The organism is Vallitalea pronyensis (assembly GCF_018141445.1).
Lineage (GTDB): Bacteria > Bacillota > Clostridia > Lachnospirales > Vallitaleaceae > Vallitalea > Vallitalea pronyensis.
In genome coordinates this window covers 3,780,630-3,895,972 of sequence record NZ_CP058649.1, presented here as the reverse complement: position 1 = coordinate 3,895,972, position 115,343 = coordinate 3,780,630, and the positions used below count along the sequence as shown (strand labels likewise).

The window sequence follows — 115,343 nt, the reverse complement described above, 5'->3', positions numbered from 1 at the left end:
GTCACCATAAGTGGGAGTGACTTGGTAACAGGATGGACTCAGCATTCAGGTTCCATTTACAAAGCAACGGTGAACTGGGACTACATGAATGGGGCAGGGAATACATTATTCGTTGATGGTGCCTTAATTCATGAAGCCAGATGGCCTAATAGTACCAATCTTCTTGATAGAGCCACCTATGCTACAGTGGATTCATCTGTAAATGGGGGATCAGAAAACAACTGGACACTAACGGATTCCGCTCTAAAAAGTTTTCCAAATGATTATTGGAATGGTGCAATCGTGTATGTGCAATGTAATAACTGGTCCATACAAACAGGTAAAATTGTCGATTTTAACGGGTCAACAGGTACGATTACCCATACACCTCTTTTTAATATGGCCGAGTGGTATACACCAAGAGCCAATGACATTTACGCTATAACCGGTTCATTAAATGCACTGGATACAGCCAATGAGTGGTATAAGGATACGTCTACAAACACGTTATATTTATGGGTATCAGGTGGCGGCAATCCCTCAAGTAAAACAGTAGAATTTCGTCGTCGAGAATATGCATTTGATTTAAGTGGTAAATCCCATATCCAGATAGAAGGTATTCATTTACGAGGTAGTCAAGTTAACTTCAAAAATGCATCCAATTGTACCATAAAAGATAGTCTCATTACGGGTGCTGACAAGTTTTTCAAAGAAGGTATGAATAATGATCCTGCCCGTTCGGGTGCAAAGCCAGGTATCTTATTAGAAGGTGAATACAACACCATTCGTGACAGTGAAATCACGGATATGTTCTGGAGTGCTATACAACTTGGTGGGCAACATAACCGTATTATCAATAATTACATTCATCATTCTTCCGTGTATAACATGAATGGTAACGGTATTCTTATGTCAGGAATCTATCAATTAATTAGTCATAACACCATTAACTCAACAGCCAGATCTGCTTTATCTGGACAGATGACAAAAAGTGTTATTCAATATAATGAAATCTTTGACACGTGTAAGCTTACAGGTGATACAGCCTCTGTTTATTTACCTAATAGTAACATGGATAATACACAAATTCATCATAACATTGTCCATGAGAATCAAGCACATTATGGTTCAGGTATCTATTTTGACAATTTCTGTTCCAACACATTAGTTTATAATAATGTGGTATATAATAACTCTAATTTTGGTATTCAAGTCAATGTACCTGCTAATTTTACACTTGTCTATAATAATACCATCTATAATAAAGGAAGTATTTACAGCTGGGCACCATCAGGTACCAAGTACGAGAATGATATGTATGGTACAAAATACATCAATAATATTCAAAGCAATATGGCTGATAAAGGTTCAGATACGTTGAAACTCAATAACTATACCACCACATCTTCTTCACAATTTACCAATGCAGCAAGCGGTGATTTCACACTTGCTAGTGGTTCTGGCGCTATTGATTACGGTGTGGAAATTGAAGGTGTAACCGATGGGTTCAGTGGAAGTGCACCGGATGCTGGTGCCTATGAATCAGGTCAACCCAAGTGGCAAGCCGGACATGATTTTGCCAATCCTCCTAATCCTGTATATGCTCTACCAGCGATACAATATCAAAACAATGTTTCCAATAATGGCTTTGAATATGCAGATTTTACAGGATGGCAAACAACGGGTACACCTAAGATTGCAATAGGTAATGGATGGGATTATCGGGGTTCAGGTATCGTAAGAACTAATACATATAGTGCTGTTTTAGATAGCGGTGAAAAAATTGAGCAAACCATCAATGGGTTAAAGCCCAATACCACCTATGTGTTATCAGGTTTTGGAAAAGTATCAGGAGAAGCCATTGAAGCTGAGAATTATAGCACAGCATCCATGGCAATTGGTGAAAAAACAACTTATCGAAGCTCAGGTTGTGTAGGATATATGCAAAATGGTGATTACTTATCCTTTGCAAATATTGACTTTGGTAGTTCAGCATTATTCGATAAAGTTGAGGTAGGCATTAATAACACATCAAGCTCAGGAACAATTGAAGTCAGGAGAGATTCACCTTCAGGAACTTTGCTTGGAACCATAGCCCTTCCAGCTAATCATTTTGGAGGATGGCAACTATTAGAACAGAATATTCAGTCTACGACAGGTACCCATGATGTTTATCTTGTTTTCAAAGGGACAGGAAACATATGTCTCATTGACCGATTTAGGTTTTTCAAATCCTCTGCAAGCGAGAGTGTTAAACTAGGTGTCAAAGGATATTTGGCTGGTGGTACAGGTGATACATCAATTAATGTATCATCCCTTGATTATGATGTCAACGAACAGAAATTAGAGTTTACAACAGGGTCAAATGTGACAAGTGTGACAATCTATGCAGAAAAACCAAGTGGCAATTATGTGGGCTATGTGGATGATATAGGACTCATAGAAAAGTATTTGCCAAGCGGAAGTTCAGATATGACATCTGAGGACTTTGAAAACGGGCTTTCCAATTGGGTTCTAGCAGATGGGACACCAACTACCAGTACAGCACAAAAACATAGTGGCAGTCACTCCCTTATGATTAATGCCGATAAAGAAGGTGTCACACATTCTTTTATTACCAATCAAGAAAAAAGTGTGAGTATATGGTTTTATGATGATGCAAATGATACATCCATGATTGTTGCCGCTTTTGCAGATGCTGATTCCCATACGAGAGCATTAGGCGTTAACACCAATACATCCACTTCCAAATATGTCTATCGTGTTGATGGCACGTGGACTGCAACCAATGTAACACGAACAACAGGGTGGCATGAATTAAAATTTGATTATACATCGGGAACAAAATGTGATATGTACATTGATGGCACATTGGTAGCATCTCCAACAGGCTTGACCTATTTTAATAAAATAGCATTAGCTGATTGGTGGGCAGATAACAAATCAAGCACCGTTTATTTTGATGACATATCCATCACGGATGGGTCAACACCCACCTTTTCAGATGGCTTTGAAAGCGGGTTTGGTAATTGGGCAGTCCATCAAGGATCAGCAACAACCAGTACGGCACAAAAACATAGCGGTACATATGCCTATGAACTTAATGAAGACAGAGACGGTATCGTCCATAATTTTTCTACAAATCAACAAAATAAAGCCAGTATATGGTTCTATGATGATGCAAGCGACACATCTTTAGGTGTTCTCGCTTATGTGGATGCTTCTGGTTATTCTCGTGCAATAGGTGTGAATACAGGGGTATCATCATCCAAATATGTTTACAGGGTTGATGGCACCTATACGGCAACTAATGTTAGTCGAACAACAGGCTGGCATGAATTAACGTTTGATTATACATCGGGAACAAAATGCGATATGTATATTGATGGAACACTTATAGCCTCACCTACTGGCTTAGGCCACTTTACGAAAATCTCATTAGCTGATTGGTGGGCTGATGGAAAAATAGGCAATGTTTACTTCGATGATATCCGTGTTTTTGAATAAAGCATAATAACGTTTAATCAATGAAGAGCAGAAAAGTTTTCTTTTCTGCTCTTTTGCATATGCCTAAGCGTAAAGAAGTCATAATATGATACACAAGTCATATATTTGTACTTACTATAGGAAGGCAAAGTTGCTTATAATATATGATGATAAAGATTTTTTTATAAGCGGAACAGATGGATAGTGAGACATGTGAATATGGGAGGATTATCATGAGATTTAAGCTTAGTGAAACAGACTTAAAAAGATTTGAGAAGCTCTATGTAAACTATAAAAAACTTCATCTTGATCCGGGAAATTGTGATCCGATGGTCATTATTAATACACCTGTAGAAAATGCGCCTTCATGGGAGGAACGTCTTGCAGACCCTATGGTTATGTTACAAGGGGAGCTGGACGCATTACATACACATATGGTTCTTCAAGATGACAGGGTGCCTTCAATAAGGGTACAATTTGGAACGGCTCAGGTTGCAGCAGCATTTGGATGTGAGATGTTTCAGCCAGATAACAGCCTTCCCTGTGCAGGTAATCATATACTTAAAAAAGCCCAAGATGTATACGCACTAAAGAAACCTTCGTTCCAATCCGGGTGGTATGATCGCTTAGAAGAGTGGACAGAGATTTTTAAAAGAAATATACCAGAAGGTGTCCATATACAACATCCTGATATCCAGAGTCCATTTAACTCAGCCCACTTAATACGGGGCAATGATATTTTATTGGATATCTATGACGACCCAGAGGCTTTTGGCGCTTTACTGGATGTAGTGACGGATTATATGATTGATCTGACAAGATGGTTGAAAAACATGGTGAGTACAGATAAAGAGTGGTTTTTTGATTGGGGAGCCATGTGGAAAGGGGCTGCAAGAATTAGTAACTGTTCAACCCATATGATAAGCCCTCAGATGTATCATGATTATGTTCTAGAAAGAGATATGCGTTTTATGAAAGCTATGGGCGGCGGCAGAGTACATTATTGTGGCACATCAGGGAAAATCATTGATGAGTTCTTTAATAATGCAGATGTGTATGGACTGGATTATGATAGTCAATACCACGATTTATGGCAGCTTTCTGAAAAAGCACCTGAAAAATTTGTGCTCTTAAATGCGTATTATAATCAAGAGGATTATGAACAGCAGGAAACATTTATTAAACGACTTGAGCACGAAGGGTGGCCCAAAAGAAATGTCATCGTACAACTATGGGCGCCTAACTTAGACGAAGGAAAAACATTGTTAAATAGAATGAAGAAAACGATTATAAAATAAAGCACAAGGAGGCTAGAATATAAAAGAAGGAGGGGTTTTTTAATGAAAGGTAATATTATGGTTTTGATTTTTTTAGTACTCCCACTTATGATGAGTGGATGTGGTCAGAAAAAACAAGAAGTAATTGAAGATAAACATAATATACCACAAGGATCTACATTAGAAACCATTCGGATGCATAGTGAAAAATTGAATATGGATATGAACATAAATGTTTATTTACCACAAGATTATGATATGCAAGAAGAATATCCAGTTCTTTATTTACTTCATGGATACAGTGGGAATGAAGGCGTACTAAAGCAGAAGCATTTTAAGTTAGAAGCGGATAAGCTTATAAGTCAAGATAAAATAATGCCATTAATCATTGTTGCCCCAAACATGAATAATAGCTATGGTATTAATTCTTCAGATACTGCTAGAACTCTTGGGGATGATTCAAGTGGCACGTTAAATGAAGGCATGTACAAAGATTATCTCTGTCACGAAGTCATACCCTATATTGACACCAATTATCATACGATAGACGCCAAAGAAGGCCGTTACATTGGAGGAATCTCTATGGGAGGATTTGCTGCTCTCCATATTGCATTTAGCCAGCCAGACCTCTTTAGTAAAGTTGGTGGACATATGCCTGCACTGTTCATAGATAAATTCCCCTATGACCTTGATAAATGGTTATATCCTAGTGACGTATTAAGAAAAGAACGGGATCCAATCTATATGGCAAAAACAGCGGATATTGCAAATCTGAAGGTTTATTTAGATTGTGGAAAAGATGACAGTTTTGAGTTTTACAACGGTTGTGCAAAACTGCATAAGATTCTACTGGATAAAGAGATAGATGTACAATATCATCTGAATGATGGTGAACACGATAATGAGTATATTCATGGTAACGTTGAAAAGTACTTATTGTTTTATTCACGAAAGTAAACCCATGGAAACGATACAACCAGAAGATATACAAGTTTACATGATGTTTTAGTAAGAAGGTTAGACATTGAGATAAAAACAGATAAAAGGATGTGATGACTTGCAAAATAATAAAAAAGCAATATGGTATGAAAAAGCAGCTAATAGATGGTTTGAAGCATTACCAGTTGGAAACGGTAGATTAGGCGGCATGGTTTATGGTGGTATAGCTCAGGAGCGCATAGATCTAACAGAATCGACTTGTTACTCTGGTAAAGTAGAAGAAGGCAATAAAGATACAGCCAGTACATTTGTGCCAAAAGTAAGAGAAGCTCTATGTAAACGTGACTTTCATAAAGCTGAAGAACTATCCAATAAAGTAACGGGTATAAGGGATAATTACGGTACGCATTTGCCCATGGGTAGTCTAAACATTGCATTTGATGTATCTGAAAAAGATGCCAGCAAATATAAAAGAAGTCTGGACTTAGATAAAGCCATAACACAGGCTACATTTAATATGGGCGATGTTCATTATAAACGAGAAATATTTGCTTCTAACCCAGATCAGGTTATCGCTATAAAATTATCGTCAAGTAAAGAAAAAAAATTAGGCTTTGTCATAAGCTATGATGGCGAACAACGACCCCATCAAGTGATAAGTGATGGGATCGATATAATGTTAACGGGTAGAGCTATAGAAGAAAGACACACCAAGGAAAACTGTGGTGTAAGTTACAGTGTTTGTACAAGGGTTCTCATACAAGATGGGAGTATGACTAATAGTGATGGTGTACTGATTGTAACAAATGCCACTCAGGCGATTTTATACATCGCTATGCATACAACGTTTAACCATAATGATGCTAATAAGCTATGTATGGAGCAGATAACGGCAGCTCAAAAGAAAGGCTATTCAAAAATCTTAGATGAGCATATAAGGGATTATTCTAAATTATTTAGTCGTGTCGATTTTGATATAGCATGTGAAAACCGGCTTAACATACCTACGGACAAGAGGTTAGAAAAGGTTAAAAACGGTGTTGAGGACCATGGTTTAACCGCATTGATGTTCCACTATGCCAGATATTTACTGATTTCCAGTTCGAGGGAAAACTCACCTTTACCAGCTCATTTACAAGGTGTATGGAACGATAATGTAGCCTGTAATATAGGCTGGACATGTGATATGCATTTAGATATTAACACACAGATGAATTATTGGCCGGCTCAAACAACGAATCTATCAGAATGCACTAAGCCGCTTTTTGATTGGATAGAAAACACATTGGTTCCTTCCGGTAGACAAACGGCTAAGAAATCTTATGCATGTAAGGGGTGGGTTGCTCATACAGTATCCAATCCATGGGGATATACAGCACCTGGAGCAGCCACCTATTGGGGATTTCATCCTACGGGAGGTGCATGGATTGCAACACATATGTGGGAGCATTATCTGTACAGTAAGGATATGGATTTTTTAAGAGACCATGCCTATCCTGTGCTAAAGGCAGCAGCGGAATTTTTTATGGATTATATGTTTGTAGATCCTATGACAGGCTATCTGGTAACAGGGCCTTCCCATTCGCCAGAAAATCAGTTCATCATTGATGATGGCAAGTTTACCATCGGACTGATGCCCACTTGTGATATAGCAATATTAATCGCTCTATTTGATGCATGTATAGAAGGAGCAAAAATATTAGGTATGGACCAAACATTTGCCAGGACCCTAGAAGAAGCAAAAAGTAAATTCCCACCATATCAAGTTGGCAAATATGGTCAGCTTCAGGAGTGGTTAGAAGATTATGAGGAGGCTCTACCTCATCATCGTCATACATCCCATTTATTAGGCGTTTACCCATTTGGACAGATTACACCCGAGAAAACACCAGATCTTATACAGGCCGTAAGGACATCTATTCAAAGAAGAACCATACCAGAAGAGAACTGGGAGGATACCGGTTGGGCCAGATCCATGTTAATAGCTTACTTTACGCGCTTATGGGATGGTGACATGGCTTATCATCACATATTGGCCATGCAGCGCTTGATAACAGAAACCAATCTGTTTGTTATTGACCCTCCATCTGCTGGGGCAGAAGTGGATGTCTACGAATTGGATGGCAATACGGGTCTGTGCGCATGTATTGCAGAGATGTTTCTTCAGAGCTATGACGGTGAGATACACCTTTTACCAGCTATACCGAAGGTTTGGGAGGAAGGTTACATCACTGGATTATGCGCAGTAGGTGGCTATGAAGTGGATATTTATGTTAAGCATAACCAATTGAACAGAGCCATCATAAGGGGAGAAGTTCCAGGCATGGTTACTGTGAAATACAAAGGTCATAAGAAGGAAGTTCAATTAAACCATAAAGGTGTGGGTGAAGTATCCTTTGCAACATTAGATGGTTAGACTAACTTATAGGTAAAAACAGAATTAAAATATCTCAATATAAAAGACGCTTATCCTATGATAAGCGCTTTTAATGGCCTATTAATGGTATTTAATAATCGTTTTTAATGATAGTGGGTATGGATGCAATGATTAGAAGTTTTACTGCGACAATAAATGAAGCCAAGACAGCTATTAAGGCAAATAAGTTACCAGTTACAAGCATTTCAATAATGATATCAAAGGCTTCTGGTTGTCGAGCAATACCTTCAACAGCCATCCCCGTTGCTTGTCCGATTCCAATGCCAACGCCAATACCACTAAGTACAGCAATAGCAGCTCCAAGAGCAGCCAGTCCTCGCGTTAAACAACTGTCACTATGTTTTAAGCAATAATCGTAGCAATGACATTTTTTCACAAGTGCGATTAACCAAAGCGCTACAATAAAAGCTGCCAAAAGAGGTACAAGAGCAAATAGGTTGCCTAATATTAAAGCCTCTAAAATTTCGTCAAATGCTTCCGGTTGGCGAGCAACGCCTTCAACAGCGAATCCTGTAGCAACACCAATACCATAGCCAACACCATTACCGACTAACATGGCAATACCAGCTCCAAGAGCAGCCAGTCCACGAAAAGGTGATTTATGAGAGGTGGTTGTGCAAGAAGATTTCTTTATCATCATAATATTACCTCCTTAATGATCTTTTTATTCATTATATTCATAGGAAAGGGACATTGTTAACACACAGGTTAAGTGTAAAATCTATTGGGGATGCATTGACACCACCCATAACATTGGTTATACTCAAATTAAATTTTAATCATTGTAAAGCTATTAAAAGAAGGGTGAAATGATGGAGACAATTACATACTCATTACATGGAAACAACGCTACTTCCGATCAATATTATACGCATATTAATGCATTTAGTCGCATCATCCATGAAAAAAATAGCAGACAGAATGCCCTTTACATTAATCAGTATAGCCGTTATTTTGCTGAGAAAAAGACGGAAGAGTGTATGCCAAAAGAAATCATTTATTTTGAATTCTTAATGATGGGTGTTCTATGGAATACGTATATTCATAAAGCCATTGAACTTAATTCACTATCGGGACATGTTCTTAAAAAGATGGTTTTCTTAAGAGAGCAAAACAGATTTAAAGGTGTGATTGATTTTTTTAGGGGTATATTTGGGACTGCTTTTTTATTAAAAAAACGTCAACAAAAAGAAATTGAGTTTTCAATGGAGCATTTTAGACAATTAATTCATTGGTTAAAAGCATCTGGAGAATTTACTTATGAGGCTGAGAGAATTGAAACATGGGAGGAGTTCATGACCTGTTTACCCAAGAGAAAAGCGGAGAAACTTTTAATGAGGGCTTCAACGATAGGTCAATGGTTTAAAGATGAATCCAATCATGTGATAGGAAAATATACATCTCATGTTAATGCCTTTATTCGAAAAAATGATGAGAAAATGAAGTGGCAGGAGCATCGTCTATTTTGCACAAGAAGTCGAGTAGAATATCATCTGAATATGGTTGGCGCAGAAATTATGAATCGTGCATTTAGAGAGAATTTCTTAAAAACCAAAGAAAAAAGGGTATTGCTCCCTATTTGTATGCGGGCTCAATCAGAAGCGTGTAAAGCACATAAGTCTCAGGAAGGCTATAGATGTACGGGGTGTACAGAGGAGTGTTCGGTTCGCCATATTACATTATTGGGGCGTCAACATGGCTTCAAAGTTTTTATTATCCCCCATGCATCCACAGCTTTTTCCAAGTTGACAGGTAATGATGGGCAGATTGGTATTGTAGGAATCGCATGTGTCCTTAATCTTGTTTCGGGTGGGTATAAAGCGAAGGCACTAGGATTTGAACCTCAATGTGTGCTATTGGATTACTGCGGTTGTAAGAAACATTGGCATGAGCATGGTTTAACAACGTCTATCAATTTAGAAGGTTTAAAAAGAATACTAGGTGTCATCAGTGACCATCAAAGTAACGATAAGGTATAAAAGTAACAATGTGATACTCTTTTTGTTTCGAAAAGTAACATTATACACCAATAGCTATTAATTTAGAGTTTCAATGGGTATCATGTGATGATAAACTTTTAATAAAGAAAAATAAGTCTAATCGTCTATATGTATTGTTTAGAGGGAATTCTTTCCTCGAAAATTATATAAAAGCCAGTAAATAAGCTATGTTTAGCATAATAAGTTCACTAGACCCTTACTAATCTTTAGATAGATATGTTATAATTATAGTAATCATTTTATGGCAAGGGAAGTTCTTACCCTTTAATGGGGGTTTATTTCCTCTTGCTTTCTGAAACGTTTGTGCATGCAAACTTTTTTTGTCTTGTATGAAAATCTAAGTATTTCTAATTTTTTTATATGATGGTTATGGGTATTTTCATGAGGAGGGAAATGATATGTATAAAATTGTTGTTGTTGATGATGAAAGAATTATACGAAGAGGACTCTGCAATTTTATAGAATGGAATAAAATGGGATTTGATGTTGTTGCTTCTTTTGATGATGGGGAAGATGCGATTGCGTATTTAAAAGAAAACAAAGTTGATGTCATTTTAACCGATATCAATATGGTAAGAGTATCAGGATTAGAGTTAGCAAAATACATATACGATAAAAAAATTGCTACAAAAGTAGTGATGTTTAGTGGTTACAAGGAATTTGAGTATGCAAAACAGGCCATACAATATAACGTGGTTCAATACTTATTAAAACCTGTGAATTGTGATGAAATCAGTGAAGTTTTTGCAAATCTTAAAAAGGAATTAGACACAGAGAAAAAGATACGTGAAGAAAGACAGTTAGAACGTCAATCTTATCAAGAACTGATACCCATCATGAGACAGCAATTCTTTTCGGATATATTAATGGGGGCGTTACAAGATAAGCGTGAGATTGACAATCGTATGCAATTAGTAAAATTAAACATTTCACCTTCAAAAAGTCCATGTTGTATTATTACAGTCAACATGATTAACTATGAAGCCTTTATCAAAAACAAATGGCATTATGAAAAAGAACGTCTGCAAACAGCCTTATCCAATTTTATTGATATAGAAAGGGATCATTGTCAATATTTCAGTATATTTGATAATAGTAAAAGTTTCAATATTATTGTGGTATCTGATGGCAGCTATACCATGGAAGTCATGAAAGAAAAAATTAACCACACCTTAACAGATATTAAAAATCTCATCAAACAAATTCTGGATATGGAACTAGCTTTTGAAATGAACGGTTTTTTTGATACCATTTATGAATTAGGTACTTATAAAAAACCTTTATGGATTAATAAACATGTCTTTTATAATAAGGATACCTCCATTTCCTATAATGATTTTGATTATGAAAAAATTCAAAAGTACTATAAAAACATCATTGCTAAGATGAATGAGGATAGTGTCGAAGAAGTAAAAAATCTTATTGAGCGGTTTTTTGAAGAAATATCCCTACTGCCTATACGGTATATTCATCGTATTGTTATTGATTTGTTTGCATTATTATGCAATAAATTTGCTGGTATGGGCATTAATTTATGGGCTGTTAATGACGAAGCCCATTATCATAAAATAGTCTCATTCCAAGATATAGAAGATATCAAAGCATGGACACGAGAAGCAATCTTTCATATGACCAACATTGTAAGAGAGGAAAAAAATAAATCCTCACAATCGGTGATAAATATGGCTATAGACTTCATAAATGAAAATTACCATAAAGATATTTCACGTGAGGATGTTGCAGACCATGTTTTTTTTAATGCCTCTTATTTCAGTCGCTATTTTAAACAGCAAACAGGAGAAACTTTTTCTGACTATATCACACGAATAAGAATTGAAAAAGCCATTCAATTAATGGAAAAAGGCAAATATAAAACATATAAAATAAGTGAAAAAGTAGGCTATAAGAGCAGTAAGAACTTCTCAAGAGTTTTTAAAAAATTTACAGGGTACACGCCCATTGAGTATTCTAGAAAATGTCTTGGGAAAGGGGTAGGAGATGAATTATTTTAAACGACTATTCGTCTACATTCAGCACTATAAGTTTAATAGTATTCTTGTCAAAAATTTTATTATTATTATCTTACTATTTTTAATACCTTTATCCAGCATCACTTTTCTCATGTATAAAAATATGAACGAAACGGTTAAAGAAGAAATTAGTTTAATTAACAAGAATTCATTATACCGGGTTCGAGACGTTATTGATAATGTTTTTAAAGATGTTAATGAGATGGCAATCTTTTTTTCTAAAGATTTAAAAGCCCAGAATTTTCTTGTGACAGACCAATACAGACCCTTATTGCACAATCAATATAAAGACTTATACCACATGTTTGATATGTATACCTTTGTTTATGATTATGTAGATTCCATCTACATGTATTCTGAAATCAACAAAAGAACCATCAGTAATGACTTAGATAAAGATATCACATGGCAAGAAGATTATGTTAAAAATAACCATCCTGGGATATGGATTAACTCAAGAAAGAAACGCAATATCTATCCCTATCTTCTAACGTATATTCAGCCTATTTATCGAAGGTATTATCAAGATTTGATTGGATCAGTTATTATAAATATTGATATGGAAGAGCTGAGTCAGCTTATCAGAAAGAACGAGAGTACGCATTCAGAAGATATCCTCATTGTGGATAAGGACCAAAACATTATCTTTACTTATCATGGTGATCTGTTTTTGAAAAATATTAAAGATGTTGATATTTATAAGCATATTCAAATTGCTGATACGCCTTATTCGGGTATTATGGATATTAGTGGGAGTAAATATGCGGTATCAACAGTACCCTCCAGTGATTATGACTGGGTATATATAGCCGTTCAACCCTTACAGCATTATGAAAAAGAATTACAAGTGGTGATCAATTATATCTTATTTTTATTAACCATTTGTTTTGTTTTGGCTTTAATCATTACAGTCTTTATATCCATCAAGACCTTTAGCCCAGTTGTTAACATTCTTTCTATATTTGAAAACCCAGATAACTTAAATCGGTTTATTAACAATAAAGATAAAGATGATGAAATAAAATTTATTGCTCAAAACATCATCCAAACCATTTTTTCTAATCGTGAATTAAAGGAAGAATTAGAGAGCAGACTGAAAACACTAAATCAGGCCCAAATGGTAGCTTTACAAGCCCAAATGAACCCTCATTTTTTATACAATACACTTGAAACCATTCGTTGGTTAGTGGTAGAACTTACCCAGAAAGAAAATGAACCTTCACGTATGATTGCTTCATTATCCAAATTGCTTCGATTAAGCCTTGACTCAAAAGAACAGTTAATCAGTATCAAAGAAGAAATAAGTCATGCCAAGTTCTATATTGATATTATGAAAGTGCGTTACGGGGAAAAACTCAATGTAAAATGGGAGATATCTGAGGATATTTTGGACAATAAAATTGTCAAATTTGTACTTCAACCACTAATTGAGAACGCTATTTACCATGGTATAAAATATAAGAAGGATAATGGCATTATTGTGATATCGGGCAAACGCTATGCATCCTATATCTTGCTGACCATTGCAGATGATGGAACCGGTATGGAGCCAAAGCGCATACAAGATACAAATGCTAAGTTAGAGGAAATATATACCATTCACAGTGAGCATATTGGCATATATAATGTTAATCAAAGGATTAAATTAGTGTTTGGAGAAAAATACGGGTTAAAACTTGTTAATGGATTGAACCAAGGTGTTATTGTAGAAATAAGAATACCCTCATAACAACCATAACTGTTTTCTTATCTTATAACTGTTTTTTATGGACTTACTATCAAAGAGTCATAATAATGAATAGTTGTAACAAAATGTTGTTTAAGTTGAAAAAAAGTGTAACAATATTTTACGAATGTTATGTATTTAGCGTATGCATACCCGTTAAGGAATGATAAACTTTTTATAAGAGAAAACAGTGATTGAGCACATAGCTAGATATGGAGGTCATTTTGAATAGCTCATGTATGCAGTTAAGGAGGATTTTATGAAAAAGTTAAAACAAGCAGTATGTTTGCTGCTAATGATTTGTTTGTTGTTCCTATTAACCCTTACAGGATGTGATCGAAAAGGGGATACAGCATCTCATTCACAAGACAATCAATCGAATGAAGACATGGAACCCATGACATTGAAAATGATTGCCGGAAGTAATGGGAAACAAAAAGACCACGATAAAGTTATTGCAAAAGCAAATGAAATACTGCAAGAGCTAATTCCAAATACAACCATTGATATCGAATTTATTCCTTTTGCTGAATATGGTCAAAAATTTGATTTGATGATGGCTGGGCAAGAAACAATTGATATTGCATGGAACTCCTATAACCAATCGTTAAGATCGATTGTGAATAAAGGTGCGTTATTGCCATTGAATGATTTGGTAGATAACCATGCACCTGACATAAAAAAAGAAATTCCTGATTGGTTGTTAGCAGGTGGTTTAGTTGAAAATGAACTCTATATGATTCCTAAGTATGAAATGCATTTTTGGCAGCTTGCCATCTATTCACCTCAAGCGAAATTTGAAAAATATTTTGATATGGAACAAGCAAAGAAAGTTTTTAACGTGAATCAAGAATACATGCATATCACTTCTGATATGTGGGATTTTCTTGAAGACTATATGAAGAAAGCAGATGATGCAGGTGATCTGGGGAAAGGTTTTAGCCCTTGGGTATTTACATTGAATGAAGGCCAGGATTTAATTGGTGATAAACCACCTTGGACATATGGTATGCCAGCTTCAACAAGGATATATACACCAGGTAATCCATGGGATTTTACTGTGTTAAACACCTATAAACGACCAGAAATCATTGAGATGTTTAAAAAATATGCAGATTGGCGGGAAAAAGGTTATATTATTGAAGATATGATTAGTCTTCAGAATCCTAGACTGGAAATTGAAAATGCCAATACAGAAGATGGTGCTCTCATATTCTTCCACGGTTACCAGAATCCCAAATTAGAAGGGGAATACTATATTGAAAATCGTTGGGAATTACCAACCGTAAGATTCCCCATTCAGCAATACCCCATGGTGACGACCAATAATCGCGATGGTCTGACTATTCCAGTGACAGCTAAAGATCCTATACGCTCCATGAAAGTCATTGAACTATTGGAAACCAAAAAAGGAAAAGAATTTTATAATACACTCATCTACGGTATAGAAGGTGAGCATTACAAAAAAATTAACGACAACAGAGTAGAATACACCGTAGGTACGAATGAGAGAAGAAGCCTTGAATCAACCTATGGGCAAGCTAATTTTGTTTTAGGTAATTGCCATAATGCTTATGTTAATCAACTGGATCTGGTGGACGATTACACATCCTATTGGGAACATATGCACCAATTAAGTTTTAATAATCCATTTGGAGCCTTTAAATACGACGATACGGATACCATTAATGAGATCACACAAATTAAATCGGTCTTAAGTGAATATGTTAAAGGTTTTATATGTGGTTATTATACGGAAGAGAGTTACAATGAGTTTCTGAGTAAACTTGAAATAGCAGGTGTGGATAAAGTCATAGGAGATGTACAAAAACAGGTGGATGCATATCTTGAAGAACAAGGTATTCCCAAAACCGGTTATGTGATTCATGAATAAAGCTAAAAGGAGCTAGATGGATAATGCCATCTAGCTTTTTTTGTTGATTAAACTACCGTCTAAGAAGCATAACCAAGTGGTTTAGGAACCTTATTTCATAAAGAAGTCATAATAATGAATGAAAGTAACAAATCAATAGGTATGGCATGAAAATCAAGTAACGATAAGTCCCGAATGTTACTAATTAAGCGTTTAAAAATCGAGAGTCAGATGATAAACTTTTATTAGAGACAAAAAGTAAGTAAAAGACAGGAGGGATACATTGAAAATAATGAATAACACAATAAGTCGTAATAATGAACAAGTTAAAATCCCGAACAAACACATACATAAGAAAAGAAGATTTTTCAAAGGAAAACGTGGTAATATTGAATTGTTTATCCTTACGCTACCTTGTTTGATTTATTTCTTTATATGGCATTACTTGCCAATGGGCGGTTTATTACTGGCATTTAAAGATTATAAATACAATAAAGGTATATTTGGTAGTGCTTGGGTGGGTTTTAAAAATTTTGAATTTCTATTTACTTCACAAGACTTGTTTCGGATTATGAGAAATACGGTTTCTTATGCAGTGGCTTTTATCATTATTGGTAATATATGTGCCATCGCTATAGCGTTAATGCTATTTGAAATCAAAAAAAGGTCCCGTGTGAAGATTTATCAAACGACCATGATATTACCCAGGTTTTTATCATGGGTTGTAGTAGGTTACATCTCTTATGCTATTCTTAGCCCTACACAGGGAGTGGCCAATCAGTTATTGAGTTTTTTTGGACTAGAAGGTGTCAGTTGGTTCTCAGAACCTCAGTATTGGCCAGGTATAATCATATTTTCTGAAGTATGGAAAACAGTAGGTATTAACTCCATTATGTATTATGCTGCACTTATGGCCATTGACCCCCAATTATTTGAAGCGGCAAAAATAGATGGTGCTACTAGATGGCAGCAAATAAAAAACATATCCATACCATCATTAATGACACTCGTTACCATATTAATGATTCTAGCTATCGGAAGAATCTTCAGAGGGGACATTGGACTCTTCTACCAAATACCGAGAGACTCCGGTTTGTTATACAGCACAACGGATATCATTGATACGTATGTCTATAGAGGTTTGAGGCAGGGTCATTTTTCCATGTCCACAGCTGTTGGGATGTTTCAGTCCGTCATGGGGTTAACCATGGTACTTTTCTCCAATTGGATTGTGAAGAAAAGAGATCCGGATCGATCGCTATTTTAAAAGGTAGGAAAGGAAGATTATATGTCTGTAAGACGAGCTAAAAGAGTTAATTATGTGACGTTTATCAATATATTTTTTGTTATATTTTGTTTATTACTTTTTGTATTGCCTTTTCTATTGGTTATTGCCATCTCTTTTACAGATGAAAGTGCTTTAGCTGAAGGCTACAAATTAATACCCGAGAAATTTTCTTTAGAAGGGTATAAAGTTATTTTTAGAAACCCAACCAGATTGTTTAATGCTTATACCGTCACAACGCTGCAATCTTTTTTGGGTACATTTGTCGGTGTACTAGTGATGGCATTATGTGCTTATCCCCTTTCCAGAAAGAGTTTTAAATGGAGAAAGCCTATTACATTTTATGTGTTTTTTACCATGTTGTTTGGAGGAGGTCTTATACCCTCTTACCTATTAAATACCCAATACCTTAACTTGAGAAATAACTTTTGGATTTATATATTGCCATTTATGGCCAATGCGTTTTACCTTATTATATTAAGAACGTTTTTCCAAGGTATATCTATTTCTCTAGTAGAAGCAGCAAAAATTGATGGGGCAAGTGAGTTAAGAACGTTTTTTCAAATTATTTTACCCCTATCAAAGCCTGTACTGGCCACCATTTCATTGCTCTATTTATTAGACAGGTGGAATGACTGGTTTACATCATTGGTTTATATTACAGATGATCGTTTGTTTTCGCTACAGTACTTGATGCAAAAAGTACTCCGAGAATTAGAATTTATTAAACAGGTAGCATCAGAAGGTTACAATGTGGTTGAGTTAGATAATTTTAAACCGCCCTCAGAAAGTATGCGTTTCGGTATGTGTATTGTAGCTGCAGGACCGATGCTTTTAATCTTTCCATTCTTTCAGAAATATTTTGTGAAGGGATTGACAGTGGGTTCCATCAAGGGGTGATTTAAGATTATTTATATATAGCAATAATATAAAAAATATAAATAGGCTGTGTCATGCAGCTCAAAAGGAGGATTTTATGAAAAGGTTTAAAATGGTAGGTAGTTTTGTTCTAGTAATATGTTTATTATTCACATTAACACTCACTGGATGCGGTAGCAACGATAAAGAAACTTCTGGTCCAAAAGACAATGTTTCGGACCAAAAAGATAATACTGCAGACAAAGGAAGTAAAGACAATTCAAAAGAAGAATTAGAACCAATGCATTTAAAAATGGTTATGGGTAGTAATGGAAAACAAAAAGACCATGATAAAGTTATCGCAAAAGCCAATGAGATTCTTCAAGATTTAGTACCTAACACAACCATTGAAATTGAATTTATACCTTTTGCTGAGTATTCCCAAAAATTTGATTTAATGATGGCTGGACAAGAGCAAGTTGATATTGCTTGGAATTCTTGGTCTCAATCCCTAAGAGATGTGGTTAATAAAGGGGCTTTGTTACCATTGGATGATTTGATTGATGAACATGCGCCCGATATAAGGAAAGAAATTCCAGAATGGTCACTGGCAGGTGGATTAGTTGAAAAGGACCTTTACATGATTCCAAAATATGAAATGCACTATTGGCAACTAGCACTGTATTCACCTCAAGATAAGTTTGAAAAATATTTTGATATTGAAAAGGCAAAAAAAGTCTTTAATGCCAATCAAGAGTATATCCATATTACGGATGACATGTGGGACTTACTTGAAGAATATATGAAAAAAGCTGACGATGCTGGTGATTTAGGAAAAGGCTATAGTCCGTGGGTTTTCACACTAAATGAAGGTCAAGATTTAATTGGTGGTCGTCCACCTTGGACTTATATTATGCCTGCAACAACAAGATTTTATACACCAGGAAATGAATGGGATTTTACAGTACAACATTCCTATAAGCGCCCTGAAATCATTAACATGTTTAAAAAGTATGCGGAATGGCGAGAAAAAGGCTATATCATTGAGGACATGATTAGTTTACAGAACCCTCGTCAGGAAATTGAAAACGTTAATACAAAAGATAATGCACTCATTTGGTTCCATAACTATGCCAATCCTAAGCAAGAAGGGGAATACTATGTAGAAAATCGCTATGAACATCCTAATGTTCGATTCCCAGTTCAGCAATTTCCAGTTGTAACACCAAACTATAATGATGGTTTAACGATTCCAACAACTGCTCAAGACCCTGTACGTTCCATGAAAGTTATTGAACTTCTAGAAACAGAAAAAGGAAAAGAATTCTATAATACATTAATCTATGGTATAGAAGGTGAGCATTATAAGAAGATTAGCGATAACAGAATTGAATACACAGTAGGTACGAATGAGAGAAGAAGTCTTGAAGCAACCTATGGTCAAGCTAATTTTGTTCTAGGTAATTGCCACAATGCATGGGTGAATCAACTTGATCCTGTTGATGACTACAAACCTTATTGGGATAGCATGCATGAATCTGGTTTTGTTAATCCATTCGGTGCTTTCAAATACGATGATTCGAATACAGTAAATGAGATTACACAAATCAAATCTGTTATGAGTGAGTATGTAAAAGGATTTATGTGTGGATACTACACCGATGAAATGTACAATGAATTCCTTGCAAAACTGGATACAGCAGGTGTTGAAAAAGTCATCGCTGATGTACAAAAGCAAGTGGATGAATATCTTGAAGCACAAGGTATTCCAAAAACAGGATATATGGTAGGTAATTAAGCAACATATGTAAATGAAACGAGGTTGGATGGTTAAATCGATCCAGCCTTGTTTCATGTAATAGAACAATTAATCATGCAGAATAGGTTTTAAAATATAGAAAAGAAGGTTAAGATATGACGAATAAGAAGAACGATGTTTTTGCAGACATTGCATCCCTCAAAGTAGATTTAAGTGAAAGAAATCTAGTGGAGCCACAACCCATTGAGAAAAAAGACAGACAATTACCTTTTACAGAAAGTGGTTCTCTTTTTGTACCCAATCCTAAAATGCATACAGAAGAACAGCTCCAAGAGGAACTTACAAGACAAAGGGCTTATTACAAACCTTTTATGCAAGATCTAGCGCCAAAACTGGATGCCTATCGTTCTAGAATGGACGTGGACACATGGGATTGGCGAATAGAAGAAGAGGAAGATCAAGAAAGTTTTCAAAGAGTTGTATTAGGAGAAGGGGCATGGGAGAAGGTAACAACACCTCACTATGGAGGTCCCCTTGGAAAAGCTGTGACGTATTATCGAAGAAAAGTGAACATAACGGATGAGATGATGACGTTAGGTTCTTTATTTATATGCTTTAAAGGGGTGGATTACATTGCTCATGTGTTCATGAATGACAACTATGTGGGTAGTCATGAAGGTTTTTTTGCTCCTTTTGAATGCGATATCACCCAGTGCACCCATGTAGGCGAAAACACCATTATTGTAAAAGTAGAAAATGATTTTACGATGTTACAAAGTGTATCGGAAAAGAGTGGCGGTAAAAGTATCGGTGGGGACAAAATCTACGCAGCTACAGGCCTTGGCTATGATGATCCTGAATTTGGATGGCACCATTGTCCACCTGGTATGGGGATTTATCAAGATGTTTATATTGAAGCCAGATCAAGGGTATTTATTCATGATATATTCGTTAGACCACTACCTGTTGAGCAGAAAGCTGAAGCATGGATAGAGGTGTTTAACTGCGATGTTGAAAGTAGAGCCATTGGTATCCAAGTATCCGTGTACGGCCAAAATTTTGAGCAAGTGGTATTAGAAGATTATCGTTACAAACCCATGAGTGAGCGAGAAATCGGCATTGGCGATAGCCTAAATGAAACACTCCTTCGAGCAGCAGGTCTATTAGGTAAACCCATTGAACTACAGACAGAAAAGGGTATTAACTATTTTAAAATTCCCATAGACATCAACGATATGCGCTGGTGGGAATCTAAAACGCCTTGGTTGTATCAGATTCAAGTGAAACTTATTGATGAAGATGAAAAAATAATAGATGCCCAAAAAAGACAATTTGGTATGCGATCCTTTGCCATCGATACAGAGCAAATTCCCAAAGGGACATTCTATCTAAATAATAAACAAATTCGTCTTCGCGGTGCCAATACAATGGGTCACGAACAACAGTGTGTCTACAAAAAAGATTGGGATCAATTAAGAGATGATCTTTTATTGGCCAAAATAAGTAACATGAACTTCTTACGTTTAACCCAGAGACCTGTGCAACCAGAAATCTATGACTATTGTGACAAGCTAGGATTAATGCTGCAGACGGATCTGCCATTATTTGGTAAAGTAAGAAGAAACCAATTTTGTGAAGTTGTGCGTCAAGTGGAGGAAATGGAACGGCTTGTCAGGTCTCATCCATCCAATATCGTCATTAGCTACATTAATGAACCCTTTCCTAATGCGGATAACAAACCACAAAGAAACCTTTCAAGAAAAGAATTGATGGACCTATTTACTGTGGCTGATTTAGTGGTAAAAATGAACAATCCAGATCGCGTCATCAAACATGTGGATGGGGATTACGACCCACCATCAGAAACCATACCGGATAATCATTGCTACAATATATGGTATAACGGTAATGGGGTCGATGTTGGTAAGCTGAGTAAAGGTTATTGGCTGCACGTTAAGCCCGATTGGAATTACGGTTGTGGTGAATTTGGTGCAGAAGGTCTTGACCCTGCATCCGTTATGAAAAACCATTATCCAAAAGAATGGTTACCGGAATATCTGGAGGATGACAAGGCATGGACACCTAATCATATCATAGGTGCTCAAACAGGTAAATTTCATTATTGTTTCTTTGAAACACCAAAAACCTTTGAAGATTGGATAGAAGCAAGCCGTGCTTATCAAGGAAGGGCTGTTCAGTTTATTACAGAAGCCTTCCGACGGGATGCAAGGATGGTAACTTTTGCTATTCACTTATTCATTGACGCTTTTCCCTCAGGTTGGATGAAGACCATTATGGATTTTGAACGTCGTCCGAAACCAGCTTATTTTGCATACCGTGATGCGTTGACACCTTTAATGGTGAGTTTGCGTACCGATAGGTTTACATACTTTAATGGTGACGAAATTAAAGTAGAAGCTTGGGTGTGTAACGATACCAACGAGATACTCGAACATGCCGTATTAAACTACTACGTGGAAATGGATGATCAGGTGATTGTTCAAGGTGAAGTAGAAGCAACGATACCAGATTGCAGCAGTGAGTTCCAAGGTTATATTCAATTTAAAGCACCTGAAATAGATGGCAGAAAGCCTTTAAAAGTACGACTAGCATTAGTGTCTCATAGTGGTGACGTATTACATGATACAGCTATGGACTTGGAAGTATTCCAACAGGTAGCCATTAAATCAACCAAGAAAATATACATTGCAAGTGATCAAAAAGGAAAAGCCGCTGATTTAGCTTATGACATGGGTATGGCTATCACACAACGTATGGAAGAAGCAGATATTCTATTAATGGATGACTTTGCATACTATAGTAAGCATGAAGCCAGCATTATGGCTTGTGTTAAAAATGGTGCTCGGGCAATATTCCTAGAGTTACCAGAAGGAAACTATGCTGTAGACGGCAGCTCTTTCAACGTAAAATTTAGTTCCCTACTACCTTTGCATTTTGTATCCAGAGACACAGGGCATGCTATTGTGAAGGACTTTAGAGCCAATGATTTTATCCACTGGTATGATGAATATGCAGACTATGTAACCCCTATCATCAAGGATACATTTACTGGAGATGATTTTAAACCTGTGTTAACCAGCGGGAATACGGATGATGAAGGACAATGGGGAAAAGTACTAGCCGTCGGTGAAAAGTCCGTTGGAAAAGGTTATGTGTATATCTGTCAGGTAAGTTTAATCGGTCGCATTGGAACGAACCCCATTAGTAAGATGTTTGCAGCTGCACTTTTTGACGCTATGGATTAACGTTAGCATGAATTTTTGTTTATATAAGGAATAAGGTGATAACATATGACCATTAAAACAGAAGTAGTATCTTTTGAGCACATGATTAAAGACTATCAGATCGTGTCATCTGCTGTATGGGCAAGAAGGTCTGATCAACCAGGACAAAATCCAAAGGAAGTAAGGGTTGTAGTGAACCCTGATCAGGCATTTCAACAATTTCAAGGCATGGGTGCTGCATTTAGTGAAATAGGAGGAAAAGCCCTCTTCTCTTTGGAAGAAGATGACAGAGAAACCCTTCTAAAAAAGTGTTTTCATAAGGACGAGGGAGCAGGGTTTACCAACTGCCGTCTACCCATTGGCTCAAGTGATTTTGCACTATCTGCTTATAGCCTTAATGATCATGCAGATGATTATGCTATGGAACATTTTAGCTTAAAAAGAGATTTTGACTATCTCATACCTTTTATTAAAGGTGCCTATCGTTATGCAGAAGAGCTAAAAATCCATGCATCACCATGGTCACCTCCAGCATGGCTTAAAACGAACAATGACTTTGTAGGTGGAGGAAGTCTTATGGATAACGATAAAACCTACAAAGCCTATGCCCTTTATTTAGCCAAGTATATCACAGCCTATGCAGAACAAGGCATTCACATTAACAAGTTATTGATACAAAACGAACCAGATTCAGCAGCAGGATTTCCAAGCTGTGTTATGGAACCTAGCCAAATGGTCAAGTTTGCTGTGGACTATCTGGATGATGCATTGAGAAAACAAAACCTTACCACCGAGATATGGGGTGGAACCTTTAGAACGGTTACAGGATTACAAGCCCAACAATGCATGAAAAGTAAAAAGTTTAAGCAAGTTATTGGCGGTTTGGGCTTTCAATATGCTCTCGTGGATTCCATTTATGATTTGTTGAAAATATACCCTGATACGCAAGTCATGCATACAGAGAGTGTTTGCCACAACGGCGATAATTCTTGGGAGCAAGCAGTAAGTTTGTTCAATGATTTTGTGGATTATATGCAAGCAGGGTGCACCATCTACTCTTACTGGAATATGATACTTGATGGTACAGGTAGAAGTACATGGGGATGGAAACAGAATGCACTAGTAACCATCCATGATCAAGGCCAGATTGTCTATAATCCAGACTACTATGTGATGGCATTATTGAGTAAGCATATACGACCAGGTGCCAGCAGAATTGAATGCCTTTGCCTTGCCAAAAGGACAATAGCTTTTAAGAATCCAGACGGCAGTGTTGTTGTGTTTATGTGCAACCTCAATGACCGTGGTATCCATACGACAATGGAACTCTATGGCAATGAGCATACCTTTGAATTACCAGCATCATCCATCGTAGCGGTTAGGATTGAATCAGATAAATGATGCTATTAACTATGGTATCAATAAATGCAAGATTGCATTGACTGGATTAATAGGAGGAAAAAATGAGCAATAAGGAGCCGAATAAAACGATCAATTGGGAGTCTTTTTTATCACAGCATGATATGATTTGGGACCAAGTGACTTATAAAGATGGGTATTATGGATTGGAAGAGAGAAAACATGGTCTCAAAAGACGTTATAGAAAAGAATGGGAAGAAGGCGCTTTTATAGGAAATGGCATGATGGGTGCCATGATCTATAAAGAATCACCTCAAGTATGGCGATGGGAGCTTGGTCGAAATGATGTTATCGCACATAATTTTTTAGAAGGTATTGATTGGGCTGTTCCAAGGGTACCTATTGGAGACATTATTATGACGCCTTCTAAACCAATCATAAAAGAAACCATGAGACTCCATTTATGGGACGCTTCGGTAACAGGAACCATGGAAACCCATATGGGACATATTCATTGGAGGTCTTTTAATCATGCTACAGAAGATGTGATAATCATTGAAGTGGAAACATCCCATCAACAAAATAGCGTATCCTTCGGTTTACGCCCTGAACATGGGATAAGTCCACGTATTCAATATGTTGAAATAAATCCACCACTCGTCAGCTTGCCTCCAAAACCCGTTCAGTATGTCATGGACGATATTCAAGTGAGTGTGCAAACATTTATAAAGGATGAAGGTCATGATACTTATACGGAAGAAGGGGCTTGTGCTATCGCTTGGAAAGAAGTAGAGCAGTCCGAAACCCATAAAATACTGTATGTCAGTGTGACCAATTCACGTTATGATCAGAGTGCCGTACAAGAAGCATTAGAAAATCTTAAGAAAGCTATGTTAAGTGATATGCATGACTATACAACATCCCACTGCGATTGGTGGCATGATTATTATGCATCCAGCTATGTCTCTTTTTCCGATAAGAAATGGGAACAGTTTTACTGGATTCAAATGTATAAATTAGCATGTGCCATGAAGGAAGATGGTGTAGTACTGGATTCTCAAGGTCCTTGGTTAACCATTACCCCATGGCCTACCACCGTTTGGAATCTTAATGTGCAATTATGCTATGCCTCTCTATACACATCCAATAGGCTTAAGCTGGGTTACTCACTCATCCATACCCTAAAAGCCAATAAAGAAGTGCTGATTAATAATGCAAAACCAATGGGTATTGATGATGGTATGTATGTGAGCAGAGCCACTAACCCCATTGATTTATATGCACTTTGGCCGGATACAAGGGAGCTTGGCAATTTAACATGGGTATTGCATAATATCTGGCGGCATTATCAAGTTACCATGGATAAGGCGTTGCTTAAGGACTTTTTGTTTCCTTACTTAAAAGCCAATATGAATGCGTATCTTCATTTAATGATAAAAGGGGAGGATGGAACATATCATATACCGGATACCAGTTCGCCGGAATACCCCTCCATTCCTCAAGTAAATTGTTATCCGATTATGGACTGTAATTATACCCTTGCTTTATGTAAGTGGGGATGTCAAACACTCCTTGAAATCAATAAAGAGCTGGACTTACAAGACACTCTTGCAGAAAAATGGCAGGATGTGCTGGACCATTTAACCGATTATCCCATCAATGAAAATGGATACATGGTTGGAGCAGATGTTCCTTTTGATGTGTCACATCGACACTATTCACATCTGTTTATGATTTATCCATTACATCTAGTGAATGGCAATGAGCCTGCGGAAAAGGCATTAATGGAGAAATCCATATCCCACTGGCTAGGTTTTAAAGGTGCTTTACAGGGGTATACTTACACGGGTGCTGCTAATATGGCAGCTTATATGCAGGACGGAAACAAGGCACTTGAATATCTTAATGGACTGGATGCTTACCTATGCCCTAATACCATGTATGCTGAAAAAGGACCTGTTATTGAAACACCTCTTTCCGCCACAGAATCCATTCACTATATGTTATTGCAAAGCCATAGTGGCAGAGTAGACGTGTTTCCAGCTGTACCAGATGCTTGGGAAGATGTGGAATTTCATGATTTTAGAGCTGCAGGTGCTTTCGAAGTTTCAGCTAAAAGAGAGAAAGGTCATGTGGACTATATTCACATCAAAAGCCTTGCAGGAAGTCCACTACGCATAAAACCTCATCTCGGTCGAACACTTAACTATCAAGAAGGAAAATACCCGTGTTCGGTTACAGAAATTGAAGAGGGTGTATTTGATATTCAATTACAAAAAGGTGACTCTATCACTCTGTATTAGTGTCATACTATTAAGCGTTATTGTAGAAAGGATCGATCAAAGCGATGGATAATAAGCATAAGTATATGGACAAAAACTTGCCTATTGAAGAAAGGGTAAAGGACTTACTACCATTAATGACTATGGAAGAAAAGATTCTCCAATTAGCATCCTTTTATCCCAATGGTGTTGAGCGGTTAGGCATACCTAATCTACAGCCCGGAGAATGCCTTCATGGTGTGGCAGCAGAAGAAGCCACCAGTTTCCCTCAAGCCATTGCTCTCGGCAGCACCTGGGATACGGATTTAATTGAAAAAGTAGCCACCGTTATTGCAAGAGAGGCTCGCGCATTGGGAATCCATCATTGCTATACACCTATGTTAGGGGTTACAAGGGATTGTAGGTGGGGGCGTACAGAAGAAAGCTATGGTGAAGATGCGTACTTAGTTTCCAAAATTGGTGAAGCATTTATTAATGGCTTACAAGGTAAAGGCGATGATAGGTTTAGTAAAGACCGTATTATTGCCACCGCAAAACACTATGTAGCAGATGCAGAGCCATTATCAGGTAATAATGGTGCAGCTGTTGAAATATCTGACAGGGCTTTACATGAAGTACATTTACCACCTTTTAAGGTTGCTGTTGAACAAGCAAAAGTAGGGTCCATTATGCCTGCTCACCACTCCCTAAATGGTGTGCCTTGTCATGCTAACAATTATATTCTAAAAGATGTATTAAGAAAAGATTACGGATTTGATGGCGTGATCGTTTCAGATAATGGTGATATAAGAATGCTTCATACAACCATGAAAGTAGCAAAGGACCTGAATGATGCGGCTGTTATGGCATTAGAAGCAGGTGTTGATTCAGAATTAGCATGGATGTGTCCCATGGGAGAAAATCGTGGGTATGGCACCCTTTTTGCTGAAGCTTGTAAAAAAGGTGACATTGATATGGCACTGGTTGATCAAGCTGTTGCCAATGTGCTCACAGCAAAATTTAGAATTGGTTTATTTGATGAAGAAGGCAGTACAGCAGTACAAGAAGATTTCTTAGACATGCAAGGCGTATTTAATAGCGATGAGCATATTCATTATGCAGATACAAAAAGATCTTTTGGTATAAAAAGGGATAATTATAAAGAGATTCTCTATTCAGAAGCACATAATAAAGTGGCTCTTGAAGCCGCCCATAAGTCCATCATTCTCCTAAAGAATGACGCGAACCTATTACCTCTTGATCCTTCAAAGCTTAATCGCATTGCTGTATTAGGGCCTAATGCCAATACGAAAATTCTTGGAGGTTATTCCACATCTAAGCCAAGATACTTTGTAACCATTCTTGATGGCATCAAGGAATATGTAGGAGATGATACGGAGATTGTACATGCTGAAGGCTGTACACCCACAGACTTTATTGAACAAGACATCGATAAAGCTGTAGACTTGGCTAAAGCATCCGATGTAGTTATCCTTGCAGTGGGTGGCAACGAATTAACCTGTAAGGAAAACGAAGATGTGGATACACTGGATTTAGTAGGCGACCAACAACAATTAATTGAAGCCGTTTATGAAACAGGGACACCTGTTGTGCTGATACTCTTACATGGTAGACCCAATTCAATCGGTTGGGCAGCAGATAACATTCCTGCCATACTTGAAGGCTGGTATTTAGGGCAAGAATGTGGTCATGCCATCGCATCAACTATCTTTGGTGATCTTAACCCTGGTGGGAAATTACCCATTACGGTACCTAGAAATGTAGGTCAGGTTCCTGCTTTCTATAATAAATTGCCATTTGGACGTCAGCAAAAGTATTATAAATCAAGTCCAGAACCCTTATATCCATTCGGTTATGGATTAAGCTATACCACCTTTGCAATGAGTGAACCCAAGCTGAGTGCAAAAACCATGAAGCAAAGTGAGACACTTACTGTAAGTGTTAACGTAACAAATACAGGCAAAATGACAGGAGAAGAAGTTGTCCAGTTGTATCTCCATGATGACTTGTGTTCGGTGACGCGACCATCCAAGGAGTTAAAAGGCTTTAAACGTGTCAAGGTAGAACCAGGTAAGTCTATCCAAGTAACATTTGAGATAAATGAAGAAATGCTTTCCTTTAGAAATCAAGGGAAATGGATGGTAGAACCTGGGCAATTTACAGTCATGGTAGGAAACAGTTCAACACACTACAAAGAAACCTCTTTCATATTGGAGGCATAGGATATAGGAAAAGGAGTAAAATCATGCGAAAAATAAGTTCGCCAGATGGTAAGTATGACGTATTCTTCAATTTAGAAAAGGCAAAAAGGGGCAATAATTGTCCAGTCTATCGTGTTGATTATGAAAAGAAAACAATCATTGATAAAAGTTGTTTGGGATTTGAAACCAACCTCAACAATAAAAGCATGATGTCCAATGAAGCTAATCTTAGTTCTTGTTTTATTGAAAAACATTTTACAACCCATGACCATGCATCCACCTGGTACCCTGTTTATGGGGAAAGGGAAGCGATTATTGATGCGTATCATCAAATGAATATATCCTTATACCATGAGGCTACTGGCGTTCGTATGGAACTAGAGTTCAGAGCTTATAACGAAGGGGTTGCTTTTAGATACATATTGGATAGAGAGCGTCAAGATAATCAGAGGACATTCTGTATCCAAGATGAAGTGACACAGTTTCAATTGATGGATGATCATACTGCATGGGCAACTTATGAGGCTCAAGGTGCCTATTCAGAAGTGAAACTATCGCAGATTGGTAGTGAATGTGAAAGGCCATTAACCATTGAAGTGAATGACGATTTATATATGGCTATATTGGAAGCTGGGCTTGTGGATTATGCAAGAATGAAGCTAAGAATCAGCTATGATAAGAAGTATTGCCTAAGCAGTACATTAACCAGTGAAGTGACGAGGGACCTACCTTTAACAACACCTTGGCGGGTTATTATGGCAGCTCACAGTCCAGGTGAGCTTGTTGAACATAATGATATTGTATTGAATCTAAACGAACCCTGTGCCATTAAAGATACGTCTTGGATAAAGCCAGGGACCGTCATAAGAGAGATGACACTTACCACAGAAGGAGGCTTAGCTTATATTGATTTTGCTTCAAAACATGGTATCGCCTATATTTTATTAGATGCAGGTTGGTACGGTAATCAATATGATGAAGAGTCAGATGCAACCTATGTCAGTAAAGATTTAAATAAGTGTTTTGATCATCGAGAATTGGACCTTCAAAAGGTCATTGACTATGGTAAAGACAAGAATGTAGGCGTATGGCTCTATGTCAATAGGCGGGCACTTGAAAATCAATTGGATGAAATCCTGCCTATCTATAAAGCATGGGGCGTAAAAGGTATTAAATTTGGGTTTGTGAATGTAGGCAGTCAACATTGGACCAGTTGGTTACATGAAGCCGTGAGAAAGGCAGCAGATTATGAAATGATGGTGGATATTCATGATGAATACAGACCTACAGGTTATTGCAGAACCTATCCCAATCTACTAACCCAAGAGGGTGTTCGTGGTGATGAAGAAGTTCAAGAGAATTCAATGACCCTTACAACGGCCTTTACAAGGATGATCTGTGGTGCGGCTGATAATACCGTTTGTTATTTTAACAATCGTGTAGATACCCATAATTCTCACGCTTATCAGTTAGCTAAATCTGTAGTACTGTATAGCCCATTACAGTGTTTATATTGGTATGATATGCCAAGAGCGTCTTTAGCCAATATCCCTTCACAATCCAATGAGGGTATTATTGACGAAGTGCCAGAACTGGCTTTTTATGATGTGCTGCCTACGGTTTGGGATGAATCACGTTATTTGCAATCCAAAATAAGTGATTATGCAGTAGTAGCAAGAAGAAGTAAGGACAACTGGTTTATGGGTATTATGAATGCGGAAAAAGAAGATAGGAACTTTACGATACCTTTTGATTTCTTAGACAGTCATTGTACCTATAAAGCTACAATCTATTCAGATGATCCCCATGTAAACACGAGAACCCATGTAAGAATAGATGACATGACTGTCGACAGCAATTTTATACATAAAGTGCATATTGCTAAAAAGGGCGGGCAAAGTATTTTACTGGAAAAAATACACCAATCGTAAAATGATAGAAATTTGTTGCAAGGAGGTTATGTTATGGCCAATAAAAAACCTAATATATTATATATCATGTCTGATGATCATGGTGCCAATGCAATCAGTGCTTATGGTTCTCGATTAGCAAAGGTATTTGAAACCCCAAATATTGATCGTATTGGACGAGAAGGAGCTATTTTACAGAATGTACATTGTACCAATGCCATCTGCACGCCCAGTAGAGCAACCATACTCACTGGACAGTATGCCCATGTGCATGGGGTGAAAACATTAGCAGACGAAATGGACCCTTCCTTAAACACATACCCAATTATGATGCAAGAGGACGGCTATCAAACGGCAGTTGTGGGTAAGTGGCATGTTCACTGCGAAGTAAAAGGGTTTGATTATTACGATGTGCTTCCTGGTCAGGGATACTATTTTAATCCTTATTTTTGGGATAAGGAAACAGACTGGGATGCCATCGAAAACATACATCATAAAGATCAAGGAAAACAACACACAGGTTATGTCACGGACATTATTACCGATAAATGCCTTAATTGGCTTAAAAAACGTGATAGAGATAAACCATTTATGCTCATGTGTCATCATAAAGCACCTCATGATAATTTTGAATACCATCCTCGCTATGAGCATATTCTTGATGGTGTAGACATACCTGAGCCGGATAGTTTGTGGGAAGACAAGAGTCATCGTTCTATAGCCACAAGGACATACGGCACTTCCGTATCCGAAAGAAATCCTGTACGTAATGCTGTCACATTGATGAGTGATCCGAATTATCAAACAGGGCAATTAGACATTACAGGGCTCAATGAGACAGAGAGAACAAAGGCTGCCTATCAAAAGTATTTAAAAGATTATTTAAGAACGGTAAAAGGCATAGATGATAGTGTAGGGGAGCTGCTTGACTACCTTGAACAAGAAGGTATCCTGGATGACACCATCATTATCTACACATCTGACCAAGGCATGTTTCTTGGGGAACATGATTATATTGATAAACGGTGGATCTATGAAGAAGCTCTTCAGATGCCATTTTTAGTGCGATATCCTAAAGAAATTGCAGCAGGAACGGTTCTTGAAGATGTGATATCCAATGTGGATTTTGCGCCCACTTTACTTGATTATGCAGGCTTACAGAAAACAGACGTTATGCAGGGAAGGTCATTTCGGGAGAATATAAAAGGGAACACGCCTGCGGATTGGCCCAACAAAATCTATTATCGATACTGGATGCATCTCACCCACCATGACAACCCTGCCCATTATGGTATTCGGACCAAAGATTATAAATTAATCTTCTTTTACGGTTTACCCTTGGATGCAAAGCATGCATTACAAGAACCTACACCACCAGGGTGGGAACTCTATGATTTAAGAAATGATCCATTTGAGTTAAAGAATGTGTACCATGACCAAGAGTATCAAGAAGTAGTGAAAGATCTGAAGGCTCAACTTCTTCATATGAAGAAAGAAGTTGGGGATGAAGATGACCGTTATCCTGAATTGGTAAAAAGATTGATTGAGACGCGATAAATAAAGGGTGCAGCGACGTACATGAATCATCAGGTAGATTGGACCATCTACAAATAGATAAGTGGAAATGAAGGTGAATAGATGAAAATTAGAGAAGACGGTACCTTGGCATATATTCTTTTTCAGAATCAAGAAGAAGATATACACGTGCCTTTTACAGAGGACGTGAATTATATAGGACCTCAATGGTATGGTGTGGCCAACCATAAGGAATATAACGTGGATATGCGCAAACTAAGTCCCTATGCGTTTGAAGGTGAAAAGGACAGTATTCACTATGGGTTAAGGTATCTGTGGGAAGAAGAGAAAGTAACCATCACAGCAACCCTAAAAAATAACGGCCTTAGCGTATTTAAGCCTGAAAAAGTTGGTTTGAAGCTGGGTATTGATACCTATATGGATAGCTATCCCCAATGGAATGATAAATACTTTCCCACTATGTTACGCTGTGAAAAGAACTTTTTTTGGGGCTATTTTATGTCGCCGCTTAATAAAATAATAGGTATCTGTTCACCCCAACCAGTAGCATCATGGCACATGCATTATAATCGTGTCAATGGCTACGGCGGGCATCGCATTCATACAGTTAACATGGATTTGCTTCATGGAGGACCTCTTCCAGAAAGGCATCCCCAAAACTTACAACACCTTATGCCAGGAGAAGAGAAAGTCTGGACATTCTATTTGATGCCCATAGATGGTGTAGCATCTGTTCAAGAATATATGATAAGAGCTTGTCATGTGCCCATGATACAAGCGGAGCGTTATACCTTAACGAAAAATGAAACATTGACCATTAAGGTACTATCAGATTGTGAAACAGCATTATATATTGAGAAGCCTAATACAAAAGATCATAGGATACTTATTGGCAGGACCCATGGTAGCCCATGTGTTATGCATTATGATGGATTGGATGAACCAGGTGTGTATAACCTGTTTGCCATTAGTTCAAATGGCTATGAAACAGAAGCAAAGATATATGTACGCCATCAATGGTCTTGGTATTTAAAACAAGCGCGAAAAGCATCCATTTCCATGGAGCAAAAAGCATCAACCCACTTAGAGAGTTGGTATGGATGTTTTTCAGGTTTTTTAGCTGCAAAACATTTTCCAGATAAGAATCTGGATGCCCAGGTTGAAGACAATTTCAAAGAAATTCTGCCATTAATGTACGATGTTGATAAAGGCGAACCCATCATCATGGCCAAGCGGATTTGCAATACAGCCTCCATGGTTAGTCTATTAGTTGATGCATATGAAGCAAAAAAAGACATTCATTACCTTCATTTAGCCAGTAAATTAGCCGATTGGCTGATTTTACAACAGGGCGAAGATGGTGCTTACAGAACAGAAACAGGCTGGGGTTCAGGAAGAGAAGATGCCATGGGTGAGCACTATACCAGTGTTATCTATATGGCGAAATCAATGCTTGAACTGGTTCTTGTGGAAAAAGAACTAGGAAAGCTTGATGCCCAATGGCATGATTGCTATGAAAGACATTATAGCTCTGTACAAAAAGCTGTTGATGATCTGGCTGTAAGAAAAGACAACATTGGAACGGAAGGTGAACATACTTTTGAAGATGGTATGCTATCTTGTTCAACTTTACAGTTAGCCATGTTTGCTCTAGTGCAAGAAGATGAGAAGGACAAAAAGAAATATACCCAAGTGGCGGAATACATGATAAAGAAACATCGGTGCTTGGAACAGATGATTATCCCCGATTGTCGCATGAATGGAGGAACCATTCGTTTCTGGGAGGCTCAATATGATGTGTTACTTAATAAGAACATGATCAACAGTCCCCATGGATGGACTTCCTGGAAAACCTATGCCACATGGTATCTGTATCAGCTAACAGGCAACATCGATTACTTATATCAGACCATGGATACCTTAGGTGCATGTATGCAGTTAATTGATGGCGAAACAGGTAAGTTAAGATGGGCTTTCATTGTTGACCCACATGTACCCGTACATGCTTGGGAGGAAACTGAACAAGATACTGGTAAATACCATAGACGAGATAAAGTTATTTCAGAACAATATGTGGATATGATAAGTGGATGGTATAAAAGGCCTAAAGGTAAAGTGTCCATGCACCAAGAAGCCAATGTGGTTGGAGAAGCAGGAGACATCACTTTACCTGATGATGGTTGGTGTTGTGATAACGATGTACATGAACATTTTAAATGTCTTGAGGAAGTAGCCTTAACATCGGCCTATATTTTTGAAGATGATCAAGGTCATATTCACGCATTTAATTGTGCCGTTCAAAGAAACCATCAACAATTAATCATTGAACCCTATGAACCCATTGTCACAGCTGTCCATATCAATATAAAACATCTGTATGATATTCAGATACACTTTGATGATGATGAACTGTCCACCACATGTAAGAAGGGAATGGGTTGGCTGAAAAAAAGTTATTAGGATAATGAAAAAATAGAAAAATGGGATTAGAATAAAGGGGCTGCGTCTAAAACAGCCCCTTACTTATATCTTCACTTAATATATGTATGGTTCAACTTTTTGGATACCATTCTTATCTCTTATGGACAATGGTATATGTTTTACCTTTTTGAACAGTAAACTCAATAACACATGCTTCTAATTGTCGATATACCACATCTTGAACCATGATAGGATGTTTGCCTCTAACTCGGCAGAGTCCGTCTTTACCTGCATAAATAATAGCTTTATCCAGTTTGGCGTCATGCCACTTCATATCTACTGTATATTTTCCTCTGGCTCTTAACCCTTTTATGTCTCCTTCTTTCCAACTTGGAATTAAGCAGGGCAGTAATGATAATTCGTCAGCATGAGATTGTAAGAGCATTTCTGCTATAGCAGTAACAACGCCTAGGTTGCCATCCATCACAAATAAATCCTTGGTTACACATAGTCCAAAAAGGTTTGGTGCAGTGGCTCTGACATAATTCATGTTTAAGAATTCCTCAGCCATAGGGATGTCTTCAAGCCTTGCACCATAAATAGCTTTCCAAGCAATTGCCCATCCTTCAGAAGCTGTTTCCCCAAACTCAATTTTTCTTTCAAGGGTGCGTTTTACAGCTGTAGCAAGCTCAGGTGTTCCTCTTAATGTAATATCATTTGCAGGATGAAAAGCAATGAGCTGCGTCGTATGACGATGACCAGGTTCGGGTTCATCATAATCTTTAACCCATTCCTGTATCTGTCCGTGTTTACCTATCCTTATAGGATGGATTCTTTTTAACGCAGCTTTTATATCTTCAACAAAATCATCTTGAATCCCTAATATGTCCGCAGACTCCAGAATCCTTTTAAAATAATATGAAATAATCATATTATCCGATGTAGGTCCATAAGTCATACTGGGTTTTACATCCCGTCTACCTTCTAAGTAGTAGCTATTTTCAGGTGAATGGGAAGGGCAAGTCACTAGAAAACCGTCTTTGTCTTCCATAAGATAATCTAAGACAAACGCTGCAGCTTCTTTCATGGTAGGATAGGCTTTTTTCAAGAATGCCACGTCTCTGCTATAATCATAATAATCCCATAGGTGGAAACATATCCATACAGCACCCAAACTCCAAAATGCAGCCCGATGGATGTCTTGTGGTGCACAGTCCGCCCACAAGTCCGTATTGTGATGGGCAACAAAACCTTTGCAGCCATACATGTCTTTAGCTACTTTTCTACCTCTTACCCGCATCCGTTCTATCAGGTCAAATAAAGGTTCTATACATGCCTGCATGTTGCAGATTTCAGCTGCCCAATAAATCATTTCTATATTGATATTAATGGTAAATTTACTGTCCCATGGTGGATCGAATTCATTATTCCATATACCTCTTAAATTAGCAGGGAGAGAATTTTTTCTGCTGGATGATATCAGTAAATATCTTCCATATTGAAAATACAAGGCATTAAAAGGAACATCTTCACTGCCATTCAAGATAGATTGGAGCCGTTCATCAGTAGGTTTAGAACCCAATGAATCCATTTCTTCTTGAGAGCCTAAGGTAAAATGCATGTGATCATAGATGTTTTTGTAATCATTTATATGATCTTTTTTTATCGTTTCATATGATTTTGTCTGTAAGACATTGTATGCTCTTAGAGCAGCTTCTTTTGCATGGCTGTTGTAGAATGTGGTTGCCATGGAAAGATAGATTTCGGCTTCATCGGCATCTTCAACAAATAGAAATTGCCCAAGGACATATACTTTACCGCCTTTCGCTTTGGCTTTTGCTGCAACAGTAAAGTCAATAGCGCCTTTTCCGCCATTTGTTCCGCCGATGATAATGGTATTCTGTCCATCCCTGTCACAGTAGTCCAGATACCTGCCTCTAGCTAATCTTATTTTTAGAGACACACTTCTCTTTTTGTCAGCCTTTATTTTATAGGCAATCAATTGATCAGGGAAGCTGGCAAAACATTCTTTTTCATATTGGACACCATTGCATACAAAGGATGAACGAACCAGACTCTGAGAAAGGTCAAGTTCTCTTTTGTACGCAGAAAAATCCTCACTTAGATTAGGGTACTCAATTAATAATTCTCCAGCTGTTTGATAATGCCGTTGACTGTCTGGTGTACTTGTCATACCCATGAAAGCCAGTTGTTCCGCTTCCCATACTTTTCCATCCATGATCATGGTCTGTAGTTTTTTTATGGTTTCCTTTGCATCAGGGTTAACTCTTTCCGCAGGTCCGCCATACCAGATTGAATCCTCATTGAGTTGAAGTATTTCCTTTGAAACGCCTCCAGAGATCATGGCACCGAGTCTTCCATTACCAACTGGCAAGTATTCCAACCATGCATTTGCAGGTTTGTTATACCACATATTCATCTTCTTGTCCTCCATATAACTTTTTGTAGATACAATGATGCCATAAATAAATGGCTATTCTCAGTTTACTTGACTAAATTATAGTATACAGATATGTTTTTTAGTAGGACCAAATTGTTACTTATAGAGCCTAATGGTTACTTCTAACAGGTTAAGAAAAATGGTGTTTAAACTGCAAGTCAAATGATACTTCTATAAATGCATAATCAACCATAGCTAGGATGACATTTGTCATAGATAGTAAAAATTAGATGACTTATGACCATAATATTTAGTCAATTGACATCTAATATTTTCTGAGAAAAAGTTGTATAATCTCTAGGTGCTCAAAAAGGGGAGCATATACTTGATTGAATGATACACATGTCAGTTATCATGAAAGTTAATAGTAGACATTGTTAAGAAATTGAGTGATGTGAGCACATCTAAAAAATAGAATGGAGAAAGAAAATGAAAAAGAATAGAATTATAGTATGTTTCTTACTGGTATTTATCATGATGGCTGCTATAGGGTGCCAAAAAAAAGAAGAAAAAAAATTACCGACGATGGGTGTAACAGAAGGTAATACCTATACCAATGATTTTATTAACCTAACAGTTGACATTCCAGAGGGATGGTCTCAAGCAAGTGAAGAAGAAAGACTTCAAGAGACATTTTTGTCAGAAATGAGTGATATTACAGCACAAGAAGATGTATGTATTATGAAGTTAACCAGTGAAGATCAAATGGGTACTGTTTTATGTAAGGTGCATCCCATGAAAAAAGATTTGTATACAACAGAAAAAGAATATGTGGAATCTATCTGTGATCTAATTGAAACAATATACGACGATCATGTTGGTGAAGTAGAGGAAGGCACTTTTGCAGACCTTAAGTGTGCTTCATTAAAGGCAAACAAGCAAAGTTTAAAATATCAAAATTATTCTGTAATGGTTGATGATTACATTGTAGAAATTGAAGCTTCCTATATAGAAAATGAAGCAAATACAAAAGGGGTACAAGATATTTTTGATAGTGTTACGTTTAATAATGAAAAATAAAAAAGTAAAACAGACTCAGTGACATTTGTCATTTTTATGAAAAGATACATGACATTTGACTAAAAAAAATAGCCAATCGACATCTGACAATTTTTTTATAAACATATTATAATCGTTATGTGCTGAAAGAGCATGCAAAATATGTAGTGCTCAAATAATGCTATAGCTGTATGTTGAAACAAAGGATGAATGATTTAACGCGTTAAAAGAGTATATATGTGGCACAATTAAAAATGAAATGGAGATAACAATGAAAAAGATTAAAATTTTATTATGTTTAATACTTGTATTCACAATGATGGCTTTTGTAGGTTGTCAAAGCAAAGATGGTGATTCTGCTGAAACCGGTAAACCTGATAGTTCAGTGGACTCAGCCGATGATCAAAATAATGATGCAGATGATGAAACTGAGGGAAATACAGATAGTACAGATGATCCAACAGAATCTGCCAGTGCAGGTGTACTTACTTTAGGTGTGACAGAAGGTAATATTTATAAGAATGACTTTTTTAACCTTCAAGCTGAAATACCTGAAGATTGGTATCAATATACGGAAGAGGAATTAATTGATAAATCATTATTATCTGATGTAAGTGAAGTAGCAACAGCTGAAAGTGTCGATATTTTTTGTTTTACAGATGCAACTGGTTTAGCAAATGTAACATGTACAGTTGAACAATTTGATAAAGAATTTTATAAATCACTTCAGGGTTATGCAGAGTTTGATCGTGCAACTACCAATTTATTATGTGATGAAGAAAAAACCACTGAATTAACAGAAGTAGAATTAGGTGGTCAAAAATTCCTTACTTACACAGCAGTAATGTCAATAGATGAAGATAATTGTATCATGACATCATATGTAGCCATTATGAACGATTATGCAATAATAATTGAAGGAAGCTACTATGACGATGATGAAGAATCACCTGCAATTATACAAAGTATTATTGATAGTGTTACTTTTCAACAATAGGTGATACACATTATAGTGAGCAGACTCAAAACAGTATGTTTTGGGTCTGTTTTTTCATACCTAATCATTGAATTAAGTATTAAAGCACATCCCTCTATCATATACATAAAAATAGAATCCTTATTGTTTGGCTTAATTCTATAAAAGAAATGGGTTTTTTTACCTACTTAAATAATGATAAATATAGCCTAATAGTATTTAATATTCAAACAATATTTGATAAAATAAGGTGTATCAAGTTGGGAAGTATAGATGGAGGTGGAAAGTACATTAATATTTATATAAAATATGTACTTTAATAAGATGATTAAGATTTTAATAATTAATAATGAAAATGTATCGGCCCATAGCTTAAAGCAAATTATTGAACAAGATGATGATATCCACGTAATTGGGTGCAGGCAAAGCATTCATGAAGCCCTATTATTTTGTGAAAAGACAGTACCTGATATTATTTTATTCGATTTACAGGTATCGGATATATCTGTAATCGAAGCAACAACAATGATTAAAGCCCGTCATGCTCATGTAAAAATATTTATACTAAGCAGTTATGACCAAGTGCCCTATATCGAGTCCGCCATAAAAAATAATGTGGATGCGTTTCTATCAAAAACAATCTATCCAGAAGACCTCATACCTTGCATTAAAAGTGTGGCAATCGGTATGAAACTAATGGATAATAAAATGTTTAGTCCTATGCGATTAAAGTTGAAAAATAAAAGTGACCGTAACAATCAGCTTCGTGTTAAACTAACAGAAAGAGAATTAAGTGTGATTAAACTCATTATTGAAGGCTTGAGTAATAAAGAAATTGCGAAAGAAATTATTCTATCAGAAGGAACGGTGAGGAACATTGTTTCCCGCCTGTTACATAAGTTCAATGTAAAAAATAGAGTAAAGTTAGCCATCAATGCTATGCATTTAGAGTATGATTAACGTGTCACTGGGTATGAAGTAAACACCCTGCATTATCATGCACGTACTTTGTGTTTGTTACCTAAAGGAAGGGAAGCAGCCAGAGAACATGTATGATTAAGATACAGGGTGTTTTTTTAGTACTTAAAAAAAGAGGGATACAGCACAATACACTAAAAGTAAAGCCATAACAAGGTTGATGATTTTGTAATGATGGGAGAGAAAACTTTGAAAGAGGGAGCCAAACAACGCCCAAGAACATGTGGATACAAAGCTTATAAAAGCTAAGAAGAGTGAAAACCCACCCAGTATCATAGGTGCATGATAATAAGGTGCAATAAAAGTTGACACAATGGTAATCCCATAAAGAATAACTTTTGGGTTGACAAATTGTAGGAGTAATCCAGATTGAAATGTATCGGTATATGTATTAATGGTGCCTTTCTTACCTGGTTTACTTTTAAAAGTCTTCCAAGCTAACATGAGGATATAGCCTGCTCCAATATACGTCATAAGAGGCTTTACAGAGGGGATAACTTGATAGAGAGTAACGCTAAAAATATTGCACATCACGATGATGATAAAAAAACCAGTAAAAATGCCCAAATTAAAGCGTATGCTCCTTTTAAGACCATATCGACTGGCATTGGACATGGACATGATATTATTGGGACCTGGTGTGAAGGTAGTCAAAAATACATAAGATAAAAAATTAGCTATACTTGGCATGACGATGAATCTCCTTCATTTATTTAAAAGTATGTACGTATAGATAATATAAAATACAGTTTATGTGTTGTCAAGTAAAAGGATCATCTTCTTTTTCGGTTATGGCCTAAATAAAATGAAAACATCTGTTGGGGATGGACATATATATGCTATAATAAGAGTAATATCAATTGTTAGGGGGATGATGACATGAATACGATGCAACCATTAGTAGAACAAATGGAAAGAATTGTACGTCACGAATATAAAGTGCCAAAAGATGTTAAACCATTTAGTCTCGCTCTAAAAATGCTTGACATCATAGGTATTGAAGACGCCCATATTCGAGATGATTTGGTCTACATGGTTATGGCTACATGGATATCTGAAGGCATATTCTCACATGAAGAATTACGAAAAATTCTTCAACTGTTGTTAAATGATCAACACTTGTTTTATAGAATAGGTGAAAACCACTCCGATACAGTATTCACACGTTCTTTTTCGATATTACTGATTCCCCTTATTATTGAACAGCATATGAAAGATTCATTTCTAAAAGACGATGAATTAGATGAAATCTATTACCAAGTCATACGTTATTGCAAAGAGGAACAGGATGTAAGAGGTTATGTTGAAGGAAAAGGATGGGCACATACAGCGGCCCATACAGCAGATGCCATGAGTGCCATGGTTTTATTACCGAATATAACCCATGAACGTATGATGCATATCCTGGATTTAATACGTGACAAAGTATGTATTGGCTCTTATCAATACATCCACCAAGAAGATGAGAGAATGGTTGCAGCCCTATTAAATATTTTGGATAGGAATAGGGTATCCCTTGATGCATTCAATGGGTATATCCTATCTTATGAACCATTGGATCAAAAGGGGATTTTCCCAGACGATATGTACCTTATGTGTAATGTCAAGCATTTTCTTCGAAGTTTATATTTCAGGCTACTAGCCCGTAATGGCTATAAGAAGATAACGGACAGTATTCTTCAAGTACTGAATGCCATTACACCTTTTCATGATTAGGTCATAAAAGTTATGCAACATGGCTGGTTATATTTTACTCATCTAATAATAAGAAGTTTGATAAAGACTTAAGAATAAGATAATGAAAGGTGGTACACAATGAAAACATACATATTTATCTATGAGGGCTTTGCACATTTTGAAGTGGTAATAACTTCGCTTATACAGAAGTCAGCAAGTGAGATTATAACCGTAGGGTTAGACCATAAGATGGTTACTTCCATAGAAGGATTCCAAACGGTACCTCATGTGGTTCTATCAGAAGTGGATTTAGACCAAGTTGATCTCTTTGTTATTCCTGGTGGTGACCCTCATGTATTAGGTGACCAAGAAGCATTATACACGTGTCTACGTTATTTAGATAAAAAGAAAACACCAATTGCTGCTATATGTGCAGGTCCAGTCCAATTTGCCAAAGCGGGGATACTCAAGGATAGAAACTACACAACAAGTGCAGATATAAAAGCTTATGATGGGTTTGAGGCAGGTCACTATATGAAGCAAGGTGTGGTTGTGGATAACCATATGATTACAGCAAAAGGCTCCAGCTACGTAGACTTTGCTATTGAAATAGGTAAAGTGTTAGATGTATATGAAAACGAAGAAGATCTCAAGGAAACCATTAATTTCTATAAGTATTTTCAAGAGGATTAAGGGCAGATAAGCTATAGTTAGTAATAAAGCAGTACTTAAAAGCAAAGCTACCAGGTATAATGGAATAAAAAACAGCAACAATGAGAGCATAAAGGAGCGATTAGGCGAGGTGATAACATGCCAAAGAAAACGTTAACAGAAGCAGACGAATATGTACAACATCAGGTTGAAGGACAAGGAAAAGATTATAAAACAGAAGCGAGACAATACCTTGATTTCTCCATATTTAATAATAGCTTAGCATCATTAAAAAAAGACAGGTATACAGCCATTGGTCACATGGTCATGGAGAAAAGTGTAACAGCCATTCAAGCCTATGTTCAACAAGGTGCATTAACCTATGAAGAATTAACATTATTTTACTTAAACCGCATACGAGCATATGATGATCAAAAGTTAAATGCTGTCATGCAGCTGAATCCAGATGCTATTTTGATAGCAAGAAAACAGGATGAACAAAGAACACAAGGACATCTACTTGGTCCCTTACAAGGCATACCCATCATGATAAAGGGTAATATTGGGACGGGAGATACCATGTATAATACAGCAGGTGCAAAGGTATTAGCCACAACGGCATGTGATAGGGATAGCTTTCTGGTTAAGAAATTAAGAGCCGCTGGTGCAGTTATTCTAGGTAAGGCCAATATGAGTGAATGGGCTAACTACATGAGCGAGGTATCTCTAAACGGTTTTTCCACACTAGGCGGGCAAACCCATAACCCATATGGCAATTATGACGTAGGTGGGTCCAGCTCAGGTTCTGCGGTTGCAGTGGCATGTAATTTTGCTACCCTTGCCATAGGTACAGAAACAACGGGCTCCATTATATCACCCGCTAGTCAAAATAATGTAGTGGGTATCAAGCCCACCGTTGGTCTATGGAGTAGAGACCGTATTATTCCCATTGCATATGATTTAGATACAGCTGGTCCAATAACGCGAACCGTAGAAGATGCAGCGCTCTTATTAGGTGAACTGGCTGGTGAAGATGAACGAGACGCTTTTACCAAGGTTGGTACTTCCCTAATCAAAGATTACACATCATTCTTAAAAGAAGATGGTCTTCAGGGTATGCGTATTGGTGTGGTTACCAATGATGTGATAACTGATTATTATCGTACAGGAGAACAGAATATAATCCATCGTGTAATGAAAGAATTAGAAGCTTTGGGCGCAATTGTAATAGAAGTTACATTGGATGACCAAGCCCTTCATTTAGAAAGGCTTGATGTATTAACCTATGAATTTAAGGAAGGTGTTGAACAATATTTAAAAGATATTGGAGATAACGCTTCCATTAGAACAATGAAAGACATTACGGATTTTAATCAAAAAGACATGTTGAATCGAGCAAGATTTGGTCAAGAATTAATTGTAAGGTCCAGAGATACCACTATTAAAGAGCATGAGCATCTAGAATGTGTAGCTAAGAATGTTCGCCTTGCCAGTACAGCTATCGATCAATCACTGGAAGACCATGATCTTGATTTACTCATGTCACTCTATGTGAATCTGTCAGGTATTTATGCTCCAGCCAGGTATCCAGCTATTACAGTACCTGCTGGTTATCGAGAAGATGGGGAACCGGTAGGCTTATGTTTGGTCAGCTCTAAGTTCAGAGAAGACAGCCTAATAAAAGCCGCTTATGCCTATGAACAGGGAACAAAATATCGGCAGGAGCCACATATGGATATTTAGTAAGCAGGTTTATTATGATAAAGGAGTGGTGCGTATAATGAGTTGGTGTTTGAAATGTAATATTGGATATGAGGATCATGTAAAGAAATGCCCATCATGCCAAGGGAAGCTTGTGAATAATCCTGAAACAGAAAAAGGTGAAGATATTACCAAGTTATGTAATGTTGCATCCTTACAAGACGCACATATGATTAAATCATTACTAGGTGCATCAAATATTCCAGTACTCTTTAAAAGCAAAGGTTCAGGTGAGTACCTTCAAATAATAGCAGGTGCCAACTACCAAGGTTTTGATATTTATGTTCCTGTCAGCTCCCTGAATGAAGCTAGAGAAATTATGACGAAAGCGGATGAAGATATACCAATGGAAGATGTAGAGAATGTAGAAGCAGATATGGAAGCTGTTCAATTGAATGCATTGGATACAAACGTTAAACAAAGAAATCGATTAATGCTCTACATCATATTCATCCTTTTTATTGGTATTCCCCTTGTTAGTGCTTTTATATGGTATATCATGAATATGATGGACAATAAGCTATAAGGATGTATCCTATTTGATAGCATCAAAGTGTTGAACCATATGGAGTGAACAGACATACATGTTCACTCCATATGGTTTATTTTTTCATGAATCCTAGCTAATGCTATGAGATTCCCTTGAAGATGAGTTAATCTGACTAACGTTTTCTCCTCTATACTGTACGTTAATACCTTCTGGAACAAAAAGTATAAAATCTACGAAATTAATTACTTGCTCAGGAGAACCCTTCTCATAACGAGGTAATGTATTGGTGGTTACCCAACGGGTTAGTGTAAATGTCAGTATCCGCTTTTTTTGTGGGCGGGTAATGGTCAGTTCTTGATTCTCATAGCTGAAGCTGTAAGGATGGGTTTTGTGAACATCACTGAACAGCTTACTGCCACGAAGTTCTACATAATCTTTATCCCATGTAAAGATTTTAAAACTACTTCCCTCCGCATTTAATTGAAATGTATCTTGACCTTCAAGCTCATATTGAGTCACAAATCCTTCATTGTTAGAAGGGCTATAAAGAAAGACAACCAGACCAAGAGCAACAACAATACCTAAGGATAATAGAAATAATACGAATAGTTTCTTTTTCATGATGCCACCTCCATATTTCTAAAGGGAATGTAAGCAATGAGATGAAAGAGTATCGTTAGCCCCCAGAACACACCTAATTGTTGTATAAAAGCCATGCGCCATAAACCATTGAACCCATCCATAAGTAGCTTCTGAAACCATTCAGAGGTAAGGAACAAACCAAATAGTACAGCTAGGGTTATGATGGAAGGAAAAAGGTATTTTCGAATATACATAGTCACGATATAAACAAGGGACACAATAAATATCAAGATACTTGTGGATAATATAAAACCTATGATATATGAGCTAGGTGTCATGGTATTAATAAAATAAAAATCATCAGAGAATCTATCTAAAGCCATATATATAATTGTTTCAATCAGTTCTAAACCGCATACCATAACCATAAATAAATAAGAACCAACAACTACATAGATAAAATTACCAACAGCATATATCTGCCGAGTTAGTGGAAAAACAAATTTTGATTGAAACTCATTTTTGCTGGTTGATATACCAATGGTGATACAAAAAGTAATGATAGCTGTTATAAAACCAATATCCAAAACAAGACCTGAATTCCGAACATTGATGGTTTCATAAGCCGATGGAAAGAACTTTTCAATAAACAAAATAAAGTTGACGACTGCAATACTGGAGGTAATCGCAAGCCCAATCATGATAACTTTCTTAAAATCAATAAATAGATTGAGTAATAAACCTTTTAATGAACGTTTTTGCAGATTACTGATAACCATCAAAACCACCTACCTTTCCATTTGCAGTGAGATAAACGCATACATCTTCTGAATGCATGGGACTGATATCAATATGGTGTTCATTCAAATAGTGTAGGTCTTCTTCCGTTAGGTCATTTTTGATACCCACAATGGAGCTTAATCCTAATGGTTGTTGGTGAAGTACCTGCCGGTTTTCAACAAAGGGTAGCAGTTGATCATTTTTGCCATTAAGCATAACGCCATAATTTTGAAAAACATCAATGGGGTCGTGCATAACCAGTTTACCATCATGGATTAATACGATTTCCTCTAATAGATTCTCCATTTCATGAAGCATATGACTAGAAATCATCATGGTCCGAGGGTGTTTCATATAATCATTCAGCAATATGTGATAGAATTCTTTACGAAAGGCTGCATCTAGCCCAAGTGTAGGTTCATCAAAAATCGTCAGTGGTGAACGGCTGCTTAGACCCATGATAATGTTAAACTGTGTTTTCATCCCTCGTGAAAGTTTATCATATTTTTGTTTAACATTTAAATCAAAGTAGTGAAGGAGCTTTTTAGCAAAAGCTTCGTCCCACCTGGCATAATAGATTTTACCAAGTGCTAATATATCCTTTAATTTTAATGTTTCGTCATAGGTTACTTCTTCGTCTATAAAAATGACATTTGAAAGTACTTGTAGATTATCAAAAGGTTGCTGTCCCCATACATGAAGCTCGCCACTAGTAGGTTTTATGTAACCAGCACATGTTTTTAATAAAGTAGTTTTGCCGGCGCCATTTCTACCAATAATACCAATGATTTTGTTTTCATTTATGGTTAATGTGAGTTGATCAAGTGCTTTTTTATCACCATATTGTTTTGTTAAGTTATGGCTCGTAATAACTGTCATGATATAACCTCCTTTTATATGTGTTTAGACAGAGCCATTATTGAGCATCTATCATTTGATTAATACGATCTAAGATTTCTTCTTTACTAATGCCTATTTTCTTAGCTTCAATCAGCAGACTTTTTAACATGGTGGAATAAAAATTTTCTTTTCTTTTTACCTGTATCATTTCTTTTGCGCCTTCTGATACATGCATACCCATCCCTCTTTTCTTATATAAAATTCCCTCATGAACAAGCATATTAATACCCTTTGCAGCAGTAGCTGGATTAATGTTAAATTGCTTCGCAATATGATATTGTGAGTAAGCTTGTTTATTTTCCAATAGGATATCATCGAGGATATCATCTTCAATACCTTCTGCAATTTGAATGTAGATTGGCTTTATGCTATCGTGTGATAACTTCATGTAATGACACACCTCCTTTTCAGCATACATCAATACTGCATTACTGATGTAATGTAGTATAATATAATGGGTTGTGTTTGTCAAGTATTTCAAGGATTTATATTAAATATTATGGTTAAAAAGCCTGATGATAGAATTACACTAGGTAGTGTGGTAGGTTGAGCATTGAGAATGAACATTAAAAATATTGGGTTGACATCAGGCAGTAATCACTATATAATAGTTAAAATTATCTTATATCGAGACGGTGTTCACAATCATGACGGACATTGTAAAAATAAGAAAGGAGCAATTATATGGTAGTACATAAAGGTACTCAAAGGATTGAAACAAACCGATTAATACTGAGACGGTTTTCCAAATCAGATGCCCACGATATGTTTCATAACTGGGCCAATGATGAAGATGTGACACGATTTCTAACATGGGAACCTCACAAAACAATTGAGGTAACAGAGACAATTTTAGATACCTGGACTCAAGGTTATACAGAAGAAAACTATTATATGTGGGCGATTGTTCCTAAGGATTATGGGAAAGTGATTGGCAGCATATCCGTAGGTAATCAATCGGATGGGAATGATCATTGTGAAATCGGTTATTGCATTAGTAAGGCGTACTGGGGGCAAGGCATAACCACAGAAGCGTTTCAGGCAGTTATTCAATATCTGATGCATACTGTTGGCTATGAGAGGATACAGGCCATACATTATGTGGAAAATGCTGCTTCAGGAAGGGTCATGGAAAAGGCAGGTTTGACCTATGAAGGATGTATGCGGCATTTTCATAAGCATGAAGAAGGACACTATTATGACTGTGCGTTATATGGTATCATACGAGAAGATTTATAACATGTAAAATGAAGGGAATTGAATGACATGTATGAATATAAATATGTACAAACAACACTTGGAGGTTTTTTTACAGAGGCAAAACACCAAGAGGTTATTGATAAATATGCTAAACAGGGTTGGCGTTTAGTACAGGTGTTACCCACCAATTATAATGGGCATGGAAAGCCGACACATTATGAAGTGATTTTAGAACGTAAGGTATAAGGGATTTAGAAGAGTATGGAATGGTATTTATAACTTTTATTATCTATGATAATAGTGTATAATAATAAATTAGTAAAATGACTACAAAATATAGATAGGATATAGAAAAGGTGATAAGATGCCAATAAAAGTAGATAATAATCTGCCAGCTAAACAAGTACTACAACAAGAAAACATATTTGTCATGGGTGAAAATAGAGCAATACAACAGGATATTCGACCCTTGCAGATTGCCATATTGAATCTCATGCCTCTTAAGCAGGCAACAGAGACCCAATTATTACGTTTATTAAGTAACACACCTTTACAAGTTGAAATCACACTATTACATCCAGAAACTCATAAGTCTAAGAATACATCCAAAGATCATCTGTTAAGTTTTTATACTACTTATCGTGAGATTAAAGAGAAAAAGTATGATGGTATGATTATAACAGGTGCTCCAGTTGAGTTAATGGACTTTGAAGACGTTGGTTATTGGGACGAACTAAAAGAGATTATGGAGTGGACCAAGTATAATGTCACATCTACTTTTCATATTTGTTGGGGGGCTCAAGCGGGTTTATACTATCATTATGGTATTAATAAACATGCACTACCTCATAAGATGTTTGGCATTTTTAATCATGACGTATTAAAGCCTCAATGCAAGTTATTAAGAGGATTTGATGATCAATTTTTAGTTCCACACTCAAGACATACGGGGGTAAGCGTGGAAGATATCAAAAATCACCCTGAGCTGGATTTGTTATCTGAATCACCCGAAGCAGGTGTTTACATTGCCATGTCAAAAGATGAAAAGCAGATTTTTGTTACAGGACATTCGGAGTATGATACATTAACGCTTAAACAGGAGTTTATACGGGATAAAAATAAGGGCTTAGATATTAAGATGCCTAAGAATTATTTTCCCTATGATGATGAAAATCAATACCCTCATGCAACATGGCGAGGACACGCACATCTTATCTATTCCAATTGGCTTAATTATTATGTATATCAACAGACGCCTTATCTAATTGACCAGATTGGTGATAAACAATAAATTTTACATGTCTTGTGAAGCCTTCAACATGGCATAATGTATTATAAATACTGGCATAATGGTAAACCAACAGTAAGTAAAAATGGTGTAATCAATTGAAATGACAAAAGCAGCTATGACAATACGTTTATAGCTGCTTTTTATTTAGTTTGTTATTCATTCCGATTTTGTATGCTTTCCCTTTGCTTGATTTCATAAGCGATTTTCTGAATCGGATGTTCGTCGTTTTCCTCTATATAATGAATAATGAGTTTAGCAGCATCTTTACCCATTTCGTAAGCATCGATAAAGACTGTGGAGAGAGGAGGTAAAAAGGACTCGCCATCATTGGGGCTATGAACGGTTCCTATAACAGAAATATCCTTTGGAATATGATAACCCATTTTATTTATGATCGTGTAAACCATATTAGCACTAGCTGTGCTGGGCGCATATATGGCATCAGGTCGGTTTGGTGATGACAGAATATTGCTCAGCTGCTTGGTTAAATGATTTGGCATGGTTATATCATAAAGGACCAGTTGACAAGCTGTATAAGGAAGATTGTTATCATAGATGAAAGCTTTGATTACTTCTTGTAGCAAAGGGACATTCGTGTTTCCTAGTGAATAAGAATAGTTTTCCAGTACAATGATATTTTTATGACCAGATTCCAAAAGCATATCTAATACCGTGCGTTTATATTCTTTGTAGCCGGCATAAATATTGTGGTGTTTAGGATCATCGGGCAATAGAGAACCTGCATAAACGGTAGGAAATCCAGATTTTAATAAAAACTCTACATACTGAATATTTGAGTTACTTAGATGGGGGAAAACAGCTCCATCATATTTTTGTGGAAGTTTTAATTGCTTTTGCGAATCATCACTGGCAATATGGCTTTCAATAAGGATATCATAGCCGTATCTGGCAGCAGAACTTATTGCTCCTTTAAGAAATCGAAGTGTATATGTATCTTCAATGTTATCATAGTAATCATTTGTAGTTAATGATAACCCAATGGTTTTTGTCTTCTTTGATGCTAAATTAATAGCCGTATTGTTTGGAACAAACCCAAGCTTGTTGCAGGCATCCAGTACACGTGTTTTTGTTTTTTCTGAATAGCCGCCTTTATTGTTGAGTACTCTTGATATCGTCGCAATGGAAAGTCCGGTGGTTTCTGCTACGTCATATATGGTTACTTTTTTTGTTGGAATCATATTTTCACACTTTCGTAAGTTAATCATTTGGTTTCTTATATATTTTATACCCATGTAAATACCTTTGTCAACTGGTCTATTTGATAGGTGTTTTTTTGTAACTATTAAGTAAGCGCTTTTTGTTTAATATGACATTAAATAATGTCGTAAACGTATATTAGACAATATAGTATTATGCATATATCATAAAAAATATAACTTAAATAATTAATTTATTGACATATAAATGTAAATTATGATAAAATCTATACGTAAGCGCTTAACTAAATTGAACTTCGGGAGGTTTTACAATGAAAAAGTGGAAACAAAAAATGTCAGTGGTATCCTTAATACTTATTCTTGCGTTATTGTTATCTGCATGTGGGGGACAGAGTAATGACAGTGCAAAAGATAAAGAAAGTTCAACAGGTAGTGATAGTTCAACGAGTCAAAGCAACAAAAGTCAATCAGATTCTGAAAAAACTGAGAAGCCTGTAAAGATTTCAATTTGGGTGGCTGGTTCTGGTGATCCTGCTTATGACAAAGCTTATCGCACAATTTTTGACAATTATGTTGAAAAGCACCCAAATGTAAGTTACGAACTAAGCTATATTGCTTGGAGCGAGTATTTTACAAAATTGAACACTGGTTTAATCGGCGGTTCAGGACCCGATGTATTTATGACGGGTTATGGACAATTCGGAACCATCAAAGCAATGGATGCTTTACTTCCATTAAATGATTATTTGCCTGAAGATTGGGACGGTTATGATGACTTTCACGAGAATATATTATTAGCTGGACAAGATGATGGACAACAATACGCTATGTTTTATCCGTCAACAAGAGTTTTTATGTATCGTAAAGATATTGCTGAACAAGCTGGACTTACAGAAGCAGATATGCATGTGAAATCACTTGAAGATATTTTGACTTTGGCAGATAAGATGACTGTTTATGATGACAATGATATGGTACTTATTTCAGGTCTTGAAATTGATCCTGACCAAGAGCAAACGGTATTTACTTTTGGTTCAATGGAAGATAAAAACTTGAAACTTTGGAATGATGACTTAAAGGCAGCATTTAATACACCAGGTGTCTATTCAGCAATGAATAAGTTAATTGAAGCATCTAAAAGTGATGCCATTATGCTTCAGGATCCTGGTACTTCAGGTAGTGGACTGCAGCTTGGTACAGCTTCCATGGCGTTAATGGCTGATAGCTTTTATGCAGTTCTTGATGATGCATTCCCAGGTCAAATCGGTATTATTAAAAGTGATATGAATACGTTACTTATTGGTAATTATATGGCAGCAAACAAAAACTCACCTCATAAAGACGTGGCAGCAGACTTGTTGATTCATATGTTCTCCAAAGAGTCATTGAAGATTTCACAAGATGTGGCTTCTTTTTACTCAGGAAGAAAATCATTGGATGAAAGTTACATTGGTATGAATCCTGAATTTGAAAAGGTTGTACACGCATATGAACGTTCGCACTTGTATTCAACTGTTCCCAATGCGAAATATACTGCAGCAGTTAGAGAATTAAGAACCTCCATGGACGCAGCATTCCAAGGCGGTGGTTTACAACAGGGACTCGATTTTGCTGAAGAACAATGGAACAAAGTTATTAGCGAGTAATTGGGTAAAATCATAACAACTTGAAGAACCTTAGGTTCTTCAAGTTGTTTTAGGAGGCGATGTGGTGAAGACGAAAAAGAAAAAAAATCTGGAAAAACAAAACATTGGTTATTTGCTTGTGGCACCCAGTTTTCTCATATATTTGTTATTTATTATGATACCCGTTGTTTGGTCAGTGGCCATGTCCTTTACTGACTACAACTTGGTTGAAGCCAATTTTGTTGGTTTTAAAAATTACATCAACCTTTTTCAAGATGATTTGTTTGTTAAAGGTTTCATGAATACCCTCAGGTATAGTGCAATGACCATTGTTCCAACAATGGCTCTAGGATTAGGATTGGCCATGTTACTGAACAAAAAGCTAAAAGGTAAGGGATTGTATAGAACCTGGTTTTATCTTCCCAATATCTTTTCTATGGTAGCTATATCAATGGCCTGGATATATTTGTATGACACAAGGGCAGGTATTTTAAATATGGCCCTAAGAAAATTTGGTATTGGTCCGGTTCAATGGGTCAGTAGCCCAGGAATGGCTATGATTTCCATTGCAATCATGAGTATTTGGATTGGAGTAGGGTATAACATGGTCCTCAATCTGGCTGGTTTGCAGAGTATTCCTGAGTACCTTTATGAAGCAGCTAGTATTGATGGTGCTCATGGTTGGCAAAAGTTCATTTATATAACGATACCCATGCTTGCCCCAACAACATTTTTCATATTTGTTATGGCTTGCATACGTTCATTCCAGGTATTTGGTCAGGTGTTGATTGTCACCAATGGTGGTCCGGTTAATTCAACAACAACATTGGCTCATCAGATTTACTTGAATGGTTTTGAGTATTATAAAATGGGATATGCTTCATCACAAGCAGTTGTATTACTGGTTGTTATATTGACGATTACCCTTGTTAATATGCGCTATGGAAAAGGTGGGGAAACAGATGCAAACTAATACAATCAATCAGGAAAAAAAGAATAAAGAGCGTACTAAAAAAAACAAGCTTGGCAAGAAGCGTAAAGAGCAATTTCAGCTGATTTTAACCTATATTATTTTAACAGCGTGGGTTGTTGTCGTTCTGATACCAGTTATTTTTGTGATATTAACTGCATTTAAAACCGACCAAGAAATATCATTGATTAATTTTAGATGGCTTCCAAAAAGCTTTACTAATATTGAAGCCTTTAGACAGGCCATGCAAATGGGGAACTGGTCAAGATATTTTGCCAACAGTTTATTTGTAACAACTATTGTTGTTGGAGGCAGTCTTCTTTTTAATTCAATTGGTGGATTTGCCTTTGCCAGGTTAAAGTTTAAGGGGAGAGATATTCTTTTTGTGATGATCTTAACAGGTCTGATGATTTCACCACAGTCCGTCATCATCCCACAGTATATGATTATGAGAATGGTTCCCTTAGTGGGTGGTAATAACATCCTGGGACAAGGTGGTACAGGGCTTTTAGATACCTATTGGTCTTTAATTGTTCCTTTTATGGCAGGATCATTTGGTGTGTTTTTGTGTAAGCAGTTCTATTCCACATTTCCAAGATCGCTGGATGATGCAGCGAAAATTGATGGTTGTGGACCTATAAAAACGTATGTATACATCTATGTGCCACTATCAAAGACGATATTGGCAACATTGACTATCTTTAAAACAGTGGCAACATGGAATGATTTTTTCTATCCTTTGATATTTACGACTTCAGAGAAAATGAAAACTGTTCAGCTAGGGTTGCAGATGTTTAAAGGAAGTGCAGCAACTCACTATAACTGGTTGATGGCAGCTACATTAATCTCGGTTATTCCGACGATTATTGTTTATATATTTGCACAGAAGTACTTTGTTCAAGGTGTTGTTTCATCAGGGATGAAGAATTAACGCAAAGGAGGAATATGATGAAAGCGATTATGGTTATGTTTGATTCATTAAACAGACGTATGTTACCAAATTATGGATGTGAATGGATCCAAGCACCTAATTTTAAAAGGCTCGGAGAAAAGACCGTGACTTTTGATACTTGTTATGTAGGTAGTTTACCATGTATGCCAGCAAGAAGGGAACTTCAAACTGGTCGATATAATTTTTTACACAGAAGTTGGGGTCCCATGGAACCTTTTGATGATGCCATGCCTGAAATTCTTAAGAATAACGGCATCTATACACATATAACCTCCGATCATCAACACTACTGGGAAGATGGTGGGTGTACCTATCATACAAGGTATAGTTCATGGGAAATCAGTCGTGGACAAGAAGGTGACCCGTGGAAAGGCTATGTCGGTAAGGTAGAATTTCCTGAAACACCCTTTAAAGTGACGGAGTATATGCAGAAGCATTATGGTTTTCACATACTTAAGCATGATATTGTCAATCGACAGTATTTGAAAGAGGAACAGGATTTTCCACAAGCTGTAACCTTCAAGAATGGTTTGAATTTTATGGAGGAGAATAAAAATGAGGATAATTGGTTTTTGCAAATTGAAACCTTTGACCCTCACGAACCTTTTTTTGCACCTGAAGAGTATTATAACCTCTATCCTGATAATGACTATGGTGAAGAAGAGTTTGACTGGCCGCCTTATGGACCGGTTATGGAAAGTGACGCAGTGGTACAGCATGGTATAAAACGTTATGCAGCTCTACTCAGCATGTGTGATAAGTATCTTGGTAAAGTCCTTGATATGATGGATAAGTATAATATGTGGGAAGACACCATGCTTATAGTCAATACCGACCATGGTTATATGTTAGGGGAACATGGCTGGTGGTCTAAGTCGATCATGCCCACGTATAATGAAGTTGCCCATATACCATTGTTTATATGGGATCCCCGTAGTGGTAGGAAAAATGTACATACGGATGCGTTGGCACAAACCATTGATATTGCGCCAACCCTTCTTGAATACTTCAATGTGGACATTCCGACTACGATGATGGGTAAGCCTTTAGCACCAGTACTTCAGGAAGATAAACCCGTTAGAAAAACAGCATTGTTTGGTTATCATGGTAGTCATATTAATATAACAGATGGTCAACATGTATACTTATTGGCACCTGCCAAGAAAGACAATAAACCACTGAATGAATATACATTGATGCCGACGCATATGCGAAGTATGTTTAAGCCTGCAGAACTTCAAGAGACAGAGATTCATGATGGATTTGATTTTACGAAAGGCTGTAAGCTTATGAAAATACCAGTAAGTGCAGCAGGTTTTAATGACCCGACTCAATATGGGACCATGCTTTTTGACGTAACCAAAGACCCTGCTCAACTGAATGTGTATGAAGATGACGATGTTGAAGTTGAGATGATTAATGGTATACGAGCGCAGATGATTGCAAATGATGCACCCATTGAGCAATATGAACGCATGGGGTTATTTAAGGACCGTGAAATGACTGTGGAAGACCTTAAAGCCATGAAAGCTTACGCCAAGTCATTTGATAATTTTAAGGAATTAAGTTCATTTGACTATGAACCAGGAGCGTATAAACAGGTCATCACCTTGCTAAATCTGACAAAAGAAGTAAAACGAGATGAAGTATTTAGTCGAATTATAACAGCAGCAGGGGAGCATTCAATCATTACAAAGGAGATGGTTCTTCATACTGTGGATGATATGGAACTTGATGATGAAAGCAAGTTCATGAGAAAGTACTTCATTGGCGTAGCAGGAAGAACAAAATAAACAACACAATAACCGTCAGATTAAGCTTCTTGATAATGAATGCGTCATATAAAACACTAATAAGGTCTTCAGTTAATGAAAGGGGCTGTATAAAATATGAATCCAATATTTCCACTGAATGAATATATCCTAGGTAGTGATTCGCTGGATGTTGAATCTATCCAATTTAGGTTATTTAGGGAAGATAAGGATATTGCTGCATCAGATATGGTGATATCTGATGAATAACAGGAAGGAAAAATTGTGGAGCCGTGGATACATTATAGCTCTTATCGTTATGTTTGGCTTGTTTATCGTTATTAGTATTTCTTTGTCCTTGTTGACAATCTATGCCAAGAATTTAACGGGAGTTGACACCTATGCAGGCATTATGACGTCCATATTTACCGTTGGTGCTTTAGCCATGCGTTTTGTATCCGGAAGTTTGACTGAGCGCTTAGGTAACAAACGTGTCATTTTGATAGGAATTATTCTAATGATTGGGGCTACAGGCATGTTCCTTTTAGCAGATACAATCGGAGTTGTGTTTATTGGAAGAACTTTGCAGGGTGTAGGCTTTGGCTTGTCAACAACAGCAACCAGTACGTATATTTCAGTGATTTGCCATCCGTCTAGGTTGCTTGAAGGTATCGGGTTTACAGCTATAGCCCAGTCTTTATCAGCAGTGATTGGTCCTGTTGTCGGTTTTTGGTTGGTTGGGCCTGATTATCGTGGATTCACACTACTTTTTCTCGTTATGATGGGTATAGGGCTGTTGACATTGCTGCTCATGCTTTTTGGAAAGGGACATGGGAATGAGGAAAAAATTGTTCATCAGAGTCATGGCTGTAAGGATGCATTTAGTTGGGCGTATTTACGGTTACCCATCATCATTCTTTTCTTGAATGCATTGTCACAAAGTGCCATTGTGTCTTTTCTTGCACTTTATGCAATCAGCTTAGGATTCACTAGCATAGGTTCATTCTTTACAATAAATGCTATAGGTATGATTGCATCAAGATTTGTTGTCAATCCTTTAGTTAAAAAGTTTGGTAAGTTTCAGATTATATTTATGTCCACTTTTGTATATTTTATATCTTTAATTTTCTTGACTCAGGTAAGGACCATGGGACAGATGTTATTTCTTGCTTTTCCTGCAGGATTTGCTATAGGCTCTATTGGACCTGTTATCAACACCTTACTGATTGAAGTCATGCCTAATCATAAAAAGGGGCTGGCTAATGCAGTATATTTCAGTACACTGGATATTGGCTATGGTCTAGGATCATTTATCTGGGGAGTTATAGCATCTTTATCAGGATATATGGCTGTGTTTTATATGGCTGCATGTCTTCAGATTTTGGGGATTGGTTTTGGTATGATGCAAATTGTGAAAGTAGATAAAGGGAAGAATGAGGCACAATGTTTTCCTAAGTGCTAAAATATACTCCCCTGATGGTAGACATTTGAAATAATAAAATGTTTACCATCAGGGGAGCATTCCTCTATACACTGGGTATGTTATTTATAAAATATAGTTCTTTATGAATTCAATGGTAAAGTCAACACCTTTATCACCTAATGTGCCCCGCCAAGTCGTGGAGTGAGGTTCAATACTTAACGAACCGTTATACCCAACTTTGTATAATATAGCCATGATGGAACGCCAGTCTAGCTGGTCCATACCAGCAGGTGGGTCATCGTATCGCTGACCATCTACCTTCAGCGCACCTTTGATGTGCACATGGTAGAAGCGATGTCCCCAGTTAGCAATTTCACTTAAGTAATTATCATTATTGGCATAATAACTATGCGATGCATCGTACTTAATCCCCAAATCTTTTAATTGGCCATGTATAATCTGCCAAGCCCTTTCTTCACAAACAAAATTATTCCAACGGCAATTATATGTGGCAATTTTAATGCCTCGTTCTTGTCCATAGGTGATGAGTTTCTGAAAATAATGGAGTGCTGCTTGACAGTTATCCAAGTAACTAAGGGATTCTTGTGCATTGCAACCTGTTATATATACAGGGCAGCCAAGTGTTTGACAGGCATTGATTAACTGGTATTCTCTTTGCAGTTCTTCTTCTATAGGTTGACCTTTCTCGTCGATACGGTCAGCACCCCAACGACCAATGGAGCCAATCTGTACATCATATAGTGATACCCAATCATTTATTTGATTAACTGTTTGTGTAAATGTATGAACATCCTGATCCACATTAACACAGAGTTCAATAAATGATAAGTTTTTATTTTGAGCCATAATAAAACTCTCTTCAGTAGAGCTTGCAATAATACCTAATTGCATTGTTGAATCCTCCTCTAATTTCGTCTGTAATGGATTTCATTTCTTAAATTAAGTTGTAGGTAATAGTTGATTTTTATGTCATGTAATGGATTACATGTGATGACTTGCTATTATTATAACACGGTTGATGATATTTGCAATATATTTTTCCAGTTATGGTAAGTATGAGGATAAACCAAACAAGATATACTTTTATGGCTTAGGACTTTTTTTGCCTTTAAAAACAAACATAATTTCACTTATCTTAATGGTACCCGTTAATAATAATAAGGGGATAAGGAGGACCATGAATAAGCCTATATTAATGAGGGTCGTCGAAAAAACCGAAAAGGGTATTGTAAAATAATGATTGATGAGTTGAATGGTTGATACACTGCCTAAACATACGATAATGGGCTTAATGATCCAATCACCGATTTGAAAATTAATGGATGTAATACGGATAAGATGGATAATATTAAGGAGTGCTACAATCATAAAACTACATAAAAAACCCCATAGATAGCCCTTTAACCCATATAAAGGGATAAGTAAGAAGATAAAGGCAATACGAATCGTCAATCCAATAACATTATTCCGAAATACAATCAGCTGCTTATTTAAACCATTTAGTATGCTACCTAAGGTTGTTTGAAGGTAAATAAAAGGGCAAATCCAAGCTAAGATGGTTAACAGCACACCCACATAAGCTTCATTATAAACCATGACCCCAAGGGTTTTACCAAAGGATAGGAATAAAAACGTACTAATAATACCAATAAGAATGGTGAATTTCATGGTTTTGGAAGTGGTAAAATTAATCATGCGTTTATTTTTGCTAGCAGATGCTGCTGATACAGTGGGTAGTAACATCAGGGATATGGAGTTAGTAAAAACGGTAGGAAACATAATGAGTGGAAGGGCCATACCTGTTAATATACCATAAGTACCTAAAGCATCCGAGTGGGATAGACCGGATACCTGTAATTGGGTTGGAATAAGGATAGTCTCTATACTAACCAGCAAAGTAGTAATGAGTCGATTAGAAGTGATAGGTATGGCTATGGCTCCAATTTTTTTTATGATAATGCGACGCCTTTCAGGACGTTTGGCTGTTTTAGGGTTTTGATTCCACTTATAGGCAGCTCCTGCAATAAGTAATGATATGATTTCGCCACCAATCATGCCTATAACAGCCATAGCACAAGCATATGTAAGCCCCATGGGTATAAACATGGCAGATAAGAAATAGATAATGGCAATACGGGTAATCTGCTCTAAAACTTGTGTAATCGCAGGTACAGTTGGGTACTTTAAACCGTAGAAGTAAGCCTTTATGCACGAGACAATTGCGGTAAAAGGCATGGAGAATGCCATGAGTTTAATGGCTAATCCTGTTCGTGGTTCATTAAGGAGTCGCCGAGCAATTAGATCCGAATTAGTTGCTATTAAAACCATAATAATGATTGCAAGCAAAAGGGATATGGTCGTTGATAGACGTACAATACGTTTTAGATTAGCATGGTTGTGTTTCGCTTTTTCTTCAGCGATAAGCTTTGATACAGCTGTAAAGATACCAGAGCAACAAATGGTATAACTAATCATATAAATAGGAAACACTAATTGAAAGAGTCCCATACCTTCAGCACCAATTAAATGAGACAGGTATATTCTATTGGCAAAGCCCAATGTACGTGTAATGAGAGCCGCTATTGTTAAAATAATGGTACCTTTTATAACAGAACTTTTTTTCATATTTTTAAGTCCTTTCATTGCAATTTTATAACCAATCTATGATTGTCTTAGATGACTTATCCAATTTATAGCCTAAAGTAATATATTCTTAAGAGCTTTTCCATATTCGTTTTATTTGGTATAATAGAGAAGAGTTTTATATCATAGAGAAGTAAGGAGAGATCATAGACAATGGGTTATTTATTGATTGCACCAATATGTTTTCTAATTGATCAGATATGTAAAATGAAAGCTGTAAAAGAGATGGACCATCACACGGATCAACCCATTTTGAAAGAAACTATTCGATTAAAATTATATTATAATCATGGTGCTTTTCTTGGCTTTTTGAGTAAACAACAAGGCTTATTATTTGTCGTTAATATCATATCCATTGTGGTATTAATCGGACTAAGTATGAGTTACATATGGATTAAAGGGCATACCTGTCTAAAGATAGGAATAGGGTTTATGACAGGTGGTGCCCTTAGCAATATATGGGATCGATTACGTCTTAAAAAAGTTGTGGATTACTTTGCATTTAAATGGAAACCAGACTTAATTTTTAATCTAGCGGATATGTTTGTTTTTATTGGTGCACTGCTTATTGTGATTAGTGAACAAAAAAACAATTAATAGATAATAAGTATTCGTACGGTATGTTGATGATTTGAAGCTATGTGGTATAGCTTAAATAAGAGCTGCTGTAGGATAACTAGCTTATCCTACAACAGCTCTTGTTGTCGTCATGTCCCTATGCAATTCTAGATGATTAAGAAAACTAGCAGATAAATTTAAATGGAAGTAGAGGCTATATCTTTACGAAGAGCTGCCATCTCAGCTTCAATTTCAGCACATTGAGCCTTAAGGGCACCAATCTGTGCATCCATAGAAGCAACTTGTTTCAGATAAATCTTAACGAGATTTTCATCTTTCACCTGATTAGCTCGATCCAATTTCTCATTGTAAGCTTCACGTTTAGCTTCAGCTTTAGCAATGTCATCTTGCAGCTTGTCATATTTTTCAAGATATTCCTGATATCTTTGGGCTTTACCACTGAAATCCGTTAAATTATGGGATTGCTTATCCATGACTTGACGAAAGCCTTTACCAAATGCTTCACCAAGTTCGTCAAGATTAAGTTTATCTTTTAGTTCGGATAATAGATTAAGACCATTACTTAAGCCATTAGTATGCATCCCAAGTATGGCAAGGGCATCATCGCTGATGAGTTTATCTGGTGAGTTGTTCACAATCATACCCTTTGTAGCATTGGCTTGATGAATCATGGTCGTGGACACATCTACCAAATCCATAACTGTCTTAAAAGCGTCATAGGATTTTATATCAGGGTTCTTACTAAAGTCAACATGTTTTTCAATGTACTCGCCCATATCACCAGGCTTGTTTTCTAAATGATAACTTTTGATGGCTTCAGAAACTTCTTTAAAAAGCTCTTTAAATTTCTTTTTATCTAAAGGTATTTCCATATCAAATTTCTCAAATAATGCTTCCATATCATCTATCATATCGTCAGCTTCTTCATCCACTGCTTTGGCAAAGGCACGGGATAAACTTGTGATGTATTCGTCGCGATTTACATCTGATGCATGATAATGGATATTGTCAAATATGTCTGCAAAGGTTTCAGCATAATGATTAATAGCCTCATTGGTATTTCCTTTAGAAATAGCATAATCGTAAGATGCCATATTGACAGGATTAATAGGCGGTTTGAACACACTATTAAAATATTGGTTGACAGATTCAGAAGAAATATTCAGGAATGTGTTTTGATTCATTGCCCCATTTGCTTTGAATGGTTGGTTAGCATTCCTGGTTAAAGCGTTATTTTGAAATGATTGTAAGGTTGTGTTATTGACGTTGATTCGCATAAGTATGCCCCTTTCGTTATACTTTCCTCATGTTACATTTATAATAACGTTATCGCATGTTAGCATCCGATTTGTTATGCCTATTTAATATATCGACACCATACAAAAAATCATTATGTCCTGTTGAAAAAAATTAGTTTAAAAAATAAAACTGGACGCATATAACGGTAATTATTACATGAAGCCATAAAGAATAAATCCATGAAGCACGAGGAAAAATAAAACATAAGGTGAGGTAGAATAATTAAATAATCAAGTTTATAAATCTTTGATAAGGTGGGTAAAAATGAAAAAAATTGAAAACAAGAATTATGATCATTATAATGCAGACCCGACAAGGAGCATACTTATGAATACCTATAATTATGAAATTGGTATTATGATGCCGGATGATTTCTTAGTTACCAATACAGATGTTGAAAAAGATCTGCTGCAACAAAGCGATATGGTTCAAAATGATCTTAATGGAGAAGAATTTTTAGATGATCAAGCTGGAAAAGATGTATAAGAATACACTAAAAAGGGGCTGTCTCATAAAAAGCAATTTTGTTGGCTAGAAGTTTTTGGCAACTATAAGAGGTTAAGCTTTTCAGACCCCTAAACGTCCATATTTAGAGGGTCTGCACTTCGCCGTCCATGGCTGCGCTTTACGCTTAACCTCTTATAATTGCCTACGACATTGACGTTATTTTGTGTTCTATGTGGCACGTTTATAAGTTGTATCGTGAGACAGTGTATTATGATGTCTTTGAACGTTTGTTTTTTGTAGAGGCAAGTAATAAACAAGTAAACCAACCAATAAAACGGTTAGAGTCGTCAATACGCCCCCTTCTAAACCGAAATCTCCACCGGTCCATAAGTTATCTTTCAGTAGAATAATAGGGTAAACAGCTTCTGTTGTTGTACCACTTACGTTAAAACCAAAGAAACCTCCTTGAAAAAAGTTCCAAGTGATGTGAAAACCAATAGCCATCATAATGTTTCTAGTTTTTAATGTCATGTAAGTAAATAAAATACCAATCACAATAATGTTAATAAAGCCCACAACACTGACGTGGGGATTTGATAAATGAAGAGCACCAAAAATAATGGCTGGTACTAAATAAACAACATAAGTTGTGTTATAGCGGCCTAGTGTATGTATCATATAACCACGTATTAAGAGTTCTTCATCAATACCAACGACAATAAAAAGAAGTAAAATATAGAGTATATTCGTGGAAAAAATGGGTTGCTGCCAAGAAAATTCCAACTTAGCTTGCTGAGATAGGAAGAGTATGCCTGTAATAAATAGGATGGATATAGCGCCCATACACAGCCCATATACTAAATGTTTCATGGTTGTCATACGGCATATAATACCGAAATCTTTAGGTGGTCGTTTTTCTAGATGGAAGATGACAAAAAAAGCAATAGCACTATAGATTAGCATACAGCTTCTTAAAACAAATATCTCAAGATAATAATTAAAAGGTAGGTCAATGTATGAGGTGGAACCTAAAATCAGTAAATAAAAAAAGAGATAGAAAGAAATCTTAATACCTGAGTATATTTTATGATGTTTATTTCTGATAATTGACACCTGATAACCTCCTTGTTATGTATATTTAGATTAATTATAACCTAAGACATGTATCATAGCAAGCAGGTCCTTATTATTCGAATTTTAAGTCAAGACGTTCCATAGACTTTTTAACAGATGGAGAGTAGGTGATGATAATAAGCAGCACCAGTATACCATTAAGATAGATAACAGGTAATGGTGAATGTTTAATAATTAGCATAGATATATTACATAATATTAAAAAAATAATAACCATACTTGTGGTAATGATAATATTCTTAAAAGATGTGGTATGAATCACAGAAGGTGCAGCAACATTGTATGATAAGATGGTTAGTAAGATAATCATGATAAAATTACCAAGGGTTTCCATATTCTGAAAAACCTCATTTCTAAACACAATACCGGGTATATAGTTAAGAACTACAATGGTGATGGTTTGCAAATAATTAAAAATATAATTGCTTCTAATAATATCCAGTTTACGAACAGGTAAGCTGCTTTGCAGAATCATAGCGTTATCAAAAAAGTTATGATTCCCATAAAAAGCACTTCTGTAAAGGAATATAAATGTAATCATGGTTAGATAGGGTATAACGGTATATAAAGAGGCTAATTTATTTACAATGAGAATGGTTTCATAAACAACGATAATCAAAAGAAAATATAATGAAGTACCTATACTTATACGTATATTGAATTGCAGTAAACGCCACATCGCACTCATCCTTAATCATTTATATTTTTATGGTGCTAAAATTCTTTATAAGAACTCATAACAAGAGAAATAAAATAGGTAACAAGCATAAACAAAAAACCTCCCATAAGTAGGTAATGACGGTATTCAGATAGTGCCAGCGCATTAAACTTCATGGGTAAGGTTAAAGCAAAAAAAATACCAAAATATAAGACATAGACTAACACATCAAACCATTTTGACATAAAAAACATCAGAATGTAAAGGGAACCTGTAACCCCGATTGCATAGATAATAAACATACCTATCAATAGGATATAGTCCATGGTGAAAGATATGCCTTTGATGCTTAAGGCAATCCAAGAAAAAAGGACAATATCCAAGAAAATTAAGCCCTTTAATAGCAATATTTTTAAAAAATGACTGGTTACAAGTTGGCATTTTTTTACAGGAAAGCTTAACATAAAATGGCTAAAAGGTAACTGGTTTGATTTACTTTTTAATAGGGGTGTACTAATAAACATGAACGTCATCACAAAGAGAAATATCCCAAGTGGCATTTCTTGAAAACCTCTCAAGTCTGATGCACTGCAATATTTTGGTGCGAATAAAAAAGAAACAATAGCAACGTAAACAAAACCCAATAGTTGAAAAGCGAGATAAAATTTATTTTGCAGTGTATAGTATATATTAGCTTTTAGAGTGTTGAACATCATATACACCTTCTTTTATATAGTAGCTGTTTGCTTTATTGTCTAGCATGATAAAACATAATGTCTTCTAGATTGGCAGGTTCAATGAGAACATTTGGTGCACTGGCAACCACCTCTGATAATTTATTGGTTAGTCCTTGAAAACCGAAATTATTTCGCTGATAACTAATAAATAAAGAGGTGTCCATGGTCTCTAATATTTCCTTAGTACCTTTAACCAGTTTATAGGATTCTTGTATGGTATTCATAGAACTGGAAAAAATAATCTTCCCATTGTTAATAAAGGTAATGTAATCAGCTATTTTATCCAAGTCCGACGTAATGTGCGTTGAAAAAAATATGCTTTTTTTCTCATCTTCTAATAACTCATAGAGAATATCCAGTAGTTCTCGACGGAATATGGGATCAAGGCCGGCAGTAGGCTCATCCATAATCAGTAATTCTGCATGATGGGATAGAGCAGTAGCTAATGAAAACTTTGTTTTCATACCTTTTGATAAATTCTTCAACTTTTTCTTTGGGCTGAGATGAAAGCGTTTTAAGTAATCGTTAAATAGCTGTTGATCCCAATCCTGATAAAAAGGGGCTATTAATCGAGCATTTTTTTCAATGGATAGATGATCAAAAAAGCAGCACTCGTCGTATACAAAACCTATGCGTTGTTTGATAGCTTTATCATGTGAGACATTATCTGACCCAAATATAGTAATTTCACCAGCGTCTTTTTTAATCAGATTCATGAGTAATTTAATGGTTGTTGTTTTACCGGCACCATTAGGACCAATAAAACCTGTTATAAATCCCTTTTTCACATCTAAATCTATTTGATCAAGTTTAAAATCTGTGTAACTTTTTGAAACCTGACGTACCTCAATAATATTTTCCATTCATGTGCCTCCTGTATCTTTGAATAGGGTGAATGTTGATTACTCATAGAGTAAGGTAATGATTTCAATAAACTCTTCTAAGCTGATACCAAGCATTTTACTTTCATCTATAATTTTACTGAGATGATCTTCAATTAACTGCATCTTTTTTTCACGCAAAAGTTCTTTGTTACGCAACGCAACAAAGAAACCTTTTCCTCTAACAGATTCAACGAGACCTTCTTTTTCTAACTCTTCATAGGCTCGTTTTGTTGTAATGACACTAATCTGAAGTTCCTTAGCCAATTTTCGTATAGATGGTAGGGGTTCGCTTTCTACTAAGTCGCCTGTTATAATATATTTTTTAATTTGGTTGGTTATTTGTAAATATATTGGATCTGAACTGGCGTTCGATATAATAATATTCAACTTAGGACCTCCTATCCGTAAATACCGTGCATAAGGCACATATACACAATAAACAGTTTTGATCGTTTTGTCAAGTGATTATTCTTGATATAAGGCTTATTAGCTATTCTTTAGAAGGTAATAACATGCTAATAAAATAGAAAATACTGGATAGAATAATGATAGTTGCTCCAGACGATACATTGAAATAAAAGGAAAATGTTAACCCTAAGAAACATAGGATCATACCAATAATCCATGCCAATAAGATGATACTGTTAAAACGATAGGTAACACGTTTTGCAATTGCTGGTGGTACAGTCAACAGTGTAATCACTAAGATAATACCAACAACTTTAATTAAGATGACAATACTAAATGCAATGAGAATGAATAAATAATATTCTAGAAAGAGCGTATTAATACCTTGACTGTTCAAAAAAGTTTCATCGAAAAGGAAACTCTTGATGTAATTATAAAAGGTTAAACAGCTCATCACAATAATAACTGTTAATGAAAGCATAAAATAGATATCGGTACGGGATACAGTTAATATATCACCAAATAAATAAGTGGTCATATCAGGCGGATATCCAGGCATAAGGGATATAAATAGAATACCAAGAGCCATTCCCAGTGACCACAGCATACCGATTATGGTATCGGAAGATGTATCGGTTTTGCGTTTAATGAACACAATTAATATGGCAGATACTATAGCAAAAGCAAGTCCACCAATAATGGGTTCAATCCCTAACAAAAAACCAAGCCCAATACCCCCAAAAGAAGCATGAGCTATGCCACCACTCATCATAACTAATTTTTTTTCTACAATAATGGTGCCGATGATACCACATACGATACTTGCTAATAAAATACTTATGATTGCATGTTGCATAAATCCATATTTTATAATTGCTTCTAACATAGTTAATCCTCTCTAATATAAATCTTCAAAATGAGCAAAATCCAGTTGGTCGTTATTATCATGTATATGCAACGACTGATTGACACATGCAAATGTTTTAACATAATGCTTCATCATACTGATGTCATGACTAACTAATAAAATGGTCATTTCTTTATTGAGTTTAGCTAATAACCGATAGATATCTTCTTTGGCATCAACGTCTAAACTAGCAGTAGGCTCATCAAGTATCAATAGATCAGGATGTGTTACAAGCGCTCTGGCAATGAGCACTTTTTGTAATTGCCCTCCTGATAGCTGGTTAATTGGTTTTTTAGTTAAATGCGTTATTTTTAATTGGTTAAGAATGGCCTTAACATCTGCCTTGTTTTTCTCAGTATAATGATAGAAGTACCTGATAGGTGAGGGAAGCGTACCGTTTAAAACAACTTCAAAAACGTTAATGGGAAAGTGGGGATTGAAGGTTGAAAACTGGGGTACATAACCAATGACTGTATTCGGCTTAACGGTAACACTGCCCTCATGAGGTTGTATGTAGCCAAATATAGACTTAACCAAAGTGGTTTTACCACTCCCATTAGGTCCAACAATACCCACGAAATCACCCGATTCAATACGTAAATTCACATGATCAAGGGCACAATAGCTTTTATAATATATGGTTAAATCACGAATGTCTATTAATGACAATTTAATCACCTGGCTAATTGGATAATAATAGATTTAATAGTTTCTTCATATTTTCAACATAGTCTTTTGATAAAATATCTAAGGGAATAGCACGTCCATTAACTTCACTAGCAATAATCTTAGCTTGTTTACTATCGAACTCTTCTTGGTAGAAAACCACTTGTATATTCTTTTCTTTTGCTAGTTCGATGATATTTGTCATGGTATTAATGGTGGCTTCTTTTCCACCTTCTTCAATAACATGCATCTCAAGGTTATAATCATCTGCAAAATAGCCCATGGATGGGTGATAAATAATAAAACTTTCAAGGTTAGAATCCGCTAAAGCATCCTTGATTTCTTGATCCAATGCTTCTAATTCAGTGATGAAGGATTTGGCATTAGCATCATAGTGTTCTTTATTTTGAGGGTCAATGTTAGACAATGTTTCAGCAATTTTTTCAATCATCACGATAACACGTTTAGGTGACATCCATATATGGGGGTCAACACCTTCATGATCATGGTCATGGTCAGCTTCATTTTCATGATCTACTGCATCTTTATGGTCATGATCGCCTTCATTCTCATGGTCATGATCCGCTGCATCTTCATGGTCATGGTCGCCTTCATTCTCATGGTCATGACCCGCTGCATCTTCGTGGTCATGGTCTTCTTCATTCTCATGGTCATGATCTGCTGCATTTTCGTGGTCATGATCGCCTTCATCCTCGTGATCATGATGCGCTTCATCTTCATGGTGTTCATCAGATGTTTTATGAACATGCTTTTCTATTTGACGCAAGGGATATACTTCCTCTACTGTCTCAAGAAGGGAAACAACATCTGTTTTATTACTGATGATTTTTGGTAGAATATTGTGCTCAGCAGGTACGCCAATTGAGAAATAGACATCTGCATCACTAATGGCTGTTAATTCTTTGGGGGATGGTTGGTAATTAGCTGGACTATTTCCAGGTGGAATCACAGCTGTTACTGTACCAAGATCACCCATAACGGCTTCAACAAAACCTATTTCAGGTTGTATGGTTACAGCAACATTTAGTTTTTCTGTAGCTTTCTCATTAGACGTACATCCTGATAATGTTAACATCAAAATAAGTACGTATATCATTTTTTTCATATGAATACCTCCTTTTTAAACCTTAGTCGTATCTCTGAAAAAAGAAATTATAACATTTAATAAGAGTATTGACAAGATTACCCAATTGTTAACTTTGATTTATAATTTATAAATCGTTAATGAAAAATACAACATAATAGTAAGATGTATCAGCGTAAATAATGTATCGCATTATTATTATTAGATAATAGAGACTGATTACTGTTTTGTGTATATTTTCTTTATATGTGAAATCTGGCTTCCCATGTTTCGTAATAACATATCCACAATGGTGACTGCTACCATGGATTCAACAACAATAACAGCCCGAGGAACAATAATAGGGTCATGACGACCTTGGATGCTTATGTTTATTTCCTCACCGGATTGATTGATGGTTTTTTGTGTTGCATGAATTGATGGAGTGGGTTTGATAGCTGCTCGAAGTACCAGCTTAGAGCCATCACTTATGCCACCATAGATACCACCTGCATGATTGGATTCCTTGACGATTAAACCTTGTTTATAGCCATAGAAATCATTGTTCTCAAGCCCTGTTAGGGAGGAAGCTTCGAATCCGTTTCCAATTTCAAAACCTTTTACACTGCCAATGGACATGATTGCTTTTGCCAGTTCAGCATCAAGTCGGTCAAAGACAGGCTCACCTAATCCTGCAGGAAGATGTTCCACATAAGATTCTATGATACCACCACATGAATTACCTGCTTTCATAAGAGACTTTACATAAGTTGCGGCTGCTTCAACAGCATGACTGTCTGGCATACAAAGGGGATTTTGCCAAATCTGCTCTTTATTGAATCGATCCAAATCAATATGGATTTTTCCTATACTTTTTGTATATGTGGTAATGGAAATACCTAATGCTTTAAGTATTTTCTTCGCCACAGCACCTGCTGCCACCCGACCAATGGTTTCACGTCCTGAAGAGCGTCCACCGCCTCGGTAATCACGGAAACCATATTTTAGGTCATAAGTTAGGTCAGCATGTCCAGGTCGATAATAATCAGCAATTTTAGTATAGTCTTTAGAACGCTGATTTTGATTGTATACCAGTAATGACAGAGGAGTACCAGTGGTCTTGCCTTCAAAAACACCGGATAAAATATCCACTTGGTCAGCCTCTTTTCTGGGTGTAGCAAATGCAGATTGACCAGGTTTACGTTTATCTAAATCTTGTTGAATATCTTCGGTTGTTAATGGAATGCCTGCAGGGCAGCCATCAATTACAACACCTACTGCCTTACCATGGGATTCACCCCAAGTTGACAGTTTGAATAAAGTACCAAAACTAGAGCCTGCCATAAATTCACCTCATTATAATTTAATTAGGACGTTCTTACTAATTCATCCTATATAATTTATGTAACTGGATTACTTGATTTGTAAAATTGTCTCTTGATTGTTGGAAAAAGTGGGGTAATACCTGTTCAATATTATATACAATGTTGCCTATTTAAACAAGCTTTTATGAGGATTACTTTTTTTATTCATTAATTGGGAAATAATTATAAGGTCAAATTGAACGTATGATTTGATTATAGTGGTATACTTAACATAAATTACATTTTTTGACAAAATTATAAAAAAAGACTGTTAAAACTTGGTATTTTATATTACAATAGGATTAAGCACAACAATAGGATTGTAAATATTTTCTATAATTAACGTAATATATGCATTAGTCAACAAAAATTACAAGAAAAAGGGGTGTTATTTGTGGAGGTATCAGAAAATTTTTACCACACCTTGATTAATAATTTGTTTAGTGGATATGCATACCAAAAAATAATGACAGACCAGAATGGACAACCTGTGGATTATGAATATTTGGAAATTAATGATATATATGCAAAGTTAATTGGACTTCATCGAGATAAAATCATTGGTAAACGTGTATCAGAAGTTCTACCTGGATTGCTGGAAGAATCTTTTGATTGGGTTAGCTTTTTCGGTAAGGTAGCTTTGGAAGGAGGTTCTGATTCTACCATTCAATTTTTCAAACCTTTCAATAGATGGTATCAAGTAAATGCATATAGTCCTAGTAAGGGGTATTTTGTTGAAGTATTTAATGATGTGACAGAAATTAAGATGAAAGAACTGGAGTTACAGCAGAAAAATGAAGAGTTAGGCGGACTATATGAAGAAGTGTCTGCATCAGAAGAAGAGCTTCGCCAACAAAATGAGCAGCTTACACAATTATATGAAGAAATAACAGCATCAGAAGAAGAGTTACGACAGCAGAATGATCATGTTAGCGGTTTATATGAGGAGTTAGCAGCTTCAGAGGAAGAACTCAGCATGCAAAATCAGTTATTATCAAAAAGTAATGATATCATTCGAGAGAAAGAGCAAATTTACCGTTTAATATCAGAAGCCTCAGATGATGGCATTTGGTATTGGGAACTGCAAAAAGGAAAAAGGGAAGTGTCTGTTAACTGGTATTCAGATATTGGTATCAGTTTGGATGAGTTCTCAGACATGAATAAGTGGTATGAGTTACTTCATCCTGATGATGTGGAGGAAGCCAGAGCAGAGTTTGACCAATACCTAGCAGGTAAGAGTGAACGTTATGAAAGTACCTATCGGATCCGCACAGTTGACGGTGATTATAAATGGATTGTATCAAGAGGTAAAGCCTTGTTTAATGACCAAGGCGAACCCTATATTATGGCAGGAGCCCATATTGATATTACATACCGTAAGATAAGAGAAGAAAAAATATACACGCTGGCCTACTATGACAGCCTTACGGGACTTCCAAATCGAGCACATTTGTTAGAAAAAATAAATGAATGTTTATGTGCCGAACATAAACGGGTGGCCATCATCTTTATGGATGTGGATAATTTTAAACAAATCAATGATAGTCTTGGTTTTACCATTGGTGATACCATGTTGAAGATAATAGGTCACCGATTAGAAAATACAGTTAAAGGTACTGATTTTATTGCACGTTTAAGTGGTGATGAATTTGCTGCAATATTATACGATGTTCAAGATGATGAAGAAGTATTAGATAGAACGCGATGTATAAAATCGTGTTTTGATGAGCCTGTAATGATTGATAATAACAGTCATCAATTGGGCGTCAGTATTGGTATAGCTGTATACCCTGACGATGGCGTTGATCCAAAAGAATTGATTAAGAATGCAGATACAGCCATGTTTAAAGTGAAGAATATGGGTAAAAATAGTATTTCCTTTTTCACCCAGGAAATGAAAGAAGAATTTTTAAGACGAATTAACATAGAGAAGCAATTAAAAAGAGCTTTGAAACATCAAGAATTCAAGTTGTTATATCAGCCACAATTTGAAATGAAGACGGGTAAAATTCGTGGTTTTGAGGCGTTATTGCGTTGGTTTAATCCATCACTAGGTTTTGTTAGCCCAGTGGTCTTTATTCCCATTGCTGAAGAAACAGGTATTATTAATGACATAGGAGAATGGGTCCTTCGAGAAGCATGCTCCCAATACAAACAATGGCAAGAGCAATATCATTTTAACGGTATTATATCGGTTAACATATCACCAACTCAGTTAAAAAAGCAGGATTTTTATCATCTAGTTTTAAAAATATTAGAAGAGACAGGTATTCCTCCAGGATGTTTAGAGCTTGAAATTACAGAAAACCTTTTTATAGATGCGTTAGATTCCACCAAGGAATTACTGAATGAACTTATTGCAATAGGTGTTAAAATCTCATTAGATGACTTTGGGACAGGGTATTCATCTTTGAGTTATTTAAAATCTTTGCCTATTGATACATTAAAGATTGACAAATCATTTATTCAAAACACCAGTGTGAAAGGTGTGGAACAGGAAATAACCAGCTCGGTCATTGAACTGGTTAGAAAGATAGGTTTAGAGACCATTGCAGAAGGGGTAGAAGATCCTCAGCAAATTGATTTTCTGTATCATGCGTTATGTGATAATGTTCAGGGTTTTTTAACGGGTCGACCGAAGCCTGCGGATGAAGTTGCTTATATTATAAAGAAAGGTAAGGTGGATTTTGAGCAGTATATGCATAGGGATGACTTTTAGTAAGATATAGATTTAACATATAATAGAGTGCAAGACGTTCGTAGATGGGGATGAACACCCTAAAGTCGTTTTAGTTAAAAGATTCTAAGAAAAACTATGGTTTGCGAAAGAGGTATTTCCTAAAGCTTACTAACTCCCTTTGGTCAGACAAGTAAGCTTTTTAACGGAAATACCTCTTTCGCTCACCAAGATTTTCTAAGATTCTTTTAAAAGTCACGATTTTAGGGTGTTCATCCCCATCTACTGGGCTAGAGGTTAATTTTATAGTTAAGGATGAAGGCAAATGGCAAGTTTATATAGGGGATGATTGTAGGGGGAAGGGAATTGGATAGGAATAGGAAATATTAGGGATAAGCCTTGAAATGTAGTAGGAATCATTGTATACTTGTATAGTTCTTGCGTTAAATAGGGAAATAATAGTAATAGAGATAAATGGTAAGTTAGGTAAAAATAATGAATGAATGGTGATTAGATGTATCAATTATTAAATGTAGATGGAAGAGCAAAAAGAGCAGAGGTTAGTACGGTACATGGTAAGATTCAAACCCCTGTATTTATGAACGTGGGGACTGCTGGAGCTATAAAAGGTGCTGTATCAAGTCAGGATTTAAAAGAAATAAAGTGTCAAGTAGAACTATCCAATACCTATCACCTGCATGTTAGACCAGGGGATGATGTGATTAAAAAGATGGGTGGTCTTCATAAATTTATGGTTTGGGATCGGCCCATATTAACAGATTCAGGTGGATTTCAAGTCTTTTCATTATCTGGACTTCGTAAGATAAAAGAAGAGGGTGTACATTTTTCTTCTCATGTGGATGGACGTAAGATTTTTATGGGTCCTGAGGAGAGCATGCAGATTCAGTCGAATATAGCATCAACAATAGCCATGGCTTTTGATGAATGCCCACCATATCCAGCTACACGACAGTACATGCAGGACTCTGTTGATCGTACGACAAGATGGTTGAAGCGTTGTCAAGTAGAGATGAAGAGACTGAATGGTTTAGAAGACACCATTAATAAAGAACAGATGTTGTTTGGTATTAACCAAGGGGGAACTTATGGGGATATTCGGATTGAACATGCCAAGGTTATATCCGAGTTAGACCTGGATGGTTATGCTATAGGTGGTCTTGCAGTTGGAGAAAGCCATGATGAGATGTATCGTATACTTGAAGAGGTGGTGCCCCATTTGCCACAAAATAAACCAACTTATTTAATGGGCGTTGGAACACCCATTAATATTTTGGAGTCTGTTGAACGTGGTATTGACTTTTTTGATTGTGTTTATCCTGCACGTAATGGAAGACATGGACATGTGTATACCAATGCAGGTAAGTTAAACTTATTGAATGCCAAGTTTCAATTAGATGGTCGGCCCATTGATGAAGCGTGTCAGTGTCCAACATGCAGGCAATACAGTCGAGCTTATATCCGACACTTATTAAAGGCCAAGGAAATGTTGGGGATGCGATTATGTGTGTTGCATAATTTATATTTCTACAACACACTCATGGAAGAAATACGAGATGCCATTGATGCCAATCGTTATTCTGCATTTAAAGAGGAGAAAATTGAAAAGATGTTGGCTGGCTGAGAGGTTAAGTAAATGTATCTATAAACACGAATGGAAAAATAGTTGACATGATGGCCCATTACGTGTAAATTATAGAAAAAGAGGTAAATATTAGAAAATGATTTTAATCCAAGGAGGAAAAACATGTCAAACTTATTTTTATTAAATGAAGGTACACAAGGTAGTATGATGACATTGATTATTTATGTAGTTGTATTATTTGGTTTTATGTATTTTATTCTCATACGTCCTCAAAAGAAACGTCAAAGAGAAGTGGACAGCATGCAGTCCAATGTCAAAATTGGTGACTCAGTTATGACCAATGGTGGTATTTTTGGTAGAGTGGTAGATTCTATTAATGATGTTGTGATTGTTGAACTTGGGACTAATAAGAGTGTGCGTGTACCTATTCAGAGAAACGCTATTGCAGCTATTAAGGAGCCGGATTTAACAATTAATCGAGATGAGGAAATTGAAGAGGTTAAGGAAGTTAAAGAAGAGGAAAAATAAGTAACATTGTTAATGTAAGTCATTCGTTAAAAAAACCGCTAACGGTTATGAAGTTAAACCCTATATCATGATAATATACTCACGTTGCGTTTGTTGCCTTTATCTAATTAAAGGAGGGCAACAAGCCGCAAAGATCGTTTATTATCATGATATAGGGTTTTTATATGTGTGCCACTTTTTTGCCAGTGTAAAAAATAGTTACTTTAACCCATTGGATAATGATGGGTATGTGGATGTAACTTCTGTAATGCTCTATGTCATTGAAAGATGATTTGTTTTTTTATTTAGAATCAAGCTTGACAAATATACAATGTTGGGTATATAATGTGATTAATATCCAATGTTGGTTATAGGAGGTGGAGTATGGTAAAGGCATTTATTTTATATTTTTTGAATATAAAACCTACCCATGGGTATGAAATTCAGAAGTATATACAGATTAATCATTTAGAAAGTTGGACGAAAATACAATCGGGTTCTATCTATTATGCCCTTGGTAAGCTTGAAAAAGAAGGATTGATTGTGTTGAATCGTCAAGAAAAAATAGGGAAGAAAATCAGGAAAATCTATGGTATAACGCCTAGTGGTCAGCAGGCATTAGAAACATATTTTAAGGAAGAATTAGATAAGATGATCTATGATATAGGGTCTGACAAATTTATTCTTTTTCCATTTGTAGGTATGATGGATAGAGATGTGCTTGTGCAACATATAGAGAAGCATATTGACACATTAAGGCAGAAAAAAAGTGACACAGAGAAGTGGCAAGCCATAAAAGTGAATAATCAAACTCTACAAGTAGAAAAGATATGCTTTGATATGATGATTGCTAATATGGATTATCAGATTAAATGGCATGAAGCGCTTTTGGTGGAGATTGATGCTTGCATAGCACTAGAATCGCAAGCGGCTAAGCTTATTAAAAAAATTGATTTTTCTCATGTGAATGAACATGAAGTCCATGGACAGGTTTCAGGAGAAGATGATATTGAGACCCTTAAAAAAGAAATTCTTAATAATCCAGATATGGCTGCAGAGAAACTGGAACATTTAATCCAGGTATTAAAAAGAAAATAGTAGCAGGACTATCCTATTTATAGAGTAAGAAATGATAATACATGAAAGGGATAGTCCAAAAAAATAACATTACATATCCAAGCTTGGATATAATAGGAGGATTATATCATGAACATCGTCGTTTTATTAGGAAGTCCAAGAAAAAAGGACAGTTATCATGTGGCGCAACTTATAGAAAAGAAAATGGGACATGAAGGGGATATACGATTTGATTACATTCAGCTGTCAGATATGACCATACATGAATGTAAAGGATGTGGTCTGTGTTTTAGTAAAGGTGAAATGTACTGTCCTTTGAAAGATGATATACAAGGTATCGTTAAGCGTATGATTCAAGCAGATGGTATCCTATTGGCTTCACCTGTATATGCTTGTCAGATTACAGGGACCTTAAAAAAAGCCATTGATCGTATGGCATATTTATGTCATCGACCAGCCATGGTTGGTAAACCTTTTATCAACATCGTAACCACTGCAGGTGGTGGGAAAAAGCCAACAGGTCAATACATGAAGATGATGGGTATAGCCTTTGGATGTCACTATGTAGGAACATTACCCGTTATATCGACCATGTTTTTTGATGACGACAAGAACAGCCTCTATAATGAGAAATATCATCAAAAGATATTAAAGAAAATGGATCGCTTGATTAAGCATTTTCAAAAAGCACTTCATGACACAACACCTCCTCGCCCCAGTTATTATGATATTTTCCTATTTAATGGTTTGAAAAGTAAGACGTATATGTCAGAAGCGGACCATGATTATTGGAAAAAAAAGGGGTGGCTTAAAGCAAACTATTACTATCCAACACAATTAAGTATTGGCAAGAAAATATTTGGATATACCATTAACCAAATGATAAAAATGGTATGGAAGAGGATGCAGCAAGCTTAATGGTTCTTGATTTCTCTCATTCTCTCTAATAGATGATAATTGATTTTTAGGTTGCCTTTTCCAACACCTAAATCAATATAGGGCTTATTGTCTCCATGAAAATCAGAACCACCAGATAGGACTAAATCATGGGCTTTTGCCAATTCTTTTATATACCTTTCTTCTGATTTTGTATAGAGGGCATATTCACCTTCTATACCTTGTAACCCAATGGCTTTTAGTTCTTTAATAAGGGCATCTAACTCCCTTAGATTCATATCATACAAGGTTGGGTGAGCCAAAATAGATACACCGCCACAAGAGCGAATTAATTGAATGGCCATTTGGGGGTTTACTTTTTCTCTAGAAACATAACAAGGACCATCATTACCAATATACAAATCAAAAGCTTCTTTCATAGAAGACACGTATCCTTTATTGAGCATGGCACGAGCCATATGTGCACGGGTATAGACTTTTGAATCAGCTGTTGCAAAAATATCGTCAAGGTTAATATTAAAACCATGGGCTTGCAACTTATCTACCATGACTTTGTTTCTATTGTCACGGGCTTCAATGATTTCATGTAAACCCTTAATAAAGCGTTTATCCTTTTCATCGATTAATAAACCGATAATGTGAATTTCTGTGTGCTTATAATAAGTAGAGAATTCAATACCGCTAATCACTTCTACATGGTTCTTTTTCCCAGATTGTTTTGCTTCCCATATACCATCGATACTATCATGATCGGTTATAGCAATAGCCGCCAACTTTTTTTTAGCAGCATATTCAATCAATTCCCTGGGCGTCATGGTACCATCGGATATGGTGGTATGTGTATGTAAGTCGATATATCGATTCAAATCCTTCATTCCCTTCTAAAAGCATGGCATATTTTAGATTATAGCACAGTATAATAGTATATGGAATAATAAGGAGGCGTATGATGAACAGAACATCTCGATTTAATAAAAAGCCCGATATGGACACGAAGCATGTAACGATGAGTATTTTAAAATCCGTTATGATTGGTTATATCATTACCGCTATTGGTGTGCTATTACTTACTTTCGTTGTATATAAATTTGATTTAGCCGATAGTCAAATCAATATAGGAAGAATAGCTGTCATTATTTTAGCTACCATTATTATAGGGTTGCGGATAGGGCGGTCCATTGGTAAGACGAAATGGATGCATGGGGCAATTGGTGGCATCATTTACTTTATTATTTTTGTGGTTGTGTCCTTGCTCATTAATAAAAACAGTGCTATATCTGGAGATGCTGTCAGCTTGTTTTTTATGTGCTTAGGTGGAGGCACTTTAGGAGGTATGCTGGGTTAATTGGCTCAGGAACTTATGGAAAACTACTTTTCTTTATGCGTATCTTATGATATAATATCTTAGGTTAATGCACCAGGTACATATAAGGAGGAAAACCCATGAAACATATTACAACATTAAATTCTGCTACTCTTAAGAAGAGTTTAAAAAAAGGTGGATGTGGTGAATGTCAAACATCATGCCAATCAGCATGTAAGACTTCATGTACAGTTGGAAACCAAACATGTGAAAACAAATAATGATAGGTTAAAAGCAGTGACGCAAGTCGCTGCTTATGTTATCTTATAGGAAAGCAAATGAAAGGAAGTATGACGGTGATACATCAATATAAGATGGATGATTTGAACATCGTTCTTGACATATACAGTGGCGCAGTCCACGTTGTGGATGATATCGTATATGATATCATAGAGAACTATCCTACATTATCCAAAGCAGAAATACAAGACAAGCTGCGACGCAATTATGGGGAGGATGCAATCCAAGAAGCCTTTGAGGAAGTTGCAGGTCTTGTCAGTGAGGGTCTATTGTTTACAGAAGACACCTATAAAGAAACCATTCTTGATTTTAAGAATCGACAGCCTGTGGTAAAAGCTTTATGTTTACATATTGCACATGATTGTAATTTAGTTTGCCGCTATTGCTTTGCTGGCGAAGGGGAATATCATGGTGACCGTTCCATGATGTCCAGTGAGGTGGGCAAAAAAGCAATTGACTTCTTAATCCAACATTCTGGTCATCGAAAAAATCTGGAAATCGACTTTTTTGGTGGCGAACCATTAATGAATTTTGATGTGGTAAAAGAGATTGTAGAATATGCTAAGACAAAAGAAGAAAAGCATCACAAGAACTTTCGGTTTACAATCACCACCAATGGGGTGTTATTGAATGATGAGAATATGGACTATATTAATAACAACATGTACAACGTCGTATTAAGTATTGATGGTCGAAAAGCCATTCATGATCAAATGCGCCCTGCAAGTAATGGTAAAGGAAGTTATGATTTGATTCTTCCCAAATTCATTCAAATGGCTGAAAGCCGTAACCAAGAAAACTATTATGTTAGAGGGACATTTACACATCACAATCTGGATTTTTCACAAGACGTCTTGCATCTTGCCGATTGTGGGTTCAAGCAGATATCTGTTGAACCAGTTGTTGCCCCACCCAATATGCCCTATGCGCTTCAAGAAGCAGATATGGATACATTATGTGAACAGTATGATATCTTAGCCAAAGAAATGCTGCAGCGTAAAAAAGCAGGTAAGGCATTTAACTTTTTCCACTTTATGATTGATTTATCCCAAGGTCCTTGTGTGGTTAAAAGGTTGTCAGGATGTGGTTCAGGAACAGAATATCTTGCAGTCACGCCATGGGGTGACCTCTATCCATGTCACCAGTTCGTCGGTATGGAAGATTTTAAGATGGGGGATGTGGATACAGGTGTAACAAATGTAGTTAAGCAGAATGATTTTAAAGGTTGTAGTGTATACTCTAAACAGAAATGTCAATCCTGTTGGGCCAAGTTCTATTGCAGTGGTGGATGCAGTGCTAATGCTTATCAATTCCATGGTAACATACATGATGTTTATGACATGGGATGCACCCTTGAGAAAAAACGTGTGGAATGTGCCATCTATTTAAAAGCAAAAGAAATGTTGTCTTGACTAAATGCATGAATGTAATTATAATTTATCTTATATGAGATGTGTCACAATTGCTAAAAATGAGTAATTATTTAGGCATTCATCTTATAAAATGATGGTGATTATATATTGAACCATATGGTTTATTGTCGTATGTGTCATATATGAATTGAGACTTTTAAAAACATAAGCACCAACTCATCATTTACGTCATGAAATAAAAAAAGAAAAAACGTGTACGAAGGAGGAACTTTTTGCAATGAAGGGGAAAAGATTTATTACCCTATTGCTGTTAATTGTTATAATCGCAGGAACCGTATTTGTAGCAGTTAAAGGAGTAGGAAAAGATGAAGTAGGTGGAGCTAATAATGTAAGGTTGGGGCTTGATTTAGCTGGTGGTGTAAGCATCACCTATACAACGGTTAAAGATAATCCAACAAAAAAGGATTTAAATGATACGAAATTCAAACTGCAAAAAAGAACAGACAGTTTAGGATATACAGAAGCTGAGATTTATTTAGAAGGTTCAAAACGTATTAATGTGGATATACCAGATGCCAAAGATGCTGAGAAGGTATTGGAGGAACTGGGTAAACCAGGTCAACTTGAATTCGTTGGACCAGATGGTGTTGTTGTGTTAACAGGTGAAGACGTTAAAGATGCAACAGCACAAATGATTGCAGGAGAAATTGATCCTCATGTTATTTCACTAACGCTTAATGATAGTGGAAAAGAGAAGTTTGCAGAAGCTACAGAGAAGTTTCTCTATCAAACAATTGCTATCAAGTATAATGGGATAACCATCATGGATCCTAAAGTTTCTTCAGTTATTCGTGACGGTAATGCTCAAATTAGTAATCTAGGTTCTGCTGAGAGGGCAGAACAATTAGCTTCCAACATTCGTATTGGTGCCTTACCACTTGAATTAGAAGAGTTACGTTCGAATGTTGTGGGTGCCAAACTAGGTGCCGAAGCGGTGGATACAAGTGTAAAAGCGGGTATTATTGGTTTAGCCATTATCTTATTATTTATGATCATTTTATACAAAATACCTGGGTTTGCAGCAGATGTAGCATTAGTATTCTATGCCAGTCTGGTGGTTGTCATCTTAAGTTTAGGTAAGATTACATTAACCTTACCAGGTATTGCAGGTATTATCTTATCCATTGGTATGGCGGTGGATGCGAACATTATTATTTTCTCCAGGATTAAAGAAGAATTAGCTCTGGAGAAAACATTGCGAGCGTCCTTAAAAGCAGGATTTAAAAAAGCCACATCAGCTATTTTAGATGGTAATGTCACAACATTAATTGCTGCTGTTATCCTATACCTTATGGGAACTGGACCTATCAAAGGTTTTGCACAAACATTAGCAATCGGTATTATTATTTCCATGTTTACGGCTTTAGTTGTGACAAGACTTATTTTATGGACATTTGAAGGATTAGGATTCCGTAATAAGAAATTATACGGTATTGCGCATAAGACTCGTACCATTCAAGTCATTGCTAAGCGAAAAATATGGTTTGGAATCTCCATTGTTATTATTGCCATTGGTTTATTAGCAATGCCAGTTTACCAAAGTGCAAAAGGCTCTGTTCTTAACTATGATATCGAGTTCAGTGGTGGTTCTTCAACACTTGTAAATATAGGTAAAGTCATGGACAGGGATGAAATGGATGCAGAGCTAACACCCCTTGTAAAGGAAGCTACTGGTGACGCAAGTCCCCAATTCCAATCGGTTAATGATAAAGGTCAAGTCATTATTAAGACAAGTAATTTAGAGAATGACCAACGTTCAGCTCTTCGTGATCAACTCATTGAGAAATATGGTATTACAGCAGAAGATATCGAAAGCGAAAGCATTAGTGCAACCATTAGTGAAGAAATGAGAAACAGTGCATTATTGTCTATCTTTTTTGCAGCTGTGTGTATTTTAATCTATGTGACACTACGATTCAAAGATTATCGCTTTGGTATAAGTGCCGTTGTAGCGCTTATCCATGATGTACTTGTAGTACTGGCTGTATATTCTGTGTTTAGAATACCCATCAATAATTCATTTATTGCAGCCATGCTGACCATTGTGGGTTACTCCATTAATGATACCATTGTACTTTTTGACCGTGTACGTGAGAATCAGAAGTATATGAAACGTGGAGACTTTAAAGGTGTTGTGGATACGTCCATCAGCCAAACCTTATCCCGTTCCATTAATACATCATTAACAACCTTTATCATGGTTGCGGTACTCTATATACTTGGTGTTGCATCCATTCGTGAATTTGCATTGCCGTTAATGGTAGGTATCTTAAGTGGTACGTATTCTTCTATCTTCGTAGCCAGCCCATTATGGTATGTGTTTAAGCGAAAAGAAGAAGCAAGAATTCAGCGTGCACATCAAAACTAAAAAAATAGAACCACAAGATGTTAACATGATTAAATGGGGCTGTCTTAAGACAGCCCTTTTTTGGAGGTAGATAATGTTGGAGTCCAAGTACATATGGCGTTTGAAAGAAAGTAAAGAAGAACTGGTATCCACTATAGCTAATCATCATCAACTATCAACCATCATGGCAACCATATTAGCCAATCGAAACATTGTACGGGATGAAGAGATTAAACGATTTCTTCATGTGGATAGAGACAAATTTCACGACCCCTATGCCATGAAAGATATGGATTTAGCAACGAAGCGTATCCTAAAAGCTATAGCCAATGGAGAAAAAATAACCATTTATGGTGATTATGATGTGGATGGTATGACCAGCACATCCATTCTCTACATGTATTTAAAAGAAAATAATGTACAGGTAGATTATTATATACCAGATCGTTTAGAAGAAGGCTATGGTGTGAATGATGAAGCTCTAAAGCATATCCATGATGGAGGAACTTCCCTCGTTATTACAGTGGATACAGGTATAACAGCAATATCTCAAGCTGCATATGCAAGGGACATTGGTCTTGACATGATTATTACCGATCATCATGAATGCCAAGAAGAAATACCTGAAGCCATTGCTGTTATTGACCCTAAGCGGGAAGATTGTGATTATCCTTTCGATATGCTGGCAGGGTGTGGCGTCGCTTTTAAGCTGATGCATGCTTTATCCATTAAGCTGGATAATACGGACTTAATTTGGAAGTATCTTGATATTGTTGCTGTTGGAACGGTTGCTGATATTGTACCATTGGTTGATGAAAACAGAGTCATTACAAAATTGGCATTTGAGACCATGATGGATACATGGAATGTCGGTTTAAAAGCACTGATTGATGTATCAGGTACCAAAAAAGGGGATAAAATATCCGCAGGTATCATTGGATTTCGTATTGCTCCAAGATTAAATGCGGCAGGTCGATTAGGTGATGCTAAGCGAGGTATTGCTTTATTCACCACACAGGACCAACAGGAAGCTGCTGCAATAGCAGAAACCCTTAATGAAGAGAATAAAAACCGCCAAGAATTAGAACAGAAGATAACAGAAGAAGCCATAGAAATCATTGAAGAGACCATTGATGTGGCCAATACAAAAATCATTGTGGTAGCGTCTAAGAATTGGCACCATGGTGTCATTGGTATTGTTGCTTCCCGTATTACAGAAAAATATTATCGCCCTACCATACTGCTCAGTATAGAAGATGGGGTAGCATCTGGGTCAGCTCGAAGCGTAGACGGTTTTAGTATTTTTGAAGCCTTGTATTCAGCAAAAGACATACTTACTAAATTTGGTGGACATGAGATGGCAGCGGGTATGTCCTTGGATGAAGAACTGGTTGATGCCCTAAGGGACCGTGTCAACAGTTATGCCCATATACATATGCAAGAAGATACCCTCATGCCTAAGATGCATGCCGATATGGAAATTTCATTAGATGATATCAACATTCCTTTAATTGAAGATATTCTAAAGCTTGAACCCTATGGTATGGGTAATCCTGAGCCCAAGTTTATATGTAAAGGCAGAGTCCATGATGTACGCACAATAGGCAAAGAGAACAATCATCTTAAGATGCGTCTTGACGACCAACAATATTTTTTAGATGGCATTGGTTTTGGTATGGCTGAATTCTATGATTACATTGAGCCATCAGGTAACATTGCGTTACTGGGAACATTGAATATTAATGAATGGAACGGTACCAAAAAGCCTCAGATTATGCTAAAAGATATCAACGTGAATAATGCGTATATCAAAAGTGTCCAAGAAGACTTAACCTGGTTTAAGTCCATAAAAAGCAAAGGATTTGCTGAAGGTGACTTAACGTCTATCATACAGGAGCGGACTATACCCGACAGAAAAGAATATGAACACATATACCGAGCGTTGCTTGCACTAGACAAACAAGAAAAACATAGGGTTGTTCTGTATAAGTTTTTAAAACAACTTCAATATGAAGCTCCGAAAAGCCTTATTCGCTTTCTTCTTTGTTTAGAAGTGTTTGGTGAATTAAGTTTGCTGAAATATAAGATAGAGGATATGGAGCTTCACTTTCATTTACATAAAGGTATAAAAGTGACACTAGAGCAATCAACGTTGTATAAAAAATTATCATAGTATATACATAGGGTTAAGAAAATAAATGAAAAAGTTTTTGCTAGAATGGGTTATATTTGGTATACTATTATTGTATGTTCACAAGACTTTTGATTCTGGCCATATACCATGTGAATATATAAATTTGACAAAGTAGTATCATTAGGGATAAATAGAGAAAAAACTTTATGTCTAGGGTATTGCTAAAAGGAGTAATAGATATGGATCTTAAAAAAATCTTACGTGAAGTGCCTGATTTTCCGAAAGAAGGTATCGTATTTTATGACATTACGACAATTTTACAAAGCCCAGAGGGATTAAGAGCTGCAATTGACCAGATTCAAGACAAGCTGCAAGACCTGGATTTTGATTACATAGTAGGACCTGAATCAAGAGGTTTTATCTTTGGTGTACCAGTTGCCTACAATATGAATAAAGGGTTTTTACCTGTTAGAAAAGCGGGTAAGTTACCCTATGAAACGAAAAGTAAAGAGTATGCACTTGAATATGGTACAGCTACCATTGAGATGCATATTGATGCCATTCAGCCTGGCAGCAAAGTTGTGATCATTGATGATTTATTAGCCACAGGAGGAACGTCAAAAGCAACCATTGAGTTGATTGAAGAACTTGGTGGTGAAGTGGTACAATTGGTATATCTCATTGAATTGGGATTTTTAGACGGTCGGGGTAAACTAGAAGGCTATCAGGTGGATGCCATTATGCAAAAATAGAATGTGTTTTAACTGAATGGAATACATCTAAAAAGGTAGTTAAAACAAACACGACTATACAGATTACTATAATCAAGATGGCTATTAGTAGCATTAAAAAAGATGACTCCTATTTACTATAGGAATCATCTTTTGACTTTTATAAACATTTACCATAATATACTTTTATAAACATTTACCATAATATAAATGTATCAAAATAAAAGCTAATTATTCAATATGTATTTTGATACAAACAGGATTTTTTGTTACAATACCTTTCGCCCATACAGACAAATAGTCAGAACATAATTGGAATTGACAGCCGTCTGGAGCTCCCAGCACTTCTACATCTTTTATGGTACCACAATAATGACTGGAATTTCTTGCTAATGTCTTAATACGCACGCATCCGTCTTCAGGCCACGTCAATGCAAAGGCATATAAAACACCATCTTTGAATGTAAAGCGGAAATCTTCACTGGTATAAGGCTCACGAAGTGTATCTGTAAAATGACCTTCAACAGTCTTCGTTGGACCTTCACCATATTTTTTCCAGTAGGTGGAATGATAGATTCCTTCACCATTAAGGTGAAGCCATTTACCAATTTCTTTTAAGATGGCCACTTCTTTGTCAGGAATTGTACCATCTGCCTTTGGGCCAATATTCAGCAAGAAGGAACCATTCTTACTGACCACATCAACTAAATCACAGATAATGTCATGGGTTTTTTTGTAGTTATTATTTTTATTATAACACCAAGAATTGGTTGCAATAGACGTATCATTTTGCCAAAACATCGGTGAAATATCACTAAGCTGACCCCGTTCAATATCAGGAACTGCTGTTGACTGCATCATCGTATCAAATTTATAGTTGATGGTAACTTCTTTTCCCCATTCAATACCACGATTATAGTAGTAAGCGGCAAATTTTTGCATATAAGGCTTAAATGCGGTTGTCTGGTTCCATGCGTCAAAGTATACAATCTTGGGCTGGTATTTATCTACAATTTCACAAGTTCTTGCGAGCCAATCGTCGAGAAAATCTTTGTCAAGTTCTTCCACATAGTTATAATCAGCTTGCGTGTCATAAGGTTCTTTATAGGATGGCCAATATAAATGACCATAAGGAATATCCCCTTGTATATCACTATCCAAATCTCTTCCTCCACATGAAAACCAATAGTGTTCAGCCCGATGTGAAGATGTGGTGAATACCAGATTTCTTTCTTCAAGGGCTTCTTTCAACTCACCAATACAATCACGCATAGGACCTTTTTTGGTAGCACACCATTCCGATAAGTCACTATCATACATCTGAAAGCCATCATGATGTTCCGCAACGGGCATCACAAATTTAGCACCAGCTTCTTTGAAGAGATCAGCCCACCCAGCAGGGTTATACTTTTCAGCTTTGAACATAGGAACGAAGTCTTTATAGCCAAAATCTTTAAGAGATCCATAATTTTCTATATGATACTTATAAAAATACTGGCCATATTTCTGTTCATGTGGTTTATACATCCAACGCGGATACCACTCACCAAAAGCAGGTACACTATAGACACCCCAGTGTATGAAGATACCAAATTTTGCATGTTGATACCAATGAGGAACTTTATGATTCATCAATGATGCCCAAGTTGCTTTGTACTTTCCATCCTCAATTACTTTGTCAATAACGGCTAAATAGTCATGAACTTTTTTCATGTTATGACATGTCATCTAATATTGCCTCCTATCTAGAATATTACTATCTAAACGATAAATTTGCTTAATTAGCTTTGCAGTTAAAGCAATCATTATAAGAAATCTACTCATTTAATGAGAAGTATCGTATCAAAGATTATAGGTGTTGTCAATTGAATTGCATCATATTAGAAAGGAAGTCATTAAAAGTGAAAAAAGTAACAAATTAAGCTTAAGTAGACGGCATATAGTTATAGTGAGTAAAGCTTGGCCCATCAATAGGTGAGCATATTCTTTCATTAGTTATATGAAAATACCTATATCGAAAGCAAATCCTGTAACATATTGATAATCCTATAGCTTAACCAAATGAAAAACATAACAATGAATGACTGTACTGTGTAGAATAATATAGTAATTTTAACAATAGAAATGCAAGAACATTATATTATTTTTGCAAATATGATGTTGATTAATCGATTGTTGTGTGCTATACTATTAAAAATATTATTTTGATTTGTTCAGGACAAGGGAGTCTTAATAGCTTTGCATGCTTCATGTATGTTGAGTTGTTAGGGCTCCTTTGTTTTTGTAAAAATGAAAGAAGATATATGTAATCTTTCATTTTGTTGAAAATAATATTTTAACTATTTTTTTCAGAAAGGATGGATGATGATGAGACAGGTAGCGATTTATGGAAAAGGTGGTATTGGTAAATCCACAACAACACAAAATCTTACTGCAGCCCTTGCTGAAATGGGTAAGGAGATCATGATTGTTGGTTGTGATCCAAAAGCGGACTCAACCAGACTGATTCTTAATGGATTAGCACAAAAAACAGTTCTTGATACATTAAGAGAAGAAGGAGAGGATATAGAATTAGAAGAAATTCTTAAAAAAGGGTATGGAGGTATTCGGTGCGTAGAGTCAGGTGGGCCTGAACCTGGTGTAGGATGTGCAGGGCGTGGTATTATTACATCCATTAATCTGTTAGAACAACTAGGTGCTTATACGGATGACTTGGATTATGTTTTTTATGATGTACTGGGTGATGTTGTTTGTGGTGGATTTGCTATGCCTATTCGGGAAGGTAAAGCAGAAGAAATCTATATTGTGGCATCCGGTGAGATGATGGCCATGTATGCGGCAAATAATATTTGTAAAGGGATTAAAAAATATGCCAATACAGGTGGCACACGATTAGGGGGCATTATATGTAACTCTAGAAACGTGGATAATGAACTGGAAATGCTTCAAGCTTTTACAAAAGAACTGGGTACCCGTTTAATTCATTTTGTACCAAGAGACAACATGGTTCAACGAGCAGAAATCAACAAAAAAACAGTGATTCATTTTGATGCCACTGAACCACAAGCGCAAGAATATCGAACATTAGCAAAAGCCATTGATGGTAATGATATGTTTGTCATTCCAGAACCTATGGCACAAGACCGATTAGAAGAAATATTAATGGAATACGGTATCTTAGGATAACATAAGTCTTTTTGGCGAGAGCATATGCTGTTAAGTTACCGCATTCCATAATCAAATTATAACATTTTAACAATTAAAATACAACTTAATGGCAGATTAACAAATATATTGGATGATATTGGATAGGAGTGAATGCAATGAAAATGATAAGAGCAATTATTCGACCTGAAAAAGTATCGACTGTATTAAGTGAATTAGCAGATGCTAATTATCCTGCAGTAACAAAAATAGATGTTGTGGGTAGAGGGAAACAAAGAGGTGTTAAAGTAGGCGATATTTATTATGATGAAATACCAAAAGAAATATTGCTAATGGTTGTTGAAGAAGATGCTGTATCAGAAGTGGTTAGTATTATCATGAAAAATGCAAAGACCGGTGAAGGTACTTTTGGAGATGGTAAAATCTTTGTTTCAGAAGTTGAGGCCGCATATACCATCAGTACAGGTAAAGCAGAGTTATAAAAACAGATAGGAGTGAATCAGATGAAAGAAGTTTTAGCCATTATTAGAATGAATAAAATTAATGAAACCAAAAAAGCTTTATCTGAAAGTGGATTCCCTGCTATTACCTGTAGAAGAGTATATGGTCGAGGCAAGAAGAAAGTGGATTATGAGCTCATCGAAGAATTAATAGATGGGAAGATGATTAAGTCAAAACCCATTATGGAATCCATTTCTGAAGCCCATCGACTGATTGCAAAAAGGTTGTTATTAATGGTTGTACACGATGATGAAGTGGATAAAGTTGTTGATACCATAATGGCCATTAATTCAACAGGTAATATGGGTGACGGTAAAATATTCGTATGTCCTGTTTCAGATGCTATTCGTGTAAGAACACAAGAAACAGGAGAATGTGCATTGTAGTCCATAACAATGAAGGATTTTATGATCTTCAAGAAACAAGAAAGTAGGTGATACCCATGAGTGAAAGTGTTAAAACAATGGATAAGATTCTAGAATCTTACTCAGCAAAGGTAATGAAAAATAGAAAAAAACATATGCTGGTCGTTGATCATCAAGAAGAAAAACAAAAAATTGATGCCAATACAAGAACAATCCCCGGCATTATTACCAATAGAGGTTGTTGTTATGCAGGTTGTAAAGGCGTGGTTATTGGTCCAGTCGTCGACATGGTTCATATTACCCATGGTCCAATAGGTTGTGGTTATTACAGTTGGGGTACACGAAGAAATAAAGGAAAAGCAAGAGAAGGTGGCAAAAACTTCTTAGCTTATTCGTTTAACACAGATATGCAGGAGAGTGATATTGTTTTTGGTGGTGATAAAAAGCTAGCAAAGGCTATTCAAGAAGCTTATGACATCTTTAAACCCAAAGCCATCTCGGTATCCGCAACATGTCCAGTCGGTCTTATTGGTGACGATATCCATATGGTTGCAAAACAAGCTTCTCAGAAACTAGGTATACCTGTACTGTCTTTTAGTTGTGAAGGGTATAAAGGGGTTAGCCAATCGGCAGGTCATCACATCGCAAACAATAAACTCATGACCGATGTGGTTGGCACCAATGATGATTACGAACCCAAAGAATTCTCTATTAATATTCTAGGTGAATACAACATAGGTGGAGACGAGTGGGAAATAACCAGAGTGCTCAATAAAATAGGTTATCATGTAATCACAACCATGACTGGTAATGCGGCTATTGATGAAATGGCAGCAGCACATAAAGCAGATCTTAACCTTATTCAATGTCACCGGTCCATTAACTATATAGGTGACATGATTGAGAAAAAATATGGTATTCCATGGTTAAAGGTTAACTTCATTGGTGTGAAGGCATTTACACAATCCCTTAGAGATATGGCAAAATACTTTGACAACCCACAGCTTACAAAGCGTACAGAAGAAGTCATAAAACAAGAACTGGGTGAGATTAAAGAGGATATTGCCAAATACAAAGCCATGTGTGATGGAAAAACAGCCATGTTATTTGTTGGCGGTTCAAGAGCACACCATTATCAAGGTATGTTAAAGGAAATTGGCATGGATACCATTCTAGCCGGTTATGAATTTGCCCATCGCGATGATTATGAAGGTCGAGATATTATACCCGATATTAAGCTTGATGCAGATAGCCGAAACATTGAAGAAATAGAGGTTGACCAAGATGAACAAAAGTATAGACTACGTCTATCCAAAGAAAAATATGAAGCACTAAAAAAAGAAATTCCATTGAGCAATTATGAAGGTATGATTAGTGAAATGGCAGATGGTATGATAGCTATTGACGATATTAATCATTATGAAACTGAAATTTTTGTAAAAGTATTGAAACCAGATTTCTTTGGTTCAGGTATTAAAGATAAATACATTATTCAAAAAATGGGTGTTTATTCCAAACAAATGCACTCTTATGATTATGCCGGACCTTATGCAGGATTTAAAGGTGCCGTTAACTTTGCCAGGGATGTTGCAGCAGGTGTGAATACATCAGCTTGGCAGTATATCATAGCACCTTGGAAAAAAGAACCGTCGTTAGCTGGTAAGATAGGAGTTGAATAGGTATGTTAGATTATACACCAAAAGAAATCACGGAACGAAAAGCATTAAATGTTAATCCAGCAAAAACTTGTCAGCCAATAGGTGCCATGTATGCTGCACTTGGTATTAACAAATGTTTACCCCATAGTCATGGTTCACAAGGCTGTTGCTCGTATCATCGTATGCATTTAACGAGGCATTTTAGAGACCCTATTGTTGCATCTACCAGTTCATTTACGGAAGGTGCATGTGTATTTGGTGGTAAATCCAATCTCGTAAAAGGCATACAAAACGTTTTTAATATTTATAACCCGGATATCATTGCTGTAAATACAACTTGTCTTTCTGAAACCATAGGCGATGATGTTGGCGAGTTTATTCGTGATTCTAAAGTGCCTGAAGGAAAAAGGGTTATCTATGCCAATACACCAAGTTATGCAGGTTCTCATGTAACGGGATTCTCAAATATGTGTAAGTCAATGGTTACCCAAATTGCCGAATCAACCATGGGTGAGGGTAATAATGGTAAAGTGAACATCATGCCTGGTTTTGTTGAACCCAGCGATATGAAAGAAATTAAGAGAATTGCAGAAGAGATAGGTATGGATTATACCATGTATCCGGATACAAGTGATGTTGTCAATACCCCCAATACGGGTAAATATGACATGTATCCAGAAGGCGGTACATCAGTAGAAGCCATTAGAGAATCAGGCGATGCGATGGCTACAGTGGCTCTCGGAAAATACACATCGGAAGAAGCTGCTTTTAAGTTGGAACATAAATGTAAAGTTGCGCCCTATGTTTTGAAAGTACCCCTTGGTATAAAGGCAACGGATGCGATGATCTTTAAATTTATTGAACTTACAGGCAAAAGTGTACCCAAGGCACTGGAAAAAGAAAGAGGTCAATTAGTTGATTTAATGGTTGACGTCCACCATCATTATCATGGAAAAAAGGTGGCTATCTTTGGAGATCCAGATATTGTAACAGCTATGACCGAGTTTGTCATTGATTTAGGCATGATTCCCAAGTATGTCCTCACAGGTACACCAGGAAAAGTATTTGCTAAGGATATCTATCATATGTTAGAAAATGCAGGCATAGAGGGTTCCAGTGTCAAATCAGAAGGTGATTTATTTGAATTACATCAATGGATAAAAAATGAACCCGTTGATTTAATCATTGGCAATACATACGGTAAATACATTGCACGTGCAGAAAATATTCCTCTTGTACGGGTAGGTTTTCCCATACTGGACCGTGTAGGACACAGTTATTTTCCTGTTGTTGGTTATATGGGGGCTATGCGATTAATTGAAAAGATTAGTACGGCTTTTCTGGATAAGTATGATCAAGAATGTGCAGATGAAGATTTTGAACTGGTCATGTAACGAAAGGTATTGATGTGAAGGGCTGTCTTAAGTAGATTTTGCTGTTAGTTTTTTAGGATATAAAAGGTCATTTGCTTTTATTAAGACAGCCTTTCTTTTTTAAAAAGGTTTTATGTTGCTCATTAACCTTAAGAAGGGGATGAAGAAAATGCCAAGTGAACATGTTATTTTAGATAGTCGAAAAAGTTTTATTATAGAAAAAGGTGTTGCTGCAGGAGCAACAATTGATTGCGATAAAGAGAGTTTATCCGGTGCAGTGAGTCAAAGGGCTTGTGTTTATTGTGGTGCTAGAGTTGTTCTAAATCCGATTACCGATGCTGTTCACATTGTGCATGGACCCATTGGGTGTGCCAGCTATACATGGGATATTCGTGGAAGTTTATCCAGCGATTCAGAGATGTACCGTAACAGTTTTTCCACGGACTTAAGAGAAAAGGATATTATTTTTGGTGGGGAAACCAAATTAGCAAAAGCTATTGAGGAAGTGTATAGCGCTTATCACCCTAAAATTATATTTGTCTATGCCACATGTGTTGTAGGTGTCATCGGAGACGATGTGGATGCGGTTTGTAAGCTGGCAGAACAGACATATAATCTTCGGGTTATTCCCGTGAAGTCACCTGGTTTCACAGGTAATAAGCGAACAGGATATAAGATGGCATGCATGGCTTTAATGCAACTTATGGGTGATGAACCACATGAAGAAAAAATACCGTATACCATCAATTATCTAGGTGATTTTAATCTTGCAGCAGAAGCGTGGATTATTCAGAAGTATTTACGTGAGATGGGTATTCGCGTCATAAGCACCATAACCGGTGATGCCAGCTATAGTACCCTAATAAATGCTCCAAAAGCTTCCTATAATGTGGTTCAATGCGCTGGCTCCATGACGTATCTGGCGAAACAGATGAAAAAAACATATGGCATACCTTTTGAAAAAGTTCGTTTTCTGGGAGTGGATGAAACCGTTAAAGCTTTAAGAAAAATAGCCTATTTAGTGGGGGATACCAAGGTGATTGAAAGAACCAATGCACTCATAGAGAGAGAAATGAAAAAAACCCATGAAAGGTTAGAAACGTATAAGAAGAAAGTGGCAGGGAAAAAAGCAGCCATCTATGTGGGCGGTGGTTTTAAAGCCATTGCACTTATCAAACAGTTTAGGAATTTAGGTATGCATGTCGTGGTTGTTGGCACACAGACAGGAGACAGTGAAGAATACGCCATGATTAGACGTTTGACAGAAGATGGAACGGTCATTTTGGATGATGCTAATCCCAGTGAGCTTCAAAAGTTTGCAATGGATAAACAAGCGGATTTATTGGTTGGTGGCGTTAAGGAAAGACCACTTGCTTATAAACTAGGCATGGCATTTATTGATCATAATCACGAAAGAAAACATGCTTTATCAGGATTTGAAGGGGCTGTCAATTTTGCTAAAGAAGTGGATATGACCCTTAACAGTCCAGTTTGGCATTATGTTAAAAATAAAAATAAAACAATATAAAAAGACAGTGTATAAATGAAGTGATGTTAGTAGAGAAAAGTAGGTGATCTAAGATGTGTCATAGCGAAAACAGGAATTTTACGAATCTTCATGTGAACCCTTGTAAAATGTGTATGCCAATGGGTGCTTCTCTTGTTTTTAAAGGTATTGAGAATAGCATGGTGCTTATACACGGGTCACAAGGGTGCAGTACCTATATTCGAAGACATATTGCTACCCATTATAATGAACCCATAGATATTGCATCGTCTTCTCTAAGTGAACAAGGAACAGTGTATGGTGGTGCATCGAATCTGGTTGAAGGTTTGAAGAATGTGGTGAACATCTATGAACCGGAGATCATCGGTGTCTTAACCACTTGCTTAGCTGAAACCATCGGAGAAGATACCCATCATATGATTCAGTCTAGTGGATTAATGGATAGATACGACGGCATCGATTTTGTATCCGTCAAAACGCCTGGGTATGGAGCGAGTCAATACAGAGGTTATCTTGCTGCCGTGAAAAGTCTTGTTGCACATTACGCAAGGCCATCCGGTGTAAAAACAGAAAGGTTGAATGTGATTGTCTCTGATATGTCACCAAGAGATGTTAGGGAGCTAAAGCGCATGCTGAACTTGTTTCAGGTGGATTACATTATGTTACCGGATATTTCAGACACATTAGATGCTTCTTTTGATGCACAATATAAGAAGATACCCAAGGGCGGAACAAAAAGAAAAGACATCATGGATATGGCTAATTCAAAGGCAACCATCGAATTAGGTATGTTGACGGATGATCATCTTTCAGCAGGTAAATACTTAGAAGATCATTATCAAGTACCACACTATAAATGTCCCATACCCATTGGTCTTGAAGGTACAGATACCTTGTTGCAATTGGTAGGTCGACTATACAATAAAAAAATACCCCGCCTATTGCTAGAAGAGAGAGGCCGAATCCTTGATGCTATGATCGATTCTCATAAATGGAATCGGGAAGGGAAGGCTGTCATTTTTGGGACGCCGGAATTAGTCTATGGTGTCACAAACCTATGCATTGAAAATGGGATTGAACCTCAAGTCATTGCTACAGGTAGTGACCACAATCACTTATCAGAAGTATTGCAAGATAAGTTAGAGGCATTTCATTACCATCCAGTGATTATAGAAGATACAGATTTTGAAACCATTGGAAAACTCACGCAACAAGCACAAGCAAACCTATTAATTGGTCACTCAGATGGTAAATTTCTTAAGGAGCAGTTAGGCATACCCCTTATTAGAATTGGTTTTCCAATTCATGATCATGTAGGTGGACAGAGAAAGCTTTATATTGGTTATGAAGGAAGTCTAAGATTTTTAGATGAGATTACCAATACATTATTAGACTTAAAACACGACGCATATCGAGAGAACATGTATGCTACCTTCTATGGGCCTCACAGCGAAATGGCCCGTTAAAAGATTTGTGTCAACTGTAAAGCAGCGTGTTTTATGACGCTTATTATAAGCGATGATTAGAGAAATGGTGATGATGATTGAACCGAAGGGAGGTATTTATATGTCAGAATGCATGAGCAAGTGCAACACGAAAATGCCAGTTTTAAGCAACTATATATCGAAGAAAGTGAGAGAAAAGACAAAGAAACATCCTTGTTATAGTAGCGATGCAAAGGATTATGCAAGAATACATTTACCTGTAGCGCCTAAATGCAATATTCAATGTAATTATTGTAACAGAAAATACGATTGTCAAAATGAATCAAGACCAGGTGTTACCAGTGAAATCTTATCACCTATGCAGGCCTTAGAAAAGTACAAAGAAGCAAAAGGTGAAGTAGAAAAATTAACGGTGGTAGGGATTGCTGGTCCGGGTGATGCCATGGCAAATTTCCAAGAAACAAAAGAAACCATCCAATTAATAAAAGCTTATGATGATTCGGCTATTTTTTGTCTGTCAACCAATGGGCTAGATCTTTTAGAGCATGTTGATGCTCTCGTTAAGTTGGGTGTTTCCCATGTAACCATCACCATCAATACAATTTACCCGGAAGTAGCAGCAAAAATATACCGTTACATCACCGTTGATGGTAAAAAGGTCACAGGTATTGAGGCTGGTAAGATAATTGTGAATAGACAATTGGAAGCCTTAGATTATCTGGCTAAACAGGATGTCTTATGCAAAATAAACATTGTTTATATCAAGGGTGTCAATGATAATCATATCCATAAAATCGTCCAAAAAGCAGCTGTTCTGGGAGCAGCTATGACAAATATTATGCCGTTGATTCCAACCCAGGATACCCCATTTGCACATATAGCTCGACCTACAGGAAGTGACATCATGTTGGCTAGAAAAAAAGGAGAAAAATATGTGACTCAAATGTACCACTGTAAACAGTGTCGAGCAGATGCTGTTGGAAAACTAGCACAACCTTGTTCAGGTAAAAGCATTGGATGAAAATAAAAAAGGAGTGAAGCATCATGGCAAAAACAAAACCCAAATACCATATTTTTGTGTGTACCAGCTCAAGGTTAACAGGCGAAAATAAAGGTTACTGTGTTCAACAGCAAGGAAAAGACATGGTGGCAGCTTTTGTAGAAGAAATGCAAGATAGAGATTTGGATTCAGAAATGATGATAACCAACACTGGCTGTCTAGGCCTATGTTCCATGGGGCCAATCGTGATGATATATCCCCAGCAAATCTGGTATGGCAAAGTAACGGTTGATGATGTGGAAGAAATCATGGATGCACTAGAGGAAGAAGAAGTGGTTGAAAGATTGCTGATTTAACATCAGAAGATTATGTGCAACAACCATCTATGGTTGACCTTAGAGATAACCGTGTTGTTAATGAGGTGATGAAAATGAAAGTAGCAGCCATGGTCATAAGTTTAGCTATTCTATTATGTGGGTGCAATGCACAAGCCGTGTCAGAAAAAAAGACAGAGATGACCATTTTGGCAGCGGCAAGTTTAACAGAAGCATTTCATGAAATAGAAGAAGCGTTTGAAGAAGAAAACACCCATATTGACTTGACAATCACTTTTGCAGGGAGTGCCTCATTAGCTCATCAGATAAAAGAAGGTGTTAAGGCAGATGTATATGTATCGGCTAATGAAGCCTATATGGAAGATATGGTGTTAGAAAAGTATATCAGCCAAGAAGATGTTCATGTTTTTGCACACAATAAGCTCGTTGTGATGGTGTATAAAGATCAAAAGCATAAAATTTCTTCTTTAGAAGACTTGATCCAAAAGGATGTCACCATTATTTTGGCAGAAGAAGCTCAACCAATTGGTCAATATACGAGAAAAATGCTGGATAAAATACAGCAAGATAACCTTGATGGTGAAGACTATACCCGCCTATTTAAAAACAATGTGATATCCTATGAGCATTCTGTTAAAGCCGTTGTTGCCAAAATAGAAATTGGTGAAGCAGATTGCGGCATTGTCTATGCAACAGATAGAACAAAAGCAAATGAAGCCAACATCATCACATTGGATATACCAGATGCATGTAATCAAATGGCAACCTACACCATAGGTAAACTTACTCAAAGTCAAAAGGGGGCAGAAAAATTTGTTGATTATGTATTGGGAGAAAAAGGACGTCAAGTATTGGAAAAATATCATTATATCCTTCCTTAAAAAGAGGGTGTGTCCATATGAGCAGAAATGAAGCAACGATTAAAGGCATTGTCATTTATGAAGAAATAAGCAAAGAGCCATGTAAGCCAACCCAACCGTTAAATATCATGTATAAGCTATTATGGTGCATAACAGGTATTAACTTCATCTGGATTATAAGTGTCATCTATTCCATGACATCACGGGTTACACGAAGCAGTCTGGAGGAGCTAGTTTCTTCAAGTGAAACACTAGCCGCTTTTACAACAACATGTACATCTGTAGGGATTTCAGTCATTATCATCTGTATGATTGGTATCCCGACAGCATACATATTAGCTTATAACACAGGGAAGATCTATCGTATTCTTGAAACCGTTACATGTCTACCGCTGGTATTACCACCATCCGTTGCAGGGTTAGGGATGCTTATGGCGTTTGGAACGCGAGGTTTTCTTGGCTCATGGTTAGCAAGCAGAGGTATTCAAGTTCCTTTTTCATTTATAGCCATCGTTTGCACACAAGTATTTATTGGGATGCCTTTCTTCATTCAAATTTTAAAAGGTAAACTTCAATCCATTGAAAAAGAGATTCTGGAAGCAGCAAAAGTATTTGGGGCAGGACATAAATCCCTATTATTATCAATTTGCTTGCCTCTAAGTATCAGAAGTATTGTCACAGGCGTTATCTTATGTGCTTTACGAGGGGCAGGAGAATTTGGTGCTACCATCATGTTTGCAGGAAACTTTGCAGGTAAAACACAAACAGTAACCACACGAATATACACGTTATATCAGTACGATATCATGCAAGCAGTAACGTTAGCAGTTATTCAGCTTCTTGTATTTTTAGTTCCCTTTATGCTACTTAAAATAGTTGTCAAATACTAATCAGGAGGTGATTGGATGGCAAGACTATTTATTGTGGATACGACTTTGAGAGACGGTGAACAAGCAGCAGGTGTTCAATTTTCTAAAATGCAAAAAATCGAGATAGCCAAAGCACTCGATCAACTGGGTGTTGACATGATTGAAGCAGGTATTCCAGTTATGAGCGAAGAAGAAAGGTCTGTTATAAAAGCCATTAATGCACTTCATCTAAAAGCAAAAATTCTTACATGGAATAGGATGTGTATGAAGGATATTGATCAGTCACTTCTTACAGGTGTCAAGAATGTGCATATTACCGTACCAGCTTCCGATATTCACATTAAAAAGAAGTTACGTATGACTCGAAAAGAACTGTTATCAAAGATGCAGAAGGTGGTTTCATATGCTGTATCAAAAGGATGTGAAGTATCTGTTGGTGCTGAAGATGCATCTAGAGCCGATATTAACTTTCTTATTCAATTGTATAAAAAAGCCCAGGAAGAAGGAGCAATACGGGTTAGATATGCAGATACAGTAGGTCGCATGAATCCCTTTTCTGTTTATGACATCATAAAACAGATAAGACAGGATATAAAAGTAGACTTGGATTTTCATGGCCATAATGATTTAGGTATGGGGACAGCCAATGCTTTGGGTGCATTTAAAGGAGGAGCAACCTATATAAGCTGTAGTGTAAACGGTTTAGGAGAGCGTGCGGGCAATACACCGTTAGAAGAAATCGTAGCCGTTATTCGTTATGTTGAAGGTTGTAAGGATCAACTAGCCATGCAACACATTATGAAAGTATCAAAAATGGTTGAAAGTTACTCAAAAAGATGGCTTGATACAGGAAAACCAATTGTGGGAGAAAATGCATTCTCTCACGAGTCTGGTATTCATATTGACGGTCTTCTAAAAGATACCAGAACCTATGAAGAAATATCACCAGAATTATTTGGCAGAAGCCGAAAAATTGTTATTGGTAAGCATTCTGGTAAAAAAGCCACCATGAATGTTTATAAAGATGGCATTGCATTAGAAAACGATAATCCAGATAATTTGTTAGAATTATTGAGAAATAAATATCAACTGTTTTAATGACCATCATTTGCTACCACTCTATAAGTTATAAGGAGAAAAGTGTTATGGTTGGAGAGTCAGATCATGGACTTTGGATAAATGGGACTGTCTCAAAAAGCAATTTTGACCTAGAAGTTTTTAGAAACGATAAGGTGATTATTTTGCTTTGATGAGACAGTCCCATTTTAATGGATGAATTATCCATTAAAACAAAAGAAATTTCATGTAGCTATTGACATGACCCTACAAGCAGTATACAATAATGTTGAATGAACGTTCAGTATAAAAAGGAGAGGTGATCATGGGTAGAAAAAATGCCAAAGAGAAAATTTTACAAGCAGCATTGGAAATTTTTTCGTCTAAGAGTTTTGAAGGGTCTAGAATAGAAGAAATTGCGCGAGCGGCAAATGTTCCTAAGTCATTAATTTATTATCATTTCAAAAGTAAAGAGGATATTTTAGAGACACTGACAGCTAATTTCATCCAGGCGTATATGAAGATTATTCAGTCAGCAACCCATGAAAGTCATCAAGAAAAAGGAGAAAACATCGTTAATAGAATGGAAAGCAGTTATTATGCATTTGGTCAAGAAAATGCTGATTTGGTAAGAGTCATGTTGATTGATTCATTGAAAAAGACCAAGGAAAAGCCAGTCTTATTTAAAGTTTTAGATGCAATGATTGCTAAAGAATACGAGGATAAATCCGTATCAAGGGATCTGTTAGATGAACGCAGAATTGTGGAGTTTTTTACAAGCTTCATACCCAACTATGCCTATATTTGCTTTGCAGAGGCATGGACCAAATACTTTGAGATTGATCGAAAGAAATTTGATACCTTGTACTTAAAGGCTTATGAAGCGACCCATGGTGCTTATCATAAACAGCATCAATAAGTTAAATCAATTTGATGGGATAACGGATTGAATGGATATGGGATAATAAAGTCAAATCCGTTACACAATAATTTACTGGGAGGTATGCGTACATGAAGCAATCAATTATAAGGATTGACTTAGGCGGTGTGAATTGTTATCTAGGAAAGCAGGGTGATCACTTAATATTATTCGATACGGGCGGTCATATGGTCATTGATAAAAAATTTACAAATAGAAGAGATGTGTTAGAGGATGCGTTGAAAAAACAAGGGTGTACACCTGAAAATTTAAAGCTTATCGTTTTAACCCATGGTGATAATGATCATGTTGCTAATGCTGCATACCTTAAAAAAGAATATCAAACGCCCATAGCTATGCATCGTGATGATCTTGAACTTGTAGTGAACCCAACTTTGCAGAAAGTATTGCAAAGTTTTCGCTATAGATCCATGGTCTTAAAGCTCATGTTTAAACTTTTAAAAAGATTAATCATTAAAATCTCTACCAAAACCTTAGATGATTTTGAATCATTTGAACCGGATATATACCTTAACCATGGGGATACCTTAACAGAGTACGGTTTTGAAGCAAGGATTGTGCACATGCCAGGACATACAAAAGGATCCATTGGCATCATAACCAGTGAAGGAGCATTAATCGCAGGCGATACGCTTGCCAACATGAAAAAACCAGCTAGAGCTCCCAATGCTCAGGATTTTGATGCCTTAGATAAAAGTATAATAGACATGATAAAAATGAACATTACCAAGGTGTATCCAGGACATGGTCTGCCATTTGATATGACAAAGGTTACAAGGATTTAGTTGATTGCTGTTAATAAGTCAGCGCCTTTATACAGCCTTATAGAATGTTTACATATACTTTACACCATATGATGTCTAAAAAACACCCCTTATGCAATATATTATATATAGCATAAAGGGTGTTTTTTTATTGTTATGCTTTATAAGCAGATATCAATTTCCATTAAGACTGAAGTGCATATAATCCGCACCACTGGACCAATGCCTGTCTGGACTCCAGTGCCAGCCATAACGGTTAAAGGCTTGTACAACATCTCCATCGGGTATAATGGAATAGGGGTTAACACCAGGCTGCCATAAGGTTCCAGCTTTAATGACGCCATTTAATGCTATGAAATAATTTTCCTGTGGATTAATGTCAATAGCTGTACCATTGGAATGTTGTGATCTGCCGTTTCTATAGTCATAACATGAGGCGCTTTTAATAGGGAACTTTTCATCCCCATTATAGATATCTTCAAAGATTTTTTCTATGGTATGAGCAAGATTTTTATTGACTTTAAGGTTAATTTGGGCTGTTTTCTTTGTTCCAGATGATGTTAACTGCCACACTTTGACGGTGATGGTTGTCATATTTGCATTGGCTTCATGTATATCCTTAAACTGATTTTTATTAGGGTCACCGGTAATCATCTCATTAATGCTTACTTTTGGGAAAATGTTAAATGTCTGTTGGAGAGAATAAATAGAAGCCTCACCATTTTTATTAACCGGTGTAACTTGTATATCGGCATGAATAAATTGTTTACTGTTTATAAGGTAGTTATCCAGTGACCCATTGCGTAAATCAAGGTAATGGTTATGGATTCTATCCATATAAGATGTCACACCATTTTGACTGATGGTCACATCATATGCTGTGGCAGAAGGAATAGCATTCCAGCGCAGCATCACATTATCTGCTTGATAGGAAGGGGAAATATAGATTCCTGTTGGTCCAGGTAAGATGCAAGTGTCAACACCTATAGCTCGAATGGGTGATTCGTCACAGTATGTTAATACTTTAAGTGACAACATGACAGCTTGTTCACGTGTCAGGTTACTCTTAGGGTCCAGTTTTCCTTCACCGGTGCCTAAAAGAATTCCCAGTGTATAAACATCCGCCATATAAACCTTTGCCCAGGTGGATACCAAGGAATAGTCCACAGCATAACGATTAAGAAGATTGGCGGATTCCTCATCACCCATAGGCAGTGTATAAGTCAGCGTTCCTGTTGCGGTTGTATGTACCTTGTTCTTCATGTCTTCATCAGAAGAGGATTGAAACAGTATCAGTATCTTGGACACCATGACAGCTGCCATTTCCCGCGTTAGGGGCATATCAGGACTAAACATACCTTCTCCAGTACCTTGAATAAGACCCAGCATGTAGGCATATTCTACAGCTTCATCCGTAGTATCTTTAAATGGATGAGAAGCAGGTAGTTCAGGTAATGTTATACCATAGATTCGGCATGTATTGATCAGTAAATCGCAAAAATCTCTTCGTGTAATACGATTGGTAAAGGGCTGGGTGCTGAAGTCATCTGGTATTAATCCTGCTTTTGCAGTAATATCGATGCTTTGGGAAGACCAGGAGCTTGGTTGGTACGTTTGGGTTGCATAGGTTACAGAAGTATTTGTTACACCCATCACCAATAAAAGTAACGCAGATAAAAGGATGCTTTTCTTCATGGTAGATTTCCTTTCGCTTGTATATTTTGTTGTCGAAATAAAGTACTATATATATCTATTCGAGATAAATCAAGTAAATTGTGGTATACTTTCTAAAAAACGTAATGTTGTACCTATTTCTAGTAGAAAACAGATGTCAAGAATGTAAATCACAAATAAAACAACTATATTGCAAGATTAAGTTAAAAAACTGAAGAAAGTGTTATCACAAGAAATATATCGTCAGTAATGCTCGTGATATTAATATGAAATACCTAAATAGAACGCTGTTCCTAGTATCAAGAGCATTTTATAAAGAAATAGTCACATGTCATGTTTTAGCGCTGTTGTTATAGGATGTCCATGGTCAATTACGCAATAAATCTTGCATTTTGTAACAAAAAAAACTATAATAGATAGATATATATGAGTTACACTTGAATCGAGATATATAATAAGCGTACCATGCATGCATATCCTTTACAAAAATGTGAGATAAAGCGGTGATAGAATGCCTGATAATATGTATATGGAATTAATAAAAGCAATAAAAAAATATCATCCATCGGAAGATTTTTCGATGATTGAGAAGGCTTATAAACTAGCTCGATCGGCTCATGAGAATCAGTTAAGAAAATCAGGTGAGCCTTATATCATTCATCCATTAGCTGTAGCTCAACTTTTGGCTGAATTGGAGTTAGATAAAGAGTCTATTATTGCTGGTATCCTTCACGATGTAGTGGAAGATACAGCGTATACCATAGAATACATTACAGAGGAATTTAGCAAAGAGGTAGCCCTGCTTGTTGATGGCGTTACCAAATTAGAAAAAATCCCTTATTCAACAGATAAGGAAGAAATACAGGCTGAGAACTATCGAAAAATGTTTTTAGCCATGTCCAAAGATATTCGTGTTATTCTTATTAAATTAGCTGACAGATTGCATAACATGCGTACATTAAAGTATAAACCCGAACATAAGCAGCGAAAAACTGCCAAAGAAACGTTAGATATCTACGCACCATTAGCCCATCGGCTTGGGATATCTAAATTCAAAATTGAATTAGAAGATTTATCTTTTAGATACCTGCACCCAGATGCTTATTATGATTTGGTTGAGAAGATTGCGAGAAAACGTGGGGATCGTATTCAGTTTGTTGATGAAATTGTCAATGACATTAATGTGGAGATTGAAAAAATAGATATAAAAGCCGAAGTTGAGGGACGACCCAAACACTTCTTTAGTATCTACAAAAAAATGATAGGGCAGCAGAAAACAATCGATCAAATCTTTGATTTATTTGCGGTGAGAGCCATCGTTGAATCCGTTAAAGACTGTTACGGTGTCTTAGGTATTATCCATGAAATGTATAAGCCCATACCAGGCAGATTCAAGGATTATATTGCCATGCCTAAACCCAACATGTATCAATCCTTACACACCACGGTTATCGGTCCAGAAGGTGAGCCTTTTGAGATGCAGATACGAACAGCCGAGATGCACCGAACTGCTGAATACGGGATTGCTGCACATTGGAAGTACAAAGAAGGTAAAACCACAGGAAACATTAAGCAGCGAGAAGAACAAAAACTGAATTGGTTAAGACAGATTCTTGAATGGCAGCGGGATATGTCCGATAACAAGGAGTTTTTGGATATTCTTAAGTCAGACTTAGATGTGTTTGCTGATCAAGTGTATGCTTTTACCCCTTCAGGCGATGTGATTAATTTACCAGCCGGGTCGACACCCATAGATTTTGCGTATCATATTCATAGTGCAGTAGGGAACAAAATGGTTGGTGCCCGTGTTAATGGTAAGATTGTCACCTTTGATTATAAAATAAAAAATGGTGACCGTATTGAGATTGTGACTTCCCAGAATTCCCGTGGACCAAGTCGGGATTGGTTAAGCATTATTAAGAGTTCCCAAGCCAGAAGTAAGATTAATCAATGGTTTAGAAAAGAGTTCAAAGAAGAAAATATTCTTCGTGGAAAAGAATTGATTGAAAAATACACGAAGAATAAAGGCATTGTGTTAAGTGATATTACAAAACCAGAACTTACCCAGATTGTTCAAAGAAAATATGGGTTTAAGGACTGGGATGCAGTATGTGCTGCTGTTGGCCATGGTGGGTTAAAAGAAGGTCAGGTTGTGAATCGCTTATATGAAGAGTATAAGAAGAAGCATGAAAAGAGCCTGGAAAAACCAACGGATGATATTATCAAAGAGGTTGTAGATCCTACGTTAGAACCTGCTAAAAAACAGTCCAAAAGCGGTATCATGGTAAAAGGTGTTGAAGACTTAGCTGTACGATTTTCTAAATGTTGTAATCCTGTACCAGGGGATGAAATTGTAGGCTTTATTACACGGGGACGAGGTGTATCCATTCATCGAACGGATTGTACCAATGTTATTAACTTATCTGAAATAGAGCGTCATCGTCTTATTGAAGCAGAGTGGCAGAGTTTAGGTGAAAAACAAACCAGTCGATTGTACCAAGTAGAAATTCAGATCATTGGTTCCAATAAAGTTGGTTTATTGGTGGATGTGTCCAAAGTCTTAACAGAAGAAAAAATACCTGTTAAATCTTTAAATGCCAGGTCTATAAAAGGTGACAAATCCATTTTTAATGTAACCATGGAGATTAATGGTGTTAGCCAATTAAATAAATTAACCAAGAAACTAAGAGCTATACAAGGTGTAGAAGAAATCATTCGAGCCAATAATTAGACTTGATGATGTATATAGGTAAACAGTATTAAAGACAGAGAAACAGGGATGAGAGAGGTTTAGTAAAATGCGAGCTGTTGTACAAAGAGTAAAACATGCTTCAGTTGAAGTCGAGGGCAAAAGCGTAGCTGAAATTGGACATGGTATGATGGTATTAGTGGGGTTTTTAGAGGATGACGATTCAAAGGTTTATGCCTACATGCTAGATAAAATCGTTAACCTTCGCATATTTGAAGATGAGGCAGATAAAATGAATTTATCCGTAAAAGATGTGCAGGGTGAGATACTCTTTGTACCCAATTTTACATTATATGGCGATTGCAGAAAAGGTCGTCGACCCAGTTATTCAGGGGCTGCAAAACCTGATACAGCCAGACAGATATTCCAATCATTTATGGCGATAGCTAAAGATAAATACCCCAAAATACAGCAAGGAATCTTTCAGGCAGATATGAAAGTGACACTATTAAATGATGGTCCAGTCACACTGCTTATTGATAGTGAAAAAGCATTTTAATAGGGAAAGGCGTAAGCAGATAGTAAGAGGGATATGGGAGATCGCTCGTTACTATCTTTTTGTAAGAGGAGGCTTATCATGAGAGTTAAAACAATGTTACTAGGGGAGCTAGGAACCAATGTATACGTGGTGTATAATGAACAAACCAATGAGGCAGTGGTGATCGATCCAGCAGCTGAACCGGATAAGATCAGTCAATTTATTGAACAGGAACAATTGAAACTTATGGGCATGTTAGTAACTCATGGGCATTATGATCATATTCAGGCAATAGATGTTTTAAGAGAACAATATGGGGTACCTGTTTTTTCCAGCAAAGATGAAGGAGAGCTTATGAAAAATCCAGAGCTGAATTTGTCCATGCGTTTTAGTGGAAGAGCTATTTCAGTTGAGGCCGATGAATGGGTTCGTGATGGGGATATTGTTGAATTTGGTGATCTTGAGTTTGAGTGTATTACCGTACCAGGGCATTCACCAGAGAGTATATGTTACTATAATGAAGCGTATAAGGTATTGTTTAGTGGGGATACTTTGTTTCCAAGCGCTATCGGACGAACGGATTTTTACGATGGTCATCCCAATACACTAATCCAATCCATAAAAGAGAGACTACTCTGTTTGCCAGACGAGACACAAGTATATTCTGGCCATGGTTTGCGCACTACCATCGGTTATGAAAAAAAAGCCAATATGTTTTTGCAATAATGAAAGCTGTACAATGAAATCGTTAGCACGTATAGGAGTAGAGGGTTCATGAAATTAGTATTAATAGGTCATGATTTTGCGTATGAAATGAAAATGCTGCTGAATCTATTTTTTCCAGGAGAAGATTATAAAATCGTCGACCATATAGATGCTTATGGTGTAACGGTAGAAGCTGTTTTAACGGATGAATGCTGTAAGGTAACATATTATAAAGATGGGGAATCTATTGCCACATCAGCCATGGATAAAGAGGCCCTTCAACATCTACCGGATCATCCTATCAGAAGGAAAAAAGCATGTAAAATGCTTATGAAAAAGCTTCTGTACAAGGTAGCCAGTCATGTGACAGGGCAAGAACAACCATGGGGTATTTTGACAGGTATTCGTCCCACCAAGATAGTCTTTGAGCTTATCCAGCAATACGGGTTAGATCGTGCCTTAATCATGCAGCACCTAAGAGATGATTACCACATATCTGAGAAAAAAATAGAACTGATGCTTGAGATAGCAGAACATGAGTGGCCTATATTAGAGGCTAATCAAAAAGATGAAATCAATGTATACATTGGTATACCATTTTGCCCTACAAGGTGCTTATATTGTTCCTTTACGTCTTATCCTATCGACAAATGGGCACATCGGGTAAAGGATTATCTGCGAGCACTTGAGAAAGAAATGGCTTATGTCAGCAGTAAGCTTTTACGGGATAAACAAGTAAAAACCATCTACGTAGGTGGGGGAACGCCTACTGCATTAGATGCAAAAGCATTAGAACAATTAATGACCATGATCCATCAATATTTTGATGTACCTGCTACCCTGGAATTTACGGTTGAAGCAGGTCGGCCTGATACGATGAGTACCAGTAAACTAGCTGTACTTAAGACATATGGTGTCACACGTATTTCCATAAATCCTCAGACCATGCATGATAAAACGTTAAAGGTCATAGGCCGACATCATACAGTTGAAGACATTCGCACTGCTTTTTCAATGGCAAGAGAGGCTGGATTTGATAACATTAACATGGATCTTATTCTGGGACTTCCAGGTGAAGATAGTCATGATGTTATCCATACCATGAAACAAGTGAAGGCTCTAAACCCAGACAGTTTGACGGTTCATACCATGGCAGTAAAAAGAGCATCTAAGCTTAAAGAGACTTTGAATCAATATGAGCTTATCCAAGGAGACATGGTTGAAGATATGATTACAATAGCTCATGATGAAGCAAAAGATATGGGACTATTTCCATATTATATGTATCGTCAGAAAAATATGGTTGGAAATTATGAGAATGTAGGCTACAGCAATGAAGGGAAAATGTGTGTGTACAACGTTGAGATCATGGAAGAAGCACAAACAATCTTAGCCTTAGGAGCTGGTGCAATTTCCAAAGTTGTATTTCCAAGTGAGAAGCGTATTGAACGTATTGAAAATGTGAAAAATGTGGAACACTATATTGAACGTATTGATGATATGATTGAAAGAAAGCGAAAGTTTTTTAACACATAAGAGGAATTCATTTAAAAAAATATGTCATTGTTAGGCATAAAAGTTGTCGTTAAAATCATGTAAAGATAAGAAATAAAATAAAAAAGTGGTTTACAACATGTCGTTATGATGGTATAATTGTATAAAATATTTGATAAATTCTTTGATTGGAAAGAGTACTATTCTGAGTTTATGACAGCGAGCCGTCGGTAGGTGTGAGGTACGGTATAGATGAAGTATAGGAATGGCTCCATGAGATGCAAGATGAAAAACGTATGTTCAGTAGTTGATGCCGGGAACTCCCGTTATAGAGTTAGGATATCGAATGTTTATTTCCGTATCCGAAAGAATGTATATAGAATTGAGTGGTATAACGGTTTTTCGTCTCAAATGACGAGAGAACCGTTTTTTTAGTTTAAACAATCTTTTCATAGAAGATGTAAGATACCATAAGCTCACTCATTCATGAATTAGGTGGCATAGCGAAACGACCATTTCGTCCTAAGTAGGGGCGAAGTGGTTTTTTTTAGTTAGAAAAGGAGGTTACAATGAAAAAGATAACATTAAAACCCTACATGGATATTATATCTGGCGATATTGACACACCCGTTACTTTATATGAAAAATATGTAGGTGAAAAGATTGGGTTTTTATTAGAGAGCAACGAACAACCCAAAGGCAGATATTCTTTTATAGGGACTAATCCTTATATGATCATTGAAGGGCATGCTGACGGAAAAATTACCGTGACCAAAGAAGATGGACAAATGTTGACCAAGGAGGGCAATCCTTTGGAGGTGGTCAAGGACTATCTTCAGGCCTATGAAGTGATGAATGAAACGGCTATACCTTTTGTTGGAGGAGCTGTTGGTTCTGTTGGGTATGATATGATACGGCAATATGAAGATCTGGATCATATAAATGAAGATACCATTGGTGTGCCCGATATCCATCTTCTATTTGTGAAGGAAATCATTGCTTATGATCATGAAACACATCGCATTCATCTGATTGTACTGGAAGAAGAAGGAAGTGAAGGTGAAAAACTTGCAAGGGAAAAACTCCAGCATATGCAGCTTTTACTTCATCAGGAATATAGACATAAGGCCTTAGAGCAGAAAAAAGAAGATATTTTTTTTCGAAGTCATATGAAAAGGTCCACTTTTGAAGAAGCTGTTAAAAAAGCCAAAAACTATATCTATGAAGGTGATATTTTTCAGGTGGTTTTATCCAGACGATGGAGTGGTAAGTTTAAAGAAAAGCCTTTTAATATTTATCGGAAGTTGAGACAGGTGAATCCATCTCCCTACATGTTTTATTTCAACTTTGAAACGTATCAGATAGCAGGAAGCTCTCCTGAGATGCTGGTGGAACACCGACAAGGTACGATTCGTAACTGTCCAATAGCTGGTACCATTAGACGGGGCGCTACAGAAGAAGAGGACAGCAAATTGGCGGCACAGTTATTAGCAGATGAGAAAGAGCAGGCAGAACATACCATGTTGGTGGATTTAGGCAGAAATGATATGGGAAAGGTCTCCAAGATAGGATCTGTTCATATAAAGTCTTTTATGGAGGTTTATAAGTATTCCCATGTGATGCATCTTGTGACATTATTGGAAGGTCAGAAAAGACAGGATATGGATATTTTCCAAACTTTAATGAGCTTTTTACCAGCAGGTACCTTATCAGGAGCTCCTAAAATTAGAGCCATGGAGATTATTGATGAATTGGAAGATGAGAAGCGAGGCATCTATGGAGGGGCTATTGGCTATTTTGGTTTTGATGAAGATATGGATATGTGTATTGCCATAAGAACCATGGTGATGAAAGATAACACCATTTATTTACAAGCTGGAGCTGGTATTGTAGCCGATTCAGATGAAAGAAAAGAATATGAAGAAACAGAAAATAAAGTTAAGGGGCTTATGGTAGCTATTAAAGGGTGCTAGGTAGTTACCGACCAAAAGGAGGTTAGTCATGATTGTATTAATCGATAATTATGATTCATTTACGTATAATTTATATCAATATTTAGGCGAGTTTGAAGAGGATATTCGTGTTTACCGCAACGATAAAATATCGGTACAAGAGGTGATGAACATGAAGCCAGATCATATTGTCATATCGCCAGGGCCAGGAAGACCTGATGATGCGGGCATATGCATGTCATTAATCCAAGTAGCAGCAGGCAAGATTCCCATATTGGGTGTGTGTCTCGGTCATCAATGTATTGGTCAGGTATTTGGTGGTAAAGTCGTCCATGCAAAGACTATTTTTCATGGTAAGAGCAGCATCATTCATCATAGTGGAGAGGGTATTTTTTATGGTTTGGATAACCCTTTGAAAATAGCCAGATACCATTCTTTAGCCGTTGATTTTAAGTCTTTACCAAGTTGTTTTGAGATTATGGCAAGGACTGACGATGGGGAAGTCATGGCTATAAAACATCAGGATTTTCAAATAGTGGGCTTACAGTTTCACCCTGAATCTGTTTTAACAGAGTCAGGTAAGAAAATGATTGAAAACTTTATCGGTGCTAAACAAAATCAATTATTAATCAGTTAAAGGAGTTGATAAGCATGTTAGAGAAGTATATCCATCAAATAAGGCACGGGGTTAACCTGTCACGAAGTGATATGACAGCTGCTATGGAACAGATGATGGAAGGTCAGGCAAGTGATATACAGGTGGCTAGTTTTTTGACAGCCATGTCCATGAAGGGAGAAACCGTAGAGGAAATCGCAGCAGGAGCTCAGGTATTAAGGGATAAAGCCATTCATATTGAACTTAATGGCTTACATGCCATTGATACCTGTGGGACTGGTGGCGATGGGGGTGGTACCTATAATATTTCAACAGCAGTAGCATTTGTTGCAGCAGCTGCAGGTGTACCTGTTGTGAAACATGGTAATCGGTCCGTATCCAGTAAATGTGGTAGTGCGGATGTACTAGAAGCCCTTGGTGCCAACATTCAAGTGACACCTGATCAAGCAGAAGCCATGGTTAAGGATATTGGTATATGTTTTGTCTTTGCACCAGCATATCATGGTGCCATGCGTCACGTAGGTAAAGTGCGTAAGGCGTTGGGATTTCGGACAATGTTCAACATGCTGGGACCTTTGGTGAATCCTGCACAAGTCAGCGGACAGGTAATTGGTGTATTTGATGAGCAACTCACTGAAAAGATGGCCCTTGTACTAAGAGAGTTGGGGACAAAAAGAGCATTAGTGGTTCATGGGAAAGATGGACTGGATGAACTAAGTATTACCTCAGACAGCATTGTATCGGAGTTAGATGGGCATGAGATTAATACCTACTGTGTGAACCCAGAGCAATATGGTTTACATAGGGCTAAGATGGAAGATATTCAAGGTGGAGATGCCAACATGAATGCCTCAATCATTAAGGAGCTATTCAGTGGTGCGAAAGGTAGTAAACGTGATATATTAGCCCTTAACGCAGGTGCTGCTCTTTATATTAGCAGACATGCAAAAACCATAGAAGAAGGCATTCAACAGGCAGAATATATATTGGATAATCAATTAGCCCTTCATAAGTTACATGCATTTATTGAGTACACCCAACAATTTAAGAAGACTGTGTGATGGTAGGGGTATTGGAGCAGTTTATCATGTGGAAGGAAGTGTAGGCTATTGGAAAAGAAATTGTATTTAGAGGCGATTATTCGACAAAAAGAAAAGCGCCTAAAAGAAAAATATACAGAAAACAGTTTACAAGATTTTCTTAAAAAAATAACATCCGTGCCGAAGCCCCCATCATTTTATGATGCTATGGCAAAAGAAGGTTTATCCATTATTGGTGAAATAAAGAAAGCGTCACCTTCTAAAGGCTTAATTCGAGAAGCATTTAACCCTATGGCGTTGGCTGATAGCTATAAAGATGTGGTTGATGCACTTTCTGTATTGACAGAAGAAGACTATTTTCAAGGACATGATGCGTATCTAAGGGATGTGAGTCAGCGGGTAACTATACCAACCTTATGTAAAGATTTTATCGTGGATGATTTGCAGATTTATCAAGCCAAATGTTTAGGTGCAAGCTGTGTTTTACTCATTGTTGCTATTCTAGAGGATAAGCAGTTGAAAGATTTCATTCAATTATCAAAAAATTTAGGGTTGGATGTCTTAGTGGAAGTCCATAACCAGGACGAAATCAAAAGGGCTGTAGATGCCAGAGCCAATATTATTGGTGTGAACAATAGGGATTTAACCAGATTTACAGTGGATGTTCAGACAACATGTCGTCTTCGATCTTATATACCCGATCATTGCTTGGTAATCAGTGAAAGCGGTATAAGAGGGGCCGAGGAGATAGAAAGATTGCGGGGGTGCCCTATCCATGGGATTCTTGTAGGGGAGAGTTTCATGCGTTGCAAAGATATAGGTGCAAAAGCAAAGGAGTTAAGAGATGCATATGAGACCTAAGATTAAAATATGCGGTATTAAAACAAAAGAAGAGGTCATGATGCTTAACAACTATCCAATTGACTACATAGGCTTTATTTTTGCTAAGAGCAAACGCCAAGTGACTCTTAATCAGGCTATGATGCTAAGGAAGCTGGTAAGATCAGACATCAAAGTTGTAGGTGTTTTTGTGGATGAAGCTCCTCAGAAAATTGATCAAATAGCAGATTCATGCAGATTAGATATTGTACAGTTGCATGGTCATGAAGATGATGTTTATTGTAGCCAAATGAAGGTTCCTAAGTGGAAAAGTATCGGTGTAAAAGATGCATCAAGCCTTCAGCAAATAGGGGCATATCAACATATTGACGGTATCTTATTGGATACCTATCAAAAAGGTGTTAGTGGTGGTACAGGTAAGACGTTTAGATGGGATTTGGTAAAGGATTTGGCTAAACAACATTTTGTTATACTGGCAGGAGGGCTTAATCCAGATAATATTACATCGGCCATAAAAGCAGTAAAACCTCATGTGCTGGATGTTAATTCAGGTGTTGAGACAAACTTGATCAAGGATGAGCAAAAAATAAGAGCCTTATTTCATGCAATTGATGCTTATGATATGGGCAAGGAGGAAAGATCATGAATCGAAAATTTGGAGAATATGGAGGACAATATGTCCCAGAGACATTAATGAATCCTTTAATTGAACTGGAAGCAATGTATAAAAAATATAGGCATGATGCAGAATTTCTTAAGGAATTCAATTATTATTTAAAAGAATACGTAGGCAGACAGTCACCTTTATATTACGCTCAGTCCCTTACGGCATATTTAGGTGGTGCTAAAGTATACCTTAAACGAGAAGACCTTAATCATACGGGAGCCCATAAAATTAATAACGTTATTGGTCAACTGTTACTGGCTAAACGTATGGGTAAAAAGAAAATTATTGCAGAGACAGGCGCTGGACAACACGGTGTGGCAACAGCTACTGGTGCCGCTCTTTTTGGTATGGCATGTACAGTTTTTATGGGTGAAGAGGATATTCGCAGACAAGCCTTGAACGTATTCAAAATGCGGTTATTGGGAGCTGACGTACAACCTGTCACATCAGGTACAAAAACGTTGAAAGATGCAACCAATGAAGCTATTCGGGAGTGGGTAAAACATGTAGATGATACGTTTTATGTTATTGGTTCAGTTGTAGGTCCTCATCCTTACCCAACCATGGTTCGGGATTTTCAAAGGGTTATTGGTGATGAGACAAAACAGCAAATTCTGGAAAAAGAAAACAGGCTGCCTGATATGGTCATTGCATGTATTGGCGGTGGCAGCAATTCGGCAGGTATGTTTTATCCCTTTATTGATGATACAGAGGTAGCATTGGTAGGTGTTGAAGCAGCTGGTGAAGGTATTGCTACAGGCAAACATGCAGCTGTATTATCCGAAGGGGCAAAAGGCAAAATAGGTGTCCTTCACGGTATGAAGACTTATTTACTTGCTGATGATGATGGCAATATCAAACCAGCCCATTCTGTATCGGCAGGTCTTGATTATCCTGGTACAGGTCCAGAACATGCTTATCTACACTCTTTAGGAAGAGCAACCTATGAAGCCATATCCGATAAAGAAGCCCTAGATGCATTTCAATTATTATCCAAAAAGGAAGGCATAATACCAGCTTTAGAAAGTGCTCATGCTATAGGGTATGCCCTTAAAATAATCCCTCAGCTTAGCAAAGATAAAATTGTGGTTATCAATGTATCGGGTAGAGGTGATAAAGATGTTCAGACGGTATTAGATATTATTGGTTAACAGTGGCTTTTGTTTGTGAATTAACAATGATTAACATTCGTAATTGATTAAGAATGGAGTGATTATATGCGTATTAAAGATACATTTGAGGCATTGAAAGTGAAGGAGAAAAAAGCTTTTATCGGTTATTTAACAGCTGGTGACCCGGATTTAAATAAGACAGAGTCCTTTGTCTATGCACTGGAAAAAGGTGGTGCAGACATTATAGAATTAGGTATACCTTTTTCGGACCCTTTAGCAGATGGACCTACGATACAGGAAGCAGGTCAACGGGCACTTCAAGCAGGTGTGACAGTGGATAAGATATTGAATACCACAAGGCGTATAAGGAGCAATACGAATGTACCGCTTGTGTACATGGTTTATTATAATACGATTCTTATCTATGGTTTAGAGAAGTTTGTTAAATGTTGTGATGAAGTGGGGATAGACGGTATTATTGTACCTGATTTGCCTTATGAGGAAAGAGATGTGTTATTGGATTTGCTAGAAAGGTATGGGATAGATTTTATACCTTTAATTGCACCCACGTCAAAAGATAGAATAAAAAAGGTGATAGAAGGATGTAGTGGGTTTGTTTATTGTGTGTCTTCATTAGGTGTAACAGGAGGTCGATCTAATTTCTATGGGGATATTATACCTTATCTTAGGAGTGTAAAGGAGCTTTCGGATATACCAGTGGCTGTGGGGTTTGGTATATCAAAGAGAGAAGATGTTGAGCAATTAGAAAATGAGGTAGATGGTGTCATTGTTGGTTCTGCGATTATAAGGAAGATACAAGAGACGGATGGGGATACGGTTGCTTTGGAAAGTTATATTAAGGAACTTAGTGAAGGGGCGTAAATCGTATTAAATTTATAGTTGTATTTTTGTCTAGTTAGGGAATGGCGTGAAGAATATTTTTTTGTGAGGTAAAATAATAAGATATGTTCAAGACGTCCGTAGATAGGGGATAGGTGGCTGTAAGTTGTTCAGGTTAAAAGAGTCTAAGAAAAGCTAGAGTTCGTTTCAGAAGTATTTCCTAAAGCTTATAACTCCCTACGGTCAGACA

Annotated in this window: 95 protein-coding genes and 1 other annotated feature (1 of these 96 only partly in view); of the genes, 72 read left to right on the top strand and 23 right to left on the bottom strand. The window is 36.7% G+C overall.

The window, feature by feature from the left end:
- The 4 genes from HZI73_RS16430 to HZI73_RS16415 form a co-directional block, all read left to right on the top strand.
- Positions 1-3,486, top strand: partial view of a carbohydrate-binding protein gene (locus HZI73_RS16430; RefSeq protein WP_212694464.1) — the 3' portion only. It extends 318 nt beyond the left edge of the window; only the last 3,486 of its 3,804 coding nucleotides appear in the window; its start codon lies beyond the left edge, outside the window; the stop codon is at positions 3,484-3,486.
- A gap of 212 nt (positions 3,487-3,698) precedes the next feature.
- Positions 3,699-4,763 carry a uroporphyrinogen decarboxylase family protein gene (locus HZI73_RS16425; RefSeq protein WP_212694463.1) on the top strand — a complete coding sequence of 355 codons (1,065 nt, stop codon included), beginning with the start codon at positions 3,699-3,701 and terminating at the stop codon, positions 4,761-4,763.
- 42 nt (positions 4,764-4,805) lie between these two features.
- Positions 4,806-5,699 carry an alpha/beta hydrolase gene (locus HZI73_RS16420; protein WP_212694462.1) on the top strand — a complete coding sequence of 298 codons (894 nt, stop codon included), beginning with the start codon at positions 4,806-4,808 and terminating at the stop codon, positions 5,697-5,699.
- A gap of 100 nt (positions 5,700-5,799) precedes the next feature.
- The gene (locus tag HZI73_RS16415) at positions 5,800-8,097 is read left to right on the top strand and encodes a glycoside hydrolase family 95 protein (protein WP_212694461.1); all 2,298 of its coding nucleotides are present in this window, start codon (positions 5,800-5,802) and stop codon (positions 8,095-8,097) included.
- A 91-nt stretch (positions 8,098-8,188) separates the two neighbouring features.
- On the opposite strand, the gene HZI73_RS26885 is transcribed toward HZI73_RS16415, so the two are convergent.
- Positions 8,189-8,758: an ATP synthase subunit c family protein gene (locus tag HZI73_RS26885; protein WP_330619551.1), complete on the bottom strand. Its 570-nt coding sequence runs from the start codon at positions 8,756-8,758 to the stop codon at positions 8,189-8,191.
- 169 nt (positions 8,759-8,927) lie between these two features.
- On the opposite strand from HZI73_RS26885, the gene HZI73_RS16400 reads away from it, so the two are divergent.
- From HZI73_RS16400 to HZI73_RS16335, 14 genes are all read left to right on the top strand, one after another.
- Entirely contained in the window at positions 8,928-10,097 is a 1,170-nt protein-coding gene (locus tag HZI73_RS16400) for a DUF116 domain-containing protein (protein ID WP_212694460.1), read from the top strand.
- Between the two features lie 419 nt (positions 10,098-10,516).
- A complete protein-coding gene (locus tag HZI73_RS16395) occupies positions 10,517-12,130 on the top strand; it encodes a response regulator (protein WP_212694459.1) in 1,614 nt (537 codons plus the stop codon).
- On the top strand, positions 12,117-13,877 hold the full coding sequence (locus HZI73_RS16390; protein ID WP_212694458.1) for a cache domain-containing sensor histidine kinase: 1,761 nt from the start codon (positions 12,117-12,119) through the stop codon (positions 13,875-13,877). The genes HZI73_RS16395 and HZI73_RS16390 overlap by 14 nt, the downstream gene beginning before the upstream one ends.
- Before the next feature lie 256 nt (positions 13,878-14,133).
- Complete coding sequence (locus HZI73_RS16385) at positions 14,134-15,768, top strand: ABC transporter substrate-binding protein (RefSeq protein WP_212694457.1); 1,635 nt, start codon at positions 14,134-14,136, stop codon at positions 15,766-15,768.
- Positions 15,769-16,039: 271 nt separating this feature from the next.
- Entirely contained in the window at positions 16,040-17,014 is a 975-nt protein-coding gene (locus HZI73_RS16380) for an ABC transporter permease (RefSeq protein ID WP_246552547.1), read from the top strand.
- Between the two features lie 21 nt (positions 17,015-17,035).
- Positions 17,036-17,932 (top strand): carbohydrate ABC transporter permease, encoded by an 897-nt coding sequence (locus HZI73_RS16375; RefSeq protein WP_212694455.1) that lies wholly within the window; start codon positions 17,036-17,038, stop codon positions 17,930-17,932.
- Between the two features lie 76 nt (positions 17,933-18,008).
- Entirely contained in the window at positions 18,009-19,688 is a 1,680-nt protein-coding gene (locus HZI73_RS16370; RefSeq protein WP_212694454.1) for an ABC transporter substrate-binding protein, read from the top strand.
- A gap of 116 nt (positions 19,689-19,804) precedes the next feature.
- On the top strand, positions 19,805-22,915 hold the full coding sequence (locus HZI73_RS16365) for a glycosyl hydrolase 2 galactose-binding domain-containing protein (RefSeq protein ID WP_212694453.1): 3,111 nt from the start codon (positions 19,805-19,807) through the stop codon (positions 22,913-22,915).
- A gap of 45 nt (positions 22,916-22,960) precedes the next feature.
- Complete coding sequence (locus tag HZI73_RS16360) at positions 22,961-24,295, top strand: glycoside hydrolase family 30 protein (protein ID WP_212694452.1); 1,335 nt, start codon at positions 22,961-22,963, stop codon at positions 24,293-24,295.
- A 62-nt stretch (positions 24,296-24,357) separates the two neighbouring features.
- On the top strand, positions 24,358-26,556 hold the full coding sequence (locus HZI73_RS16355) for a glycosyl hydrolase family 95 catalytic domain-containing protein (RefSeq protein ID WP_212694451.1): 2,199 nt from the start codon (positions 24,358-24,360) through the stop codon (positions 26,554-26,556).
- 65 nt (positions 26,557-26,621) lie between these two features.
- Positions 26,622-28,757 carry a glycoside hydrolase family 3 N-terminal domain-containing protein gene (locus HZI73_RS16350; RefSeq protein ID WP_212694450.1) on the top strand — a complete coding sequence of 712 codons (2,136 nt, stop codon included), beginning with the start codon at positions 26,622-26,624 and terminating at the stop codon, positions 28,755-28,757.
- Positions 28,758-28,780: 23 nt separating this feature from the next.
- Complete coding sequence (locus HZI73_RS16345; RefSeq protein ID WP_212694449.1) at positions 28,781-30,667, top strand: glycoside hydrolase family 97 protein; 1,887 nt, start codon at positions 28,781-28,783, stop codon at positions 30,665-30,667.
- A gap of 33 nt (positions 30,668-30,700) precedes the next feature.
- Complete coding sequence (locus tag HZI73_RS16340) at positions 30,701-32,203, top strand: sulfatase family protein (RefSeq protein ID WP_212694448.1); 1,503 nt, start codon at positions 30,701-30,703, stop codon at positions 32,201-32,203.
- An 81-nt stretch (positions 32,204-32,284) separates the two neighbouring features.
- The gene (locus tag HZI73_RS16335) at positions 32,285-34,642 is read left to right on the top strand and encodes a hypothetical protein (protein WP_212694447.1); all 2,358 of its coding nucleotides are present in this window, start codon (positions 32,285-32,287) and stop codon (positions 34,640-34,642) included.
- A 112-nt stretch (positions 34,643-34,754) separates the two neighbouring features.
- Here the strand turns inward: HZI73_RS16335 and HZI73_RS16330 are convergent, their stop codons facing one another.
- Positions 34,755-37,043: a glycoside hydrolase family 95 protein gene (locus HZI73_RS16330; RefSeq protein ID WP_212694446.1), complete on the bottom strand. Its 2,289-nt coding sequence runs from the start codon at positions 37,041-37,043 to the stop codon at positions 34,755-34,757.
- A 450-nt stretch (positions 37,044-37,493) separates the two neighbouring features.
- Between HZI73_RS16330 and HZI73_RS16325 the strand changes: the two genes are divergently transcribed.
- From HZI73_RS16325 to HZI73_RS16315, 3 genes are all read left to right on the top strand, one after another.
- Positions 37,494-38,084 (top strand): hypothetical protein, encoded by a 591-nt coding sequence (locus tag HZI73_RS16325; RefSeq protein ID WP_212694445.1) that lies wholly within the window; start codon positions 37,494-37,496, stop codon positions 38,082-38,084.
- Positions 38,085-38,334: 250 nt separating this feature from the next.
- Positions 38,335-39,060, top strand: coding sequence for a hypothetical protein (locus HZI73_RS16320; protein WP_212694444.1), 726 nt, complete (start codon positions 38,335-38,337; stop codon positions 39,058-39,060).
- A gap of 288 nt (positions 39,061-39,348) precedes the next feature.
- Positions 39,349-39,999, top strand: a complete 651-nt coding sequence (locus HZI73_RS16315) for a response regulator (RefSeq protein WP_212694443.1) — start codon at positions 39,349-39,351, stop codon at positions 39,997-39,999.
- Positions 40,000-40,122: 123 nt separating this feature from the next.
- On the opposite strand, the gene HZI73_RS16310 is transcribed toward HZI73_RS16315, so the two are convergent.
- The gene (locus HZI73_RS16310) at positions 40,123-40,707 is read right to left on the bottom strand and encodes a LysE family transporter (RefSeq protein ID WP_212694442.1); all 585 of its coding nucleotides are present in this window, start codon (positions 40,705-40,707) and stop codon (positions 40,123-40,125) included.
- Between the two features lie 189 nt (positions 40,708-40,896).
- Between HZI73_RS16310 and HZI73_RS16305 the strand changes: the two genes are divergently transcribed.
- From HZI73_RS16305 to HZI73_RS16290, 4 genes are all read left to right on the top strand, one after another.
- The gene (locus tag HZI73_RS16305; RefSeq protein ID WP_212694441.1) at positions 40,897-41,733 is read left to right on the top strand and encodes a DUF2785 domain-containing protein; all 837 of its coding nucleotides are present in this window, start codon (positions 40,897-40,899) and stop codon (positions 41,731-41,733) included.
- Between the two features lie 99 nt (positions 41,734-41,832).
- The gene (locus HZI73_RS16300) at positions 41,833-42,387 is read left to right on the top strand and encodes a DJ-1/PfpI family protein (protein WP_212694440.1); all 555 of its coding nucleotides are present in this window, start codon (positions 41,833-41,835) and stop codon (positions 42,385-42,387) included.
- Between the two features lie 117 nt (positions 42,388-42,504).
- A complete protein-coding gene (locus HZI73_RS16295) occupies positions 42,505-44,088 on the top strand; it encodes an amidase family protein (RefSeq protein WP_212694439.1) in 1,584 nt (527 codons plus the stop codon).
- Positions 44,089-44,125: 37 nt separating this feature from the next.
- On the top strand, positions 44,126-44,632 hold the full coding sequence (locus tag HZI73_RS16290) for a putative signal transducing protein (protein ID WP_212694438.1): 507 nt from the start codon (positions 44,126-44,128) through the stop codon (positions 44,630-44,632).
- A gap of 93 nt (positions 44,633-44,725) precedes the next feature.
- Here the strand turns inward: HZI73_RS16290 and HZI73_RS16285 are convergent, their stop codons facing one another.
- The 4 genes from HZI73_RS16285 to HZI73_RS16270 are packed head-to-tail and all read right to left on the bottom strand — an operon-like array spanning position 44,726 to position 47,246.
- Complete coding sequence (locus HZI73_RS16285) at positions 44,726-45,217, bottom strand: hypothetical protein (RefSeq protein ID WP_212694437.1); 492 nt, start codon at positions 45,215-45,217, stop codon at positions 44,726-44,728.
- A complete protein-coding gene (locus HZI73_RS16280) occupies positions 45,214-45,957 on the bottom strand; it encodes a hypothetical protein (RefSeq protein ID WP_212694436.1) in 744 nt (247 codons plus the stop codon). Before HZI73_RS16280 ends, HZI73_RS16285 begins: the two co-directional genes overlap by 4 nt.
- Entirely contained in the window at positions 45,944-46,837 is an 894-nt protein-coding gene (locus tag HZI73_RS16275; protein WP_212694435.1) for an ABC transporter ATP-binding protein, read from the bottom strand. Before HZI73_RS16275 ends, HZI73_RS16280 begins: the two co-directional genes overlap by 14 nt.
- Before the next feature lie 37 nt (positions 46,838-46,874).
- A complete protein-coding gene (locus HZI73_RS16270) occupies positions 46,875-47,246 on the bottom strand; it encodes a GntR family transcriptional regulator (protein ID WP_212694434.1) in 372 nt (123 codons plus the stop codon).
- Between the two features lie 296 nt (positions 47,247-47,542).
- Between HZI73_RS16270 and HZI73_RS16265 the strand changes: the two genes are divergently transcribed.
- The 3 genes from HZI73_RS16265 (at position 47,543) to metA (ending at position 49,349) form a co-directional block, all read left to right on the top strand.
- A complete protein-coding gene (locus HZI73_RS16265; protein ID WP_212694433.1) occupies positions 47,543-48,097 on the top strand; it encodes a GNAT family N-acetyltransferase in 555 nt (184 codons plus the stop codon).
- 27 nt (positions 48,098-48,124) lie between these two features.
- Positions 48,125-48,304: a DUF4177 domain-containing protein gene (locus HZI73_RS16260; RefSeq protein ID WP_212694432.1), complete on the top strand. Its 180-nt coding sequence runs from the start codon at positions 48,125-48,127 to the stop codon at positions 48,302-48,304.
- 118 nt (positions 48,305-48,422) lie between these two features.
- Positions 48,423-49,349 carry a homoserine O-acetyltransferase MetA gene (metA, locus tag HZI73_RS16255; protein ID WP_212694431.1) on the top strand — a complete coding sequence of 309 codons (927 nt, stop codon included), beginning with the start codon at positions 48,423-48,425 and terminating at the stop codon, positions 49,347-49,349.
- Positions 49,350-49,501: 152 nt separating this feature from the next.
- Here the strand turns inward: metA and HZI73_RS16250 are convergent, their stop codons facing one another.
- Entirely contained in the window at positions 49,502-50,575 is a 1,074-nt protein-coding gene (locus HZI73_RS16250) for a LacI family DNA-binding transcriptional regulator (protein ID WP_212694430.1), read from the bottom strand.
- Between the two features lie 263 nt (positions 50,576-50,838).
- Between HZI73_RS16250 and HZI73_RS16245 the strand changes: the two genes are divergently transcribed.
- The 6 genes from HZI73_RS16245 to HZI73_RS16225 all read left to right on the top strand — a co-directional run bounded on the left by HZI73_RS16245 (position 50,839) and on the right by HZI73_RS16225 (position 57,287).
- Positions 50,839-52,173 (top strand): ABC transporter substrate-binding protein, encoded by a 1,335-nt coding sequence (locus HZI73_RS16245; RefSeq protein WP_212694429.1) that lies wholly within the window; start codon positions 50,839-50,841, stop codon positions 52,171-52,173.
- A gap of 64 nt (positions 52,174-52,237) precedes the next feature.
- Positions 52,238-53,125, top strand: coding sequence for a carbohydrate ABC transporter permease (locus tag HZI73_RS16240; RefSeq protein ID WP_246552186.1), 888 nt, complete (start codon positions 52,238-52,240; stop codon positions 53,123-53,125).
- On the top strand, positions 53,115-54,053 hold the full coding sequence (locus HZI73_RS16235; protein ID WP_212694428.1) for a carbohydrate ABC transporter permease: 939 nt from the start codon (positions 53,115-53,117) through the stop codon (positions 54,051-54,053). The genes HZI73_RS16240 and HZI73_RS16235 overlap by 11 nt, the downstream gene beginning before the upstream one ends.
- A 14-nt stretch (positions 54,054-54,067) precedes the next feature.
- Complete coding sequence (locus HZI73_RS16230) at positions 54,068-55,867, top strand: sulfatase (RefSeq protein WP_330619549.1); 1,800 nt, start codon at positions 54,068-54,070, stop codon at positions 55,865-55,867.
- 96 nt (positions 55,868-55,963) lie between these two features.
- Positions 55,964-56,095: a hypothetical protein gene (locus HZI73_RS26710; RefSeq protein WP_281418801.1), complete on the top strand. Its 132-nt coding sequence runs from the start codon at positions 55,964-55,966 to the stop codon at positions 56,093-56,095.
- Positions 56,088-57,287, top strand: a complete 1,200-nt coding sequence (locus tag HZI73_RS16225) for an MFS transporter (protein WP_212694427.1) — start codon at positions 56,088-56,090, stop codon at positions 57,285-57,287. The genes HZI73_RS26710 and HZI73_RS16225 overlap by 8 nt, the downstream gene beginning before the upstream one ends.
- Positions 57,288-57,371: 84 nt before the next feature.
- On the opposite strand, the gene HZI73_RS16220 is transcribed toward HZI73_RS16225, so the two are convergent.
- Positions 57,372-58,160, bottom strand: a complete 789-nt coding sequence (locus HZI73_RS16220; protein ID WP_212694426.1) for a sugar phosphate isomerase/epimerase family protein — start codon at positions 58,158-58,160, stop codon at positions 57,372-57,374.
- 192 nt (positions 58,161-58,352) lie between these two features.
- On the bottom strand, positions 58,353-59,894 hold the full coding sequence (locus HZI73_RS16215; protein ID WP_212694425.1) for a putative polysaccharide biosynthesis protein: 1,542 nt from the start codon (positions 59,892-59,894) through the stop codon (positions 58,353-58,355).
- Positions 59,895-60,065: 171 nt separating this feature from the next.
- Between HZI73_RS16215 and lspA the strand changes: the two genes are divergently transcribed.
- Positions 60,066-60,509: a signal peptidase II gene (gene lspA, locus HZI73_RS16210; RefSeq protein WP_212694424.1), complete on the top strand. Its 444-nt coding sequence runs from the start codon at positions 60,066-60,068 to the stop codon at positions 60,507-60,509.
- A gap of 158 nt (positions 60,510-60,667) precedes the next feature.
- Here the strand turns inward: lspA and HZI73_RS16205 are convergent, their stop codons facing one another.
- Positions 60,668-61,768, bottom strand: coding sequence for a hypothetical protein (locus HZI73_RS16205; RefSeq protein WP_212694423.1), 1,101 nt, complete (start codon positions 61,766-61,768; stop codon positions 60,668-60,670).
- A 286-nt stretch (positions 61,769-62,054) separates the two neighbouring features.
- On the opposite strand from HZI73_RS16205, the gene HZI73_RS16200 reads away from it, so the two are divergent.
- Entirely contained in the window at positions 62,055-62,276 is a 222-nt protein-coding gene (locus HZI73_RS16200) for a hypothetical protein (RefSeq protein WP_212694422.1), read from the top strand.
- A 189-nt stretch (positions 62,277-62,465) separates the two neighbouring features.
- On the opposite strand, the gene HZI73_RS16195 is transcribed toward HZI73_RS16200, so the two are convergent.
- The 9 genes from HZI73_RS16195 to aroC form a co-directional block, all read right to left on the bottom strand.
- Positions 62,466-63,350 (bottom strand): CPBP family intramembrane glutamic endopeptidase, encoded by an 885-nt coding sequence (locus tag HZI73_RS16195; RefSeq protein ID WP_212694421.1) that lies wholly within the window; start codon positions 63,348-63,350, stop codon positions 62,466-62,468.
- A gap of 73 nt (positions 63,351-63,423) precedes the next feature.
- Complete coding sequence (locus HZI73_RS16190) at positions 63,424-64,050, bottom strand: ABC-2 transporter permease (protein WP_212694420.1); 627 nt, start codon at positions 64,048-64,050, stop codon at positions 63,424-63,426.
- A gap of 35 nt (positions 64,051-64,085) precedes the next feature.
- Positions 64,086-64,745 (bottom strand): hypothetical protein, encoded by a 660-nt coding sequence (locus HZI73_RS16185; RefSeq protein ID WP_212694419.1) that lies wholly within the window; start codon positions 64,743-64,745, stop codon positions 64,086-64,088.
- 32 nt (positions 64,746-64,777) lie between these two features.
- Positions 64,778-65,629, bottom strand: coding sequence for an ABC transporter ATP-binding protein (locus HZI73_RS16180; protein WP_212694418.1), 852 nt, complete (start codon positions 65,627-65,629; stop codon positions 64,778-64,780).
- 39 nt (positions 65,630-65,668) lie between these two features.
- A complete protein-coding gene (locus HZI73_RS16175) occupies positions 65,669-66,037 on the bottom strand; it encodes a GntR family transcriptional regulator (RefSeq protein ID WP_212694417.1) in 369 nt (122 codons plus the stop codon).
- Positions 66,038-66,140: 103 nt separating this feature from the next.
- Positions 66,141-66,944: a metal ABC transporter permease gene (locus HZI73_RS16170; protein ID WP_212694416.1), complete on the bottom strand. Its 804-nt coding sequence runs from the start codon at positions 66,942-66,944 to the stop codon at positions 66,141-66,143.
- Positions 66,945-66,956: 12 nt separating this feature from the next.
- Positions 66,957-67,634: a metal ABC transporter ATP-binding protein gene (locus tag HZI73_RS16165; protein ID WP_212694415.1), complete on the bottom strand. Its 678-nt coding sequence runs from the start codon at positions 67,632-67,634 to the stop codon at positions 66,957-66,959.
- A gap of 13 nt (positions 67,635-67,647) precedes the next feature.
- A complete protein-coding gene (locus tag HZI73_RS16160; RefSeq protein WP_212694414.1) occupies positions 67,648-68,757 on the bottom strand; it encodes a metal ABC transporter solute-binding protein, Zn/Mn family in 1,110 nt (369 codons plus the stop codon).
- Positions 68,758-68,955: 198 nt separating this feature from the next.
- Complete coding sequence (gene aroC, locus HZI73_RS16155) at positions 68,956-70,059, bottom strand: chorismate synthase (RefSeq protein ID WP_212694413.1); 1,104 nt, start codon at positions 70,057-70,059, stop codon at positions 68,956-68,958.
- A 456-nt stretch (positions 70,060-70,515) separates the two neighbouring features.
- Between aroC and HZI73_RS16150 the strand changes: the two genes are divergently transcribed.
- The 5 genes from HZI73_RS16150 (at position 70,516) to HZI73_RS16130 (ending at position 76,861) form a co-directional block, all read left to right on the top strand.
- Entirely contained in the window at positions 70,516-72,798 is a 2,283-nt protein-coding gene (locus tag HZI73_RS16150; RefSeq protein WP_212694412.1) for an EAL domain-containing protein, read from the top strand.
- A 472-nt stretch (positions 72,799-73,270) separates the two neighbouring features.
- Positions 73,271-74,398, top strand: a complete 1,128-nt coding sequence (gene tgt / locus HZI73_RS16145; protein WP_212694411.1) for a tRNA guanosine(34) transglycosylase Tgt — start codon at positions 73,271-73,273, stop codon at positions 74,396-74,398.
- A 123-nt stretch (positions 74,399-74,521) separates the two neighbouring features.
- Entirely contained in the window at positions 74,522-74,887 is a 366-nt protein-coding gene (gene yajC / locus HZI73_RS16140; protein WP_212694410.1) for a preprotein translocase subunit YajC, read from the top strand.
- Between the two features lie 363 nt (positions 74,888-75,250).
- Positions 75,251-75,964, top strand: a complete 714-nt coding sequence (locus tag HZI73_RS16135) for a PadR family transcriptional regulator (protein ID WP_212694409.1) — start codon at positions 75,251-75,253, stop codon at positions 75,962-75,964.
- Positions 75,965-76,072: 108 nt separating this feature from the next.
- A complete protein-coding gene (locus HZI73_RS16130; protein WP_212694408.1) occupies positions 76,073-76,861 on the top strand; it encodes a flavodoxin family protein in 789 nt (262 codons plus the stop codon).
- Here the strand turns inward: HZI73_RS16130 and HZI73_RS16125 are convergent.
- On the bottom strand, positions 76,858-77,706 hold the full coding sequence (locus HZI73_RS16125; protein WP_212694407.1) for a PHP domain-containing protein: 849 nt from the start codon (positions 77,704-77,706) through the stop codon (positions 76,858-76,860). The two genes, HZI73_RS16130 and HZI73_RS16125, sit on opposite strands and share 4 nt — an antisense overlap.
- A gap of 80 nt (positions 77,707-77,786) precedes the next feature.
- On the opposite strand from HZI73_RS16125, the gene HZI73_RS16120 reads away from it, so the two are divergent.
- The 6 genes from HZI73_RS16120 (at position 77,787) to HZI73_RS16095 (ending at position 85,109) form a co-directional block, all read left to right on the top strand.
- Positions 77,787-78,185, top strand: coding sequence for a TIGR04086 family membrane protein (locus tag HZI73_RS16120; RefSeq protein WP_212694406.1), 399 nt, complete (start codon positions 77,787-77,789; stop codon positions 78,183-78,185).
- 98 nt (positions 78,186-78,283) lie between these two features.
- On the top strand, positions 78,284-78,424 hold the full coding sequence (gene scfA / locus HZI73_RS16115; RefSeq protein WP_212694405.1) for a six-cysteine ranthipeptide SCIFF: 141 nt from the start codon (positions 78,284-78,286) through the stop codon (positions 78,422-78,424).
- A 75-nt stretch (positions 78,425-78,499) separates the two neighbouring features.
- Positions 78,500-79,855 (top strand): thioether cross-link-forming SCIFF peptide maturase, encoded by a 1,356-nt coding sequence (gene scfB, locus HZI73_RS16110; protein ID WP_212698834.1) that lies wholly within the window; start codon positions 78,500-78,502, stop codon positions 79,853-79,855.
- A 238-nt stretch (positions 79,856-80,093) separates the two neighbouring features.
- Positions 80,094-82,244 carry a protein translocase subunit SecD gene (gene secD, locus HZI73_RS16105; RefSeq protein ID WP_212694404.1) on the top strand — a complete coding sequence of 717 codons (2,151 nt, stop codon included), beginning with the start codon at positions 80,094-80,096 and terminating at the stop codon, positions 82,242-82,244.
- 73 nt (positions 82,245-82,317) lie between these two features.
- A complete protein-coding gene (recJ, locus tag HZI73_RS16100) occupies positions 82,318-84,396 on the top strand; it encodes a single-stranded-DNA-specific exonuclease RecJ (RefSeq protein ID WP_212694403.1) in 2,079 nt (692 codons plus the stop codon).
- Positions 84,397-84,596: 200 nt separating this feature from the next.
- Complete coding sequence (locus HZI73_RS16095; protein ID WP_212694402.1) at positions 84,597-85,109, top strand: adenine phosphoribosyltransferase; 513 nt, start codon at positions 84,597-84,599, stop codon at positions 85,107-85,109.
- 210 nt (positions 85,110-85,319) lie between these two features.
- Here HZI73_RS16095 and HZI73_RS16090 read toward each other — a convergent pair whose 3' ends face one another.
- The gene (locus HZI73_RS16090; protein WP_212694401.1) at positions 85,320-86,816 is read right to left on the bottom strand and encodes an alpha-L-fucosidase; all 1,497 of its coding nucleotides are present in this window, start codon (positions 86,814-86,816) and stop codon (positions 85,320-85,322) included.
- Positions 86,817-87,455: 639 nt separating this feature from the next.
- On the opposite strand from HZI73_RS16090, the gene nifH reads away from it, so the two are divergent.
- The 14 genes from nifH to HZI73_RS16020 all read left to right on the top strand — a co-directional run bounded on the left by nifH (position 87,456) and on the right by HZI73_RS16020 (position 100,947).
- Positions 87,456-88,274 carry a nitrogenase iron protein gene (gene nifH / locus HZI73_RS16085; protein ID WP_212698833.1) on the top strand — a complete coding sequence of 273 codons (819 nt, stop codon included), beginning with the start codon at positions 87,456-87,458 and terminating at the stop codon, positions 88,272-88,274.
- Between the two features lie 137 nt (positions 88,275-88,411).
- Positions 88,412-88,735, top strand: coding sequence for a P-II family nitrogen regulator (locus HZI73_RS16080; protein WP_212694400.1), 324 nt, complete (start codon positions 88,412-88,414; stop codon positions 88,733-88,735).
- A 21-nt stretch (positions 88,736-88,756) separates the two neighbouring features.
- A complete protein-coding gene (locus tag HZI73_RS16075; protein ID WP_212694399.1) occupies positions 88,757-89,140 on the top strand; it encodes a P-II family nitrogen regulator in 384 nt (127 codons plus the stop codon).
- 56 nt (positions 89,141-89,196) lie between these two features.
- Positions 89,197-90,798: a nitrogenase molybdenum-iron protein alpha chain gene (nifD, locus tag HZI73_RS16070; RefSeq protein ID WP_212694398.1), complete on the top strand. Its 1,602-nt coding sequence runs from the start codon at positions 89,197-89,199 to the stop codon at positions 90,796-90,798.
- A gap of 2 nt (positions 90,799-90,800) precedes the next feature.
- Positions 90,801-92,171, top strand: coding sequence for a nitrogenase molybdenum-iron protein subunit beta (nifK, locus tag HZI73_RS16065; RefSeq protein WP_212694397.1), 1,371 nt, complete (start codon positions 90,801-90,803; stop codon positions 92,169-92,171).
- A gap of 148 nt (positions 92,172-92,319) precedes the next feature.
- Positions 92,320-93,678, top strand: a complete 1,359-nt coding sequence (gene nifE, locus HZI73_RS16060; RefSeq protein WP_330619545.1) for a nitrogenase iron-molybdenum cofactor biosynthesis protein NifE — start codon at positions 92,320-92,322, stop codon at positions 93,676-93,678.
- 53 nt (positions 93,679-93,731) lie between these two features.
- Complete coding sequence (locus tag HZI73_RS16055) at positions 93,732-95,123, top strand: nitrogenase component 1 (RefSeq protein ID WP_212694395.1); 1,392 nt, start codon at positions 93,732-93,734, stop codon at positions 95,121-95,123.
- 100 nt (positions 95,124-95,223) lie between these two features.
- Complete coding sequence (gene nifB / locus HZI73_RS16050) at positions 95,224-96,123, top strand: nitrogenase cofactor biosynthesis protein NifB (RefSeq protein WP_212694394.1); 900 nt, start codon at positions 95,224-95,226, stop codon at positions 96,121-96,123.
- 23 nt (positions 96,124-96,146) lie between these two features.
- The gene (locus HZI73_RS16045; RefSeq protein WP_212694393.1) at positions 96,147-96,458 is read left to right on the top strand and encodes a (2Fe-2S) ferredoxin domain-containing protein; all 312 of its coding nucleotides are present in this window, start codon (positions 96,147-96,149) and stop codon (positions 96,456-96,458) included.
- Positions 96,459-96,472: 14 nt separating this feature from the next.
- Positions 96,473-97,318, top strand: coding sequence for a molybdate ABC transporter substrate-binding protein (gene modA, locus HZI73_RS16040; RefSeq protein WP_212694392.1), 846 nt, complete (start codon positions 96,473-96,475; stop codon positions 97,316-97,318).
- A gap of 17 nt (positions 97,319-97,335) precedes the next feature.
- Complete coding sequence (locus HZI73_RS16035) at positions 97,336-98,187, top strand: molybdate ABC transporter permease subunit (RefSeq protein WP_212694391.1); 852 nt, start codon at positions 97,336-97,338, stop codon at positions 98,185-98,187.
- Positions 98,188-98,202: 15 nt separating this feature from the next.
- On the top strand, positions 98,203-99,264 hold the full coding sequence (locus HZI73_RS16030) for a homocitrate synthase/isopropylmalate synthase family protein (RefSeq protein WP_212694390.1): 1,062 nt from the start codon (positions 98,203-98,205) through the stop codon (positions 99,262-99,264).
- Positions 99,265-99,547: 283 nt separating this feature from the next.
- On the top strand, positions 99,548-100,141 hold the full coding sequence (locus tag HZI73_RS16025) for a TetR/AcrR family transcriptional regulator (RefSeq protein WP_212694389.1): 594 nt from the start codon (positions 99,548-99,550) through the stop codon (positions 100,139-100,141).
- 92 nt (positions 100,142-100,233) lie between these two features.
- Complete coding sequence (locus HZI73_RS16020) at positions 100,234-100,947, top strand: MBL fold metallo-hydrolase (RefSeq protein ID WP_212694388.1); 714 nt, start codon at positions 100,234-100,236, stop codon at positions 100,945-100,947.
- 153 nt (positions 100,948-101,100) lie between these two features.
- Here the strand turns inward: HZI73_RS16020 and HZI73_RS16015 are convergent, their stop codons facing one another.
- The gene (locus tag HZI73_RS16015; protein WP_212694387.1) at positions 101,101-102,621 is read right to left on the bottom strand and encodes an S-layer homology domain-containing protein; all 1,521 of its coding nucleotides are present in this window, start codon (positions 102,619-102,621) and stop codon (positions 101,101-101,103) included.
- Between the two features lie 508 nt (positions 102,622-103,129).
- Between HZI73_RS16015 and HZI73_RS16010 the strand changes: the two genes are divergently transcribed.
- From HZI73_RS16010 to trpA, 11 genes are all read left to right on the top strand, one after another.
- Entirely contained in the window at positions 103,130-105,331 is a 2,202-nt protein-coding gene (locus HZI73_RS16010) for a RelA/SpoT family protein (RefSeq protein ID WP_330619544.1), read from the top strand.
- Between the two features lie 67 nt (positions 105,332-105,398).
- Positions 105,399-105,848 (top strand): D-aminoacyl-tRNA deacylase, encoded by a 450-nt coding sequence (gene dtd, locus HZI73_RS16005; protein WP_212694385.1) that lies wholly within the window; start codon positions 105,399-105,401, stop codon positions 105,846-105,848.
- 78 nt (positions 105,849-105,926) lie between these two features.
- Positions 105,927-106,553, top strand: coding sequence for an MBL fold metallo-hydrolase (locus HZI73_RS16000; RefSeq protein ID WP_212694384.1), 627 nt, complete (start codon positions 105,927-105,929; stop codon positions 106,551-106,553).
- A gap of 48 nt (positions 106,554-106,601) precedes the next feature.
- Entirely contained in the window at positions 106,602-108,068 is a 1,467-nt protein-coding gene (gene hemZ / locus HZI73_RS15995; RefSeq protein WP_212694383.1) for a coproporphyrinogen dehydrogenase HemZ, read from the top strand.
- Between the two features lie 133 nt (positions 108,069-108,201).
- Positions 108,202-108,439: a binding site (T-box leader), on the top strand.
- 156 nt (positions 108,440-108,595) lie between these two features.
- A complete protein-coding gene (trpE, locus tag HZI73_RS15990; RefSeq protein ID WP_212694382.1) occupies positions 108,596-109,999 on the top strand; it encodes an anthranilate synthase component I in 1,404 nt (467 codons plus the stop codon).
- Between the two features lie 28 nt (positions 110,000-110,027).
- Positions 110,028-110,615, top strand: a complete 588-nt coding sequence (locus HZI73_RS15985) for an anthranilate synthase component II (protein ID WP_212694381.1) — start codon at positions 110,028-110,030, stop codon at positions 110,613-110,615.
- Between the two features lie 14 nt (positions 110,616-110,629).
- Entirely contained in the window at positions 110,630-111,655 is a 1,026-nt protein-coding gene (gene trpD, locus HZI73_RS15980; RefSeq protein ID WP_212694380.1) for an anthranilate phosphoribosyltransferase, read from the top strand.
- A 48-nt stretch (positions 111,656-111,703) separates the two neighbouring features.
- Positions 111,704-112,495 (top strand): indole-3-glycerol phosphate synthase TrpC, encoded by a 792-nt coding sequence (trpC, locus tag HZI73_RS15975; RefSeq protein ID WP_212694379.1) that lies wholly within the window; start codon positions 111,704-111,706, stop codon positions 112,493-112,495.
- Complete coding sequence (locus HZI73_RS15970; protein ID WP_212694378.1) at positions 112,479-113,120, top strand: phosphoribosylanthranilate isomerase; 642 nt, start codon at positions 112,479-112,481, stop codon at positions 113,118-113,120. The genes trpC and HZI73_RS15970 overlap by 17 nt, the downstream gene beginning before the upstream one ends.
- On the top strand, positions 113,117-114,292 hold the full coding sequence (gene trpB / locus HZI73_RS15965; protein ID WP_212694377.1) for a tryptophan synthase subunit beta: 1,176 nt from the start codon (positions 113,117-113,119) through the stop codon (positions 114,290-114,292). The genes HZI73_RS15970 and trpB overlap by 4 nt, the downstream gene beginning before the upstream one ends.
- 66 nt (positions 114,293-114,358) lie before the next feature.
- A complete protein-coding gene (gene trpA, locus HZI73_RS15960; RefSeq protein ID WP_212694376.1) occupies positions 114,359-115,135 on the top strand; it encodes a tryptophan synthase subunit alpha in 777 nt (258 codons plus the stop codon).
- Positions 115,136-115,343 lie beyond the last annotated feature (208 nt).

Coding starts and splice junctions, on each gene's coding strand:
- HZI73_RS16345 (WP_212694449.1), top strand. CDS start 28,781: ATGCGAAAAATAAGTTCGCCAGATGGTAAGTATGACGTATTCTTCAAT.
- HZI73_RS26885 (WP_330619551.1), bottom strand. CDS start 8,758: ATGATGATAAAGAAATCTTCTTGCACAACCACCTCTCATAAATCACCT.
- HZI73_RS16370 (WP_212694454.1), top strand. CDS start 18,009: ATGAAAAGGTTTAAAATGGTAGGTAGTTTTGTTCTAGTAATATGTTTA.
- HZI73_RS16215 (WP_212694425.1), bottom strand. CDS start 59,894: ATGAAAAAAAGTTCTGTTATAAAAGGTACCATTATTTTAACAATAGCG.
- HZI73_RS16320 (WP_212694444.1), top strand. CDS start 38,335: ATGAAAAAGATTAAAATTTTATTATGTTTAATACTTGTATTCACAATG.
- HZI73_RS16395 (WP_212694459.1), top strand. CDS start 10,517: ATGTATAAAATTGTTGTTGTTGATGATGAAAGAATTATACGAAGAGGA.
- HZI73_RS16015 (WP_212694387.1), bottom strand. CDS start 102,621: ATGAAGAAAAGCATCCTTTTATCTGCGTTACTTTTATTGGTGATGGGT.
- HZI73_RS16330 (WP_212694446.1), bottom strand. CDS start 37,043: ATGAATATGTGGTATAACAAACCTGCAAATGCATGGTTGGAATACTTG.
- nifB (WP_212694394.1), top strand. CDS start 95,224: ATGTCAGAATGCATGAGCAAGTGCAACACGAAAATGCCAGTTTTAAGC.
- HZI73_RS16290 (WP_212694438.1), top strand. CDS start 44,126: ATGAGTTGGTGTTTGAAATGTAATATTGGATATGAGGATCATGTAAAG.
- HZI73_RS16080 (WP_212694400.1), top strand. CDS start 88,412: ATGAAAATGATAAGAGCAATTATTCGACCTGAAAAAGTATCGACTGTA.
- tgt (WP_212694411.1), top strand. CDS start 73,271: ATGTATCAATTATTAAATGTAGATGGAAGAGCAAAAAGAGCAGAGGTT.
- nifE (WP_330619545.1), top strand. CDS start 92,320: ATGCCAAGTGAACATGTTATTTTAGATAGTCGAAAAAGTTTTATTATA.
- aroC (WP_212694413.1), bottom strand. CDS start 70,059: ATGGCAGGCTCTAGTTTTGGTACTTTATTCAAACTGTCAACTTGGGGT.
- HZI73_RS16185 (WP_212694419.1), bottom strand. CDS start 64,745: ATGATGTTCAACACTCTAAAAGCTAATATATACTATACACTGCAAAAT.
- HZI73_RS16360 (WP_212694452.1), top strand. CDS start 22,961: ATGACCATTAAAACAGAAGTAGTATCTTTTGAGCACATGATTAAAGAC.
- trpE (WP_212694382.1), top strand. CDS start 108,596: ATGAAAAAGATAACATTAAAACCCTACATGGATATTATATCTGGCGAT.
- HZI73_RS16340 (WP_212694448.1), top strand. CDS start 30,701: ATGGCCAATAAAAAACCTAATATATTATATATCATGTCTGATGATCAT.
- HZI73_RS16090 (WP_212694401.1), bottom strand. CDS start 86,816: ATGACATGTCATAACATGAAAAAAGTTCATGACTATTTAGCCGTTATT.
- HZI73_RS16385 (WP_212694457.1), top strand. CDS start 14,134: ATGAAAAAGTTAAAACAAGCAGTATGTTTGCTGCTAATGATTTGTTTG.
- HZI73_RS16375 (WP_212694455.1), top strand. CDS start 17,036: ATGTCTGTAAGACGAGCTAAAAGAGTTAATTATGTGACGTTTATCAAT.
- lspA (WP_212694424.1), top strand. CDS start 60,066: ATGGGTTATTTATTGATTGCACCAATATGTTTTCTAATTGATCAGATA.
- HZI73_RS16095 (WP_212694402.1), top strand. CDS start 84,597: ATGGATCTTAAAAAAATCTTACGTGAAGTGCCTGATTTTCCGAAAGAA.
- HZI73_RS16035 (WP_212694391.1), top strand. CDS start 97,336: ATGAGCAGAAATGAAGCAACGATTAAAGGCATTGTCATTTATGAAGAA.
- HZI73_RS16380 (WP_246552547.1), top strand. CDS start 16,040: ATGAATAACACAATAAGTCGTAATAATGAACAAGTTAAAATCCCGAAC.
- HZI73_RS26710 (WP_281418801.1), top strand. CDS start 55,964: ATGAATCCAATATTTCCACTGAATGAATATATCCTAGGTAGTGATTCG.
- dtd (WP_212694385.1), top strand. CDS start 105,399: ATGCGAGCTGTTGTACAAAGAGTAAAACATGCTTCAGTTGAAGTCGAG.
- HZI73_RS16265 (WP_212694433.1), top strand. CDS start 47,543: ATGGTAGTACATAAAGGTACTCAAAGGATTGAAACAAACCGATTAATA.
- HZI73_RS16420 (WP_212694462.1), top strand. CDS start 4,806: ATGAAAGGTAATATTATGGTTTTGATTTTTTTAGTACTCCCACTTATG.
- HZI73_RS16300 (WP_212694440.1), top strand. CDS start 41,833: ATGAAAACATACATATTTATCTATGAGGGCTTTGCACATTTTGAAGTG.
- HZI73_RS16010 (WP_330619544.1), top strand. CDS start 103,130: ATGGAATTAATAAAAGCAATAAAAAAATATCATCCATCGGAAGATTTT.
- hemZ (WP_212694383.1), top strand. CDS start 106,602: ATGAAATTAGTATTAATAGGTCATGATTTTGCGTATGAAATGAAAATG.
- HZI73_RS16120 (WP_212694406.1), top strand. CDS start 77,787: ATGATGAACAGAACATCTCGATTTAATAAAAAGCCCGATATGGACACG.
- HZI73_RS16365 (WP_212694453.1), top strand. CDS start 19,805: ATGACGAATAAGAAGAACGATGTTTTTGCAGACATTGCATCCCTCAAA.
- HZI73_RS15985 (WP_212694381.1), top strand. CDS start 110,028: ATGATTGTATTAATCGATAATTATGATTCATTTACGTATAATTTATAT.
- HZI73_RS16325 (WP_212694445.1), top strand. CDS start 37,494: ATGAAAAAGAATAGAATTATAGTATGTTTCTTACTGGTATTTATCATG.
- HZI73_RS16225 (WP_212694427.1), top strand. CDS start 56,088: ATGAATAACAGGAAGGAAAAATTGTGGAGCCGTGGATACATTATAGCT.
- HZI73_RS16425 (WP_212694463.1), top strand. CDS start 3,699: ATGAGATTTAAGCTTAGTGAAACAGACTTAAAAAGATTTGAGAAGCTC.
- HZI73_RS16315 (WP_212694443.1), top strand. CDS start 39,349: ATGTACTTTAATAAGATGATTAAGATTTTAATAATTAATAATGAAAAT.
- HZI73_RS16305 (WP_212694441.1), top strand. CDS start 40,897: ATGAATACGATGCAACCATTAGTAGAACAAATGGAAAGAATTGTACGT.
- HZI73_RS16045 (WP_212694393.1), top strand. CDS start 96,147: ATGGCAAAAACAAAACCCAAATACCATATTTTTGTGTGTACCAGCTCA.
- HZI73_RS16020 (WP_212694388.1), top strand. CDS start 100,234: ATGAAGCAATCAATTATAAGGATTGACTTAGGCGGTGTGAATTGTTAT.
- HZI73_RS16160 (WP_212694414.1), bottom strand. CDS start 68,757: ATGAAAAAAATGATATACGTACTTATTTTGATGTTAACATTATCAGGA.
- HZI73_RS16390 (WP_212694458.1), top strand. CDS start 12,117: ATGAATTATTTTAAACGACTATTCGTCTACATTCAGCACTATAAGTTT.
- nifK (WP_212694397.1), top strand. CDS start 90,801: ATGTTAGATTATACACCAAAAGAAATCACGGAACGAAAAGCATTAAAT.
- HZI73_RS16260 (WP_212694432.1), top strand. CDS start 48,125: ATGTATGAATATAAATATGTACAAACAACACTTGGAGGTTTTTTTACA.
- HZI73_RS16000 (WP_212694384.1), top strand. CDS start 105,927: ATGAGAGTTAAAACAATGTTACTAGGGGAGCTAGGAACCAATGTATAC.
- HZI73_RS16245 (WP_212694429.1), top strand. CDS start 50,839: ATGAAAAAGTGGAAACAAAAAATGTCAGTGGTATCCTTAATACTTATT.
- nifD (WP_212694398.1), top strand. CDS start 89,197: ATGAGTGAAAGTGTTAAAACAATGGATAAGATTCTAGAATCTTACTCA.
- HZI73_RS16025 (WP_212694389.1), top strand. CDS start 99,548: ATGGGTAGAAAAAATGCCAAAGAGAAAATTTTACAAGCAGCATTGGAA.
- HZI73_RS16285 (WP_212694437.1), bottom strand. CDS start 45,217: ATGAAAAAGAAACTATTCGTATTATTTCTATTATCCTTAGGTATTGTT.
- HZI73_RS16350 (WP_212694450.1), top strand. CDS start 26,622: ATGGACAAAAACTTGCCTATTGAAGAAAGGGTAAAGGACTTACTACCA.
- HZI73_RS16180 (WP_212694418.1), bottom strand. CDS start 65,629: ATGGAAAATATTATTGAGGTACGTCAGGTTTCAAAAAGTTACACAGAT.
- nifH (WP_212698833.1), top strand. CDS start 87,456: ATGAGACAGGTAGCGATTTATGGAAAAGGTGGTATTGGTAAATCCACA.
- HZI73_RS16335 (WP_212694447.1), top strand. CDS start 32,285: ATGAAAATTAGAGAAGACGGTACCTTGGCATATATTCTTTTTCAGAAT.
- HZI73_RS16130 (WP_212694408.1), top strand. CDS start 76,073: ATGAACATCGTCGTTTTATTAGGAAGTCCAAGAAAAAAGGACAGTTAT.
- trpD (WP_212694380.1), top strand. CDS start 110,630: ATGTTAGAGAAGTATATCCATCAAATAAGGCACGGGGTTAACCTGTCA.
- HZI73_RS16030 (WP_212694390.1), top strand. CDS start 98,203: ATGGCAAGACTATTTATTGTGGATACGACTTTGAGAGACGGTGAACAA.
- HZI73_RS16280 (WP_212694436.1), bottom strand. CDS start 45,957: ATGGTTATCAGTAATCTGCAAAAACGTTCATTAAAAGGTTTATTACTC.
- HZI73_RS16310 (WP_212694442.1), bottom strand. CDS start 40,707: ATGCCAAGTATAGCTAATTTTTTATCTTATGTATTTTTGACTACCTTC.
- trpB (WP_212694377.1), top strand. CDS start 113,117: ATGAATCGAAAATTTGGAGAATATGGAGGACAATATGTCCCAGAGACA.
- HZI73_RS16170 (WP_212694416.1), bottom strand. CDS start 66,944: ATGTTAGAAGCAATTATAAAATATGGATTTATGCAACATGCAATCATA.
- HZI73_RS16055 (WP_212694395.1), top strand. CDS start 93,732: ATGTGTCATAGCGAAAACAGGAATTTTACGAATCTTCATGTGAACCCT.
- HZI73_RS16400 (WP_212694460.1), top strand. CDS start 8,928: ATGATGGAGACAATTACATACTCATTACATGGAAACAACGCTACTTCC.
- HZI73_RS16190 (WP_212694420.1), bottom strand. CDS start 64,050: ATGTGGCGTTTACTGCAATTCAATATACGTATAAGTATAGGTACTTCA.
- recJ (WP_212694403.1), top strand. CDS start 82,318: ATGTTGGAGTCCAAGTACATATGGCGTTTGAAAGAAAGTAAAGAAGAA.
- HZI73_RS16250 (WP_212694430.1), bottom strand. CDS start 50,575: ATGATTAACTTACGAAAGTGTGAAAATATGATTCCAACAAAAAAAGTA.
- secD (WP_212694404.1), top strand. CDS start 80,094: ATGAAGGGGAAAAGATTTATTACCCTATTGCTGTTAATTGTTATAATC.
- HZI73_RS16270 (WP_212694434.1), bottom strand. CDS start 47,246: ATGAAGTTATCACACGATAGCATAAAGCCAATCTACATTCAAATTGCA.
- HZI73_RS16230 (WP_330619549.1), top strand. CDS start 54,068: ATGATGAAAGCGATTATGGTTATGTTTGATTCATTAAACAGACGTATG.
- HZI73_RS15970 (WP_212694378.1), top strand. CDS start 112,479: ATGCATATGAGACCTAAGATTAAAATATGCGGTATTAAAACAAAAGAA.
- yajC (WP_212694410.1), top strand. CDS start 74,522: ATGTCAAACTTATTTTTATTAAATGAAGGTACACAAGGTAGTATGATG.
- HZI73_RS16075 (WP_212694399.1), top strand. CDS start 88,757: ATGAAAGAAGTTTTAGCCATTATTAGAATGAATAAAATTAATGAAACC.
- metA (WP_212694431.1), top strand. CDS start 48,423: ATGCCAATAAAAGTAGATAATAATCTGCCAGCTAAACAAGTACTACAA.
- HZI73_RS16200 (WP_212694422.1), top strand. CDS start 62,055: ATGAAAAAAATTGAAAACAAGAATTATGATCATTATAATGCAGACCCG.
- HZI73_RS16235 (WP_212694428.1), top strand. CDS start 53,115: ATGCAAACTAATACAATCAATCAGGAAAAAAAGAATAAAGAGCGTACT.
- trpA (WP_212694376.1), top strand. CDS start 114,359: ATGCGTATTAAAGATACATTTGAGGCATTGAAAGTGAAGGAGAAAAAA.
- HZI73_RS16220 (WP_212694426.1), bottom strand. CDS start 58,160: ATGCAATTAGGTATTATTGCAAGCTCTACTGAAGAGAGTTTTATTATG.
- scfA (WP_212694405.1), top strand. CDS start 78,284: ATGAAACATATTACAACATTAAATTCTGCTACTCTTAAGAAGAGTTTA.
- HZI73_RS16205 (WP_212694423.1), bottom strand. CDS start 61,768: ATGCGAATCAACGTCAATAACACAACCTTACAATCATTTCAAAATAAC.
- HZI73_RS16135 (WP_212694409.1), top strand. CDS start 75,251: ATGGTAAAGGCATTTATTTTATATTTTTTGAATATAAAACCTACCCAT.
- HZI73_RS16355 (WP_212694451.1), top strand. CDS start 24,358: ATGAGCAATAAGGAGCCGAATAAAACGATCAATTGGGAGTCTTTTTTA.
- HZI73_RS16275 (WP_212694435.1), bottom strand. CDS start 46,837: ATGACAGTTATTACGAGCCATAACTTAACAAAACAATATGGTGATAAA.
- HZI73_RS16295 (WP_212694439.1), top strand. CDS start 42,505: ATGCCAAAGAAAACGTTAACAGAAGCAGACGAATATGTACAACATCAG.